Source organism: Cryobacterium sp. 10I5 (genome assembly GCF_035019865.1).
Taxonomy (GTDB): Bacteria; Actinomycetota; Actinomycetes; order Actinomycetales; family Microbacteriaceae; genus Cryobacterium; species Cryobacterium breve_A.
Genome location: NZ_JASJVI010000003.1, coordinates 1 through 113789, shown reverse-complemented (window position 1 = coordinate 113789; position 113789 = coordinate 1). Strand labels below are relative to the sequence as shown.

The window sequence follows — 113789 nt, the reverse complement described above, 5'->3', positions numbered from 1 at the left end:
CCTGACCAACACCCGGGCAGACCTGCTCACGATCATCGACGACCTCGACGTCACCATGGGCGCCATTTTCGGCAGCGCCTTCGAGGACACCCGGCTGGCCTTCGCCGAGGTCTTCCCCGTGCTGTTCCCCGGCGGGTCCGGCAGCATCCGCCTGACCGACCCGGACGACCTGCTGACGACGGGTATCGAGATCAGCGTCAAGCCGGCAGGGAAGAAGATCGAGCGGCTGTCGCTGCTGTCCGGCGGGGAGCGTTCCCTTGCCGCCGTCGCCCTGCTGATCGCGATCTTCAAGGCGCGCCCGAGCCCGTTCTACATCATGGACGAGGTCGAGGCCGCCCTCGACGATGCCAACCTCGGTCGGCTGCTCACGATCTTCCAGGACCTCCGCGAGGCCAGCCAGCTCATCATCATCACCCACCAGAAACGCACGATGGAGATCGCCGACGCGCTGTACGGGGTCTCGATGCGCCAGGACGGGGTGTCAGCGGTCGTCGGCCAGCGGATCGTACGCCAGGAGGAACAGGCGTCCTGAGCACGGACAGGCGGAAACGGTCGTGCCCGCGTCACAGCCGCGTCACGCGTCACAACAGGGCGAGGACCTCCGCGCAGGCGTCGGTGAGCCTGCGGCACTCGGGGGCGCAACTCGTCCAGTCCGGCCGCTGCTGAAGCATCCGCTCGCACGCGATCGAGGACGCGTTGCAGGCCTCCACGCAGGTGTCGAGCATCGATGCGGCGGTCGTCCCGTCGGTCCGGGTATGCCAGGACAGCACCCGGCTCGTCGAGGTGCAGATTTCGATGCAGTCGAGGTCGGCCAGGAAGCACGCGGTGACATCGCCGTCGCCGGACTGGGCCAGGCAGGCGTCGGCACAATCCTCGCTCGCGGCGATGAGCGCGTCGCAGGCGGCGACGCACGCCGCGGTCCGTGCCGAGAGCGCGTTGAACTCGCTCGCACCGAACCCACCACCGGACATGCCCCCACTGTAGCCCCGTCGGTGGCGTCCGGTCAGGTCTGCGGGGGCAGCGCCGCGATCAGCGGGTGGTCGAACGTCAGCACCCCGGTCTTGGCCGCGCCGCCCGGCGAGCCGATCTCCTCGAAGAAGTCCACGTTCGCGCGGTAGTACTCGCTCCACTGCTCGGGAAGGTCGTCTTCGTAGTAGATCGCCTCGACCGGGCAGACCGGCTCGCAGGCCCCGCAGTCGACACATTCGTCGGGGTGGATGTACAGGGACCGTTCGCCTTCATAGATGCAGTCGACCGGGCACTCGTCGACGCAGGCGCGGTCCTTGACATCCACGCACGGCAGCGCGATGACGTACGTCACGAGGCGACGAGTTCCGCGGATCGGCTGATGCCGACCTGCTCGTCCCGCGGGACGACCTTGACCCGTTCACGATCGACCGGCGAGCCGTCCGCGGCTCCGAGGGCCCGTTCGTGGGCATCGAGCACGAGCCAACCGTCCCATTCGGTGAAGCGGATGCCGCGGGCGGAGAGCACGGACAGGATCGCGTCCGCGTCGTCTTCGACCGGCTCCGGCAGGAGGCCGTTGCCGAGGTCTTCGACGAGTCGCGTGACGGTTTCGAGCGCGTCGCTCTTGGTGTGGCCGATCAGGCCGACGGGTCCCCGTTTGATCCAGCCGGTCGCGTACAGGCCGGGGACGGGCTGCGCGGCGGGGTCGAGGACCCGGCCGCCGTCGTTCGGGATGACGCCGAGCGTCTCGTCGAAAGGCACCTCGGCGAGGGGACTGCCGCGGTAGCCGACGGCGCGATAGACCGCCTGGAGCGGGTAATCGAGGATCTCCCCTGTCCCGGTGACCCCTCCGGGGTTGGCGGGATCTGGCGCGGTGCGCTCGAAGCGCATGCCTTCGACCCGCTCCGTGCCGTAGACCTCGACGGGGGAGTGCAGGAAGTGCAGGTGCAGGCGGCGCGAGGCCCCGCTCGATTCCTTCGTGAGCCATCCGTTCAGCGTGCGGCTCATCACCTTGACCTGGTTGTTCGACGCGGCGAGGAACTGCTCGGAGGCCTCGTCCCTCGGGAAGTCCTCCTCGTAGACGATCACGTCGACGTCGGGCACCGCGCCGAGCTCCCGGAGCTCGATCGGGGTGAACTTCACCTGGGCGGGTCCGCGACGACCGAAGATGTGCACGTCGGTGACGGCCGAGGCCGTGAGGCCCGCGTAGACGTTCTCCGGGATATCCGTGGGTAGCAGGTCGTCGGCGTGCTTCGCGAGCATCCTGGCCACGTCGAGCGCGACGTTGCCGTTGCCGATCACGGCGACCTCGCGGGCGTCGAGAGGCCAGTCCCGGGGGGCGTCCGGGTGCCCGTCGAACCAGGAGACGAAGTCGGCGGCGCCGAAACAACATGGCAGCTCGGCGCCGGGGATCGAAAGCTGCGCGTCGCGGATCGCTCCGGTCGCGAAGATGACCGCGTGGTAGTGGGCGCGCAGGTCGTCCAGGCTCAGGTCGGTCCCATAGTCGACATTGCCGAGGAACCGGATGCTGCCGGCATCGAGCATCTCGTGCAGGCTCGTCACGATGCCCTTGATCCGCGGGTGGTCGGGGGCGACGCCGTAGCGGATCAGGCCGTATGGCGCTGGGAGGGTGTCGAAGAGGTCGATGCCGACCGTGCCGCCGGCGTCGCGCACGGCCTTGCCGAGGATGTTGCCGGCATAGATTCCCGCGGGTCCGGCGCCGATGATGGCGACGCGGAGAGTATGGGTGGTCATGAATGGGCCTTTCGGGATGGTTCTGGGATGAGCCGGCCGGAACGGGGCTCGTCCGGTGCGAGCTGGTGCTTGCGGTAGCGGGGGTGGAGCGGGCTCAGGGTGACGACGTCTCCCACCACGACGACCGCGGGGGAGCGGACGCCCCGTTCGGCGGCGAGGCCGGCGATGGTCGTCAGGGTGCCGAAGGTGACGCGTTGGTTCGGGCCGTAGCCCTCCTCGATGATGGCGACCGGGCAGTCTCCGCCGCGGGGCCCGCCCGCGAGCATCGCGGCCGAGGCGGCGAGGCCGGAGATGCCCATCAGGAGCAGGACAGTGTGGTCGCTTCCCCCCGGCAGGGACGGGAGCAGCTCGTGGCCCGTCACGACGGTGAATCCGTTCGCGACCCCGCGGTGGGTGACCGGGATGCCGGCGGCCGCCGGCACCGAGATGGCACTCGTGACGCCGGGGACGACCTCGACGGGGATGCCTTTGCTCCGGCAGAACTCGGCTTCCTCTCCGCCGCGACCGAGCACGTAGGGATCGCCGCCTTTGAGACGCACGACCCGGCGACCGGCGCGAGCGTGCTCGACGAGGAGCGCGTTGATCTGGTCCTGCGGCACCGGGTGGTGGCCGGGCAGCTTGCCGACGTCGATCACGAGCACGCCGGGGTCGAGCTCGCCGAGCAGGGAGCGCGGGCCGAGCCGATCGGCGATGACGACATCCGCCTCTTCGAGCACGCGGCGGCCGAGCACGGTGATCAGGCCGGGGTCGCCGGGCCCGCCGCCGACGAGGTGCACGGTGCCGACCCGGGCGCGTGCGTCGCTCACCGGCCTGCCGTGAGGTAGAGGCCGCGGCGGCGCAGCAGCCGGCGTTCCGCGGGGGCGAAGAGCACGAGCTCGACGAGGATGCCGACGAACAGGATCACCAGGATCGTCGCGAGCACCCCGGGCAGGTCCGCGAGCTCGCGGCTCTGCTGGAGCATCGAGCCGAGCCCGAAGCCGATGGACCCGCCGACGGCGATGATCTCGGCGGCCATCAGGGATCGCCAGGAGAACGCCCAGCCCTGCTTGAGGCCGGCGAGGTAGCCGGGCATCGCGGCGGGCAGCACGACGAGGGTCGCCATCTCGACGCGGTTGGCGCCGAGCACGGTGCCCACCCTGCGCAGCTGCGGCGGGATCTGGTCGACGCCGGCGACGAGGCCGTTCGCGATCGAGGGGACGGCGCCCATCAGCACGACGAAGTACACGGTCGCGTCGCTGAGGCCGAACCAGAGGATCGCGGCAGGGACCCAGGCGACGGAAGGAAGCACCTGCAGCCCGGAAAGCAGCGGGCCCAGCGCGCGGCGGAGCAGCCGCCACTCCGCTAGGAGAAGGCCGAGCGGGGTTCCGATCGCCACGGCGATCAGGAATCCGATTCCGCCGCGGGAGAGGCTCGTGACCACGGCCGTCTGCAGGTGACCGGTCGACCAGAGGTCGGTGATCGACGTGAGTACGTCGAGCGGGCCGGGGGTGAGGTCGGGGCGCGGCTTGGCGATCACGATGTAGAACTGCCACGCCGCGATGAGGGCGAGCAGGAGCACGACCGGAGGCAGGACGCCGTCGGCGAACCGGCGCCACGGGCCCTTCTCGGCGAGCGGCGAGGTCTGCAGGGCGTCGAGCCCGGCCTCGAGCGTGCGGAAGTCCGCGTGACTGCCCGCCGTGGAGCCGGATGCTGCGTCGGGTTCCCGGGAGCCGGGAACGATGGTGTCTGTGGTCGTCTCAGGCGGCATTGCGGCGGATCTCCTCTCGGAGGTGGTTGGTGATCTCGATGGCGAGGCGGGACACCTCGGGCGACTCGATGCGGCGCGGACCGTTGTCCTCGATGCGCCACTCGTTGCGGATCCGGCCGGGCCGGCTCGACATCAGCAGCACCCTCTGCCCTAACCGGGCGGCCTCGCGGACGTTGTGGGTGACGAACACGATGGTGCGCCCGGTCTCTCGCCAGACCCGTTCGAGTTCTTCGTGGAGCAGGTCACGCGTGATGGCGTCGAGGGCGGCGAAGGGCTCGTCCATGAGCAGCACCTTGCGGTCCTGGGCGAGGGACCTGGCCAGGGCGACCCGCTGGCGCATGCCGCCGGAGAGTTCGTGCGGGCGCTTGTCTGCGGCATCCGCGAGGTTGACCAGGTCGAGCAGCTCGCGCGCTTCGCCGCGACGGCGCCCGCGCGGGACCCCGCGCAGTTTGAGGGCGAGTTCCACGTTGCGGCTCGCGGTGAGCCAGGGGAACAGGGCGGACTCCTGGAACATGACGGCGCTCTTGCCGCTCGCGACCGTGACGGCGCCCTCCGACGGGTGTTCGAGGCCCGCGATGATGTTGAGCAGGGTCGACTTACCGCACCCGGAGGCGCCGAGCAGGCAGACGAATTCGCCGGGCTTGATCGTGAGGTTGATATTGTCGAGCACCACGGGCCCGGCTTTGCCGAAACGCTTGGACAGCCCTTCCACCCTGATGGCCGTCTCGACGTCCGCTGCGACGATCGCCGCGGGCGCGGTGTTCGTGCTGACGATGATGCCCGGCAGGCGATTCCCCGGGATGTCGGTTCGGTCGCGCTCGGTCACGGACACGGCGCTCACCGCGCTCCCGAGCCGGTGACGATGCCCGCGGCGAGGGTGGCGCCGTCCTGCGCGTTGATCACGAGAAACGCGCCGGAGCGGCGGTTCTCGGTGAACGTCTCGATCGGCAGGGGAGCTGCCAGCCGCAGGGCGACCTCGCCGATGTCGTTGACCTCGAGGCTGGCGGCCGGTTCGAGTTCGAGCGTGTCGAGGTTGAGGCGCCCGGTGACGGCGGCAACCAGCGCCTGGACGGTGCTCGTGCCGAACTTGACCAGGGTGCGGTCGCCCGGTTTGAGAGCGCGTGGGTCCAGCCAGAACAACGAGGCCGTGAGTTCCTTCGTCGATTCGGGAAGGGTGCCTGCCGCGCCGATGACCGCGCCGCGGGCGATGTCGAGGTCGTCGGCGAGGCGCAGGGCGACCGACATCGGCGCGAACGCCTCGGTGAGTTCGGTGCCGGCGAAGTCGATGCCGGTCACGACGGTCGTCGCCCCGCCCGGGGCGACGCTCACCCTGTCACCGACCCGCACGGTGCCCGAGGCGACCTGCCCGGCATACGCCCGGTAGTCGCGGAAGGCGTCGGCGTCCTCCGGGGAGACGGCGACGGCGCCCTGCGGCCGGAGCACGAGCTGGACGGGCAGTCGGAACGCCTCGATCGCTGTCTCCACCTCGTCGACGACGGGCAGGCTCTCGAGCAGTTCGAGCAGGCTCGGCCCGTCGTACCACGGGGTGCGCGGGGAACGGTCGACGACGTTGTCGCCGACGAGCGCCGAGACGGGCAACACGTGCACGGCGTCGAGGCCGAGCTCGCTCGTGACGGCGCGCACGGATGCCGCGACCGCGGCGAACGCGGACTCGTCGTAGCCGAGAAGGTCGATCTTGTTGACCGCGATGATCACGTGCGGCACGCGCAGCAGCGACACCACGGAGAGGTGCCGCCTGGTCTGTTCGAGCACGCCCTTGCGCGCGTCGATCAGCATGATCACGGCATCGGCCGTCGTGGCGCCGGTGACCATGTTGCGGGTGTACTGCACGTGCCCGGGGCAGTCGGCGAGGATGAAGGAACGGCGTGCCGTCGCGAAGTAGCGGTAGGCGACGTCGATCGTGATGCCCTGTTCGCGTTCGGCACGGAGACCGTCGGTGAGAAGGGCGAAGTCGATGCCGCCGGCGTCGCCGCCGAAGCCGCGCTCCGTCGACGTGCGGGTGACGGACTCGAGCTGGTCGGCGAGGATCGCCTTCGAGTCGTGCAGGAGACGCCCGACGAGGGTCGACTTGCCGTCGTCGACGGAGCCGGCCGTCGCGAACCGGAACAGGGTTCCCGGGGCGTCTGCGGCGTCGTGGGTGGCGGAATCCGCCGGGGTGAGCAGTGCCTGAGTCATCAGAAGTACCCGTCCTTCTTGCGGTCTTCCATGGCCGCTTCGGAGATGCGGTCGTCGGCGCGCGTCGCGCCGCGTTCGGTGATGGTGGAGAGGGCGACCTCGCGCACGACGGCGGCGACGGATGCGGCGTCGGAGTCGACGGCGCCGGTGCAGCTCATGTCGCCGACGGTGCGGTACCGGACGGTCCTGGTCTCGACGGCTTCTCCGGGGCGCGGCTCGGAGACGGGCCCGATGGCGCGCCACATGCCGTCGCGGCGGAAGACCTCGCGCTCGTGGGCGTAGTAGAGCGCCGGCAGTTCGATGCCCTCGCGTTCGATGTAGCGCCAGACGTTGTACTCGGTCCAGTTGCTGATCGGGAACGCGCGCACGTGCTGGCCGACGGTGTGGCGGCCGTTGTAGAGGTTCCAGAGTTCGGGGCGTTGGTTGCGGGGGTCCCACTGGCCGAATTCGTCACGGAGCGAGAGGATGCGTTCCTTGGCGCGGGCCTTGTCCTCGTCGCGGCGGGCGCCGCCGAAGACCGCGTCGTGGCGACCTGCGGCGATGCCGTCGAGCAGGGGAAGGGTCTGCAGCGGGTTGCGGGTGCCGTCGGCGCGCTCCTGCAGGCGGCCGTCGTCGATGTAGTCCTGCACCTTCGCGACGGTGAGGCGGAGGCCGAGTCGGGCGACCGTGGCGTCGCGGAACGCGAGGACCTCCGGGAAGTTGTGGCCGGTGTCCACGTGGAGCAGACCGAAGGGGACCTTGCCCGGCCAGAAGGCCTTCGCGGCGAGGTGCAGCACGACGACGGAGTCCTTGCCGCCGGAGAACATCAGCACGGGGCGCTCGAATTCGGCGACGACCTCACGGATGATGTGGATCGCCTCGCTCTCGAGCACGTCGAGCTGGGAGAGACGGTGGCTCCCGGCCGCCTGGACGGGCGGCTCGGTCGTCGGGGCGGTCGGGGCGGTCGTGACGGCGTTCACTCGTGGAGCCCGCATTCTGTCTTGGCCAGGTTCGCCCAGCGTCCGGATCGGGGATCGTCGCCCGCGGCGACGGGCTTCGTGCACGGCGCGCAGCCGATGGAGGGGTACCCCTGCTCGAGCAGCGGATTCACCGGTACCCGGTGGTACCCGGCGTAGTCGAGGATGTCCTCGAAGCTCCACGCGGCGAGCGGGTTGACCTTGACGAGGCCGTTGCGCTCGTCCCAGGTCACGAGCGGGGTGTTCGCCCGGGTCGGGGCCTCGTCGCGGCGCACGCCGGTGAACCAGAGTTCGTAGCCGGTGAGCGAGCGCTGCAGGGGTTCCACCTTGCGCATCGCGCAGCACAGGTTGGGGTCGCGGCCGAAGAGTTCCGCGCCGTGCTCGGCGTCCTGCTCTGCGACGGTCTTCGCGGGGAGCACGTCGACGATCCGCACCGGGAGGAGCCGGGCGACGGTGTCGCGCGTCTCGTAGGTCTCCGGGAAGTGGTAGCCGGTGTCGAGGAAGAGCACGTCCACGCCGGGAAGCTGCGCTGCGACGACGTGCGGGAGGACGGCGTCGGCCATTGAACAGGCGACGGCGACGTGCGCGACGGAGAAGTTGGCCGCCACCCAGGCGACGACCTCGGCGTAGCCGGCCTCGCCGAGTTCCGCGGCTCCGCGGGCGGCGAGCGCCTTGAGTTCCTCGGCGCTGCGCCGGGGAGGGACGGCCGTCGTGGTCACGGTCGTGGGTCCGGTTCCGGTTGTGATGTCGCTCACTGCAGGGCCTCCTCGTCGGCTCGGTGTGCCCAGACGGCGAAGGTCTCGGTGTCGCGGCGGTCCGCGAGGAAGCGGAGCACGATCCGTTCCACGTAGTCGGCGATGTCGTCCGCCGTTACCTTGAGGCCGCGGACGGTGCGGCCGAGGCCGGCCTCCTCACGGTCATGCGAGGCGAGGCCGCCGCCGAGGTGCACCTGGAAGCCGGGGACCTGGCCGCCGTTGCCGTCGGGCAGGAGCTGGCCCTTGAGCCCGATGTCCGCCGTCTGGATCCGGGCGCAGGAGTTCGGGCAGCCGTTGACGTGCAGGCTGATCGGCTGGGGGACGTCGATGGACGCGAGCCGCTTCTCGAGCTCGAGCACGGCATCCGTCGCCGACTTCTTCGTCTCGACGATCGCGAGCTTGCAGTACTCGATGCCCGTGCAGGCGATCGTCGACCGTCGGAACAGGCTGGGCCGGGCTGCGAGGCCGATCTCGTCGAGGGCGACGATGAGGGATTCGACGTTCTCCTCCGGAATGTCGAGGAGCACGAGCTTCTGGTGCGGGGTCGTGCGAAGCCGGGTCGACCCGTTCGCCTCGAGCAGGGCGGCGAGGCTCAGCAGGGTGGGGCCGGAGACCCGGCCGACGAACGGGGTGACACCGATGTAGTAGCGGCCGTCGGTCTGCTTGTGCACGCCGACGTGGTCGCCGGGCCGGGTGGGCGGCGGGGCGGCCGGGCCGTCGGGGAGCGGCGACTCAAGGAACTCGTCCTCGAGGATCTGCCGGAACTTCGCGGGCCCCCAGTCGGCGAGGAGGAACTTGAGGCGGGCCTTGTTGCGCAGGCGACGGTAGCCGTAGTCGCGGAACAGGCTCGCGACGCCATGCCAGACCTCGGCGACACGGTCGGGAGTGATGAAGACGCCGAGGCGTTCGGCAAGGCGTGGGGCGGTGGAGAGGCCCCCACCGACCCAGAGGTCGAAGCCGACGCCGAATTCGGGGTGGTCGACAGCCACGTAGGAGATGTCGTTGATCTCGTGCACGACGTCCTGGCTGGGGCTCCCGGTGATGGCCGTCTTGAACTTGCGCGGCAGGTTTGCAAGGCTTTCGTCGCCGATGTAGCGGGCAACCATGTCGGTGATCAGCCCGCTCGGGTCGATCAGCTCGTCCGCAGCGATGCCGGCGACGGGGGAGCCGAGCACGACCCGGGGAACGTCGCCGCAGGCCTCCGTGGTCTGCAGTCCGACCGCTTCGAGACGGGTCCAGATCTCGGGCACGTCCTCGATCCGGATCCAATGCAGCTGGATGTTCTGCCGGTCGGTGAGGTCGGCGGAGTCGCGGCCGAATTCATGGGAGATCTCGCCGATGACGCGGAGCTGGGTCGTCGTCAGCTGGCCGCCGTCGATGCGCACCCGCAGCATGAAGTACTTGTCTTCGAGTTCGTGGGGCTCGAGGGTCGCGGTCTTGCCGCCGTCGATGCCGGGCTTCCGCTGCGTGTAAAGGCCCCACCAGCGCATCCGGCCGTGCAGGTCGGTCCCCTCGATGGAGTCGAAACCCTGCTTCGAGTAGATGTTCTCGACCCGTTCGCGGACGCTCAGGCCGCCGTCCTCCTGCTTCCAGACCTCGTTGCCGTTGAGGGGGGCGGTGCCGTCCACCTTCCACTGGCCGTTGGGACGGCCGGCCTGGCGGTGGGGCCGGGCCGGCGTGGCCGCTTCGGTCTGGTTGGGTGACACGGGATCCTCCTTCGGCCCCGGCGAAAGCGTGAGCCGGAGTGCAGCGTGAGCCGGGGTGCGTTGGAAGAATCTATCGAGAATGCGGAGAAATCACTCGCGTGTGTCGTAACGGCCAGTCACGCACCGTAGCAGAGCGTCACACGGATGCGCCGGGCGGCATCCGCTCGTATAGTGTCGGTCGTTCCCGTATCGGTTCTGGCCCTGTGTCGGTCACTGTCTGCTGTCGGAGGTTCGGCATAGTCTCGCCGCATGACACAGGTGATCTACAACACCGCGACGACCTTGACCGGTTACATCGCGGACTCGGAGAACTCACTGGCCTGGCTCTTCGCTGTCGACACGGCGGGACTCGAGGAACAGGACCTGTTCCTCGCGGGCATCGGTGTTCTCGTGGAGGGCTCCACGACGTACGAATGGGTGCTGCGCGAGGAGCACCTCCTCGACAAGCCGCACAAGTGGCGGGAGTTCTACGGCGACCGGCCCACGTTCGTCTTCACCTCGCGCGAGCTGCCGACGCCCGAGGGGGCCGACGTGCGATTCGTGCACGGGACCGTTGCTGCTGCGCTGCCTGCGATTCTCGCCGCCGCGGAGGAGAGAGACGTGTGGGTGGTCGGCGGCGGCGACCTCGCCGGCCAGTTCCTCGACGCCGGCGCCCTCGACACGATCATGCTCTCGGTGGCTCCGGTCGCCCTGCCCGGTGGGGCCCCGCTGTTGCCGCGACGGCTGGAATCCGACCGCCTCGAGCTCCTGAGCGCGACCGCTCAGGGCCAGTTCGCCACCCTCACCTATCGTGTGCGCCGCTAGCCGAACCCGGGCATTGCTGGTGTCCGCGCCGCCGCGCCGGTTTCGGCAGGCCGCACCCGAAATGGCGGGCGCGGGCCGCCGAAACGGTAGCGGGGCGAGCGGATGTCCGCGAACCGGGTGGTACATGGCGTTCGCCGAGGATGATTCGGCGCTCGCCGAGGATTGGTGTCCCCGTGTGTGCGTGCCAGCAGCTCAGTTCGCGGGGGTGAGGGCGTTCCGGTAGCGGTCAACGACGACGGCGACGAGGAGCGGACTCGCGGGCTCCGTGGGCAGGAGCAGGGGCGCGGTGACGACATCCGCCCCCGCCTTCTCGACCAGTCGCTGGAAGAACCCGGGGGCCAGCAGGTAACTGCTCACGACGACCCGACGGCCGGGCCGCTGGATCCGCTCGATCGTGACGGCGCACGCGAGGCGTGGGCGTGCGGCGGAGAGGAAGCCGAGCGCGACGTCACGTCCGGCGGCGAGCGACAGCCGTTCGGCTACGATGCGGCACGCGGCGACCGCGCGGGCATCGCTCGAGCCCGCGACCGCGAGCACGAGGGAATCGCCGGCGTCGAGTGCGACCTCGTTGAGCCGTTCGCGGAGGAGTTCGATGAGCCGGTCGTCTGGTCCGAGCGCCTCGGTCAGGGTGACGGATCGGGCGGATGCTGCGGTCTCGCCGGCGACAGCATCAGTCAGGTCGACGTGCACGTGGTAGCCGGCGGAGAGCAGCAGCGGGACCACGACGGCCGGCACACCGGCGGGGAGTGCGGCCAGGGTGGAGGGTGCGTCGGGCTGCTGGACGTCGACGTAGCCGAGGGCGGTCAGCACATCGGGCTCGGCCAGGGTGACGGCGGCCATGAGCCCGGCGACGGCGGCCTGCCCGGCCGCTGACGAGGTGCCGTGGGCGATGCCGACGAGGGCGGGAGTGGTAGAGGCCGTCACCCCTCTATTCTGCACGGGCTCGTGCGAGCGCGCCTGCCCGATCCGATCCGAAGGTGTTCAGTCTCAGGCACTGTCCTGTTGATGTGTGGACGGAGTTCGGACGGTTTTCGGGCGGTAGGGTCCACCGACGGCCCTCCGACCCGGCGCCTGGGTCAGTCAGTGTCCCGCAGGATCGGGTTCTTACTGGTGAGGAGGATGGGTGTCTGCTCGGGGTCGAGCCCGGGTGGTGGGGTGAGCCAATACCGGCCCCTGTCGTCGCGGGTGATGCGCCAGTGTTCGTTGTGGAGCCGCAGGTGGTCGGCCCGGCAGAGCAGGATGCCGCCGTCGAGGTTCGTCTCGCCGGTGTCGTCTTTCCAGTGTTGGATGTGGTGGGTCTCGGTCCAGGAGGGTGGTCGGTCACAGCCGGGCCACATGCAGCCGCCGTCGCGGATGGCGAGGGCCGCGCGTTGGGCGGGGCTGAAGGTGCGTTGTTCGCGGCCGAGGTCGACGCCGCTGCCGTGGTCGTCGAAGGTGATGGCGAGGAGTCCGGTGTCGCAGAGGTTGCGTTCCAGGGTTTCGGTGGTGACGGTGATCGCAGTGCCCTCGATGACGCCCGGCTCAAGAGTGAGAGCCTCGGTCGCGGATTCCGCCTCGGCATCGGTTGAGGCCTCGGCCGTTACGGTGCCGGTGGGCGCAGTGCCCGTGGGCGCGATGCTGATGGGTGTGCTTCTGGGGCGGATGGTGACCATGCGCACGGCGGGCCTGCGGCCCCCGGCGATGCGCTTGGGGTCGGCCTTCACGCCGAGTTTGGTCAGGGCGAGGAACGCGTCCGCGGTGAGCTGTTCGGTCGTGCGCGGGTCGTCCTGTACCCACTTCGCCCACGCGGCCTGCTCCTTGTCGACGAACCGCACCCCGCCCCGGCGCGGGCTCGTGATGGCGTCGTAGGTCTGCATCAGGTATTCGCCGTCTTCCGGGGCGAACAGGCCGACCATGCGCACCTGCCCCGTGTGGAGCCGGTAGAACCGCAGGGACCGGTCGTCGTAGGCGGCCTTCTCGCGAGCGGCAATGCCGGCCTCATCGAGCACGTCCCGCACCCTTCTGGCCCGTTTGAACAACTGGTCCGCGTTCAGTGTCCGTGCTTCGGCGAGGAGCCGGGCCAGGGCGGACGCGAGTTTCTCCGCGGTGATCGCTTTGTCCAGGTCGCCCAGGCCTTTGCGGAGCGCATCGGCCTTCTCAACACTGAGCCAGCCTTCCGCGAGGGCACGGCCGATCGGGGCGTGCCACGGCGGAACTGCGGCCGGTGGTACCGGCTGTTCGACCGGCGGGAGGTCTGGAACAGCTCCGTCGAGGGGCGGGGTCTCGTCGATCAGCTTCTGGGCTTCGGCGGCTTCCCGGGTGGCTTTCTCGGCGGCATCGGCCTCCGCGACCAAGCGGCCGACCGCGAACAGTTTGGCCGCGTCGCCCTTGCTCGACCCGGAGATGGTCTGGAGCAGGTCTTCCGGGGAGCGGTAGCCCTTCCGGGCCGCGAGGCCCTTTCCGCCGAGTTCCGGACGCGACCGCCGGGCGAGGGTCGCCGCCATCCACGCGGCACACGTCTCCAGCGCCCGCCGGGAATCCGCGATCAACACTTGGCCGGCGAGAACCTGCTCGTCGCTGAGCGCGTCGTAGTCAGCAGATGACCTACCCAAGGCCGCGACAGCATCCGGCACCAGCACAGCGGCGGACGCACTGAGAGACGCCCCACCGTGCGGCTGATCGGGCGAAGCGGGCGACTCCGGGAGAGTGGTCATGCCTCAAAGTTACGACAGACCACCGACATTCCTTGAGCATGGCTCAGGTCTGTGGAAACTCCCTCTGATCAGGTACCCGTTGAGGAGTGACCGCCAGATGAGGGTCCCCTTGAGCGTCCGGTTCACTCCTCACGCTGGTCCCAGAGCCGTGCCCGGCGGCGGCTGAGCACACTACTCAACTGAACGCTATTCCTTTGACGCCAGGTCGGTCAGGCCGAAGAAGATGCTCACCTCCGGCGGGGCATCCGCCATGATCGCCACGCCTATCCCGCCGCGCAGCCAATCCCCAGGCGGAACCGCCGCCTACCGCCGCCTACCGGTGCCGATCGCGGGCTCGCGCCCGGAGGCCGGGTCCCGCGCTTAGGGTAGAGACATGGCAGAACGCACCCCGTGGTCACTCTCCGGCGCATTGCGCGGCATGTTCGCGAAGAAGACGATCGACGCCGATACCTGGGACGACCTCGAGGACGCACTGATCCAGGCCGACTTCGGCCCCCAGATCACCGAGGACATCGTCGCGGACCTGCGCGCCAAGGTCGCCAGGTACCACACGACCGACCCGGCCGACCTGCAGCGGATGCTGCGCGAAGGGCTCGAGGAGCGCCTCTCCCGGCTCGACTCGACGCTCAACCTCAGCGCGCGCCCTGCCGTCGTGCTCGTCGTCGGAGTGAACGGCGTCGGCAAGACGACCACGATCGGCAAATTCGCCAAGTTCCTCCGCGTCTACGACCGCAGTGTGCTGATCGGGGCGGCGGACACGTTCCGGGCCGCCGCGGTCGAGCAGCTCGCCACCTGGGCCGAACGCGCGGGCGCCGAGATCGTGAAGCCGCAGGCCCAGGGCCAGGATCCGGCATCCGTCGCCTTTCAGACCGTGGAGCGCGCGATCGCGACCGGCACCGAGATCGTGATCATCGACACGGCCGGTCGCCTGCAGACCAAGGGCGGCCTGATGGACGAACTGACCAAGATCCGCCGGGTGATCGAGAAGCAGGCGCCGATCTCCGAGGTGCTGCTCGTGCTCGACGCGACAACCGGCCAGAACGGGCTCGCCCAGGCCGAGGCCTTCATCGAGCACGCCGGGGTCACCGGTCTTGTGCTCACCAAGCTCGACGGTTCTGCCAAGGGCGGGTTCGTGCTGGCCGTCCAGGAGAAGACCGGCATTCCGATCAAGCTCGTCGGCCAGGGCGAGGGCATCAACGACCTCACCGGATTCACTCCGCATGTCTTCGCGCAAAAACTCGTCGGATAGGACGCAATGACCATCGAACACGATTTCTTCGGAATTCTCGGCAGCGACGACGAAGGTGAGATCTACTGGTCCGACTCGGCGGAACTGGGTGACCAGGACATCGAGATCGACCTCAGCTCGCCCGACGAGCCGTCCGTCTCCCTCGAGGCCCTCGACATCGCCGCGTTCATGATCAATTCCCTCGAAGACCTCGACTCCCAGGCCCGCGAATCGCTCGTCGCCGAACTGAGCGCAGAGGGCTCCGTCACCGCGCTCTACATCAACCAGTGCCTCGAGGAACTCGACGAAGAGGTCATCGAGGACGCCCTCATCTGGGACTCCGGGGACAAGCAGATCGACTTCCTTCGCTCCATCCAGTTGCAACGGATCGGCTTCCACCCGCACCACATCAAGAACGACGAGCACTTCGCGGTGCTCGACTACTCGATCAGTCCCACCGAGACCGACGCCCTGCTCGTCGTGACGCTCGATGTGCACGGCGACACGATCGTGATCTCGCTCGACAGCTGAGCCGACCGGGTCGCCGTGCGCGGCGCACGCCGGAGGACGGCTACTGGATGCTGCCCTTGAGCGGGTCGCCGAGGGGTACGTTCTCGAGTACGCGAACCTCGGACGGGCCGGAGACGTGCTCGGCAACCAGGGCGTTGAGCTCGGTGATCGCTTCGCCGGCCGCGTGGGCGGCCAGGTCGGCGGGGCTGGCCCAGCGCTCGATCATGACGACCGTTCCGGCGTCCCGGTGCAGGGCGTAGAGCTCGTTGCCGGGTTCGGCGTGCACCTTCGGTGAGACGACGGCAAAGGCATCGACGACATTCTGGAGATGCCCGTCCAGCGGGGTGATGGTGGCGACGACGACTACGGACACGAGTGCTCCTTGATCTGGCGAGGGTTGTAGCGAAGTCTCCACCGTACGCTCGCCGGTCGACAATCGGCCCGGGGCGCAGCGTTCGTCCCCGGACCCGGTTAAAGTAGAAGAACAATGGCTACTTTTGGAAACCTCTCAGATCGCCTGGCCGAGACGTTCAAGAATCTCCGCACCAAGGGCAAGCTCAGTGCGGCGGATGTCGACGGCACCGTGCGCGAGATCCGTCGCGCCCTCCTCGACGCCGACGTCGCGCTCGACGTCGTCAAGGACTTCACCGCGCAGGTGCGTGAGCGCGCCCTCGGCGACGAGGTCAGCAAGGCGCTCAACCCGGCCCAGCAGGTCGTGCAGATCGTCAACGAGGAACTCATCCGCATCCTCGGCGGCCAGCAGCGTCGCCTCGAGTTCGCGAAGAAGCCGCCGACCATCATCATGCTCGCCGGACTCCAGGGCGCAGGCAAGACGACCCTCGCCGGCAAGCTCGCCAAGTGGCTCGCCAAGGACGGGCACACCCCGATCCTCGTCGCCGCCGACCTGCAGCGTCCGAACGCCGTCACCCAGCTCCAGGTCGTCGGGCAGCAGGCCGGTGTTCCGGTCTACGCCCCGGAACCCGGCAACGGCGTCGGCAACCCTGTCACGGTCGCCCGCGACGGCGTGAAGTTCGCCCAGCAGAAGCTCCACGACGTGGTCATCGTCGACACGGCCGGCCGCCTCGGCGTCGACGCCGAGATGATGAAGCAGGCCGCGGACATCCGCAGGGCCATCGACCCCGACGAAGTGCTTTTCGTGATCGACGCGATGATCGGCCAGGACGCCGTCGCAACCGCGAAGGCGTTCCAGGACGGCGTCGACTTCACCGGCGTCGTGCTGACCAAGCTCGACGGCGACGCCCGTGGTGGCGCCGCCCTCTCGGTCGCGTCGATGACCGGCCGCCCGATCATGTTCGCCTCGACGGGTGAGAGCCTCGACGACTTCGAGCCGTTCCACCCGGACCGGATGGCGAGCCGGATCCTCGACCTCGGTGACATCCTCACCCTGATCGAACAGGCGCAGGGCGCCTTCGACGAGGACGAGGCGCGCAAGCTCGCCGAGAAGTTCCAGACCGACACCTTCACTCTCGACGACTTCCTCGGCCAGATGCAGCAACTGCGCAACATGGGCTCGATCAAGAAGATGATGAGCATGCTTCCCGGTGCCGGGGCCATGAAGCAGCAGCTCGAGAACTTCGACGAGCGTGAGATCGTGCGCACCGAGGCGATCATCCAGTCGATGACCAAGGCGGAACGCACCACCCCGAAGCTCCTGAACGGATCACGCCGGCTGCGGATCGCTCGCGGCTCCGGATCGAGCGTGACCGAGGTGAACCAGCTCGTGCAACGCTTCGAGCAGGCCGCGAAGATGATGAAGACCGTCGCTCGCGGCGGAATGCCGAACATTCCCGGGATGGGGCCGATGCCCGGCGGTGGCCGCGGCAAGCCGCAGCAGGCAAAGAAGAAGGGCTCGAAGTCGGGCAACCCGGCCAAGCGCGCCGCGGAGAACCTCGCGATCGCCTCAGGTGAGAAGCCGGCTGGCGCCGGCGCTGCTGCGCCGACCGGTGGCGGAACCGGCTTCGGCCTCGGCGGCCGCAAGCCCGCCGTCCCCGGAAAGCCCGGCGGTCCCACCGACGAAGAGATGGCCGCCCTGCAGAAGATGCTCGGCCGGTAGGGTCGCCCGGTTCTCGCCCGGCGGCCTTTCCGCTTCGCGCGCCACATGCGCCGCTTCGCGCCAGGCATGCCTGGCGCGAAGCGGCGCACATGGCGCGTGGCAGGGGACAACTGGCGCGCAGCGGCGGAAGTGGCGCGTGACTGGATCCGGCGCGGAGCGGCGCAGACGGTGCGCACCGCGCACGTTTAGGCTGGGCGCATGATGATCACGAAGCCCGGTCCCGTCCGCATCGGCGCGCAGGTGGCGCCCCAGCACGCCGAGTACACGAAGATCCGCGACACGGTCGCAGAGGTCGAAGCACTCGGCACCGACGTGGCCTTCAACTGGGACCACTTCTTCCCGCTGTCCGGTGACCCGGACGGGCTGCACTTCGAATCCTGGACGATTCTCGCCGCGTGGGCGGAGCAGACCTCCCGGATCGAGATCGGCGCCCTCGTCAACTGCAACAGCTATCGCAACCCCGACCTGCAGGCCGACATGGCCCGCACGATCGACCACATCAGCGGCGGCCGGTTCATCTTCGGCACCGGCTCCGGCTGGTTCGAGCGCGACTACGACGAGTACGGCTACGAGTTCGGCACCGTCGGCACCCGGCTCGACGCCCTCGCGGAGAACCTGCCGCGCATCGAGGCGCGGTGGGGCAAGCTCAACCCGCGGCCCACCCGGAAGATCCCGGTGCTGATCGGCGGTGGCGGCGAGAAGAAGACCCTTCGCCTCGTCGCGAAGCACGCCGACATCTGGCACTCCTTCTCGAGCCCCGAGGTGCTCGAACACAAGCTCGGGGTGCTCGCGGAGTGGTGCGGGAAGGTCGGCCGTGACCCGGCCGAGATCGAAGTCTCCACCGAACTTCGCGGTCGCACGGTCGCCGAAGCCGACGAGCTCTACGCGCTCGGGGCTCGCCTGTTCACGATCGGGCTCTCCGGTCCGGACTACGACCTCGCCCCGCTGACGGACTGGCTCGCCTGGCGCGACGCGAAGAACGCCGGCTAGACGGGCAGGGTGCCGCCGCGGAGTTCCGCGCTGAGTGCGGCCACGACGGCCGGCAGGCTGCCACCGTTCGCGGCGGCGACCCGCAGCTGGCGCTGGTAGCTCGCTCCGGCATCCAGGATGCCGTTCAGCTGCAGCAGTTCGGGGAGGCAGCCGAGCCGTTCCGCGGTGGGGGAGAGCACGCCGATCAGGCGTCGCACGTCGTCGGTCACGAGTCGTTCGGCGCCGCTCGAGTCGAGGATGATCTCCGCATCGAGCCCGTACCGCGACGCGCGCCATTTGTTCTCGCGCACGAACCACGGTTGCATGCTCGGAACCGGGCGTCCGGCGTCGATCTCGGTGGACATCCACTCGACGAGGCACTGGATGAGGGCGGCGATCGCACCGAGTTCGGTGGCCGTCGACACGCCGTCGCAGGCGCGGATCTCGATGGTGCCCCAGCGGGCAGACGGGCGGATGTCCCAGCGCACCTCGGTCATGTCGTCGATGATCCCGGTGCGGGTCATGTCCTCGACATACTGTTCCCAGCTCGCCCAGTCCTCGAGGATCCACGGAAGCCCCGCCGTCGGCAGCTGCTGGAACATCTGCGCGCGATTCGACGCATAACCGGTCTCGATGCCCGCCCAGAACGGGCTCGACGCCGAGAGCGCCTGCAGGTGCGGGAGGTAGCCGAGCAGGCCGTTCAGAATCGGGATGACCTTGTCGCGGTCTTCGATGCCCACGTGCACGTGAATGCCCCAGATCATCATGTTCCGGCCCCACCACTGGGTGCGGTCGATGAGCTTGTGGTAGCGCTCCTTGTCCGTGACCTCCTGGTCGAACCACTGGCCGAACGGATGCGAGCCGCTGCAGATGAGGTCCACGCCCCGCGGGTCCGTGATCGCCCTGACCTCGTCGACCTGGCCGTAGACATCCGCGACGGCACCCGCCACGGTCGTGTGGACACCGGACACGAGCTCGACGGTGTTGAGCAGCAGCTCCCCGGTGATGTGCGGGTGCGGCGACCCGTCGGGGCCGCGCAGGGCCTCGAGCACCTCGTCGGCGATGCAGACGAGGTCACCGGTCGTCCGGTCGACGAGAGCGATCTCCCACTCGATGCCGATCGTCGATCGCGCGGATCGGGCGAATTCGATTCCCACGTGCGGTCCTTTGGTCGCGTTGCACCCGGTCGGGCGCTGGTCACAATCCTGACACCGATTGCGGGCGGCCTCCCGCACGGCTGCGGAATCCGCATTGGGGGGACACTCTGTGCCCGGTCGATTATCACATTGGGGCCGACATCTGACAGAATGATTAGTCGAGTTCTCCTGCGCCCGACCCTCTACTCAGACGCAGGAAAAAACCATCTTTGAGCTTGTGCCGAGTGTGCCCCCACGCTCACGGCCCTCAGTTCGCCAAAAATCAAATACACAGGAGAATTGTGGCTGTCAAAATCCGTCTAAAGCGCATGGGCAAGATTCGTGCGCCGTACTACCGCATCGTTGTGGCCGACTCGCGCACCAAGCGCGACGGTCGCGTCATTGAAGAAATCGGCATCTACCACCCCACGCAGGAGCCCTCGGTCATCGAGATCAAGTCCGAGCGTGCACTGTACTGGCTCGGCGTTGGCGCCCTGCCCACCGAGCAGGTTGAGGCTCTCCTCAAGCTGACCGGCGACTGGGGCAAGTTCAAGGGTGACAAGAACGCCGTCAGCACCGTCAAGATCAAAGAGGCCAAGGTCGCTTTCGTCGCCGACGAGAAGAAGAAGCCGGTTCTCAAGCCCAAGGCCGAGAAGCCCGTTGTCAAGGAAGAGGCGCCCGTCGCCGAAGCCGCTGACGCAACAGAAGAGGACAAGGCGTAATTTTGCTCGCACCCGCGCTTGAGCACCTCGTCAAGGGAATCGTTGACCACCCGGACGATGTGCACGTTGCCGCCCAGAACTCACCGCGTGGCGAGGTGCTCGAGGTTCGCGTGAACCCCGAGGACCTCGGCCGCGTCATCGGTCGTTCCGGACGTACCGCAAAGGCCCTGCGCACCCTTGTGGCTGCCCTGGCCGATGGCAAGCGCGTGCGGGTCGACGTCGTCGACACCGATTTCTGAGCCGGCGGTGAGTCTCGTGAACGACACTCTGGTACCCAGAGCCCAGTCGCCCCGAGCCCAGCTGCGGGTCGGTCGCCTGACGAAGGCCCACGGCCTCAAGGGCGCCATCAAGCTCGAACTGTTCACGGATGACCCGGGGCGACGTTTCGTCCCGGGCGCCGTGTTCACGCTCCAGGTTCCCACCGGGTCCCCGTGGCACGGCAAGAAGATCGAGCTCGTCGAGCTCCGCTGGTACAACCAGCACGCCGTCGGCTTCTTCAAAGACGTCCCCGACCGGGAAGCTGCCGAGGCACTCGCCAAAGCCATCCTGTGGATCGACCAGGACGACGACGAAGAATCAGACGAAGAAGACGCCTGGTACGACCACCAGCTCGTCGGCCTCAAGGTCGTCCGGGATGGCGTCCAGATCGGCACCATCGGCCGTCTCGAACACCTGCCGGCCCAGGACCTGCTGATCGTCAAGACCGCGACCGGCGACGTCATGGTCCCGTTCGTCAAGGCGATCGTGCCCTCCGTCGACATCGCGACGGGCGTCGTCACGATCACGCCTCCGCCCGGACTGCTCGAAGAGCTTCCAGACGAGCCGGACGACGAGCCCGAGACCGTATCCGAAGCGGATGCCGCGGCATCCGAACCCGACGCCGGCGACGAGCCGGACGTCGAGCACACCCCAGACCAGAACGGCGCATAGGCGCGACCGGGATCAACCCGGGGGAAGGCGCGCCGCGCCCGCTGGCTCCTCCACTCCCCACGACGCGGCAGCCCTTGCAAGGAGAACCGCCTGTGTCGTACGTCAAGCCCGATCAACTCATCGATGACATCATCCATTCGGGTGTCGTTAAATCGAACCTGACCATTAAGCAGATGATCATCCGCGGCACCCTGTCCGGGGCGATCCTCGGCGCGGCGACGGCGGTCTCCCTCACGGCGGCCGCACAGACGGGGCTCCCCATCGTGGGTGCCGTGCTGTTCCCGGTCGGCTTCGCCATTATCCTGCTGCTCGGCCTCGAGCTTGTGACGGGAAGCTTCGCGCTGATCCCGCTCGCGATCCTCGAGGGTCGCACGACCATTAAAAAGGGCCTCACCAATTTCGGCGTCGTCATCGCCGCCCACCTGTTCGGCGCCGTGCTCTTCGGCTTCCTCTACGTCGTCTCGATCACATACATGGGCACCGTGACCACCGACCCGATGGTCCAGGCCATCGTGCATCTCGCCGAGCACAAGGTGCTGCCCTATGAAGCGGTCGGCCCCGGCGGAATCGTCGTCGCGATCATCAAGGCGATGCTCTGTAACTGGATGGTCGCGATCGGCACGATCATGTTCTACACGTCGAAGTCCACCGCGGGAAAGATCCTCGCGATGTGGCTCCCGGTCACCATCTTCTTCAGCCTCGGACTCGAGCACGCGATCGTCAACATGTTCGTCATCCCGGCCGGCATGATGCTCGGCGCCCCGATCAGCATCGGCCAGTGGCTGCTCTGGAACCAAATCCCGGTTCTCGTCGGCAACCTGCTCGGCGCGATCCTCTTCACCGCGCTCCCGGTCTACTTCTCGCACCGCACCCGGGTGAACCGTGCCGCCCACCTCGATACCGCCGTGACGACCGATTCCGCCGAGACCGCGGGCGAGCCCGTTCCGGTCCACGCCTAGGCTTTCTTCGTGCGCATCGATATCCTCACCATCTTCCCGGAGTTCTTCTCGGTCCTCGATGTGTCCCTGCTGGGCAAGGCCCGCCAGTCCGGGCTCATCAACGTGCTCGTGCACAACCTGCGCGACCACACCCACGACCGGCACAACACCGTCGATGACACCCCGTACGGCGGCGGCGCCGGCATGGTGATGAAACCGGAACCCTGGGGTGAGGCGCTCGACGCCATCCTCGACGAGACCACAAGTGACGTCACAGACGGGGCAATCGACGCGACCGGCGACACGGCAGCGGATGCCGTGGCGAACGACGCGGGACCGCTCCTGATCTTCCCGTCCCCGGCCGGCGACCTCTTCACCCAGAAGATGGCCCGCGAGCTGGCCGCCGAACCCCACCTCGTCTTCGGCTGCGGGCGGTACGAGGGCATCGACCAACGCGTCTTCGACCACTTCGCCTCCCGTGGGCGCGTCAGGCTGGTCAGCCTCGGCGACTACGTGCTCAACGGGGGAGAGGTGGCCGTGATGGCGATGATCGAGGCCGTCGGTCGGCTCATCCCCGGCATGGTCGGCAACCCGGAGAGCCTCATCGAGGAGTCCCACGAGGACGGTCTCCTCGAGTACCCGAGCTACACCAAGCCGTCCAGCTGGCGCGGCCTCGATGTTCCGCCGGTGCTCCTGAGTGGCAACCACGGGGCCATCGCCACGTGGCGGCACGACCAGCAGCTCGAGCGCACCCGGCGCGTCCGGCCCGACCTTCTGCCTCCAGCGAACGCAGGGCCTGCCGAGGGCGTCCACGGGTAGTCTGGCTTCGTGTTCGTACGCAGGGTCTTCTATCGCTGGCAATTCCTTGCCGTGCTCGTACTTCCGGGGTGGCTCCTGATCGGGGCATCCCTCTTCAAATCGAGTGGATGGGCCGTACTCGGCAGCCTTTTCGGCGGCATCATCCTCGGCCTCGGGCTGCTGGCCGTCGCCCTGTTGTTTTTCGCCCGCACCGAGGTGCGTTTGGAGCGGGCGGTGTCTTGGCGCGACGTCGGCGTGCTCACGCTCTGGCACGCCCTGATCGTGGCCTCCGGCTTCACTGCGGGAGCGCGCTGGCTGCCGTTCCTGGTCGTGCTCGTCGGCCTCGCGGCCTTCTGGTTCGCCATCTGGGAACTCTTCGCGAGTGCCCGGAGCCGGATGCAGGCGATGATGGTGCTTCTCGACGAGACGGCCAGAGGGGGCGCGCCGACCGGACCGGGCGCCGCGGAGCATCCGTCGCCCGTCGGCTTCGAGCCCACGCCAGACCCGTCGATCATCGTCGTCCGGGAAAAGCCGACAGACTCCTAGCCGGACCGGTTTTGCCGGGGGCGCGGATCGTGGCATAATGAGCGATTGTGCCGTAGCATGCCTCTGCCACAGGGGAGCTGCACTATTCGGCACGGTCTTGACCCATCAGTCGTCGCCCAGCACGTTTGTGCGCGGGCGACCTCAGCCGTCTTCGTCCTGTGGCGGATACAGAGAGCGAACAAATATGCATATTCTCGACCAGGTGGATGCCCCATCACTCCGGAAGGACATCCCGGCGTTCCGCGCCGGCGATACCGTCAAGGTCCACGTCAACATCGTTGAAGGCGCACGCTCGCGCGTGCAGGTCTTCCAGGGTGTCGTCATCGGCCGTTCCGGCGAAGGCGTCCGCGAAACGTTCTGCGTTCGCAAGGTCAGCTTCCAGGTCGGCGTCGAGCGTACCTTCCCGGTGCACTCCCCGGTTATCGACCACATTGAGGTCGTCACCCGCGGAGACGTGCGTCGCGCGAAGCTGTACTACCTGCGCAACCTGCGTGGCAAGAAGGCCAAGATCAAGGAAAAGCGCGACTAAGACTCGTCACACCCGATTCCCAGCTCCGGCTGCGTTTCACCCTGAGCTCCTGACCCGTACACTGGGTCAGGAGCTCAGGCGGTTTAATGACAGACAATTCTCTGCCCACGCGATCGGATCGCCTGGCATCAGAAGCACCACAGCGCAGCAAGCGTGGCGTGGCGATCTTCTTTCGCGACCTCTTGATCATTTTTGTGGTGGCTCTGCTCATCTCATTCCTGATCAAGACCTTCCTCGTCCGGTCGTTCTACATCCCCTCGGGGTCGATGGAGAACACCCTCCTGGTCAACGACCGCATCATCGTGAACGAGCTCGAACCCAAGCTCATGCCCATCCAGCGCGGAGACGTCGTCGTGTTCCGTGACCCGGGCGGCTGGCTCCTCCCGCAGGCCGCCGTGCAGCAGAACCCGGTCGCCGCCGGCCTCGACTGGCTCCTCTCCGTCGTCGGCCTCTCCGCACCGGACAGCAACGACCACTTGATCAAGCGCGTCATCGGACTGCCGGGCGACCACGTCAGCTGCTGCAACGCCCTCGGCCAGCTGAGCGTCAACGACGTGCCCCTCTCCGAGCCGTATGTGAACCTTCCCGCCGGCGCCACCGCGGTCTCCAAAGACAACTTCGACGTCGTTGTGCCCGCGAACTCGCTCTGGGTGATGGGGGACAACCGCTACAACTCCAAGGACTCCCGGTACAACGGCGACACCCCGGGCAAGGGCTTCGTTCCGATCGACAACGTGGTCGGCCGCGCCCTCGTGATCAGCTGGCCGCTGTCGCGCTGGACGTGGCTCGACGACTACCCGGAAGTCTTCCGAGGGGTCTCCCCGGAGACGAAGTAGATGGCCGTCTGCGATCCGACCCTCGAGGTCGAGCTCGGCCTGCTCGCCGAGGGCGCGACCTGCGTGATCGGCTGTGACGAGGTCGGACGCGGCGCCCTCGCCGGACCGGTCGGGGTCGGTGTCGCCGCGATCGACGGCACCCTCGGCACGATGCCGGTCGGCCTCCGCGACTCGAAGATGCTGAGCCAGCCGCGTCGTGAGGCCCTCGCACCGCTCGCGGTCGCCTGGGTGCTGCACTCCGCGGTCGGACTCGCCTCCGCCAGGGAGGTGGACGAGATCGGCATCATCGCCGCCCTCGGTCTCGCGGGCAAGCGGGCCCTTGCCGAACTGTTCGCGGCCGGCGTGGACGTCCGGGGGAGCGTCGTACTGCTCGACGGCAACGACGATTACCTCAACAAGGCCCTCGCGACGCCCCTCTCCGTGCTGACCCGGATCAAGGCCGACCAGGACTGTGCGTCCGTGTCCGCGGCATCCGTGATCGCGAAAGTACACCGCGACCGGCTGATGATCGAAGCGGATGCGGTCACGCCCGGCTACGGGTGGGCGGGCAACAAGGGCTACGGCAGTGCGGAGCACATGGCTGCGATCGGGCGCCTCGGCCCGACGGGGCTCCATCGCAAATCGTGGCTGACCATCTCAGCGTAGGATTGTCTCACCATGGAAGAAGAAGAGTTCGAAGACTACGACCGCGAGGTCGAGTTGGCCCTGTACCGCGAATATCGGGATGTCGTCGGGCAGTTCCAGTACGTCGTCGAGACGGAACGGCGCTTCTATCTGGCCAATGAGGTCGAACTCGTGCGCCGGGACACCGAGCACGACTTCTACTTCGAACTGAACATGAAGGACGTCTGGGTCTGGGACGTGTACCGGTCCGACCGCTTCGTGAAGTCGGTGCGCGTGTTGACGTTCAAGGACGTCAACGTCGAGGAACTGGCTTCGAAGGAATTCGAACTGCCCAAGGAACTCGCGCTCGACGAGTAGCCGGCAGGTCCCTCTAGCGGGGCTCGCAGACCACGACGGGGATGTCCCTGCTCGTCTTCTGCTGGTAGCCCTCGTAGCCCTTGTACGCGGCGACGATCTGAGGCCACAACGTCGCCTTCTCCGCCGCGTCGGCGGTGCGTGCCCGCAGCTTCTTCGTCGTGCCGTGCACGGTGAGTTCGATGTCGGGGTGTGCAACGAGGTTGAGGTACCACTGCGGGTTCCGGTCGCTGCCGCCCTTCGAGGCGATCAGCACGAAGCGGTTTCGGTCGTGGATCGGCGCCGTGAGCATCGTCGTGCGGCGCTTACCCGTCGAGCGACCGATCGTGTGCAGTTCAACGACCGGGATCGGCCCGAACGACGCCAGCAACCGGCCGCCGGATGCCTTGAGCACCGCCCGGTGCGTGAGACTCATCGTCTTCATGCCGAGGTCGACCAACCTGTCGCGTAGTCCCATGGGTCCAGCCTAGTAACCTGCACCCGAGCCGGCACCGGTGCACGGTGGAACCCGGGTTCCGCGGCGGGAACGGCGGCACTAGCGTGGGACCATGTACCTCGCATCCGCTGCAGAGAACGACGCCGCCACGACGAACTCCCGTGCCGCGGTCGTCGACCACGCCCTCGAGCTCGCACCCCTGGTCGACGGTCACAACGACTGGGCGTGGGAGTGCCGCGAGAACCGCGCATACTCGGTCGAGGGACTCGAACGGGGACTGACCACCGATACCGACATCGAGCGCCTCCGGGCCGGCCGGGTGGGCGCTCAGTTCTGGTCGGTCTATGTGAGTGACGAATCGGTCGGAGCCGACGCCGTCCAGGGCACCCTCGAGCAGATCGACTGGGTCTACCGGCTCGCCGCGCGCTACCCGGACGATTTCCAGATCGCCCGCAGCGCCGCAGACGTCGAGTCGGCCAGGTCGCACGGCCGGATCGCGTCCCTCCTCGGCGCCGAGGGCGCGCACAGCCTCAACGACTCCCCGGCCGTGCTGCGGATGTTCGCCCGGCTCGGCGTGCGGTACCTCACTCTCACGCACGTGCACAATACGACCTGGGCCGATTCGGGCACCGACGAGCCCGTGCACGGCGGCCTCACCGAGCGCGGTGTCGAATACGTTCGGGAGATGAACCGGCTCGGCATGCTCGTCGACCTGTCCCACGTGTCGCCGGCGACCGCGCACGCGGCGCTCTCCGTCACGTCGGCGCCGGTGATCTTCAGCCACAGTTCGTGCGCCGCCGTCACGGACCACCCGCGGAACGTACCGGACGATGTGCTCGAGCGCCTGCGCGACAACGACGGGGTGCTGATGCTCACCTTCGTGCCGCAGTTCCTCTCCCCGGACTTCGCCGCCTGGTTCGACGGACCCCGCGACGGCCCCGCGCCCACGGTGACGCTCGACGAGGTCATCGCCCACATCGAGCACGCCCGCCGGGTCGCCGGGATCCGGCACATCGGCCTCGGCGGCGACTTCGACGGCACCGACGAATTCCCGGTCGGGCTCGAGGGTGTCGACGGTTACCCGGCGCTCCTGACCGAGCTCGCAGCCAGGGGCTGGACCGCCGTCGAGCTCGCCGCCCTCGCCGGGGCGAACGTGCTCCGCGTGCTCCGGGCGACGGATGCCGCCTTCGCGGCCGCGGGGACCGGCACGCCGCTCCTCGTGTCGTGACCGGTCTTTTCCCGCACTGCCGCGCAAACCAGAACGAATCCCGCTCCGAATGACTGGTGTGAGTGCACCCCGACGAATGACCCGAGCAGCCGTGGCCCTATGGGTGGGGTCCGTGGCCGTCGTCGTTGGACTCGTCGCCGTGATCGGTTCGGTCGGACGTGCGGTACCGGCCGAACCGATTCCGGAGACGGCGGCGGGGTCTCCGGGTGCCGGTTCCGTCGTGGCGTTCTACGGGGACTCCTACACGCTCGGGACCGGAGCTTCGGGCCCTGAACACCGGTGGTCGACGCTCCTGTCCGTGGAGCACGGCTGGACCGAGGTGAATCCGAGCGTGAACGGTCTCGGTTTTGTGAACCACCGGGCCGACGTGTCCGACGATCTCGTCGACCAGGTCATCGCAGCCCACCCCGACATCGTGATCGTGACGATGGGTCTCAACGACAACTTCTCGATGCCCGCTCGCGCCGACCGCATCCGCGCCGCCATCACGACCGACTTCACCAGAATCAGTGAGGCGCTGCCGGTCGCACGCGTCATCGTGGTCGAACCGTTCTGGTACACCGACGAGCGGCCCGACTCGGTGCAGCAGATCATCGACTGGGTGAGCGCGGGCGCGGCGGCGATCGATGCCGACTACATTCCCGGTGCCTCGCACTGGCTCGACGGCCACCCGGAGTGGAAGGCCGGCGACGGCCTGCACCCGAACGACAAGGGGTATCGCGTGCTCGCCGATCGCATGGACGAGGCACTCAGGAGCCTCGGCGTCTAGGAGTCGCGCGGCGAGGGATACTCCGAGGGCCAATTCCCGACTCTCCTCACCATGCGTCGGCTTCGGCCTGCTGTCCACCGGTCCCCGACCGCCCTGCGGATGGTCGCCCACCCCCGGCATCCTGTCCGTGGGAGGCACTCGTGGCACGCAAAGACGATCTGGGCAGGCTCGGTGAGGAGCACGCGGTACGGTTCCTGACGGAGGCCGGGTACACGCTCCTCGCCCGCAACTGGCGGTGCGAACAGGGCGAGATAGACATCGTCGTCGAGCACGACGGCGAAGTCGCCTTCGTGGAGGTGAAGACGCGGTCGGGGACCGGCTTCGGGCATCCGTTCGAGGCGATCACCGTCGTGAAGCTCGCCCGCCTCCGCCGCCTCGCAGCGGCGTGGTGCGAGGAGGCGGATACCTGGCCAGGTCGGATCAGGATCGACGCGATCGCGGTCATCCTCGCCCCCGGCGCCGTGCCGGTGATCGAGCACCTGCCCGGTGTGTTCTAGTGAGCGTGTTCTCGTGAGCGTGTCCAGTGAGCGTGTTCTCGTGCGTGCCCTCTGATGGGCGCGAGCTGATGGGCCTCGCCCGCACTCACGCCGTCGCCCTGCTCGGGCTGACCGGGGCACTCGTCGAAGTCGAGGCGGACATCTCGAGCCAGCTCCCGGGCATGGTGCTGATCGGACTGCCGGACGCCGCGCTCTCCGAGGCGACCGAACGGGTCAGGGCCGCGGCCAAGAACTCCGGCTCCCCGCTGACCCACAACAAGCTCACGATCAACCTGTCGCCCGCGGCGCTCCCCAAACACGGTTCGGGCTTCGACCTCGCGATCGCGCTCGCGTGCCTCGCTGCGGACGGGGTGGTCGCGGCCGGGTCGGTCGGCTCGGTCGTCCACATCGGCGAGCTCGCGCTCGACGGGCGCCTTCGACCCGTCCCGGGCATGCTTCCTGCGGTGATCGCGGCGTCGCGGCTCGGCCACCGTACCGTCATGGTTCCCGCCGGAAATGCCGCGGAGGCGGAACTCGTGCCCGGCGTCACCGTGATCGGGGTCGCCTCCCTCCGCGAGGCGGCGATCTGGCACGGGGCCGAGCTCACGCCCGTGCCGGTTGACGCGATCGAGTGGCCCGCCGAAGCCGGACCAGCCGGGAATGACGCCGAAACCGGTTCGATGGACCTTGCCGACGTCATCGGCAATGAGGACGCGATCCTGGCCCTGCAGATCGCCGCGGCTGGCGGGCACCATCTCTTCATGCTGGGTCCGCCGGGATCCGGCAAGACCATGCTGGCCGCCCGCTTGCCTGGACTTCTGCCCGACCTGGACCCGGCCGCCTCCCTCGAGGCGAGTTCGCTGCGATCCCTCGGCGGCCGCGGACTCGGCCGTTCCCTCGTGACCCGGCCGCCGCTCGAATCGCCGCACCACACCGCGACGGCCGCGGCCATGGTCGGCGGCGGCAGCGGACAGATCCGGCCGGGTGCCGCCGCCCGAGCCTGCCACGGTGTGCTCTTCCTCGACGAGGCTCCCGAGTTCGCATCCACCGTGCTCGACGCCCTCCGGCAGCCGCTCGAATCAGGGACGATCAGCATCCACCGTGCCAACGCCGTCGCGCACTTCCCGGCGCGGTTCCAGCTCGTGATGGCCGCGAATCCGTGCCCGTGTGGGCAGTACGGCGTTGCAGGACTCGAGTGCTCGTGCCCGCCGAGCGCGCGACGCCGATACCTCGCCCGCATCTCCGGGCCGCTGCTCGACCGGATCGACATTCAACTGCACGTGAACCGGATCACGGCCGCCCAGCTGCGGTTCGCCGCGGAGGAGCCCCGCCTCACCAGCTCCGCGGCGCGGGAACGCGTGGCCCGGGCCCGAGGCGCCGCACGCGAGCGCCTCGCCGGCACGCCCTGGTCCCTCAATTCCACGGTGCCCGGGTCGTGGCTCCGCGGCCGGCAGCTTCGCCTGGACCGGGCGACGACGGCCGCGCTCGACCGGGCACTGGAACGCGGCGGCATCACGATGCGCGGCTACGACCGGGTGCTCCGCATCGCCTGGTCGATCGCCGATCTCGAGGGCGCCGATCGGCCAGGCACTGAGGAGCTCGGGCAGGCGCTCTACCTGCGCACCGGCTGAAGCCGGGCATCCACCGACGGAAGGACGACACGCACAATGCCATTCGAACCCGACGAGACGACGATGATCGACCTCGCGGCCGGCGCACGCCCACCCGGGGCCGCCCTGACGACAGAACTCGCCGCCGAGCTGCACGCGCGTGCGGCCTGGTCGTGCATCAGCGAACCTGGCGACGGAACCGCGGGCCTCCTCGTTGCGGCGCTCGGCGCCGTCCCCGCCCTGCGACTCGTGATCGAGGCCTGGCCACACGATCGCATCGCCGGGGAGCTCCTCGCCGTCGGGGTGGAGCAGGGAACGGTCGCCGCCGCGGGAATCGACCGCGCCCTCGAGCGCTGGCGTCCGCGGCTCGATCCCGTAGTCGTCACGATCGCGCTGCGGCAGGCAGGCCGATCGGGGGCGCGGCTCGCCATTCCCGGTGACCACGATTGGCCGGCCGGACTCGACGACCTCGGCGCTCACGCCCCACTCGCCCTCTGGTGGCGCGGTCCGGCGGATGCCCTCGGCGCGTTCGGCCGGTCGATCGCCCTCGTCGGAGCCCGGGCCGCCACCCGCTACGGCGAGCATGTCGCGATGGAAGCGTCAGCCGGCCTCGTCGACCGGGGATTCGCGATCGTCAGTGGTGCGGCATACGGGATCGACGGGATGGCGCACAAAGCGGCGCTCGCGAGCGGTGGCCGAACGGTGGCGTTTCTCGCCGGGGGAGTGGACCGCCCCTATCCGAGCGGGCACGTCGACCTCCTCGAGCGGATCGCGGGGGAGGGCGCCGTCATCTCCGAGCTTCCATGCGGGGCCGCGCCGACCAAGTGGCGGTTCCTGCAGCGAAACCGTCTGATTGCGGCGACCAGCCTCGCCACGATCGTCCTGGAGGCCGGGTGGCGCTCCGGGTCGCTGAACACCGCCGGCCATGCGGCGACCCTCGGGCGGCCGCTCGGCGCCGTGCCCGGCCCGGTCACCTCACCGGCCTCTGCCGGGTGCCACCGGCTGATCCGGGAGTACGACGCCGTCTGCGTGACGACGGCCGCAGAGATGGCGGAGCTCGTCGCCGAGCACCTGGTCCAGGTGCCGCTCGACTTCCCGGAGCCGGAGAACGGGATCGAGGGCACCGGGCGCACCAGCGAACAGGTGCGGGTCTTCGACGCCCTGAGCGGTCGGTCTCCACGCGAGATCGGCGATCTCGCCCGTCGCGCCGGCCTCTCCACCATGTCCGTGCGTGCCGCGCTCGGAGCCCTCGGACTCGAAGGCGCGGCGCGCGAGCGTTCGACCGGCTGGGTGCGGAACGCCTGAGCCGGCCAGACGGCGACCGTGGATCACCGCGGGTGTCGGTCGGTGTCCGCTGCGGCGTTGCCTGCGGCGGAACCGACGGCCGCTGCCGCGATGCCTGCGGCGGAACGGACGGCCGCTGGCCGGCCCCGATATCGGCCTGCCGCGAAACCGTCAGCCCTGGTACAGGCCCGCCGGCGTCTCCTCGCCGTCGTGGCCGGCGGTGTCGCACGCCCGCCGCACGGCCGCGAGGGAGTCAGCGACATCGGCGGCATCCGTCGACCAGTTGCTGACCGAGATCCGCAGGACCGCGCGCCCGCGCCAGACGGAACCGGACATCCAGGTGGTGCCCTGGCCGAGCAATAGCTCGGTCACGCGCCGCGTGCGGGCGTCACTGCCGAAGCTCACGCACACCTGGGTGAAGACCACATCGTTGACGACCTCGGCGCCGGGAATGTGCGCGAGGCCCTCGGCGAGCGAACGGGCGTGCCCGGCCAGGCGTTCGACGAGGTCGATCGTGCCGGATCGCCCGAGCGACCGTAACGCCGCCCACACCGGGATGCCCCGGGCCCGGCGGGACAACTCCGGCACCTTCTCGAAGGGATCGCCAGGGCCGTCGGTCGCCGGCTGCAGCAGGTAGCTCGTGTGCACGCCGAACACGGACCGGACCGTCGCCGGATTCGCGACGATCGCGATCCCGCAGTCATAGGGCACGTTGAGGGTCTTGTGCGCGTCGGTCGCCCACGAGTCGGCCCCCTCGACGCCCGCCACGAGCGCGCGGTAGGTCGGGCTCGCCGCGGCCCAGAGACCGAACGCGCCGTCCACGTGCACCCAGGCGTGGTGTTCCCGCGCGACCCGGATCGCCGCCGTCATCGGATCGAAGGCACCGGAGTGCAGGTTCCCAGCCTGCAGACACACGATGGCCGGACCCTCGCCGTCCTGCATCGCGGCCGCTAGGGCGCGGGGATCCAGCCTGCCCTGCGCGTCGGCCGCAACGGCGATGGGTTCGCCGAGGCCGAGGTACCGGAGCGCGAGGTCCATCACCGCATGCCGCTCCTCACCCACGAACACCCGCACGCGCGGCGAACCGGACAACCCGTCCCTGCTGACATTCCAGCCCACCCGCTCGAGCACCCACTGGCGCCCGGCAGCGAGCCCGACGAAGTTGGCCATGGTGGCCCCTGTGGTGAATCCGACGTCAGAACCGGACGGCAACCCCAGCAGATCGAGCACCCACGCTCCGGCGGCCTCCTCGGCAGCGGCAGTGGCCGGCGTCGCGAAGCGCATGGCGGCATTCTGGTCCCAGGCGCTGACGAGCCAGTCTGCGGCCAGCGCTGCCGGAAGGGTCCCGCCGATCACCCAGCCGAAAAACCTGCCGGAGGGCATGGCCATCAACCCGGGCTCGGCGAGGGCGGCCAGCTCATCGACCACGGATGCCGCGGGGGTCGGGGACTCCGGCAGCGGTCCTGAGAAGAGTTCCGCGAGAGTATCCGCGTCGGCGCGCGGCCCCACCGGGCGGGTGCCGAGCGAACCGAGCCACGCGAGCGCGTGCTCCCTGGCCCGCCCCAGTGCCTCGTCGTATACGCCGGGCTGAGCTGACATGGGGCCATGCTAGTCCCGGCCGTCCACCCCGACCAGTCCGTGCCCGCAACGGCGTCGGGCATAACTCCTGCAAATTTCCGGCTCACCGAAACGGAGCCCCGGAATTCCGCGGCTGACGATCTCGCCGGGCAGAATTTGAAGGAGGTATGCCCAACTGACGGGGGAGAACAGGGTAGACAGGGGGCATGACCGAGTACTCGGATCCCGGACGTGACGGCTCCGGCCGTGAGAACGGCGTGCGCGCCGGAGTCACCGAAGCCGCGCACTTCGGCGACGAACGCACGACGATATCGGGGTTCCTGCAGCGTCAGCGGGACCTCGTCGCCTGGAAGGTCGGCGATGCGTCCGACGCAGCACTCCGGCCCGTCGCCACTCCGACCGGAATGACCGCGCACGGCATCGTCCGTCATCTCATGAATGTGGAGCGTTCCTGGGTGCGCGACGTCTTCGCCGGAGAGGAGGGGCTGCCCTTCGACTGGAGTGACGAGGATCCCGACGGCGAGTTCCACGTGCCACCCGACATGACCATGGCCGAGCTGCTCGCCGACTACGCGGCGGAGGCGCGTCGCTGCGACGCGACCATCGCGGCGGCCGTCTCACTCGACGCCGTCTCGGTGCGCCGCAGTTTCAGCCTGCGCTGGATCCTGATCCATCTGGTCGAGGAGACCGCACGGCACGTCGGTCACCTCGACCTGCTGCGGGAGCGAGCCGACGGCAGCGTCGGGGAAGACCCGCAGGACTGATCGACGCGGCCGGGGCTCCGATGCTGTGTCGGTGCCAGGCCCTAGTCTGGAGCGGACGAAGGGTGAGCCATGAGCGGTGTTCCAATGGGCCAGATCCAGTTGGGCCAGTACGGACCGGCGAGCCACGTCATCGCGCACATCAGCGACACGCACTTCCTGAGCGCAGGCAAACCCCTGTACGGCACCGTGGACACCGACACTCCCGTGCACAAAGCCCTCGCCCAGCTGGAACGCTCGGGGCAGCCGATCGACGGCCTTGTCTTCACTGGTGACATCGCCGACACCGGCGAAGCGGATGCCTATCGGCGCATCAGGGACCTCGTCGAGTCCGCAGCCGATCGGCTCGGCGCACGGGTCATCTGGGTGATGGGAAACCACGACAAACGGGCGCCCTTCCGCAGTGAGCTGCTCGGCGAGACCGGGTACGGTGCATCCGCCGCCGAACCCGTCGACGCGGTGCACGACCTCGACGGACTCCGCCTGATCGTCCTCGACACGAGCGTTCCCGGCTACCACCATGGCGTGCTCACCGCGGGGCAGCTGAAATGGCTGGCCGAGGTACTGAGCGAACCGGCCCCGCACGGCACGCTCCTCGCCCTGCACCACCCGCCGATTCCGACCATGGTGCCCCTCATGAGCCTGCTCGAGCTCAGGGACCAGGCCGGCCTGGCCGAGGTCGTCGCCGGAAGCGACATCCGCGGCATCCTCGGCGGGCACCTGCACTACGCCACGACAGGGATGTTCGCGGGCGTCCCCGTCTCGGTCGCCGCGGCCACGTGCTACACGATCGACCCGAGCGCGCCCGCCCGGGAACTCACGGGCGTGCGCGGCGGCCAATCGATCAACCTCGTGCAGGTGTACCCGGAGAGCATCGTGCACTCCCACGTCGTGCTCGGCGACTTCGATCCGGCGACCCGTTTCGACTCCACGTTCCTGGCCCGTATCGAAGCGATGAGCCCCGACGAGCGCACCGAGGCCTTCTCACGCCAGGCGTGAGTGCGGTGGCGGGCGGCGGGCGGATGCCCCTCGACGCCCTGCTCGAGGACTTCACCGTGTATCTGTCCGCAGAGCGCGGCTTCTCGCCGAACACCGTCCGCGCCTACCGCACAGACCTCCGCGGTCTTCTCGCCTTTGCTGAGGGCCGCACGGTCTGCGACGCCGACGGCCTCACCCTCGACCTGCTGCGCGACTGGCTGTGGGTGGCGACCCAGGCCGGCCTGTCCAAGGCGACGATCGCACGACGATCCGCCTCCGCCCGCAGCTTCACGGCCTGGCTGACCCGCACCGGAGTGAGCCCCCTCGACCCGGCCGTACGCCTGCGGTCGCCCAAACCGGGTCGAACCCTGCCCCGGGTGATCAACCGGGCGCAGATGCAGGCCCTCCTCGAACATCTCGAGCTGCGGGCCCGGGTCGGCGGTCCGCACGAGCTGCGCGACCAGGCCATCGTCGAGCTGCTCTACGCCTCCGGGCTGCGCGTGTCCGAGCTCGTCGGTCTCGACGTCCCCGACGTCGATCTCGCCCAGCTCACCGTGCGGGTCACCGGCAAGGGCTCCAAGGAGCGTGTCGTTCCCTTCGGCGTTCCTGCCCAGCGCGCACTCGTCGCCTACCTCGACCGTGCCCGCCCGCTGCTGCTCACGGCAGCGGAGAAACCCGAAGGGAGCACTCCTGCGGGCCCCGTTTCGGGCCCGGCCGGACGCCCAGCCGCGCTGTTCCTCGCGACCCACCGACGTCGCATCGGAGTGCGGGCGGTGTACCGCCTGGTCGCCGGGCTCCTCGCCGAAATTCCAGGCAACGGGCCCGCCGGGCCGCACGCCTTGCGCCACACCGCGGCCACTCACCTCCTCGACGGCGGGGCCGACCTGCGCGCCGTGCAGGAACTGCTTGGTCACGCGAGCCTCGGCACGACCCAGATCTACACGCATGTCTCTGCGGAACGATTGAGGCAGAGCTACCAGAACGCTCACCCGCGGGCCTGACCTCCGCCGATTCCCCGGAGTGGGTCCTGCACGTGTCCGTCATTCTCGAGCCCGTCTTCCTGCAGCACGGCGCGCCACAATTCTTGTTCGCGCGCACTGCGACGGGAATCCTGCCGCTGCCTGAGCACGTTGGCCGACTCGGCCGGAAGCAGCACGGCGTGCGGGACCCCGCCGAGGTACCGCATCGGCGATACGTACCGGCCGGAGGTCCGTGCCCCGAGGTGCAGGCAGCCGTCACCACAGTGGCCGCCTGTCGCGACCCGGCCGATGAGCTGGCCACGCCGCACGGAGTCCCCGGCCGCGACAAGCGCCAGAACGGGTTCCATGCTCGACACGAGGCCGTCGCCGTGGCTGAGGGAGACCGCGGGTCTGTCGACCACGATCCCGGCGAAGGTCAAGGTACCGTCCGCGACGGCATAGACCGGGTCGCCGGCGTGCGCGGCCAGATCGATTCCGCGGTGCCCGTCGGCGTACTCCGAGACGGGCGCACGGAACTCCCGGAGGACGCGATGCGGCAGAGCGAGCGGCCATGCCCACGCCACCGGTTCCGTCGGCCTCGGCGTCGCCGTCGGATTCTGCATCGACTCTCGCTGGGCGACTGGTTCGCCCTGACCGGCCGACGCTGGCGCGACGGCCAAGGAGACCAGGAGGGCGGCGACCAGGGCGACTGCGGTGCGGCGGTGAATCGGCATGTGCCCAGACTCCGGCACTCGGTGGCGGCGTCGGGCCCGCTCGCAGCGGGTGGTGCAGAAGTCGAGAACAGCGCCGGCTGGTGAGGACAGGCCGAGGGGGACATCCACTCATCGGAACGGTGGAGACCTGGCGGGAACCGGGTTCGCCGGGTGCTAAAGTTATGGCAGCAGCGCTTCGTGCGCTGACTACGCGTGCCCATTCGGCCACCACCTCCATTCGGTCCGGCTTCCTCGGAAGCCAGGCGGAGGTGCGCCGGGCACCAGGAGTCGTGATCGACCGATCAGGACACGAACCGATTGGCGTTTTGCCGCGTACGCGGCGCGCCGGACAAGGAGTACGGCTCATGGCCGTCGTCACCATCCGCCAGCTGCTCGACAGCGGCGTGCACTTTGGACACCAGACCCGCCGTTGGAACCCGAAGATGAAGCGATTCATCTTCACGGAGCGCTCGGGCATCTACATCATCGACCTGCAGCAGTCCCTCGGCTTCGTCGACAAGGCCTATGACTTCGTCAAGGAGACCGTCGCCCACGGCGGCACGATCCTCTTCGTCGGCACCAAGAAGCAGGCGCAGGAATCGATCTCCGAGCAGGCCATCCGTGTCGGCCAGCCGTACGTCAACCAGCGCTGGCTCGGTGGCCTCCTCACCAACTTCCAGACCGTCTCCAAGCGTCTGGCCCGCATGAAAGAGCTCGAAGAGCTCGACTTCGAGGACACCGCCAAGAGCGGGTTCACGAAGAAGGAAATGCTCATCAAGAAGCGCGAGCTCGTCAAGCTGCACAAGAGCCTCGGCGGTATCCGCAACCTCACGAAGACGCCGTCCGCGCTCTGGGTTGTCGACACCAACAAGGAGCACCTCGCCATTGACGAAGCCCGCAAGCTCGGCATCCCCGTCATCGCGATCCTCGACACCAACTGCGACCCCGACGACGTGCAGTACCCGATCCCGGGCAACGACGACGCCATCCGTTCCGTCGGCCTGCTGACCCGCATCATCGCGGACGCCGCAGCCGAGGGCCTGATCCAGCGCCACGCCAAGCCGGAGGCCGAAATCGAGCCCCTCGCCGCCTGGGAAGCCGAACTGCTGAAGACCGAGGATGTCGCCGCAACCGACGCCACCCCCGAGCAGTCCTCTGCCGAGACCGCTGAGGTCGCCGACGCAACCGTCGCCACCGAGCAGGTCGTCGAAGAAGCAGCCGACGTGGCAGCCGTTGTTGCCACCGAAGCTCCCGCCGAAGAAACCAAGTAAGGAACCCGGTATGGCCAGCATCAGCCTGCAAGACGTCAAAGCCCTCCGTGAACGCCTCGGTACGGGCATGGTCGACACCAAGAACGCCCTCGTCGAAGCCGACGGCGACATGGAGAAGGCCGTTGAGATCCTGCGTCTCAAGGGTGCGAAGGGCAACGCTAAGCGCGCTGACCGTTCCACCTCTGAGGGCCTCGTCGCCGCCAAGGAAATCGGCACGACCGCAACGTTGATCGAGCTCGCCTGCGAGACCGACTTCGTCGCCAAGGGTGTCAAGTTCGGCGCCCTCGCCGAGAAGGTTCTGGACGCGGTTGCCGCTGCCGGAGCCACCTCGGTCGCGGAAGGCCTCGCGGCCCCCGCCGGCAGCCAGACCGTCGCCGAACTGATCGACGGCGAAGCCGCGATCATCGGTGAGAAGTTCGAGCTGCGTCGCGTCGCATCCGTCACGGGTGAGAAGTTCGCGATCTACCTGCACAAGACGAGCAAGGACCTGCCCCCGCAGGTCGGCGTCGTCGTGGGTTACTCGGGAGACGACGCTGACACCGCACGCAGCGTCGCCCAGCACATCTCCTTCGCGAACCCGGAGTACCTCGACCGCGAGAACGTCCCCACGGACCTCGTCGAGGCCGAGCGCCGCATCGTCACCGAGATCTCGAAGAACGAGGGCAAGCCGGAAGCGGCACTGCCCAAGATCGTCGAAGGCCGCATCCACGCCTACTTCAAGCAGGTCGCCCTGCTCGAGCAGGACTACGCGAAGGACAACAAGCTGTCCGTCGCTCAGGTGCTGAAGGATGCCGGTCTCACGGTGTCCGGATTCGCCCGCTTCAAGGTCGGCGCCTAGGCAATAGGCTCGCAGTACCAATGATGGAGACCGGCTTGCGCGAGCAGGCCGGTCTCCATTGCTGTGTCCGCACTGAGTCGGCACACAGTAGTTTTAGATCAGGCACAACGGAAGGACCCCCAGGGCATGTCAGATTCGGGTAAGAAGCGCAGAGTCCTTCTCAAACTCTCCGGCGAAGCGTTCGGCGCAGGAAGCCTGGGAGTGAACCCGGATGTGATCAGCTCACTGGCCCGGGAGATCGCCGAGGCGGCGCAGACCGTGGAAATCGCCGTCGTCGTCGGCGGAGGGAACTTCTTCCGCGGAGCGGAACTATCCCAGCGCGGAATGGACAGAGGCCGCGCCGACTACATGGGCATGCTCGGCACGGTGATGAACGCCCTCGCCCTCCAGGACTTCCTGGAACAGGCGGGAGCCGAGACCCGGGTCCAGTCCGCGATCGCGATGACCCAGGTCGCCGAGCCGTATATCCCGCGGCGGGCCGAGCGCCACCTCGAAAAGGGACGCGTCGTCATCTTCGGTGCCGGGGCAGGCTTGCCGTATTTCTCCACGGACACCGTCGCGGCGCAGCGCGCCCTCGAAATCGGCGCCGACATCGTCCTCGTCGCCAAGAACGGCGTCGACGGCGTCTACTCTGACGACCCGCGCACCAACCCGGACGCGGAACTGATCCACCACCTCACGTACCAGGACGCCCTGCAGCGCGGCCTGAAGGTCGTCGACTCGACCGCCTTCAGCCTCTGCATGGACAACGGGATGCCGATGCAGGTCTTCGGAATGGCGCCACAGGGCAATGTCACCGCCGCCATCCTCGGAGCCGATCTGGGAACCCTCGTCTCCAACTAAACTTGTCGATGTCCCCTGCGGTCGAAACGGCCTCAGGTCTCAGCCAGCAGGTCGAAATCACCCAGGTCGAAGCCTCAACGAAGGAGTTACCGTGATCGCGGATGTTCTGTCCGATGCAAGCGCACGAATGCACAAGGCCCTCGAAGCCGCCAAAGACGATTTCGGGACCGTGCGCACCGGACGGGCGAACCCGCAGATGTTCGCGAAGATCCTGGTGAACTACTACGGATCCCAGACACCTCTCGAGCAGCTCGCATCCCTGCAGAACCCCGAAGCGCGCACGCTCCTGATCGGACCGTACGACAAGGGTGCCCTGCGCGACATCGAGCAGGCCATTCGGGACACTCCGAACCTCGACGCCAACCTCGGCAACGACGGCAACGTCATCCGGGCGACGCTCCCGGAACTCACGGCCGACCGCCGCAAGGAATACGTCAAGATCGTACGGACCAAGGCGGAAGATGCCAAGATCTCCGTACGCAACCTGCGCCGCAAGGCGAAGGACGAACTCGATGCGCTGAAGAGCGAAGTCGGTGACGACGATGTGGCCCGGGCGGAAAAGGAGCTCGAGCAGATCACGAAGACTCACGTCGACGCGATCGACACCGCTCTCAAGCACAAAGAGGCCGAACTCCTCGAGATCTAAGGGCGGAGCCAGCGTCATGACGCACGAGCCACGCGACGAAACCGGTAACACTGCGCCGGTACCACCCAAACGACCCCACGGGGCCGGCAGTTCGGAATTCCGGGCCCAGGTGCACGCAGCCCGCAACGACATCGAACGCCAGATGCAGTCGACCCGCGCGGACATCGAACGCCAGATGCAGGCGACGCGGGCGCAGCTCGACGCAACCAACGAGCGGATTGCCGCGCGGACGGGGCGCAACCTGATCCTGGCGACCCTGATCGGCCTCGCGCTCGGCCTGTTCATGCTGGTGAGCCTGATCTTCATCAAAGAGCTGTTCATGGTCTGCGCCGCCGCGTTCGTCGGGTTCACGGCCTTCGAGCTCGCTCAGGCACTTCGTCAGTCCGGCCGCAACGTGCCGCGTGTCGCCGTCGTCATCGCAGCGATTTCCGTGGTCCCCGCTGCCTTCTACTGGGGAGCGGGCGGCCAGTTCCTCGTCACCCTCGCCGGAATCCTCTTCATCGGGCTCTGGCGGGTGTTCCTGCTGCTCAGTCCCGCGCACCGGGGGACTGCCCGATCAGTGTTCGGTGACATCGGGGCCGGATTCTTCATCCAGACCTATGTCGTGTTCCTCGGCAGTTTCGCCGTGTTGCTCGTCGCTCAGCCGGACGGGCAGTGGTGGACCCTCGCCTTCCTGCTGCTGGTGATCTCGAACGACACCGCGGCGTATGCCAGCGGGCTGTCCTTCGGCAAGCACCGGATGGTGCCCACGATCAGTCCCAAGAAGACCTGGGAAGGCTTCGCGGGCGCCGGCCTGGCGTGCCTGATCGTCGGTGTGGTGCTGTCCCTGTTCATGATCGGAGAACCCTGGTGGTTCGGCCTGGTCTTCGGACTCGTCATCCTGCTGAGCGCCACCTTCGGCGACCTCGCGGAGTCTCTGATCAAGCGCGACCTCGGCATCAAGGACATGAGTTCCTGGCTTCCGGGCCACGGTGGTTTCCTAGACCGCATGGACTCGATTCTTCCCTCGGCGGCGGCAACGTACGCGCTGTATCTCATCTTCCGCTGACAAGTGGAAAGCACCCCCGGCGGGGGCACGCTTTCGACAGTGGCCTCCCCGTGGGGCAGAATGATCCAGTGAGCACCACATTCCCCCGGGCCGGCAAGAAGACGCTCGGCTACAACGTCACCCAGGTCGACGAGTTTCTGGCGAGTGCGCGTCGTGCGTACGATGCGACCGACGACTCGGAACCATTGACGGCCGAAGGCATCCGCCACACCGCATTCTCGATGCAGAAGGGCGGCTACTCGTCTGCGCACGTCGACGCTGCCCTCGAACGCCTCGAGGACGCCTTCGCCGTGCGCGATCGCGACCGGGCGTCGGGAGCCCACGGCAAGCAGGCCTGGCTCGAAAGCGCCAGGGACCGCGCACAGGAACTCGTCAACCGACTCGGACGCCCGGCCGGCCACCGTTTCAGCCGGGTCAGCTTCCTGAGCGTCGGGTACAACCGAGCGGATGTCGACCGGTTCGCGAACAAGCTTGTGAAGTACTTCGAGGATGGATTCCCGATCACCGCGGACGACGTTCGGTCGGCCGTTTTCCGACCGCAACGCGGGGGATATCGCGAAGTGCAGGTCGATGTCGTGCTCGACAACGTCGTCGACGTCATGCTCGCCGTTCGGTGAATCACGCACCGTTATCTGGCTGTTATCCGGAATCTGGGTTAGGCTCGAGAAATCGTGGGAAGACACCTAAGCGTAATTGAGTCCGGGAATACCACCACTCCGATCATTCGGAGGGTCAAGAAACCCCGGCCTCGCGCCCGCCTCCTGTTCGTCTTCGCCTTCACCGCTGCCGCCGCGTTCGTCCTCGTGACCATCGTCGATCCCTACTCCGGCGCGACAGCGTCCCCGTACTACCAGTCCGCCGGCGGCCGTTTCGCCGGCCAGGTCACGCAAGTGGTCCAGGTCAACGGCACGTATGCGAACACGATCGTTCGTGACTCGTACACCGTCACCGTGAAGCCCAAGCCGGTCCCGGTCCCGGTCCCCGTCGTGGTCGCTGCCAAATCGTCGACCAAGTCAAGCTCGAGTTCCTCGGCACCGACGGCAGCCGTCGCGAGCCCCGGTTCGGCGCAGGAGTACGCCGCCGGCGCCGTAGCCTCGCGCGGCTGGGGCGGGGACCAGTACAACTGCCTCGTCTCCCTGTGGAACAAGGAATCCGGCTGGCGCGTCACCGCGGAGAACCCCAGCGGGGCCTACGGGATCCCACAGGCGCTTCCCGGTTCGAAGATGGCGTCTGCCGGTGCCGACTGGGCCACGAACGCCGGCACCCAGATCGAGTGGGGCCTCGGCTACATCACGGGCCGCTACGGCACCCCGTGCGGCGCCTGGGCGCACTCGGTCGACTCCGGCTGGTACTAGCAGGCCCCGCTCCCGGAGGGCCGGCTTCGCCGCGCCCACCGACGCGACGTAGACTGACCCAATGCCACGCAGCAATCATCCGAGGGGCCGCAGGCCCGGTTCGGACGATGCCGGCGATGACGAGACTCTCGACCGCATGCGGGCGGGTTGGCGTCGGACCGAGGAACGACGCGACGGTCTCTGGACCGTTCAGCCGGTGACGGCGATCCGGGCGACGAAGAGCTACGTCTGCCCCGGGTGCAATCTCGAGATCGCCCCGAAGACTCCCCACCTCGTCGCGTGGCGCGCCGATGGGCTCATGGGCGAGGCGGCAGACCTGGCCGGGCGCCGGCACTGGCACAGTCACTGCTGGAGAATCAGATGATGCCGGGCGATACCGGCACGAGGGAGACACCGTGAGTTCGACCGTGACCGAGATCCGAGGCGGCATCGAGCTGCCCGCCCGCCGCGAGCACATCGAGCTTCACACGAGTGACGGCCTCACCCTGGTCGGGGAACTGGCCGTGCCGCTCGACCGCGAGCCGGTCGCGACACTCGTGACGCTGCATCCGCTGCCGACACACGGCGGTTTCATGGACTCCCACATCCTCCGCAAGGCCGCAGGGCGCCTGCCTGCCCTCGCGGATCTCGCCGTGCTGAGGTTCAACACCCGGGGGACGACCTCACCGCGCGGCACGAGCGGCGGCAGTTTCGACCACGGCAATGCCGAACGGCTCGACGTCGCTGCGGCCATGGCGTTCGTCGCTGAGAGGAAGCTCCCCAACCCGTGGCTGGTCGGCTGGTCCTTCGGCACCGAACTCGCGATCAAGTACGGCCTCGAGCATCCGATTGTCGGAGCGATCCTGCTGTCCCCGCCGCTGCACCGGGCGACGGATGCGGAACTGGCGGCCTGGGCGGGCAACTCGCGCCGCCTCGTGGCCATCATCCCGGAGCACGACGACTACCTGCGACCTGAGGCCGCGAGGGAACGCTTCAGGAGCGTCCCCGAGACCCTGTTCATCAGCGTCGACGGAGGCAAGCACCTGTGGGTGGGGGAAACCCAGACCAAGCGCATCCTCAACGAGATCGTCTCCGTCGTGAACCCGGCGGCCGCACCGCTTCCGACGGAGTGGCTCGACTGAGCGACGTCCGAGCCCCGGTCAGAGCTCGTTCTGGCGGGGAATCACGACCTGCTTGATGATCATGATCACCGCGGCGGCGACCGGGATCGCGATGAGCGCGCCGAGGATGCCGAGCAGTGACCCGCCCGCGAGGGCCGCGACGACGACCACGGCGCCCGGTACCGACACGGCGCGTCGCATGATGTTGGGGCTGAGGACATAGGCCTCGACCTGCATGTAGACGATGTAGTAGATCGCCGCGACCAGGGCCGTGAGGGTCGAGCTGCCGATGCCGGGGATCAGGCAGGCGAGCACGATGATTACGGAACCGCTGATGGTGCCGACGAGGGGGATCAGCGACCCCAGGAAAGCGATCACCGCGAGCAGGGCGGGGAAGGGGGCGCCGATGATCGACAGGAACGTGAAGCTCAGCACGCCGTTGCACGAGGCGAGAGCGGCCTGCCCCACGACGAAGCGACCGACGGACGTCGTGATCTGCTCGCTGAGGTCGGCGAACCGTTCACGCTTCGACGCGGGCACCAACTGGTATGTCGCGGTCTTGAGGCTGTGGAGCGAGGCCGTGAAGTAGAGCGACAGGATCACGATGATCAGGGCGCCGAAGAGCCCGCTGACCACGGCGAGCCCGGACTGGATGATCGCGGTGGTGATCGTCGTCACGTTGGTGCTCACGTAGTCGGTGATCGACTTGACGATTCCGGAAACGGGAAGCGCCGGAAACTGCTTCTGGATGTCCGACAGGAACGTCGAGGAGTTGACGGATTTGACCAGTTCCGGAATCGCCTGTGACAGCTTCGTGATCTGGTCGACGATGATCGGAACGATCGCGAAGATGACCCCGGTCAGCACCCCGATCACCGCGATCAGGACGGCGAGTATCGCCGCCCACCGCGGAAAGCCCTTCTTCTCCAGCCAGGACACCGAGGGGTCCAGTCCGAGCGCGATGAACAGCGCGGCACCGATGTAGGTGATGATCGTCGACAGGCTGACAATCGAGCTGAGGATCAGTATTCCGACCCCTACCCCGAGGGTTCCGATCAGGCCCAGGCGGAATGCGTTCTGGATTTTCACGGGGATCTCCTCGGAGTGGCGGCGGTGTTCAATCGTCCAGTGCTGTGACCTTTTCCGCCTGCGTGAGGAGGCCTCGCAGGCTCTCGAAGTAGCCGGCGACCGAGTCGCGCTCAATCCTAATCTGGGAGAGGCGCTCTTCCGCGTCAGCGACAAGTGCGCGTGTCCGCTTCTCCGCCTCGGAGACGAGCGCGGTGGCTCGCGTTTCTGCGTCCTGAACGATCTGCTCGGCGTGGGCTTCAGCGGCCAGGCGGGCCGTCTTGGCCTCTGCGCGGGCGCCGGAGTCCAGCTGCTCGTTCAACGCGCGCAGCTCGAGGGTGCGCTGGTTGGTCTCTGCGAGCTGCTTCGTGGCGTCATCGAGGAACTTCTGGGTCTGGGCGACGGCCTCCTGGTGCCGGGCCAGATGTCCCTGCTCCGCCTCGTCACGACGGGCCTTGAGCTCGACGTCGAGGTCTGCGCGGGTCTGGTCGATATCGCGGCGCAAACGGGCCTGCTCGTGTTCGCCGCGCTTGCGCTCGGCCGTGAGCTGGTTGTCGAGGTCGATCCGGAGCTGTTCGCCGTCGGCGGTGAAGTCCGCGCGAACCTGTTCGTTCTCCCTGGCGAGGTCGGCGGCGGCCTGCTCGGCCTTCGCGGCCTGAGCTGCTCGTGCCTTCTCGAGTTCCTGGGCGAGGGCGGCGCGCTGGCGGGCGAGGTCGAGCGCGAGGTCGGTTTGCGCCTGTTCGCGTTCGAGGCCGAGGTCGATGCGGGCCTGGTCGATCTCGCGGGCGAGGTCGGTGCGGGCCTGGTCGACCTCCGCGGCCAGCGCCGCGTGGGTCTGCTCGGTCAGGTGAGCGAGGTCGATCGCGGCCTGCTCGGCTTCCTGGGCGCTGTCGAAGCGCGCCTGGCCTGTCTCGGCGGTCAGGTCGATGCGGGCCTGTTCCGTCTCCCTGGCCAGGTCGGCGCGCTGCTGGTCGAGATCGAGGGCCACCTCGGCGCGGGTGAGTTCGGTTTCGCGCGTCAGTCCTGCAGCGATCTCACGGGCATCCGTTGCCTCACGCTGTGCGACGACGCGGACCTCCGCGGCCTCACGCTCTGCTTCGGAGCGGATGGCGGCGACCTCGCGCTTGACGGTCGCCCGGAGCTCCGCGGCTTCGGTGGCGACGGCACCGCGGATGGCGGCCGCCTCCTGCACGGCGTCGCCGGTGACGGTCGTGTAGTCGTCGTGGGCTCGGGCGAGCAGGTCGTCGGCTTCGGCGCGGGCGTCGTCGAGGAGACGGCTGGCCTTGACCGTCGCGTCGGAGAGGGCCCGGTCTGCGCGCTCGGTGGCTTCGCGGCGCAGGGTGTCGACCTCGCTCGCGGCGGAGGCACGGAGACGTTCAGCGTCGATGTCCGCCTGGGCGATCACCCGGGTGGACTGTTCCTCGGCGACCCGCAGGGTGTTCTCGAGTTTGGTACCGAGTCCGGAGAAGGTGGGGCTGCCGACCTCTTCGATCTCGGCGTTCAGGTCGTCGATGTGCGCGGTGAGGCGCTTGATTTCCTTGTTGGCTTCCGTACCCTGGCTGTTCGCCTGGATCAGGTCACGACGGAGACCCTGAATGGCCCTGTCGACCTCTTCCTTGTCGTAACCACGGAAAACCTGGGTGAAATCAGCTTCGTCGATCGCCACGCTATCTCCTTGTATTGGAACTCTGACCCCGCATTTAGTCCGGCCGACGGGGCCATGATAATTTTAGTGGGTTGACGCATCGGTTGCGCGTACCGTCTACAGGGGTCTATTAGGCAGCTTTCAGGACGAGACAGTATCGTGGAATGTCCTGTCTGCTGCTCCCCGGACCCGCTCCGGGTTCGAACACCCGTGTGTGCGGAGTGGCTGGCGACACAGGAGGGTATCAGTGCGTTTTCTTTTTGCCATTGTGGCGCTCGTTCTTGCGGGCGTGATGATCGTCCTCGGCATTGCCCAGCGGACGGTCTTCCTCGAACCCGCGACGAGCAGCCTGAGCGCGACCATTGCCGCCGATGCTCCGTACGCTGTGATCGATTCCAGCGCGCTCACGGAACATCCGGGCGCTCAGACCGTGACCCTGTCCGGGGCGGACACCGTGTTCGCGGCGTATGGGCGCACGGCGGATGTGAAGGCGTGGTTGGCCGGACATGCGTACGTCAGCGTTCATGCGACCGATGCGAAGGACCCCGGCCTCCGAAGCGACATCGTCGCCGCAAAGGCCGACGTTCCGGCGGGCACGGCGCCTGCAGCAGCCGCGACCGTGAAGAATCCGGCGGGCTCAGACCTCTGGCTCGAGGAATTCACCGGCACGAAGGAGCTCACTGCGACCGTGAACCTGCCGGAGGGCATTTCGATGATCGTCGCCTCTGACGGCACCAATCCCGCCCCGTCGACGGTGCGCATCACCTGGCCCGTGGACAACTCGACCCCCTGGGCCGGCCCGCTGATCATGGGCGGCGCCATCCTCGCCCTGATCGGGCTCATCCTGTACCTGTGGGCGCTTCTCCACCTGCGCAGGTCGCGCGGCCCGCGCCGCAACCTGCCCAAGGGGCCACGGATGCCGCGACTTCCGCGCGCGCCGCGCCCCAAGTCCATCAAGGCCAGCGAGATCACCGGGCGACGGTCGATCGGGCGGTCCCTGATCGCCGTCGTTCCCGTGATGCTCGTATCCGGACTCGTGCTCACGGGGTGCTCCTCGGAATTCTGGCCGGGCACGACCCCCACCGATGCGGCCTCCCTCAGCCCGACGCCGGACGCGAGCGGGGCGGCCGTCGTGATCAAGGACGTGCCTCCGGCAGCGGTGACGGTGCCGCAGCTCGAGCGGATCATGGCCAAGATCTCCGCGGTCGCCGCGGACGGCGACAAGAACCTGAGCGCAGACATTCTCTCGACCCGGTTCACCGGTCCCGCCTTCGAGCAGCGCCTCGCCAACTACAAAGTGCGCGCCATCGCCCCCGACTTCCCGGCACTCGCCGCGCTCCCTGCGGGTCCGCTCACGCTCTCACTCCCGCAGCAGTCTGCGACCTGGCCCCGCGTCGTGATGACCGTAGTGCAGAACAAGGACACACCGGATGTCGCCCCGACCGTCGTGGTGCTGCGCCAGGAGTCTGCGCGGGCGAGCTACCTCGTCGAATACGCCGTGCAGCTCGAGCCGTCCGCGAAAATCCCGGACCTGGCCCCCGCCACGATCGGTGCGCCGATCATCGCCCCGGACTCGAAACTGATGCTCCTGCCTCCCGACCAGGTTGCGGCGGCATACGCCGACATCCTCAGCAAAGGCGAGGCGAGCCCGTCGTTCGCCCTGTTCGAGGCGACCGGCGACAGCTTCCGTACCCAGATCGACGCGAACAAGGCGGATAAGAAAGCCAAGCTGCCGACGACGGCGTCGATCGAATTCGGCGCCAAGGCGAGCACCGGCCCGACGCTCGCCCTCGCGACGAACGATTCGGGGAGCATCGTCGCCGTGAGCCTCGAGGAGACGGAAACCGTCAAACCCGTCGATGCCGCCGCAACGGTCAGCCCTGGTGAGGGCGCGGTCGCGAGCAAGGCCCTTTCCGGCCTCACCGCCACCGCGAAGGGCTTCAAGAACACCTACGCCGACCAGCTCCTGTTCCACGTTCCCGCCGCCGGTTCGAGCGATAAAATTGTCCTCCTTGGCTTCGCCCAGGGACTGATCTCGTCTACGGAGCTTCCATGAGTCTTGTCCCCCCGTCCGCCGCTAGCATGCGCGGTGCCGTCGATTTGTCGTCCCTGCTGAACCGTGCGCCGGCATCTGCGGCCGGGGGAGTCGGTGCAGGCGGTGCCCCCGGGCAGCCGGGCCCTGCAGGAGCCGTGCCGGTTCCGAGCCTCGTGTTCCAGGGAACGGATGCGAACTTCGGCGAGATCCTCGACCTGTCTGCGAACGTTCCGGTCATCGTCGATCTGGGGTCGGCGCGCAGCGACCAGAGCGCCCAGCTCACCCTCGTCCTCACCAGGCTGGTCCTCGAGTACGCCGGGCGGTTCGTGCTCGCGACCGTCGACGTGGACACGAACCCGCAACTGACCCAGGCCTTCCAGGCCCAGTCGATCCCGACCGTCGCCGCGGTCATCGGCGGCCAGCCCGTCGCGCTCTTCAACGGCGTGATCGCGGACGATCAGGTCCGCGCGGTCTTCGAGCGCGTGCTCGAGCTCGCGGCAGAGCACGGCGTCGTCGGGACGGCGGTCGCTCCAGAGGGAGCGGACGCCGCGACCCCGGTCGCTCCACCAGAGCCCGAACTCCCGCCGCACCATGTCGAGGCCTACGAGGCGATCGAACGCGGCGACTACGACGCAGCGATCGCGATCTACAAGACGGCCCTTGCCCGGGACCCCAGGGACAACCTCTCGGTCGCCGGCCTCGCCCAGGTGGGACTGCTCGCCCGGCTCCAGGGCAAGACGCTTGCCGAAATCCGCGCAGCGGCTGCTGCGGCACCGGATGACCTCGACGCGCAGCTCCTCGTCGCCGACCTCGATCTCTCCGGCGGGCACGTCGAGGACGCCTTCGATCGGCTCCTCACGCTCTTCCCGAAACAGGACGCCGCGGGCAAGAACCGCATCCGCGAACGCATCCTCGACCTGTTCGAGGTCATCGGCCAGGAAGACCCCAGGGTCGCGCCTACGCGCAAGCGCCTCACCATGCTGCTCTACTAGCCAGCGCAGCTCCCTAGCCGGGGTAGCTCCGTAGCCGGGGTAGCTCCGCGAGAGTACAAAAATGGCCCCTTCCCGACCAGGGAAGGGGCCATTTTCGTACTCTCGCGGAGTACAGCGAGCAGCGGCGTCTAGCGGCGCAGGCGCAACCAGACTCCGGCGAGGGCAGGGAGGGTGACGAGGGCGGATGCCGGTCGCCCGGTCCACGGTTCCTCCGTCGCGGTGACCTGGCCCAGGTTCCCCATTCCGGAACCGCCGAAGTTCTGCGCGTCCGTGTTCAGGATTTCGTCCCACACGCCCGCGAACGGAAGGCCCACCCGGTAGCCGGTGTGCGGCTGGCCGGCGAAGTTGAACACGCATGCGATCGGCGTGCCCGAATCGTCCCAGCGCAGGAACGAGACGACATTCTGCGCCGCCGCCCCGCCGTCGAGCAACTCGAACCCTGACGGGTCGGTGTCGCGTTCCCAGAGCGCCGGGTTACCCCGGTAGACCCGGTTGAGTTCACCGACCAGGGTGAACAGCCCGCGATGGGGGGACTGGTCGAGCAGCCACCAGTCCAGGCCACGCGATTCGCTCCACTCCTGGAGCTGGCCGAATTCCTGGCCCATGAACAGCAGCTGCTTTCCCGGGTGCGCCCACATGAAGGACAGGTAGACCCGCACGTTGGCGAGCTTCTGCCAGTCGTCTCCCGGCATCCGGGTGACGAGCGAGCCCTTGCCGTGCACGACCTCGTCGTGGCTGATCGGCAGCAGGAAGTTCTCGCTGAACGCATAGACGAACGAGAAGGTGATCTCGTTGTGGTGGTACGAGCGGTACATCGGGTCGATGCTCGTGTATTCGAGCGAGTCGTGCATCCAGCCCATGTTCCACTTGAAGCCGAAGCCGAGGCCGCCGCGACTGGTCGGCGCAGACACCCCGCCCCAGTTGGTGGATTCCTCGGCGATCATGACCGTGCCCGGGTTGCGCTTGTACGCCGTCGCGGTGACCTCCTGCAGGAGGCTGATCGCCTCGAGGTTCTCGTTGCCGCCGTAGATGTTCGGCTCCCACTGGCCGTCCTCGCGGGAGTAGTCGAGGTAGAGCATCGAGGCGACCGCGTCGACGCGGAGACCGTCGATGTGGAATTCCTCGAGCCAGTACAGCGCGTTCGCGACGAGGAAGTTCCGCACCTGGGTCTGGCCGAAGTCGAAGACGTAGGTTCCCCAGTCCATCTGCTCGCCGCGTCGGGGGTCTGCGTGCTCATAGAGCGCCTGCCCGTCGAAGCGGGCGAGGGCGAAGTCGTCCTTGGGGAAGTGCCCGGGCACCCAGTCCATGATGACGCCGATGCCGGACTGGTGCAGCCGGTCGATCAGGTAGCGCAGGTCGTCCGGGTGGCCGAACCTGCTGGTCGGTGCGTAGTAGCCGGTCACCTGGTAGCCCCACGACCCGCCGAACGGATGCTCGGCAAGCGGCATGAACTCGACATGCGTGTACGCGAGTTCGTGCAGGTAACCGATCAGCTGGTCGGCGAGGTCCCGGTAGCCGAGCCCGGGACGCCAGGATCCGACGTGCATCTCGTAGATGCTCATCGGCCGTTTGTGGGCCTGGGTCCTGGCCCGCTCGGCGAGCCATTCCGCATCCGCCCACTCGTAGTGCGTCTCGCCGATGACCGAGGCGGTCAGGGGCGGCACCTCCGTGTAGCGGGCCATCGGGTCGGCCTTGCGCACCCACTCGCCCGACTGGGCGAGGAGTTCGAACTTGTAGTTGGACCCGGGCTGCAGGCCGGGGACGAAGAGCTCCCAGACACCCGTGCTGCCCATGTTGCGCATGGCGTGCAGGATGCCGCTCCACGAGTTGAAGTCGCCGATCACCCGGACGGCCCGCGCGTGCGGGGCCCACACCGAAAAGGACGTGCCTGCGACGAGGCCGGCCGTTTCGTCGGTCGGCAGCGGGGCCAGGGCCGAGGAGGGGTGATAGTGGGCGCCGAGCACGTCCCAGAGACGCTCGTGCCTGCCCTCGCCGATGAGGTGGAGGTCGAGTTCGCCGAGCGTCGGCAGGAAGCGGTACGGGTCGTCGACGATCCAGGTGGGGGCGTCGGGATACCGGGCCTCGAGCTCGTATGCCTGCAGGCCGACCGTGGTCACGCCCTGCCAGACTCCGTAGCCGATGTGTGCGAGCTCGACGTGGGCGCCGGACTCGAGGATCGCGAAGACCTCGCTTGCGAGCGGACGAAGCGCACGGATGATGGTGAGCGGATCCGCGATCTTGGTTCCGCCGACGAGATGCTGGCCCAGGATCTCGTGCGGGTTGTAGTACCGGCCCTCGGCGACCGCCTGCAGGATGTCCGGGGCGACCACGGGCACGGTGGCGGGGCGGGGGGACTGTGGCGTCATCGTGCTGCTCCTCTGACGTGCAGGATGTGTACCGGTTCGGCAGCGGCATCCAGTCGCACGAAGTTGTCGGCTGTCCAGGTCCAGACGGCCCCGGTGATCAGTTCCTCTACCTCGAAGACCGTGCCGGGCTCGAGCCCGAAACGGGTGACGTCGAGTCGCACGATGGTCTCCCGCACGGAATGCGGGTCGACATTGACGACGACGATGATCGCGTCGGAGCTGCCGGTACCGGTGTGTGCCGCGTCGAGGTACTTGCTGTAGACGAGCACGGCGCCGTCGTCGCTCGTGTGCAGGTCGAGGTTCCGTAGCTGGCCGAGCGCGGGATGCGCGCGACGAATCGAATTGAGCAACGAGACGTACGGCGCGAGCGATTCGCCTGCCGCTTCCGCCGCCGCGAAATCGTGCGGGCGGTATTCGTACTTCTCGTTGTCGATGTTCTCCTCGGCACCGGGGCGCGGCTCACTCTCGAAGAGTTCGAACCCGGCGTACATGCCCCAGGTCGGGGCGGCCGTCGCGGCGAGGGCGGCCCGGATCTTGAAGGCGGCGTGGCCGCCCACCTGGAGGAACTCGGAGAGGATGTCGGGGGTGTTCACGAAGAGGTTCGGCCGGTAGAAGTCCGCCGTCGTCGTCGCGAGGCCGTGGAAGAACTCCTCGAGTTCGGTCTTCGTGTTGCGCCAGGTGAAGTAGCTGTACGACTGCTGGAATCCGACCTTGCCGAGCGCCTGCATGAGCGCAGGACGGGTGAAGGCCTCGGCGAGGAAGATCACGTCGGGGTTCTCCTCGGTGACCCGGTTGATCAGCCACTCCCAGAAATCGAGGGGCTTGGTGTGCGGGTTGTCGACCCGGAAGATCCGCACTCCGAGGCCCATCCAGTAGCGCACGATCCTCAGCACCTCGGCACGGATGCCGGCGGGATCGTTGTCGAAGTTGATCGGGTAGATGTCCTGGTACTTCTTGGGCGGGTTCTCGGCGTAGGCGATGCTGCCGTCCGGAAGGGTGGTGAACCACTCGGGGTGTTCGCTCACCCAGGGGTGGTCCGGTGAGGCCTGCAAGGCCAGGTCGAGGGCGACCTCGAGGTCGTTCTCCGCGGCCGCGGCGAGGAAGTGCCGGAAATCGTCGACGGTGCCGAGGTCCGGGTGGATGGCGTCATGGCCGCCGTCCTCCGATCCGATCGCCCAGGGCGAGCCGGGGTCGTTCGGCCCGGCGTTGAGGGTGTTGTTCGGGCCTTTGCGGTACGAGCGGCCGATCGGGTGGATCGGGGGCAGGTACAGCACGTCGAAGCCCATTGCGGCGACCCCCGGCAGGCGATCCTCCGCAGTGCGGAAGGTTCCGCTCTGCCAGGAGTGGTCTGCGCGCTGCACGGCACCCTCTGAGCGGGGGAAGAACTCGTACCAGGAGCCGACGCCGGCCCGGGTGCGCTCCACCCGCACGGCGCGCTGCGCCGAGGTCGACGACAGTCCGGCGAGCGGGCGAGCGGTGATGAACGCGTTCAGCGACGGGGTGTCCAACAGGGCGAGGCGATCGTCGACCGAGATGCCCGGGTCGGTGAGGCTCGCTGCGGCCTGCGCGAAGGCGCGACGTTCTGCGGCAGGGCGGCGCTTGTCCGTTCCGGCGGCGGCGAGGAGCACGGATCCTTCGAGGAAGGTCAGCTCGATGTCGATCCCGGCGGGAACCTTGATCTCGGCGGTGTGCACCCACGTGGCCCATTCGTCGGCCCACGCCCGCACCCGGTACTGCCAGATGCCCTGGCGGTCGAGGGTGACGAGGGCGGTCCAGCGGTCGGTTCCCGGAGCACCCGGATGCATCCGGTGCTCCGTCCGGGCGCCCTCGGGATTCGTCAGGAGCAGGGTGACCCCGATCAGGTCGTGGCCCTCGCGGAATGCCGTCGCCGCGAAGGGGACGGCCTCGCCGACGAAGGCCTTGGCGGGCCACAGGTTGTCGGCCAGCTGGGGCGCGAGGTCGAGGATCGGGATGCGCGTGATGCGCGTCGGTTCCTCCTTCCCTCGCCTGCCCTGGCTCGCAGGGGGAATCAGGTCCGTACCGGCGCCGGCGCCTGCCACGGATTCGGGAACAACATTCGCACGTTTAGCTGTCTTTGCCACAAGATGACCGTAGCGCGAATTGTGCGGTTTCCGGGGGAGGAACAGCACACAGACGTGCCAGCGCCTCTAGGCTGGGACGCGTGAAGGCGATCCGTAAATTTACAGTCCGTACCGTCGTGCCCGAGGCTCTTGCAGCACTCGATGAGCTTGCCGGTAACCTGCGCTGGTCCTGGCACGAGCCGACCCGCCAACTCTTCGAACACATCTCACCCGAGTTGTGGCGCGAGATCGGCACTGATCCCGTTGCCTTGCTCGGCGCCGTCGATCCGGCCCGGCTCGTGGCGCTCGCCGCGGACCACGAATACGTCTCCTGGGTCAACTCGATCAGGGACGGGCTGCGGTCCTACCTGCAGGAACCGCGCTGGTACCAGGGCCTCGAGGGCGACAAGCCGGAGTCGATCGCGTACTTCTCCCCGGAGTTCGGCATCGCCGCCGCGCTTCCGCAATACTCCGGCGGACTCGGGATCCTCGCGGGTGACCACCTCAAGAGCGCATCAGACCTGGGAGTCCCTCTCATCGGCGTCGGCCTGTTCTACCGCGCCGGCTACTTCAGCCAGGCGATCTCCCCGGACGGCTGGCAGATCGAGAGCTATCCGCTGCTCGACCCCGACGGGCTGCCCTTGTCCGTCCTGCGGCGGGCCGACGGTTCCGCCGTACAGGTGTCCCTCGCGCTCCCCGACAACCGCACCCTGCACGCCCGGGTCTGGCAGGCGAACGTCGGCCGCATCCGCTTGCTGATGCTCGACACGGACATCCCCGAGAACGCCGACGACCTGCGCCTCGTCACCGACCGGCTCTACGGCGGCGGCGGCGAGCACCGGCTGCTGCAGGAGTTGCTCCTCGGCATCGGCGGCGCGCGCGCCGTCAAGGTGTGGAGTGCCCTCAACAACCGGCCGGAACCCGAGGTGTTCCACACCAACGAGGGCCACGCCGGTTTCCTCGGCCTCGAACGCATCTCGAGCCTGATCGGAGACGGACTCAGCTTTGCCGAGGCGCTCCAGGTCGCGCGCGCCGGAACGGTGTTCACAACCCACACTCCCGTCGCCGCGGGAATCGACCGGTTCGAGCGCAGCCTCGTACGCCGGTACTTCGAGACGGATCTCCTTCCCGGCGTCGGTGTCGACGAGCTCCTCGCGCTCGGCGCGGAGAACTACCCGGGCGGCTCGCCCGACGTGTTCAACATGGCCCTGATGGGCCTGCGGCTCGGCCAGCGCGCCAACGGCGTCTCCAAGCTGCACGGCGAGGTCAGCCGGCGGATGTTCAAGGGTCTCTGGCCGGGCTTCGACGCCGAGGACGTGCCGATCGACTCGATCACCAACGGTGTGCATGCCCCGACCTGGACCGACCCTTCTCTGCTCCATCTCGCCGAAGACCGCCTCGGCACGAGCGATACCTCCGAGGCCGACTGGGCGTCGCCCGCGATCACCGACGACGACCTCTGGTCCGTGCGCGGCACGATGCGCCTGCAGTTCGTCGAGGACGCCCGCCGGCGCATCGCAGCGGCCTGGCTCGTACAGAACCCGGGTGGGATCGTTCCCGGCTGGATCGGCCAGGTCTTCGACCCGAAGGTGCTCACCATCGGCTTCGCCCGCCGGGTGCCGACGTACAAGCGCCTGACCCTGATGCTGCACGACCCCGAGCGGCTCCGCGCCCTGCTGCTGCACCCGGAGCACCCGATCCAGATCGTGATCGCCGGCAAGTCACACCCCGCCGACGAAGAGGGCAAGCGCCTCATCCAGAAGGTCGTGCAGTTCGCGGCCGATCCCGAGCTGCGCACCCGCATCGCCTTCCTGCCTGACTACAACATCGGCATGGCCCAGTTGATGTACCCGGGCACGGATGTCTGGCTCAACAACCCGCTGCGTCCCCTGGAGGCGTGTGGCACCTCCGGCATGAAGGCGGCACTCAACGGAGCGCTCAACCTCTCGATCCTCGACGGCTGGTGGCCCGAGTACTACGACGGCAAGAACGGCTGGGCGATCCCGTCCGCCGATGCGGCCGGCGACTCCGCCGAGCGCGACCGCATCGAAGCGGACGCGCTTTACGAACTCATCGAGCACCACGTCGCGCCCCGCTTCTACGACCGCAACTCCGACGGGGTTCCTGAACGCTGGGTCGCCTCGATCAGGCACACCCTCGCCACCCTCTCCCCGGAGCTCAACGCCGGCCGGATGGTGCGCCAGTACGTGGAGAAGCTCTACCGCCCCGCGGGGGCGGCGGAGGCACGCCTGTCCGCGAACAACTACCGCGCCGCGCGCGAACTCGCCGTGTGGAAGGGGCGCATCGTCGCCAAGTGGCCGGGCGTATCCGTCGCCCACGTGGAGTCCGGCGGGGTCGCCTCCGTTCCCAAGGTCGGCGACGAGCTGCACCTGCGTGCCCATGTTCAGCTCAACGGGCTCGACCCCGCAGACGTGACCGTCGAGGTCGTCTACGGGAAGAGCCTCGCCAACGACGAGCTGAGCGGTGTACACACCCTCGCGCTCGAAGCGGTCGTCGACCCGGATGCCGCTGACGGTTCCGACACGCCCGAAACCGGCGGTGCGACCCTCTTCACGGGAACGGTCGCGCTCGACCGCGGCGGCGCGTTCGGGTACACGGTGCGCGTCGTCCCGAAGAACGACCTGCTCGTGAGCTCGGCGGAGATGGGCCTGATCGCCGTAGCCGGCTAGCGCGCGATAGGGGCGGTGAGGGCGTCGGTGGCGGCGAGGAGATCCGCCGGCGCCAGCTCGATGTCGAACCCGCGGCGGCCGCCGGACACGAACACGGTGTCGTACAGCAGGGCGGTCTCGTCGACGACGGTCACCAGGCGGGTCTTCTGCCCGACCGGGCTGATGCCGCCGAGCACATAGCCGGTCTTCCGCTCGGCGAGTTTCGGGTCGGCCATCACGGCCTTCTTGGCGCCGGCCGCGTGCGCCAGGGCCTTGAGGTCGAGCTGGCCGGCGACCGGCACGACGGCGACGACGAGCGTGCCATCGGCATCCGCCAGCAGTGTCTTGAACACCCGGGCCGGGTCGAGCCCGAGTTTGGCAGCGGCCTCGAGGCCGTACCCCGTCGCCGACGGGTCGTGGTCGTACGCGTGCGGCGTGAAACGGATGCCCGCGTGCGTGAGCGCGACCGTCGCGGGAGTCCCACCGGCGCCGTCGTGCTTCTTCACCACTGCTGCTCCTCTGCGACCGGGCCGGACTAGCTCGCCCGGAACAACTGCATCGACGCACCCGGCACGAGCAGGCGGGTGCCGGGGATGTGCTCGATGACCGCGTCGCTCAGGTCGTCGTGACTCGAATCCCAGAGCAGTGAATACGAGGAGACGCCGGCGTGCTCTGGCAGCGTCACCGTCACATCGCGCTCGCGGCCCTGCACGATGAGGAGGATCCGGTTGAACTCCTCGAACTCGGGCGTCGACGCCGCGAGGTACTGCAGGGTGCGCTCCTTCGGGGAGTGCCAGTTGTCCTCCGACATCGACTTGCCCTCGATGTTGTACCAGTCCATCTCGCTCGCGCTCAGGGTGGTTTCGCCGGACCGGCCGAACCAGACCGGGCGGAGGGCCGGGTTATCACGACGCAGCTGGAGCAGCTTCTTCGTGACACGGTGCAGGTCGATCTGCCAGTCGTCGAGGTCCCAGTTCAGCCAGGTCAGCTCGCTGTCGTGGCAGTACGCGTTGTTGTTTCCGCGCTGGCTGCGACCGAATTCGTCACCGGCCGTCAGCATCGGGATGCCCGCGGAGAGCAAGAGCGTGCCGAGGAGGTTGCGCATCGCCTTGCGCCGGGTTGCGAGGATGCCGCGGTCGCGCGTGGGCCCCTCTGCACCGTGGTTGAAGGAGTTGTTGCTGTCGGTGCCGTCGCGGTTGGACTCGCCGTTTCCGACGTTGTGCTTGACGTTGTACGCGGTCAGGTCGGCCATCGTGAAGCCGTCGTGCGCCGTGATGAAGTTGAGTGACGCAAGCGGGCCGCGCTCCCTGGAGAAGGTGTTCGCGGAGCCGGCCAGCCGGGTCGCGAACCGGCCGATGCCGCTGCCGGAGTGGCCGTCCCTCGCAGCCGCGATGTCGGTGAGCCAGAAGGAGCGCATGCGGTCACGGTACCGGTCGTTCCATTCCGTCCAGCCGTCCGGGAAGTTACCGGTCTGCCAGCCGCCCATGCCCACGTCCCATGGCTCGGCGACGAGCTTGACCCCGGCGAGTTCCGGATCGGACTGGATGGACCTGATCAGCGGATGGTCCCTCTGGAACTCCACGTTGTCGCCGCGGCTCAGCGTGGCCGCGAGGTCGAAGCGGAAGCCGTCGATCTGCACGTCGTTCGCCCAGTACTTGAGCGAGTCGAGCACCAGCCGCCTCGGCACCTCGTGGGAGACGTTGAGGGTGTTGCCGCAGCCGGTCACGTCGATGTAGCCGCCGGCGCCGTTCTGGCGGTAATAGGTCGCGTTGTCGATGCCGCGGAGGCTGCTCGCGGGGCCGCCGGGGCCTTCCTCGGCGGTGTGGTTGTAAACCACGTCCAGGATCACCTCGAGGCCGGCCTCGTGCAGCAGCTTGACCATGCCCTTGAACTCGCGCAGCACGGCCTCCGGGCCCGCAGACTGGGACGCCATCGTCGCGTAGTCGGCGTGCGGGGTGAAGAAGTTGAAGGTGTTGTAGCCCCAGTAGTTCGTCAGGCCCTGCTTGAGCAGTCGCTGCTCGGACACGAACGCCTGCACGGGGAGGAGCTCGACCGTGGTGACGCCGAGTTCCTTGAGATACGCGATCGTCGACTCGTGCGCCAGGCCGGCATACGTGCCGCGAAGGTCGGCGGGAATGGCCGGGTTGAGCTTGCTGATGCCGCGCACGTGCGCTTCGTAGACGACGGTGTGGTCGAGCGCGATCTTCGGCTTCACCGAACCGGCCCAGTCGAAGGCGTCGTCGACGACGGCGGACTGCCACTGCTCCGGACCGACCCGGACCAGGCCGCGCGAGTATGGCTCGACCATGGTCTTCTCGGGGTGGAACGAATTCGTGGGCGCTGCAGGCCCGGAGACACGGATGCCGTAGTGGCGGCCCGCGGACAGGGTGCGACTGCGACCGGACCAGACATTGTCCGCGTCGCGGGTCATCGGCACGGTCTTGACGATCCAGTTCGGGTCCGTCGAATCGAAGATGCAGAGGTCCATGGCCTCAGCGTTCTGCGACCAGACACGGAGTTCACCCACCCCGGCGGAAAGCCGCACGCCGAGGTTGTGCAGGGGATCGGCGTGAGTCATGCGTTCTAGAGTAATGAGTACGGAGACTGGCCGTGACCACCGGCGTGCGCCGGGCCAGCCGAAAACCGAGCGGAAGAGGGTATTTTGTCGATTTATCTCGACCACGCCGCAACGACACCGATGCTGCCCGAGGCCATCGAGGCGTACGTCGACGCCATGAGCGTCGTCGGAAACCCCGCCTCCATCCACAGCCAGGGTCAGAACGCCAAGCGGATGCTCGAGGAAGCCCGCGAGATCGTCGCAGGGAGTGTCGGCTGCGACCCGATCGAGGTCGTCTTCACCGGGGGCGGCACCGAGGCGATCAACCTCGCCATCAAAGGCTTGTTCTGGGCGCGAGCCCCGCGTCCCCGCATCCTCCTCCCCGGTGGCGAACACCACGCGACCATGGACACCGTCGAATGGCTCGAACGGCACGACGGCGCTGAACCCGGGTGGCTTCCGCTCGACAGGGCCGGCCGGGTCGAACCGGCCCGGGTGGCGGATGCCCTCGCGAGCGACCCCGGGAACGTGGCGCTGCTCAGCCTGCTCGCCGCGAACAACGAAGTCGGCACCCTGCAGCCCGTCGCCGAGATCGGCGCGCTCGCCGCGGCCCACGGCATCCCGGTGCACATCGACGCCGTGTCCGCCTACGGCCAGGTTCCGATCGACTTCCGTGCGCTCAGCGGCGCTGGCCGCGCAGGCACGTCCGGCGGCGCCGGCGGTTCCGCGGGCGGCATCGTCGCCCTCAGCCTCTCCGCCCACAAGATCGGCGGGCCGGTCGGCATCGGCGCCCTCGTGCTCTCGCGTCGGGCCAGCATCGTGCCCCTCATCCACGGCGGCGGGCAGCAGCGCCAGGTCCGCAGCGGCACCCAGGACGTCGCGGCCGCCGTCGCGTTCGCAGCCGCGGCATCCGCCCTCGGCGATCTGCCCGCACGCAACCAGCGCCTCCGCACGCTCCGGGACCGGTTGATCGCCGGCGTGCATGCTGCGGTCCCGACCGCAGTGCTCAACGGTCCGACACCCGATGGGCCGCTCGAGCAGCGCCTGCCGGGCAACGCGCACTTCACCTTCCCCGGCTGCGAGGGGGAGTCGCTCCTCTTCCTGCTCGACGCCGCCGGAATCTCGGTGTCGACGGGCTCGGCCTGCCAGGCCGGTATCCCGGAGCCCTCGCACGTGCTGCGGGCGATGGGCCGCAGCGAGGCGGAGGCCAGGAGCGCGCTGCGGATCACCCTCGGCCGGGATTCGACGGAGGCCGACGTCGACGCCTTCCTGACTGCCCTGCCGGTGGCGCACGCCCAGGCCAGCCGCGCCGGCATGAACGACCGCACGCCCACCCGCTGATCCGCTGACCCCGCGCCCCGTCGCGGCCCGCGACCGGAAACCCGCATTGGTCAAACCGGGGCTCCCGATTACACTTGCCCGGTGAAGGTTTTGGCAGCAATGAGTGGCGGGGTCGACTCCGCGGTAGCAGCGGCGCGCGCGGTGGAAGCGGGGCACGAGGTCGTGGGCGTGCACCTCGCCCTGAGCCGCATGCCCGGAACCCTGCGCACCGGCAGTCGCGGCTGCTGCACCATCGAGGACTCGATGGACGCCCAGAGGGCCGCGAACATCATCGGCATTCCCTACTATGTGTGGGACTTCTCCGAGCGGTTCAAGCTCGACGTCGTCGACGACTTCATCGCGGAATACGCCGCCGGGCGTACGCCGAACCCGTGCATGCGCTGCAACGAGCGCATCAAGTTCGCCGCCCTCCTCGACAAGGCCCTCGACCTCGGCTTCGATGCCGTCTGCACCGGTCACTACGCGAGCATCCAGACGGATGCCGCGGGAAACCGGGAACTCCACCGTGCGAGCGCCTGGGCGAAGGACCAGTCCTACGTGCTCGGCGTTCTGACCGCCGAGCAGCTCGCCCACTCGATGTTCCCGCTCGGCGAGACGCCGTCCAAGGCCGAGGTGCGTGCGGAAGCCGCAGAGCGTGGCTTCTCCGTCGCCACCAAGCCCGACTCCTACGACATCTGCTTCATTCCCGACGGCGACACCCGCGGCTGGCTCGCCGAGCGCGTCCCGGCGACCGCAGGCGACATCCTCGACCGCGAGGGCAACACCCTCGGCAGGCACGAGGGCGCCGCCGCGTTCACCGTCGGCCAGCGCAAGGGCCTCCAGATCGGCACGCCGGCCGCAGACGGCAAGCCGCGCTTCGTGCTCGAGGTGCGCCCGATCAGCAACACCGTCGTCGTCGGCCCGAAGGAAGCGCTTGCGATCGGCCTCATCGCCGGTTCGAAGTTCACCTGGACAGGCCTGCCGCCCGAGCACCCCGGCACCGCCTTCGACTGCGACGTGCAGATTCGCGCGCACGCCGACCCGGTGCCCGCCGTCGCACAGGTCGTGAGCGTGCCGGTCCCGGCCGGCGCAGTACCGACCGGCGCAGGAACAACCGAACTCGTGATCACCCCCCGCGAGCCCCTGACGGGCGTCGCCCCCGGCCAGACCGCTGTGCTCTACGTCGGCACCCGCGTGCTCGGCCAGTGCACGATCGACCGCACGGTGAGCGCCGTTCCCGTTCCCGGCGCGGAGGGCGTGCCCTCGGTGGTGCCCGAGCCTTCTGCAGCACCGGTGTCCGCTGCTTCCGCTGAACCGGCCCTGGTCGACGCTCCCGCCGCCCGTGCCTGACACCGCGAGCGCCGTACCCGACGACTCCACGCCGCCGGAGCTCCAGCGGGCCGCCGCCGAGGTGGCGGACCTCACCGCGCGCATCATCGACGCCCGAGACGCGTACTACGAGCGCAACGAGGTCGTCATCTCCGATGCCGACTACGACGCACTCGTCCGGCGCCTCGCGGTTCTCGAGGGCGAGTTCCCCGAGCTTGCGAGCCAGGACAGCCCCACCCAGACCGTGGGCGGCCGTGCAGAGACGAGCCTGTTCTCGCCCGTGCAGCACGCCGAGCGGATGCTGAGCCTCGACAACGTCTTCTCGGTCGAGGAATTCGAGGCCTGGGCCGCCAAGGTCGAGCGCGACGCCGGCCGTCCCGTGCACTACCTGTGCGAACTCAAGATCGACGGCCTCGCGATCAACCTCCGCTACGAGAACGGCGTGCTCGTCACCGCAGCGACCCGCGGCGACGGCGTCGTCGGCGAGGACGTGACCGAGAACATCCACTGGGTCCCCGGCATCCCCGAAAAACTGTCCGGTACCGGCCATCCGGCGCTGATGGAGGTGCGCGGGGAGGTCTTCTTCCCCGTCGCCGCGTTCGCGGACCTCAACGCCCAGCAGGTCGCCGCCGGGGAACGCCCCTTCGCCAACCCGCGCAACGCCGCGGCCGGCTCGCTGCGCCAGAAGGCGGAGGGCAAGAGCCCTGAGGCCCTGCGCCTGATGCGCGCTCGGCTCGGCCGGCTGCGGATGCTCGTGCACGGCATCGGGGCCTGGGTCGATCCGCAGGCCGACGCCCAGTCAGAGGTCTACGCGCTCCTGGCCGGCTGGGGGCTGCCGACGAGCAGCTACTTCCGCGTCGAGCCGGAGGCGAGCGGGGCATCCGCCTTCATCGCGTACTACGGCGAACACCGGGCGAGGGTCTCCCACGAGATCGACGGCATCGTGATCAAGGTCGACGAACTCGCCCTGCACGCCGAGCTCGGGGCAACCAGCCGGGCGCCGCGCTGGGCGATCGCATACAAGTACCCGCCGGAGCAGGTCAACACGAAGCTGCTCGACATCGTCGTGAGCGTCGGCCGAACCGGCCGCGCCACCCCTTTCGCCGTGATGCAGAAGGTGCGCGTCGCCGGCTCCGAGGTGCGGCAGGCCACCCTGCACAACCAGGACGTCGTCAAGGCCAAGGGGGTGCTGATCGGCGACACGGTCGTGCTGCGGAAGGCCGGCGACGTGATTCCCGAGATTCTCGGCCCGGTCGTCGACCTGCGCGACGGCAGCGAACGCGCGTTCGTGATGCCGGCGAACTGCCCGGAGTGCGGCACTCCGCTCGCCCCTGCCAAGGAGGGCGACATCGACCTCCGGTGCCCGAACGCGCGCAGCTGTCCGGCCCAGGTCCGCGGGCGGGTCGAGCACATCGGGTCCCGAGGCGCACTCGACATCGAGGTGCTCGGCGAGGTTGCCGCGGCCGCCCTGACCCAGCCGACCGTGCCGATCGATCCGCCGCTGAGCACGGAGGCCGGCCTCTTCGACCTCACCCTCGACGACCTCACCCCGATCGAGGTCGTCGTGCGCGACGCGGAGACCGGGCTGCCCCGCGAGGAGGAAGACGGCACGATCCGGCTGCGCACGCCGTTCCGGCGGAACCCGACGGCTGCCGAGAAGCGGTCGGGCCTCACCGGTCCGCAGCCGTCGTCGAGCGCGGTCAAGCTGCTCGCCGAAATCGAACTCGCCAAGACGAAACCGCTCTGGCGCCTGCTGGTGTCGCTCAACATCCGCCACGTCGGTCCGGTTGCCGCGCGCGCCCTCGCCGGCCACTTCGGTGGCCTTGACGCGATCCGTTCGGCGACCCGCGACGAACTCGCCGAAGTCGACGGGGTCGGCGGCATCATCGCCGACGCGATCATCGACTGGTTCGAGGTCGACTGGCACCGCGACATCGTCGGCCAGTGGACCGCCGCCGGCGTCCAGTTCCAGACGCCCGGCCACCCGGGTCCTGGCGCCGCCGCTGCGGCCGGGGGAGTGCTCGCCGGGTTGACCGTCGTCGCGACCGGGTCGCTCGAGGGTTACACCAGGGAGGAAGCCCAGGAGGCGATCATCTCCGCAGGCGGGAAGAGCGCATCGAGCGTGTCGAAGAACACCGACTTCGTCGCCGCAGGGCCGGGCGCGGGCTCCAAGCTCACCAAGGCTGAGGCCCTGGGGCTGCGCATCCTCGACGCAGCGCAATTCCGGCTCCTCGTCACCGGCGGCCCTGCCGCACTCGATGTGGTTGATGGCGCCGACGCCGACGTGACCGCCGATGTGACCGCTGACCCGACCGACGGCACGGCCACCGCACCGACCGACTGACCGGCGCCGGACCGGCCGACCTGGCCGGCCGATCCGGTCATCCGTCAGTCGGACTCGGACTCGGGCACCGACCGGTCGTCGACCCAGCCGAGGACCATCCGGTTGAAGAGCCCGACGTTCTCGATGCTCCAGACGTGGTGCATGCCGGGAGCGATCCAGGTGAGGGTCTGCGGGAGCCTGCGGCGCAGCTCGGGAAAGCTCCGCCGAACCAGGCGCGACTCCTTCCCCCCTGCAACGGCGAGGAGCGGACCCCGGTAGTCGCCGAGAGAATCCGGGCAGCCGCCCCGGTTGACGTCCGCGAACACGCGTGCCGCGTTGTCTGCCCGGATCCCCAGGCCGTGGTCGACGAACAGATCGACGGCATCGGCAGGCAGCCCGAACGCCTTCGCCTGCGCCCTCCAGTACCAGGCCTTGTCCCACAGGCGCAGCTGGAGGGTGTTGAGGAACCGCGAAGCTCCGTGGATGCCGGCCAGCGGTGCGCCGGAGATGAGACAGGACCGGATGAGCTCCGGGTGCCTCGCCATCAGGCGCACGGCGACGAGCCCGCCGAGAGAGAGACCGATCACGTGGGCACTCCCGCCCCTGGCCCGGGAGCGGATGACCTCGGCCACGTCGTCCGCGGTGCGATCCAGCGACTGCCACTCTTCCCCCGACCGGGAGCCGAAGCCAGGCAGGTCCGGTGTGAGGACGTGCCGGTCCGGCAGGCCCTCGACCTGAGGCTGCCAGGACCAGGAGGCCACGGTGCCGCCGTGCAGCAGAACGATCGTCTCCGAGCCGGGTGCCTCGGCGCCGTGCTCGAGCGGATAGCCGGTCACCGTGCGGCCGCGACCAGGACGGATTCGGTCTCGTCGAGCCAGGCGAGTTCAGCCTCGGCGTGGACGATTCCGTTGCGGAGCGTGGCCCGTCGCAGTGCCTGGCCGACGTCGTCCGGTCGCCCCGAACCCCGGGCGTCGATCGCTCTCAGGCGCGTGAGGAGCCCGGTCGCGTCCTCCCTGCGCGCGTCAAGGAGTTCGCGGACGCCGTCGATTCCGAGCCCGCCGGCGAAGAAGAGGCGCATCAGGAAGGACTCGTGCGGGGTCTCCGGTTCCAGCGGCGCCCTGAGCGCGGCGTCGAGGGCCTCGCGGCCCGCCGCGGTGATCCGGTGTTCGCGCCGGTCGGGCTTGCCGTCCTGGGGGATGACCGTGACCTCGGCGAGTCCGTCGGTGACCAGACGGCTGAGCGTGCGATAGATCTGGGACTGATCCGCAGACCAGAAATGAATGACGGATGCCTCGATCCTCTTGTTGAGGTCATACCCGGAAAGGGGCGAGAGCTCGAGCATCCCGAGGAGAGCAATGGTGAGCGACATGGGTATATAAGACCATGCATATATGCGAGAGCGCAAGACCCGGTTTCAGGGCTCGAATAATCTCACCCGGACCGGGGACAAAGTTCAACCAAAACCGTCGTCAATTTCGATATTCTAAAAATGCAGGGTGTGCACTTGATACCGTGCTGATCCACCGCTCGGTGTTCGTGAGGGGACGTACCCAGGTTTGCTGGTAGGCGCGGCAATTCTTCTAGCTTCCTCGCTGGTGTTCAATGGTGCCAGCGAGTCCTTTCAGGTGCACGAATACGCGGTCGCGTCGAGCGACACGGACCTGGGACTGCAGCCCCTCGGCCTCGAACCGGTCTCGTCGATCGACGGAGACGTCAACTCCCTCCGCTTCCTGCGCGGGTCGAGCCTGCTCGCCGGGCTGGCCAGGCTCCCCGTCGCCGACATCTCGAGCTTCGTCCTGGACTTCCCCGAGCAGCTCGACTCCCTCCTCGCCGTCCCACCGGCCGCGACCGAGGTCACCGGCTGGTGGACGTCCCTCGGCGGCAGCGAACGCTCGTCGCTCCTCGCAGCGGCACCCCGCCTCGTCGGCAACCTCGAGGGCATCCCGTTCCGGGAGCGTGGCCGCGCGAACGCCCGCTACCTCACTGAGAGCATCACCGAGACCCAGCAGCGCCTCACGGGCGCTCTGAGCGACGAAGACCGCACTAGCGCGACCCACGAGCTCGCTATCCTCGACCAGGTGCGCAGCGCACTCAGGCAATCCGATGCGGGACCGCGCCGTTCCCTGATCCTTCTCGACAGCACGGGCGGGGGTCGCGCGGCCATCGCGCTCGGCAATCCCGACACCGCCGATTACGTCGGCTTCCTCGTTCCCGGCATGAACTACACCGTCGAGGCCGAGATGGTGCACTGGACGGACACGGCGAACGCGCTGTACACGGAACAGGAGAAGGTGCTCGCCGAACGCGCGACCCCTGCCACGAGACAGGCGGATGCGAGCATCGCGACGGTCGCCTGGATCGGCTATGAGGTCCCCGACCTGTTCAGCGTCGGCGGCCTCGACAAGGCCATCGTCGGAGCCGACTTCCTCGAGAAGTCCTCGCTCGGCATCCGCTCGGACCGTCGGTCGCACCAACCGTTCATCTCCGTCTATGCGCACTCCTACGGCTCCACCGTCGCGCTCACCGCCCTCGCCCGCGGCTCGTTCGACGTGGACGCCCTTGTGCTCGTGGGATCGCCGGGAAGCCAGATCCAGTCGGCGGCCAGCCTGCATGTGACGGGTGAGAACGTCTGGGTCGGAAAGGCGGACTGGGATCCGGCCGTGAACAGTGCCTTCTTCGGGAGCGACCCGGGGGCGGAATCGTACGGGGCGCATCCGCTCGGGGTCGGCGGCTCGACCGACCGGATCACCGGCGCCAGCCTCGCGGCCTCGCTCGGCCACAACGCCTATTTCGAGCCGGGAAGCGAGTCGCTGCACAACATGGCGCTGATCGGAACGGACAACGCGGACTTGGTCACCAACGGCTCCGAATAGAATTGGGTCTTCACCTCAACCACAATCGGAGCAACATGTCTGAAATCACGGCCGAGCAGGTTGCGCATCTTGCAAACCTCGCCCGGATCGACCTCAGCCCGGAGGAGATCACCCGCCTCACCGCCGAACTCGGCCAGATCGTGGACTCGGTGGCGAAGGTCGCCGAAGTCGCAACGCCCGAAGTTCCCGCGACGAGCCACCCGATGCCGTTGACCAACGTTTTCCGCGCCGACGTCGTCGTGCCGTCCCTGTCCGTTGAAGAAGCACTGTCCGGCTCGACCGACCGCGACGGCGACAAATTCCGCGTGCCGGCGATCCTGGACGAGGAGTAACCATGACCGACCTCACCCGTCTCTCCGCCGCCGACCTGTCCATCCTCCTCACGAGCGGTGCCGTCAGTTCCGTCGAGGCCACCCAGGCCCACCTCGACCACATCGCTGCCGTCGACACCGACGTGCACGCGTTCCTGCACGTGGCCGGCGAGAACGCCCTCGCCGCGGCCGCCGTCGTGGACGCCCAGCGTGCCGCCGGGGCCGTGCTCGGTCCGCTCGCCGGGGTGCCCATCGCCATCAAGGACGTGCTCGCGACGCGCGACATGCCCTCGACCGCGGGCTCGAAGATCCTCGAGGGCTGGATCCCGCCCTACGACGCGACGGTCGTGCGCCTCGTCCGAGAGGCGGGACTGATCCCGCTCGGCAAGACCAACATGGACGAATTCGCGATGGGCTCCTCCACCGAGTTCTCCGCATATGGCCCGACCCACAACCCCTGGGACCTCGACCGGATCCCCGGCGGCTCCGGCGGAGGATCCGCCGCAGCTGTGAGCGCGTTCGAAGCGCCCCTCGCCCTCGGCAGCGACACCGGCGGATCGATCCGCCAGCCCGCCGCCGTCACCGGATCCGTGGGAGTCAAGCCGACCTACGGCGGCGTCTCCCGCTACGGGGCGATCGCCCTGGCCTCCTCCCTCGACCAGGTTGGCCCGGTCAGCCGTACCGTCTACGACGCCGCGCTGCTGCACGACGTGCTCAGCGGTCACGACCCGCTCGACTCCACCTCCCTGACCGACCGCTGGCCCTCGATGGCCGCCGCCGCGATCGCGGGCCGGGTCGACGGCGCCCTCACCGGCGTCCGGATCGGTGTCGTCAAGGAGCTGTCCGGCCCCGGGTTCCAGCCCGGCGTCCTGCAGCGCTTCAACGAGACCCTCGCGATGCTCGTCGCAGCCGGCGCCGAGATCGAAGAGGTCAGTGCGCCGAGCTTCGAATACGCCGTCGCCGCGTACTACCTGATCCTCCCTGCCGAGGCCTCGAGCAACCTCGCCCGCTTCGACTCGGTGCGTTTCGGCATCCGCGTGGACCCGGCGGAGGGACCGCTCACGAGCGAACGCGTCATGGCCGCGACCCGCGACGCCGGTTTCGGACCCGAGGTCAAGCGCCGGATCATCCTCGGCACCTACGCCCTGAGCGCCGGCTACTACGACGCCTACTACGGCAGCGCCCAGAAGGTGCGCACCCTGATCCAGCGCGACTTCGACGCCGCCTTCGAAAAGGTCGACGTCCTGCTTTCTCCGAGCGCGCCGACCACGGCGTTCAAGTTCGGCGAAAAGATGGACGACCCGATGGCGATGTACCTCAACGACGTCACCACGATCCCGGCGAACCTCGCCGGCATCCCCGGGATGAGCCTGCCGATGGGCCTCGCGCCGGAGGACGGCCTCCCGGTCGGGCTTCAGGTGATGGCGCCCGCCAAGCAGGACGCCCGCTTGTACACCTTCGGTGCCGCCGTCGAGCAGCTGCTCGAAGCGCACTGGGGACACACCCTGCTCAGCCTTGCGCCGAAGCTGGCGCCCACACAAATGTTCGCGAGCGAAGGGGGAGCCGTCTGATGAAGAAGGCTGAACTGATGGATTACGACAAGGCCCTCGAATTGTTCGAGCCGGTGCTCGGCTTCGAGGTGCACGTCGAACTCAACACCAAGACCAAGATGTTCTGCGGCTGCGCCAACGAATTCGGCCAGGGTGCGAACACGAACACCTGCCCGACCTGCCTCGGACTCCCCGGCGGGCTCCCACAGGTGAACGCCAAGGCGATCGAGTCGAGCATCCGCCTGGGGCTCGCCCTCGGCTGCGAGATCGCCGAATACTCCCGCTTCGCCCGCAAGAACTATTTCTACCCCGACACGGCGAAGAACTTCCAGACCTCGCAGTACGACGAGCCGATCGCGTTCAACGGGCAGTTGACGATCGAGCTCGAAAGCGGACGCCTGGTCACGGTCGACATCGAACGTGCGCACATGGAAGACGACGCGGGAAAGCTCACCCACGTCGGCGGCGCGACCGGCCGCATCCAGGGCGCCGACTACTCGCTCGTCGACTACAACCGCGGCGGCGTGCCCCTCGTCGAGATCGTCACCCAGATGATCGAGGGCGGCGAAGCCGACTCACCCGAGATCGGCCGCACCTATGTGGCCGCGATCCGCGAGATCGTCAAGGCACTCGGGGTATCCAACGCCCGGATGGAAGAGGGCAACGTGCGTTGCGACGCGAACGTGTCCCTGCGCCCGCGCGGCTCGGGAAAGCTCGGCACCCGCACGGAGACCAAGAACGTCAACTCGCTCCGCAGCGTCGAACGTGCCGTCCGCTACGAGATCCAGCGCCAGGCCGCGCTCCTCGCCGCCGGCGGAACCATCACGCAGGAGACGCGGCACTGGCACGAGGACACCGGAATCACGTCCGCAGGCCGGCCCAAGTCCGACGCCGACGACTACCGCTACTTCCCGGAGCCCGACCTCGTCCCCGTCGCGCCTTCCCGCGCCTGGGTCGAAGAACTCCGCGCGACCCTGCCGGAGCCGCCCGCCGCACGCCGCAAGCGCCTGCAGGCCGACTGGGGCTTCGCGAACCTCGAGTTCCAGGACGTGGTCAACTCCGACCTGCTCGACGCGGTCGAGGCCACCGTCGCCGCCGGGGCATCCGCCCAGTCGGCCCGCAAGTGGTGGACCGGCGAGGTCGCCCGCCTCGCGAACGTCGCGGGCGTCTCGGCTGACTCGCTCGTCGAGCCGGCGCAGCTCGCCGCGCTCATCGAACTCGTCACCGCGGGTACGCTGACCGACCGCCTGGCACGCCAGGTGCTCGAGGGCGTCATCGCCGGCGAAGGTACCCCACTCGAGGTCGTGGAGATCCGCGGCCTCGCCGTCGTCTCCGACGACGGCCCGCTCATCGAGGCCATCGACCTCGCGCTCGCCTCCCAGCCCGACGTCCTCGCGAAGATCCGCGACGGCAAGGTCCAGGCGGCCGGTGCCGTGATCGGCGCCGTCATGAAGGCCATGCGCGGGCAGGCGGATGCCGCTCGGGTACGGGAACTCGTACTCGAAAGGGCGGGAGCGGCGGAATAATGGCCCTCTGGAAGCGACGCGAGCCCGCGCCCGACGGGGCTGCGAGCCGCGCCGTCTTCGGCGTCGGTATGCAGGTTCTGGTGCGGCTCGACCGGAGTCGCTACCCGGAGTCAATGGTCGAAGACCCGATCGGCGTCATCGTCGGTGCGGGGGACTCCGACGGCGCAGCACTGTACGCCCCGGTCTCGGGTCGGGAGGCGATCTGGACCGTGCAGTTCGACGAGCCGTTCTATGGGCTCGACGGCTCGGGCCCGCACCTGTCTGCCCGGGTCGCCCAGGCCTCTCTCGAGCCGGCGCCGGAAGCGTGATGGCGATGAGCGCAGCCCAGGAACGTCCGGCACCCTCGAGCGCGGAGAGCCCCGCGACCCCCGCCGACATCCGCCGCTGGCGCCAGTACCTCGCCGACGAACGCGCTGAGGCCGCGGTATACCGCGACCTCGCCTCCCGGCGAACCGGTGAGGAGAAGGAGATCCTGCTCGCCCTCGCCGAGGCGGAAGCCCGCCACGAGGCACACTGGCGGGACCTGCTCGGTGACCAGGCCGGCCCGCCGAAACGTGGCGCGGTGCGCACCCGGTTCCTCGGGTTCCTCGCGAGACGATTCGGTTCGGTCTTCGTGCTCGCGCTCGCCCAGCGGGCGGAAGCGCGCTCGCCATACGATTCCGACGTCGACGCGACGAAGACGATGGCTGCCGACGAACGCATCCACGAGGAGGTCGTGCGCGGACTCGCTGCCCGGGGACGCCAGCGCCTCGCCGGGTCGTTCCGCGCAGCCGTGTTCGGCATCAACGACGGCCTCGTCTCCAACCTCGCCCTCGTGCTCGGTATCGGTGCGACCGGCGTCCCCGCGGCGACCATCCTGTTCACGGGCATCGCCGGCCTGCTCGCCGGCGCCCTGTCGATGGGTGCGGGAGAGTACGTCTCGGTGCGGTCGCAGCGGGAGCTGCTCGAGGCATCCACCCCCCAGGCGACCGCGCGCACGGTGCTCTCGCACCTCGACCTCGCCGCCAACGAGCTCACGCTCGTCTACCGCGCGCAGGGCATGGCGGCGGAAGAGGCCGAGGCGCAGGCCCATGAGGTGCTGCGCACCCTGACCATGGCTACCGGACCGGTTTCGGTTGCCGCCCCGGTCCCGGGCGCCGACACGGCGCATGGGGCACTCGACCCCGCGACCGACGAGCACGAGGCGATCGGAACCGGCTGGGGCGCCGCGTCCTCGAGCTTCTGCTTCTTCGCCTCCGGTGCCATCCTCCCCGTGTTGCCGTACCTTTTCGGACTCGAAGGCCTCGCGGCGATCGTGGTCGCGTCCGTGCTCGTCGGACTCGCCCTCCTCGCGACGGGCGCGATTGTCGGTCTGCTCTCCGGCGGGCCGCCCCTCCGGCGTGCGCTTCGCCAGCTGCTGATCGGCTTCGCGGCCGCCGGCGTCACCTACGTGCTCGGCCTGCTCTTCGGCACCTCGCTCGGGTAGCGCCTTCGGGAGCGATCCGCGGGCGGGGTGTCGGTCTCCGCGCTGCGCCCGAGGTCGCTGCACGGCCATCCACAGCGCGCGGAGTATCACCGCTCGTCCGCGGTGTTGCCGACTGACGCCTCTGGCGTGCACGCGGTGGCTAACTCAGGAAATTCTTTGCGTCGGGTGGGATCGGCCGCACTGGTCCGCGGGCCTGTGTCGCTCGCCCGGGTGGATCTCCTGAATTAGCCACCACGAGCTCGGTGCATTCGTTTTCAGGTATGAAAATCGGGCTGGACAGCCTGAAATTATGTGAGTAAGTCTCGCATTCCTGTTCGATTCGGGGTAGAATCGGGGTATGGCAGGAGCTTCGGATCCCCAGTCACACACCCCGCAGACACCCGATTCCGGGGCCGCGGGGGATCAGCCCATCACGGTGGGCCCCGCATCCGGTGAGGCGTCCGCCGAATCCCCGAACGCGCAAGCCGGGTCAGCCCATCCGGTCGCGGTTGCCGAGGGTTTCGAGGGCGCTGAGGGGCTGGCCGGGTCGGTTCCATCGGTTCATGCGGATGCTGTCGCCCGGCTAACCGAAGCGCGTTCAGCTCTCGCAGACGCACTGGCGGCGATCCCAGTGGGACTGCTCAGCGATGCGGAAGCGGTCACGACACTCAAGGAGGTGGAGGCCATCGGCCGGACCGTCGACGCGGCCCGGGTGAATACCGCGACGGATGTGGACCGGCGGGCCCGGGTGCTCGGCCGGGAAGGCCTGGCCTGGAAGATGGGCTGCCGGGGGCCGTGGGATGTACTTACCCGGGTGACGCGGGTGTCGGCCCGGGAGGTGAAGCGGCGGACGAAGCTCGGGGATGCGGTGTTGCCCCGCCGGGCGGGCCTGGCGGTGTTGCCGCCGTTGTTCCCGGTCGTGGGCGCCGCGCTGGCGGCGGGGGATATCGGGGTGGAAGCGGCCGAGCTGATCACCACGGGGCTCGGGGCGGTCAGTCACCGGACGGTCCCGGCGGAGGTCGAGGTCGCCGAGCGGGCCCTGGTCGCCACGGCGGCCGGGCGGATCACCCCGGAGACCGAGATCCTCGCCGGCGCCGGGGTGCCCGCGGCCGCGGACCTGATCCGCGGCATGGTCCTGCAATGGCAGGCCATCCTCGACCCCGACGGGATGCTCCCGCAGGAAGACCTGTTCGAGGCGAAGTCCAACATCGGCTTCGGACAATTGAAGAACGGCCTGTACCCGGTGAAGGGCGGGGTGACGCCGGAACTCTACGGGATGATGAACACCCTCTTCGACGCCTTCCTCAGCATCCACGCCCGGCCCGCATTCCCCACCGAGGAGGAGCAGTCGCGGATGGACTCGGGGCAAATGATCCCCGGCGCCGAGACCGAGGACACCGGCACCGGCCCGGAACTGGACGTGATCGAAGCGGAGCTGCGGGAGCGTCGCGCCGATACCCGCACGGGCGGGGAGAAACGCGCGGACATCCTCCGGGCCCTAATCGAGCACGCCGCCCGGGACGAGGACACGCCCAGCATGGGCGGGTCGGCGCCGACGGTGATGCTACACGTGAACGCGGCCGACCTCGCCTCCGGGGTCGGCGTCGGGTGGATCGACGGGGTCGAGGCGCCGGTGTCTTTGAAGACGGTGCATCAGCGGATCTGTGACGGCGGCTTCCAAGGGGTCCTGTTCGGGGAAAACAACCAGGTACTCAAACTCGGTCCGGAACGAAGGTACTTCAACCGGGCGCAACGCCGGGCGATCACCGCCCGCGACGGCGGCTGCATCATCCCCGGCTGCACAGCCCCCGCACACTGGGCCGAAGTGCACCACGTGAAGCCATGGGCGAAGGACGGACCCACCACGGTCGACAACGGTGTCCTACTCTGTTGGTTCCATCACCACACGATCGACACCTCCGGGTGGGAGATCCGCATGGTGAAAGGCTCACCCCAGGTCCGGGCGCCGGGGCTCATTGACCCGCAACGACTGTGGCGGCCACCGAACCGGCACCGCGCCCACCAGGTCCTCACCGGACCACCCAACCGCGGGTGACCGGTCCGACTGACCGGCACGACGGACCGGGCGAACGGGGGCCGCGCCGGACGCGGGCCGTCGCTATAGGGTGTCGTTCTCGGAGGCGTTCGGTCATCGTGACCTGACCGCAACATACGGAACCGGATTTCAGACATCCGTTTCCATATGATTTAGCCGAGGGTGACGAAGGAGGCTCCGTGTCCGCAGACCGACCGGCCATCCGCTTGCGGGGGCTGACGAAATCCTTCGGTGCGGGGAACGCCGTCGACGGGGTTGATCTCGACATCGTCGAGGGCGAATTCTTCTCGATGCTCGGCCCGTCCGGCTCCGGAAAGACGACCGTGCTCCGGCTGATCGCGGGCTTCGAACAGCCGACGAGCGGAACGGTGTCGCTCCAGGGAGAAGACGTGACCGACCGCGCTCCCTTCGACCGCGACGTCAACACTGTCTTCCAGGACTATGCGCTCTTCCCGCATATGACGGTGCTCGACAACGTGGCGTACGGCCTGCGGGTGCGCGGTGTCGGCAGGCGCGAACGTCACGAGCGGGCCAGGGCGGCCCTCGACACCGTGCGACTCGGTGGCTTCGGCGACCGGAAGCCCGGACAGCTCTCCGGCGGGCAACGGCAACGCGTGGCCCTGGCCAGGGCGACGGTCGTGCAGCCGAAGGTACTGCTCCTCGACGAGCCGCTCGGCGCCCTCGACCTCAAGCTGCGCGAGCAGATGCAGGTCGAATTGAAAGAGCTCCAGCGCGAACTCGGCATCACCTTCATCTTCGTCACCCACGACCAGGAAGAGGCGCTCACCCTCAGCGACCGGATCGCCGTCTTCAACGAGGGCCGGATCGAACAGCTCGGCACCCCGGCCGAGATCTACGATCACCCGGTCTCGCCGTTCGTGGCCGCCTTCGTGGGCACGTCCAACGTGTTCAGCGACGAGCTGTCGCTGCGTGTGCTCGGTCGCGGCGGTATCCACTCCGTACGGCCGGAGAAGATGACGGTCGCGAGGCTCGAGTCCCCGATCCGCGGCGACCGCTCGGCGCCGGGCATCCTCGCCGAAGTGATCTATCTGGGCAGCAGCACCCGGATCATCGTCGACCTCGACGCGGGAATGCGCGTCGTCGTGCAGGAACAGAACGATGCGCGTCGGGTGGGGGACGAGGAACGCGGCGCCCGCGTGCGCGTGGCCTGGTCCGACCTGGACACGGTCGCGATCGTCGCAGACCGGCACGCGGATTCCCTGGATCCGACACCGTAACCCGCCCACCCAAGAATGGAGACCGAAATGAACCGCCATGCGCCCCACCGCAACTCCAGACTGACAGCCCTGACCGGGCTCGCCATCGCCTCGATCGCCCTCCTCACGGCGTGCGGAACCACGACGTCCGGGGCGACCAAGCCCACCGCATCCGCGCCCACCGCCCTCGGCGCGAACGAGGGCGCCGTCTCGATCCTCGCGTGGCCCGGCTACGTCGAGGACGGCAGCAACGACCCGACCGTGGACTGGGTCAGCGCCTTCCAGGACGAGACCGGCTGCAAGGTCACGAGCAAGACCTACGGCACCTCCGACGAGGCTTTCAACCTGATGAAGACCGGCGACTACGACGTCGTCGCGGCGTCGGGGGACGCCTCCCTGCGCCTGGTCGCCGCCGGAGACGTCGCCCCGGTGAACACCGACCTGATCCCGAACTATGCCGGAATCTACGACTTCCTCAAGCTCCAGGCCTGGAACAGCGTCGACGGCATCTCCTACGGCATCCCGCACGGCTACGGCGCCAACCTGTTGATGTACAACAAGAATGTCGTCACGCCTGCGCCGACGTCGTGGGACGTCGTGTTCGACAAGTCCTCCGCCTACAAGGGCAAGGTCACCGCTTACGACTCCCCGATCTACATCGCGGATGCCGCCATGTACCTGATGAAGCACCAGCCCGATCTCGGGATCAAAAACCCATACGCCCTCGATGAGAAGCAGCTCGCGGCGGCCGTCGACCTGCTCAAGCAGCAGCGCCCGAACATCGGAGAATACTGGTCCGACTACCTCAAGTCGGTGCAGTCCTTCGAGACCGGAGACACGGTCGTCGGCACCACCTGGCAGGTGATCCGCAACTCACTCGCTGCCGGGACCCCTGCCGAGGTCACGGTTCCGTCAGAGGGCGTCACCGGCTGGTCGGACACCTGGATGATCGCCTCGAAGGCCGCCCACCCGAACTGCGCATACGCCTGGCTCAACTACATCGCGAGCCCGAAGGCGAACGCGCAGGCGACCGAGTACTTCGGGGAGGCACCGTCGAACCAGAAGGCCTGCGAGTTCATGACCGACCCCAACCAGTGCGCGACCTATCACGCCGGAGACGCCGACTACGCGTCGAAGATCTGGTACTGGACGACGCCGATCGCCAAATGCATCGACGGCCGGACCGATGTGACCTGCACCGACTACGCGGCCTGGACGACCGCGTGGCAGGAGATCAAGGGCTGATGCTCCAGCCCGAATCCGGCGGGCCGGTCCCGGCGCCCCGCGACACCGGGGCCCGCCGGATCTCGGTCTTCCTGAGCCGGCACCCCCGGCTCCGACTCTCCCTGCTGCTCTCGGCCCCGCTGTTCTGGCTCGGACTGGTCTACATCGTGGCCCTCGCGGCGCTCCTGATCACGGCCCTGTGGACGGTCGACACGTTCACGGGAACCATCACGCAGACGTGGACGCTCGACAACATCGTGACGGTGCTGACCGGCTCGCTGTACCAGACGGTGACCCTGCGCACCCTCGGCGTCGCCGTGGTCGTGACCGTCGTCGACGTGCTGGTCGCCCTGCCGATCGCGTTCTACATGGCCAAGGTTGCGAGCACCCGGTGGCAGCGGGTGCTCGTGATCGCCGTGCTGATGCCACTCTGGGCGAGCTACCTGGTCAAGGCCTATGCGTGGCGCTCGGTGCTGTCGAGCGACGGCATCGTCGACTGGCTCGTCGCGCCGTTCGGCGGCCAGACCCCGGGCTACGGGCTCCCGGCAACAGTCATCACCCTCGCCTACCTCTGGCTGCCGTACGTGATCCTGCCGATCTACGCCGGCCTGGAACGCGTTCCGGACTCCCTGCTCGAGGCATCCGGCGACCTCGGCGGCCGGACCGGATCCACCCTCCGGCTCGTCGTGCTGCCGATGATCTGGCCGGCGATCATCGCCGGTTCGATCTTCAGCTTCTCGCTCACCCTCGGCGACTACATCACGGTCAACATCGTCGGGGGGGCCAACCAGATGCTCGGCAATCTCGTGTACACGAACGTCGGCGCGGCGAACAACCTGCCCCTCGCGGCGGCGATCGCGCTCATCCCGATCGTGATCATCTTCGGATACCTCGCCGCCGTGCGCCGCACCGGCGCTCTGGACAATCTGTAGGAGGAGAGATGCGACTCAGCAGACCGGCGCGAGCTGTCCTCGCTGTCCTCACCGGGATCATTCTCGCGGTGATCTACCTGCCGCTCATCGTCGTGCTGATCAACTCGTTCAGTACGAGCACGAACCTGACCTGGCCGCCGCCCGGGTTGACCTTCGAGTGGTGGGTGAAGGCCTTCCGCAATGAGGGCGCCCTCAACGCGATCGCGACGAGCGTGCAGATCGCGATCGTGGCGACCCTGGTGTCCCTCGTCCTCGGCACCCTGATCTCGCTCGCCCTGCAGCGGTTCGCGTTCTTCGGACGCGACGCCGTGAGCCTCCTCGTGATCCTGACGATCGCACTCCCAGGCATCATCACGGGCATCGCGCTCAACAATGCCTTCCGCACGATCCTGGGCATTCAGCTGTCGATCGCGACCGTGATCATCGCGCACGCGACCTTCTGCATCGTCACGGTGTTCAACAACGTCATTGCCCGTCTCCGCCGCGTCGGCATGAACTTCGAGGAGGCGTCGGCCGATCTCGGAGCGGGACTCTGGACCACCTTCCGACTCGTGACTTTCCCGCAACTGCGTTCTGCGCTCTTCGCGGGCGGGCTGCTCGCCTTCGCGCTGAGCTTCGACGAGATCATCGTGACGACGTTCACCGCGGGGTCGAGCGTGAAAACCCTGCCGATCTGGATCCTCGACAATCTGTTCCGGCCGAATCAGGCCCCGATCGTCAACGTCATCGCCGTTGTCCTCGTGCTGGTCTCGATCGTGCCGATCTACGTCGCGCAGCGACTCGCGGGGGCGGAGAAAGTCACCCGCTGACGCCGAGGCAATGTCAGCGCGCGTCGCGCCCGGTGAGTGCGAGCAGCCGGGCCTGGAGCGGCGCGTCGTCGGGAAGGGGAACCGGGGGAGCGAAGAGGCCGCTCGCTTCGAGGGCGTCCTTCTGCGGCTCGAAGACCGTCCAGACGGCCGCGACGAGGTCGTCGTCGAGGGACTCGTCGGCGGAGACGGCGCGGGCGAGGTCCCAGGTGTGGATGGTGACCTCCGCGACCTGTTCCCGCAGGTATTCCTCCGCGGTGACCGTCTCGGACGCCAGCCGGACGGGAGCATCCGCGGGGGCCTCCGACCAGGCGGCGGTCGCGAGGGCGGAGTACGTGTCCCATTCCGCCTGGAGGTCAGAGCCGAGCGGGGCGCGGGTGAGGCGAGCCTCGAGGCCCGAGCGCCCGGCCAGGAGCCGAGGCACGGTCTGCTGGCCTCGGACGACGTGGCGCACGAGGTCGCGGACGGTCCACTCTGAGTCGGGGGTCGGCGCGTCCCAGCTTGTGATGTGCGCGAGCCGGGCGCTGAACTCCTGGTGGGCCTGCTGCTGCAGTGCGATCCAGTTCGATTCCATGAAGGCTCCTTTCGTTGCACGATGCAACCCCTGCGGTCGCCGGTGCATTCCGCCTCGCACGCTACCCGCGGACCGGGTCTGCCCGCAGGGTCAGCGGTGTGGGTTAGGGTCTCAGGGTGAGCAGGCAGGACGGAAGCGACCGCACGGTCTCGGCGGCGAACGTCGACGACTCCTCCGCGACCCTGCTCCACATCGACATGGACGCGTTCTTCGCGTCCGTCGAGCTGCTCGACCACCCCGAGCTGGTCGACAAGCCCGTCATCGTCGGCCATCGCTCCGGCCGCTCCGTTGTAACCGCAGCCAACTACGTCGCGCGGCGCTACGGCGTCAACTCGGCCATGCCGATGGCGCTCGCCCTGCGGCGCTGCCCCCACGCGGTCGTCCTCGAACCGCACATGGGCCGGTACCGGGACTTCTCCGAGCAGGTGATGGGCATCTTCACGGACATGACCCCGCTCGTCGAGCCGCTCAGCATCGACGAAGCATTCCTCGATGTCTCCGGAGCCCGCCGGCTGCACGGCTCGCCCGCCGTGATCGCGGCGCTGATCCGCGAGCGGGTCCAGAGCGAAACAGGGCTCACCTGTTCCGTCGGCGCAGCGTCTACGAAGTTCGTGGCCAAGATGGCGTCGAGCAGGGCAAAACCCAACGGCCTGCTCGTGGTTCCAGCCGAAGACACCCTCGCGTTCCTGCATCCGCTCCCCGTCGGCTCGCTCTGGGGCGTCGGCGCCGTGACCGAGAATTCGCTCCTCGGGCTCGGCCTGCGCACGATCGGCGACCTCGCCGCTATGCCGCTGCCGGTGCTGCAAAAGACGATCGGTGAGGTAGCGGGCCGCAAGCTCCACGAGCTCGCGTGGGGCAGGGACCCGCGCGGGGTGACCCTCGAGCGCGAGGAGAAGAGTGTCGGCCACGAGATCACCTTCGAACACGACGTCACGGATGTCGCCCGGTTGCGCAGCGAACTGCTCCGACAGTCCGACGCGGTGGCGGTCTCCCTTCGGCGGGCCGGGCTCGTCGGGCGCTGCGTCGTGCTGAAACTCCGGTACACCGACTTCAGCACCGTCACCCGCTCGCGCACCCTCGCCGAGGCGACCAACGTGGGCCGGCGCATCTACGAGGAGGCCGCGGCGAGCTTCGACGTGCTCGCCGCACGCGGCATCCGGGTGCGACTGATCGGGGTGCGGGTGGAACAGCTCGGTGACGGCGACGGGGCCGGCCTCGGCCTCTGGGACCCTGACGACGACTGGCGCGGTGCCGAACTCGCCGTGGACTCCGTCAGCGCGCGCTTCGGTCGCGGTTCGGTGCGGCCTGCCTCGCTCCTCGGGCCGAGCCAGGCCCGCCCGGTCGGCCTCGACGCCACCAAGCCGAACCCCCGCGCGGGCGAGCGCGGAGACGACAATCCCTGATGCCGGGCGTGGCGGAGCGTGACGGGGTATCTTGAGAATATGACTAGCCTCCCCGAAAAGCTCGCAGAAATCTCCCGCTCCGCCGGTGTTCGGTCGGCATACGGTGACCCCGTCCTCGTCGACGGGATCACGATCGTTCCCGTCGCACTCGTCTACTACGGTTTCGGCGGCGGCGAAGGCGAATCCGGTGAGGGAGCCGGCACGGGTGGCTTCGGCGGCCCCGGGCACGGCGCCGGCGGCGGCGGTGGCGGAGTGTCCATCCCGGTGGGCGCCTACGTGAAGTCCGAGGGCACCGTGCGCTTCGAGCCCAACGTCATCTCCCTGCTCGCCGTCGGGATCCCGTTCGTCTGGGTCGTCGGCAAGACGCTCAGCCACGTCATCCGGGCACTCAAGAAGTAGCCCTACGCGAACGCGTCGGGGATCCCGTCGTTGTCCGCGTCCGCCGTCTCCTTGAGGTCGATCTGCCGGTAGTGCCGGTTACGGCTGCGCAACACGACGGCGGCGAGCAGGGCCGCGAGCAGTGACGCCGTGAGGATGGCCACCTTGGCGTGGTCGTCCTCGGTGGTGCCGTGCCCGAAGCCGAGCTCGCTGATCAGCAACGACACCGTGAAGCCCACTCCGGCGAGCATGGCGACTCCGATCACGTCGACCCAGGCCAGGTCGGGGTCGAGCGATGCCTTCGTCGTGCGGGTGACGAGCCAGGTCGCACCGAGGATGCCGACCGGTTTGCCGAGCACGAGGGCGACGATGATCCCGATCGCCACGGGGTCGCTCAGGGCCGCCGCGAGACCGGCGGGCCCGCCGATCGCGACCCCGGCCGAGAAGAAGGCGAAGACCGGGACGGCGAATCCCGCCGACAACGGCCGGATCCGGTGCTCGAGGGTCTGGGCGAGCCCGGCGCCCGCGTCGGGTCCGCCGCCCCGACGGCTGCGGAGCACGGGCACCGCGAAACCGAGCAGCACTCCGGCGACGGTGGCGTGGATGCCGGACGCATGGACCAGGACCCAGGTCACCACGCCGAGCGGCACGAGTACGAGCCATGCCAGCCACGGTTGCGTCCCGAAGTGGAACGAGTATCGGTGCGCGAGGAATGCGAAGAGGGCGAGCGGCACCGCAGCCGCCGCAAGAAGGAGCGGCTGCAGGTCGCTCGTGTAGAAGAACGCGATGATCGTGATCGCCAGCAGGTCGTCGACGACCGCGAGGGTCAGCAGGAACACCCTGAGGGCGCTCGGAAGGTGTGAGCCGATCACGGCGAGCACGGCGACGGCGAAGGCGATGTCCGTCGCGGTCGGCACCGCCCAGCCCCGCAGCGCCTCCGCCCCACCGCCGAGGTTCACGAGTGTGAAGAACAGCGCAGGGGTCAGCACGCCGCCGACGGCCGCGGCTACTGGGACGACCGCGCGGTCCAGGGTACGCAAGTCCCCGGCGACGAATTCACGTTTGAGTTCGAGGCCGGCGAGGAAGAAGAAGATCGCGAGCAAACCGTCGGCCGCCCACGCCCCGACGCTCAGCTGGAGGTGCCAGGGCTCGTAGCCGAACTCGAAGTCCCGCACGGCGAAGTAGAGGCCGGAAGCCGGCGAGTTCGCGAGGATCAGGGCGATGACCGTCGCAACGAGCAGGAGGGCCCCACCGACCGTTTCGCGACGGAGGATCTGACTGATCCGCACGTATTCCGGATAACTGCTGCGCCGGAAAACCGCGCCGATACCCCGGGGATTGCGGGGGGCGGGGGAGGCTCCTGATGGGTTCGCGGGTGCATTCATGGGTGGATCCTCTGGTTTCGGGCTCGATGAGCGGACGCCGACCAGACTTCCCGGCACACCTGCTTTCACTGTACACGGGCCCCCTCCGCGCCCCTGCCCACTGCGGGAACCCGGCACGGTTTACACCACGGGTCTATACTCGGTATCGAACACGGGAGTCCGGTCAACCGGGCTGAGAGGAAGCTTCCTAGGCTTCGACCGTCGAACCTGATCTGGATCATGCCAGCGCAGGGAGGCAGAAACACTCATACCCGTGCCCTCAATTGCCATTGAAAGGGCGCGACACCATGCATTCAACAACCACCACACCCGCAGCCCGGGTTCGCAACTACCGCTGGCGGGTCGTCGACATCGTCGTCGCCAGCGTGATCGGCGTCGCGAGCGGCGTCATCTTCTGGGCCTGGGGCCTGGCCTGGACGCCGCTCAGCGCCGTCCTGGCCTTCACTCCCGGCCTCGAGGGCCTCCTCGCCGGCGGCTGGCTCTTCGCCGCCGTGCTCGGCGGGCTCGTCGTGCGCAAGCCCGGCGCCGCCGTCTATACCGAGGTCGTCGCCGCCGTCGTCTCGATGCTGATCGGGACCCAGTGGGGCTTCTCGACCCTGATCTGGGGCGTCGTCGAGGGCCTGGGTGCGGAGATCGTCTTCGCCCTGTTCCTCTATTCGAGCTGGAAGCTCGGCACCGCCCTCCTCGCCGGGGCCGGCGCCGGCGTCGCGGTCGGTATCCTCGACGTCCTGAACAGCTACGCCGCCGTCGACGACGCGATCAAGGTGACCTACTTCGTCTCTGCCGTCGTCTCCGGCGTGCTCCTCGGCGGGCTTGTCTCCTGGCTGGTGTTGCGCGGTCTAGTGCGTTCGGGGGCACTGAGCCGATTCGCCGCCGGCCGAGCCACCCAGCGCGCGACCGTGTAGCGGATGCCCCTGGATCCCGATTCCGTACGCCCGGTCGCGGGGGGGGGGGGGGGGGCCGGGGCCGCCGGCGCGGGGGGGCCGCCCGGGGGCCCCCCGCGGCTGGGGCTGGCGGCACGCCGGACGGCGCGCGCCCGCGGTCTCCGGACTCGACCTCGACATCCGCCCAGGCGAACGCGTGCTGCTGCTCGGCGCGAGCGGCGCGGGCAAGAGCACCTTCGTGCACGCCCTCGCCGGAGTGCTGGGTGCTGAGAACGAGGGAGACGAGACCGGCGAGCTGCTCATCGACGGCCGGCGGCCGGCGGATGCCCGCGGCCGGGTCGGTCTCGTGCTGCAGGACCCGGATTCCCAGGTCGTGCTCGCGAGAGTCGGCGACGACGTCGCCTTCGGCTGCGAGAATCTCGCCGTGCCGCGGGACGAGATCTGGCGCAGGGTGGGTGTCGCCCTCGAGGCGGTCGGCCTGCGGCTGCCGCTCGATCACCCCACCTCCGCGCTCAGCGGCGGCCAGAAACAACGCCTCGCCCTCGCCGGCGTGCTGGCCATGCGGCCGGGCCTGCTCCTGCTCGACGAGCCGACCGCCAACCTCGACCCCGACGGCGTGATCGAGGTGCGCGACGCCGTCCGTCGTACCCTCGACGCCTCCGGAGCGACCCTGATCGTGATCGAACACCGGGTCGCCGTGTGGCAGGACCTCGTCGACCGGGTCATCGTGCTCGATGCTGCCGGCGGAGTCCTGGCCGACGGGCCGACCGGCACCGTGCTGCAGTCCGAGGGCGAACGGCTTGCAGCGGCCGGGGTCTGGGTGCCGCATCTTCCGCCGCGGCTTCCCGGCCGACTGCCGAGCCGGCTGCCTGCCGACCTCGGACTCCGGGCCGGGGGAGCAGCGGCTCCGGAGCTCCTGTTGTCCGCGACCGAGCTCTTCGTCGGGCGGGTGCCGTTCGCCCGCCGCACCGCCCAGGTCGTCGCCGGCGGGATCGACCTCGCAATCGGGGCAGGAACGGCGACCGCGATCACGGGCCCGAACGGCGCGGGCAAATCGACGCTCGCGCTCACCCTGGCCGGCCTGCTCGCCCCGGCGGGCGGTCGTCTCGCTGCGAGTCCCGGCCTCGCGGGCGGCCTCGGTACCGAACCGGTCCGCTGGCGCTCACGGGCCCTCCTCACCCGGATCGGTACGGTCTTCCAGGACCCCGAACACCAGTTCCTTGCCGGCTCCGTGCGCGCCGAACTCGCCATCGGCCCGCACGCCCTCGGCCTCGCCCCGGCGGAGCAGGTCCGCCGCGTCGATGAGCTCCTCGAGAGGCTCCGGCTCGACCACCTCGCCGAGGCGAACCCCTTCACACTCTCGGGCGGCGAGAAACGCCGGCTCTCGGTCGCGACCGTGCTCGCGAGCCGCCCGCGGCTGCTCGTGCTCGACGAGCCCACCTTCGGCCAGGACTCCCGCACCTGGCGGGAACTCGTCTCCCTCCTCGTCGATGTGCAGAGCGCGGGCACCGCTCTCGTCTTCGTCACCCACGATGAGCTCCTCGTCGACACGATCGCCGGCTCCGAATACCGACTCACCGGCGGCCTGGCCGGGTCGGCGCCCGGGCCGGCGGCCGGGGCGCGCCGATGAGCCTCCTCACGCCGAGCATCCGCCCGAGCGCGGCGGCCCGGCTCAACCCCATCTCCAAGCTCGGCGCCGCCATCGTCGTCAGCCTGGCGTTGCTGCTCTCGATCGACTGGGTCTCCGCGCTCGTCGCCCTCGCGCTCGAAGGCGTCCTGCTGTTCTGGTGCGGGCTGAGTGCGCGGCAGTTCTGGCTGCGCACCTCGACGCTGTGGATCGCAGCGCCCTTCGCGGGCCTGACCACGGTGCTGTACGGCCGCGACTCCGGAGCGGTGCTCCTGACCGTCGGTTTCGTGACGGTGACGGATGGCTCGGTCCAGCTCGGCCTGGCCATCGCGCTCCGCGTTCTCGCGATCGGCCTGCCGGGGATCGTGCTCCTGGCCACGACGGACCCGACCGACCTCGCCGACGGGCTCGCGCAGGTGCTGCGCCTGCCTGCCCGGTTCGTGCTCGGCGGACTCGCCGGCCTGCGCCTCGTCGGGATGTTCATCGAAGACTGGCGTTTCCTCAGCCTCGCCAGGCGCGCGCGGGGAGTCGGTGACGGCGGCGGACCGATCGGGGCCCTCCGTCGCTTCTTCGGTCCGGCCTTCGCCCTGCTCGTCATCTCGGTCCGCCGCGGGAGCAAGCTCGCAACGGCCATGGAGGCCCGCGGCTTCGGGACCGCGCCGCGCACCTGGGCCCGCGAATCGGAGATCGGGGCCGGGGATGCGGTGATGCTGGGGCTCGGCGTCGGCGTCGCCGGGATCTCGATCGCGGTCGCGATCTGGGCGGGAACGTGGCACTTTGTCCTCTCCTGACCAGGTGCGGCTCGCACCGGTGCTGGCCGCAATAGCCGCATATCAGAGGGCGGATGCCGCACCCGTCGTCATCCTCATCGACGGGCCGAGCGGTGCGGGCAAGAGCACCCTCGCCGACCGTATCCTCGACGCGTGGCCTTCGACGGCTGGGCGGGCGGCTGGGCGGGCCTCTGTTCGGACGGCGGGGCGGCCCACGCTCATCCGGCTCGACGACATCTATCCCGGCTGGAACGGACTCGCCGCCGCGAGCGCACACCTGACCGAACACGTGCTGCGCCCACAGCGCGCCGGGCTGCCCGGCGCCTGGCGTCGCTATGACTGGGGCTCGGCCGCGCCGGCGGAATGGCACCCGGTCGACCCGGCCCGCTCGCTGCTCGTCGAGGGCTGCGGCACCCTCTCGGCGGCCAATGCCGGACTGAGCGATGTGCGGATCTGGCTCACGGCGGACGACGCGGAACGCAAACAGCGGGCCCTCGCACGAGACGGTGAGGCGTTCCGGTCGCACTGGGACCAGTGGCAGGCGGAATGGCAGGGATTCCTCGTGCGTGAGGAACCGGCGCGTTGGGCGACGATCGAACTCGACGGAACCCCCGGCCTCCGCTGAGAACGGGGAAACCGGACTAGCGTTAGGACATGACTAGTCCAGCTCCCGAAGAAGTTTTCTACACCGCCGAATTCATCGATGGCCCCCTCGAAGGGCAGGTCGATTCCCGAGTGCTCGTGCAGGGTGCGCATGACAGCCGGATCAGCATGGTCTCCCTCGTCGAGGGCATCGAGACCCTGTTCTGGTACGACGAGGTCGACGAACGCGATGTGCAGGGCCGCATCCACGTGCGCTACCGCTTCGACGCGACGGACAGCGACCCGTACGTGCCGGAAGACCAGCCGGAGTAGTCGCCTACTGCTCCAGGAGCGCCGAGATCATCGGCACCGGGTTGAGCAGTCGCCAACCCGGTCCGGGAGCGCTGATCGTCGCATCCAGCACGAGGGGTGAGGTCACGGCCTCACCGCTCGCATCCACGGTGACCCGGCCGACCGTCGCACCGGAGCGACCGGTGGCGAACGCGTCCAGGTCGAGTGTTGCTGCTCCCACCGGGGTGGCCTGCCAGCCGAACCGGGTCTTGCCGGTCTTCACGACGCCCGATGCCGTCGCGTCCCAGGGGGCGTCGAAGCGAACGTATGCCGCGCCCTCCGCGAGGATCGGAAGGTCGGTGACGCCCGCCTTCGCGCTGGCCATCAGCGCCTTCAGATCGGCCGTGAGCGTGTCGTAGTCCGGCTCGCCGATCACGGCCCCTGCAAAGGTGAAGGTCGCCGGTGCCGTTCCGACGCTAGCGGTGAACAGGAAACAGACGCCGCCGGCATCCGTATAGCTGCGGGAGAGGCCGGTGATGCCCTCTTCGGCCAGGTACGCCGTCGTGTTGTCGACTCCGCGCTGGCCGACGAGAGCGGATGCCGGGCTCGCCAGGATCTGGCTGATCACCGGGTTGGTCGCGGCGAGGCCAGCGAGCCGCGCCAGGTCCGTTCCGGTCCCGACGCTCGCATCCGCGAGGCCGGTGGCATCTGCGACGTGGATGCCCGCGAGGCCTTCCTTGGCGAGCCAGGCGTTGGCGGCGGTGACGTACGCGTCGACCGAGCCGAAGGCCCACCGGGCGAGGGTGTCCGCGTGGTTGTTGCTCGAGCCGAGGATCATCGCCTGCAGGAGTTCCTGCTGCGTCCAGGTCTCACCGGGGAAGACGATGACCGTGCGCGCGCCATTGGCCACGTAGTCGAGGTAGTCCTGGTAGTCGGCGGGCGTGATCGGCACGCCGGGCCCGGCGGCGCCCGCATCGATCGGCTTGGCCGAGAGCACGACGAGGGCGGTGACGATCTTCGCCGCTGCGGCCATCGGCAGCGGCGTTGTGCTGCCTGCTGCGGCGATCGCGGTGGGTGCGACCGTCGTCGCGGCGTTTGCCGCACCTGCGGCCGGTGGCACGAGGCTCACGACTGCGCTCGTGCCCGCAGCGGGGAGCACCGGGGGAGTGGCGGCTGCCGGAGCCACCGGCGCAGAGACCACGGTCGCCTTCACCATCGGGAGCGGCCCGAGGAGCGTCGCGGGCCCATAAACGCCGATGACAAGGATGGCGAGGGCACCGACCGTGATGCCCAAGGCGCGGCCGGGCCGGAATTTACTCATGAGTCGAGGCTAACAAGTGCCGGTCATCCCCAGCCGAGCTCGTGCAGCCTGTCGTCATCGATCCCGTAGAAATGTCCGATTTCGTGCACGAGGGTGATGTGCACCTGGTCGCGAAGTTCGTCGAGGGAACCGACGATCGCGAGAAGGGATTCCCGGTACAGGATGATCCGGTCCGGCATCTCGCCGAAACCGTACTGGTCGCGGTGCGTCAGGGCCACCCCGTCGTAGAGGCCGAGGGTGTCCAGGGAACCGTCCTCCGGACGATCCTCGACCACGAAGATGACGTTCTCGAGCCCGTCGACCATGTCATCGGGCAGGAGATCGAGTTCGTCGACGACGAGCTTCTCGAATTCGTCCTGACTGAACTTCTCGGCGTTGAAGTCATCTGGGCTGAGCTGCGGCATCCGTTCAGCATGTCATAGGAATACGATGCTGAACGGACTGCCGACTTCACTTGGGGTGACTGACGGGGCTTGAACCCGCGACCTTCCGGACCACAACCGGACGCTCTACCAACTGAGCTACAACCACCATGTGCTGCGCTTTTCCCGAAGGATCAGCGGCAACTCAAGAATTCTATTACACGTTTGGACTGAATGTGGACACGGCTTCGGCGGCGCGTGCTTTTGCCTCGTCGCTCGTGGGCCCGGGGTCGGCCACGAACACGGTCTGGCGGTAGTACGCAAGCTCGCGAATCGACTCGAGAATGTCCGCGAGGGCACGGTGGCCGCCGTCCTTGGTCGGGGCGTTGAAGTACACCCGCGGGTACCAGCGGCGGGCGAGTTCCTTGATGGAGGAGACATCGACGTTGCGGTAGTGCAGCTGGTTGTCGAGGCGCGGCATGTATTTGGCGAGGAACGAGCGATCCGTCCCGATCGAGTTGCCGGCGAGCGGGGCCTTCTGTTCCGCCGGGATGAATTTGAGCACGTACTCGAGCACCTCGAATTCGGCCTCGGCCGCGCTGACCCCGTTCGGGATCTCCTCGATGAGGCCGGAGGTCGTGTGCATGTTGCGCACGAAGTCGTTCATGTTCGCGAGCGCGGAGGCGTTCGGCTTGATGATGATGTCGAGGCCCGGGTCGATGACGTTGAGGTCGTAGTCGGTGATGACCACGGCAATCTCCACCAGTTCATCGTTTTCCAGGTCGAGCCCGGTCATCTCGCAATCAATCCAGACCAACCGGTCACTGCTTTTTGTCATGGTCCGAGTCTAGCGGCGGGCTCCGACGCGGGCCCCGGCCCGCCAGCGAGCCCGGCCGGGCCGACCGCGCCGGCGGGGTCCGGGTCTGCGGTATCGTTGAAGCGCTCCGCGCCCCCGTAGCTCAGTGGATAGAGCAGCGGCCTTCTAATCCGCTTGTCGTTGGTTCGATTCCAACCGGGGGCACCACATCACGCCGCGTACGGCACTTCCGCGCAGCGGATGCCGCGACAACCAGTCACCGGATCCGGAGCATGCTTCCGACGCCCAGGGGATAGTCTCCCGGCCGGGATCCCGTGGCCTCGACCAGGATCGGCCCAGACGACGCCCCGCGATCCGTCGTGGGAAACCAGGGCCGGCCGGGTGAGACGAGAATCAGCAGGCCGTCGGTGTCTCCGACCGGGGCGAAGTTGCGGCCGGGCTCACCGGCGTACGGCCGGACATCCGCTTCGGTCCTCAGGAATTCGGCCATCGCAAGGACGTCGTTTGTCGCGACGCCGACCTCGCTGATGCAGAGCAGGTCGGCGCTCGTGAATGCGCCGCGGGTGTCGTTGTCGAGGTCGCGCCGGATGATGAGCTCGAGGACCGAACGGTCCGGCCCGGAGAAGTAGAGCGAGCGGGCATTCCAGGCCGCGAACTCGAACTCGTCGGCATCGGGAGTGCCGATCAGGGTGGATCGGGGCTCCAGCCAGTCCCGGGCCGCTGAAAACTTGTTGGAGGGGATCGTAATGGCCAGGTGGTGCCGGCCGACGGTCTCCCGGTCCTCCGTAAGTTCGAGCATGGTTGCTCCGATGCGCACCTGAACGGTGTCCGCATCCCCGTCGACCCTTCCGTCGACCTTCAGGAGAAGAACGTTCTCGAAGAATCCCGCTGCTGCGTCCGTGTCCCGAACGCGCGCGGACACCCTCGTGATCTGCATGCCTCCAGTCAAGACCTCCGGCCGCTGATTTCACAGCCCGCACCAGAGCAGAAATCCAGTGACCTCGGGGCGACCGGTCAGACCGTTTTGATAGATTCGATGCATGGGAGAACTTCAGGCGCGCATCATCGCCGAACTGCATGTGTCACCGACTATCGATCCAGCTGCCGAGATTCGCCGACGGGTGGACTTCCTCAAGGAATACCTGGTGAGTTCGGGTGCGAAGGGGTTGATCCTCGGCATCAGCGGCGGACAGGACTCCTCCCTCGCCGGTCGACTGGCCCAGCTCGCCATCGAGGAGCTCGACGACGCCGGACAGGAATTCGAGTTCGTGGCGGTCCGACTTCCGTATGCCGTGCAGCACGATGACGCCGATGGCGAACTCGCGCTCGACTTCATCCAGCCGCACACTGCTCTCACCTTCAACGTGCAGCGCGCGGTCGACGGGATCGCGGCCGAATACGAAGACAGCACCGGGGAGGCCCTGCCCGACTTCGACAAGGGCAACGCCAAGGCCCGGGAGCGCATGGTCGCCCAATACGCCATCGCCGGGGCGCGCGGACTCCTCGTGATCGGCACCGATCATGCCGCAGAGGCCGTCACCGGCTTCTTCACCAAGTACGGCGACGGAGGTGCGGACGTTCTGCCGCTCACCGGACTGACCAAGCGCCAGGGCAAGGCGCTCCTCATCGAACTCGGCGCGCCGAAGCACCTGTACCTCAAGGCGCCGACGGCCGACCTGCTCGACGGCAACCCCGGCCAGACCGATGAGGACAACCTCGGCCTGCGCTACGAGCAGATCGACGACTACCTCGAGGGTCTCCCTGTCGACGACGAGGTCGCTGCGGCCATCGAGGCCCGGTTCCTGAACACCGAGCACAAGCGTCAGGTGCCGGCGTCCCTCTTCGACGAGTGGTGGCGCTGAGCCGCTCGGCGCCCGCCGGACACCGTTAAGCACGAATCGCCCGGAGCATCGAATGCTCCGGGCGATTTTTTGTGCGTGGCAGCGCTACGGGTGGTTGATCGGCGCCGGACGTACCTCGAGGGCCTGCACGTCATCGAGGAGGCGCTGGGTCTCCGTCGACGGCGTGGACTGGCTGGCCGCGTGCACGCTCGGTGCGGGAGAGGCGGGGACGGGTGCGGCCGGAAGGGCCTCGTTGAACTGGTCGTGATGCTGCTGGGCAGCCCACGCATCCTGCTGGGCGAGAAGGCTCGATTCCGAGCTGGAATTCTGCGTCTTCCACCGGTCAAGGTCGCTCTGGAACACCTTGCGGGTACGGCGGGGCTTGTCCTGCCACTCGATCAGGCGATCGCGGAACTCCAGAAGGGCCGGCTCCAACTGGTAACCGAAGGTCGCCGAGGTGCGCTTGAGCTCGTTGAGCTGGTGCGAGGCCCAGTCGGCCGCGACACCCGCGCCGCGAATCGGAAGAAGGCGCACCTGGATGTCGGCCTGACCGACGGCACGGTCCGCCATGACCTGCTCCTGCGGGGTGAGCGAATTCCAGACGGATGCCTCGGTCGCGGCATCGATGAGAGCGCCGATGGCGGCGGCCTTGAGCTCCCGGTCGTGCTGGACGAGGAGCTGCTTGATAGCGCCGCGCCCGATCAGGGCGGTGAGAACGCCGGCGATCACGATCGCAGCGATGAACACCACGGCTGTGTTCACCACGGTCTGGTTGCTGGCTGCCGTGAGCCAGGATACGAAACTATTCCACCACGTCATGTGCCGCACTGTATCGCGAGCTCGGCGGCTTGGGCTGCTTTGCCGACGGCGTGCCTCAATGTGGGTGCCTCAATGTGGTCGGAGAACCCATGGCGGCCCGGCTCTTCATCGGAAGCAATCCGCCGCATCCGCCAGATGCCAGAAGGTGCCCAGGTCAAGCGTGCGGGTGGCCGGCAGCAGCCGCCGCGCGGCGAACGATTCTCCGCGGTCGTCGAGCTTGCGTTCGATGTGGCCGAGGACGGCGCCCGACCGGCCGGTGACCCGCCAGAGACCGTCCTTCACCGGGACCAGGGCGAGGCCGCGAACGGCCGCGATGTCGCGGCGAGGGGCTCGAAGCGGGGCCAGGAACGGGGTGTCGGTCATGGGGTCCTCCGGTGTCGGGTGGCGGGGTCTCGGGTGGCTGGTGCTGTGTTCAGCACGCTACGGGGGACTCCCGACATTCGAACCGTGTCCCGGTGGCCCCGGGGAGACCGGGACGCCGGAGGGCTAGGGCAGCTGGATGGCGCCGGTGACACCGGGACCGGCCAGGTCCAGGTCGACCGGCCGATTGGCCCGGGCCGTCTGGGCCACCACGATCCCGGCGAGGACGAGCAGGGCGCCGAGCGTCTGGACCCCGTCGAGGGTCTCGCCGAGCCAGAGGAACGCGAAGGCGAACGCGAAGATGACCTCCGATGCGGATACGATTCCCGCCGCGGTCGCGGTCAGGCGCGCGAGGGCCATATACGAGAGCAGGTACGGGGCGAACGAGCCGAGCACCCCGTTCCAGAGCAGGAGCGTCCAGAGGGGGGCCGCCACGGTGGCGAGATTGCCGTGCAGGCGCACGGACTCGGTGAGGAGTGCCGGGTCGATCTGCCACCATCCGCTGAGCAGCAGCCAGAAGGCGCTCGCGAACAGCATCGACCAGAAGGCCACGGCGAGCGGAGACGAGCTCGCGACCTGGCGCTCACCGACGAGGAAGTAGACCGCGAGGCAGATCGCCGCCGCGACGCCGGCGACGACCCCGAGCCCGGAAAGTGGGCTCGCCCAGATCTGCGCGACGATGGCCATGCCCACGAGCACACACCCGATCGCCCACCAGATCCGGGGCTTGACCCGTTCGTTGAAGACGAACCGCGCCACGAGGGCGATCAGGAGAACGCCGGAGTACTCGAGCATGAGTGCGATACCGACCGGGAGCAGGCTGATCGCGACGGCGTAGAACCACTGGATCAGCGCGACCCCGGCGACGCCGAGCAGGGCCATCACGGCGAGCTGGCGTCGGTCGATGCGGAACGCCGTGCGGTTCGTGACGAGCAGCACGGCGCCCGCGAGCACCATGATCACCGTGACCCTGACGAAGGTCAGCTGCGCGGGGGACAACCCCGCCTCAACGATGACTTTCGTCGTCGACCCGTTGAGCCCGAAGAGCAGGGACGCGAGGAGCGCGTACAGATACCCCAATCAGGAATCCCGGCCGGTGCCGTGCACCGCGAACGGCTCGATGTCCGTGATCTCGGCCTCGGTCAGCGTCGGCGCATCGAGGGCGGCGACGGTCTGTTCGAGCTGGTGCACGCTGCTTGCGCCGACGAGCACGCTCGTCACCTGCGGCTGGCGCAGGATCCAGGTCACCGCGAGTTGGGCGAGCGTCTGGCCCCGGCCGAGAGCGATCTCGTTGAGGGCGCGGGCTCGCTCGAAGTAGGTGTCCGTCAGGGCGTTCTCGGAGAGGAAACGGCTCGTCGCCGCGCGCGACCCTTCGGGGACGCTGCCGCCGAGGTACCGGTCGGTGAGGAGGCCCTGGGCGAGTGGGGAGAAGACGATGCTGCCGATACCGAGTTCGTCGAGCACGGGAAACAGGCCGTCCTCGATGTGCCGGTCGAACATCGAATAGCGCGGCTGGTGGATGAGCAGCGGGATCTTGTGCTCGGCAAGCGCCGCGGCGGCCGCCCTGGTCTCCTCCGGCGAGTAGTTGGACACGCCGACGTAGAGGGCCTTGCCCTGCTGGACGGCGGTCGCGAGGGCGCCCATCGTCTCCTCGATCGGGGTCTCCGGGTCCGGACGGTGCGAGTAGAAGATGTCCACATAGTCGAGGCCCAGGCGCCCGAGGCTCTGGTCGAGGGATGACAGCAGGTACTTGCGGGACCCGAAGTCGCCGTACGGGCCCGCCCACATGTCATACCCGGCCTTGCTCGACACGATGATCTCGTCGCGGTACGGTCTGAAGTCCTCCGCGAAGATCCGGCCGAAGTTGGTTTCCGCCGCACCGTATGGCGGGCCGTAGTTGTTGGCGAGGTCGAAGTGCGTGACACCGAGATCGAAGGCCCTGCGCAAGATGGCCCGCTGGGTATCGATGGGACGTTCGTGCCCGAAGTTGTGCCAGAGGCCGAGCGAGAGGGCCGGGAGCTTGAGCCCGCTCCGTCCGGTCCGGCGATAGGTCATGTCCGAGTAGCGGTTTTCAGCGGCGACGAAGCTCATGGGATCACTCTAGGGCCGCAGGGGGAGGGGACCCTCCTCAACAGGCATCCGTCCTGCGGTCTTGTCCCCGCAAACGGATGCCGCGGATCGTCCGTGTGTACACGGACGCACACTCGGACGTGACCCGGGGGCGTCGGAGACAGGCACGAGCGTCGCCCCCGGGCCTACGCCGGGCGAGCGTCCGGCGCCGACCAGGACGGGAGACACCATGAGCAACAGCATCACCGTGACCGGAATCGTGGCGACGACGCCGCGCCACCTCGTGACGAGCGCCGGCCTCGCGATCACCTCCTTCAGGCTGGCCTCCGGACAGCGCCGGTATGACCGGACCTTGCACAGCTGGGTCGACGCCGACACGAACTGGTATACCGTGACTGCGTTCCGCCATCTGGCCCACAACGTCGTGCGGTCGGTACGGAAGGGCGAGCATGTCCTCGTGGCCGGGCAGCTGCGGGTGCGAGCGTGGCAGAATGCCGAACGATCCGGTACCTCCGTCGAGGTCGAGGCGGAGGCGGTCGGCCATGACCTGTCCTGGTGCACAACGAACTACCTGCGACCGGTGACGGACACGGCAGCGGCCGCCCCAACCGCTGGTCCAACCGCCGCCCAAAGTGCTGCCCCAACCGCTGGCCCAGCCGCCGGCGCTGGCGAGCCGGCCGTGCGCTCGGTTTAGACTCGATGGCACTGGCCGCACCGCGGCCTCGGGAGGACAGACGTGCCGGCAGCACACAGGACGACACTCCGACCCGCGCTGGGCGTCGTCATCAGCGGCCTCGTTATCGCAGCCCTGGCCGGCTGTGCCTCAGGCGCCGCCGTACCGACGCCCGTGGCGACCACTCCCACGAGCACTCCGGTCGCCTCCGCGACGCCGACCGCCGCGGCCCCCGCGCCCGCAGTGCGACCCGAACTCGGCGCCCAGGCGAACATCGCATACTTCAACCAGGTCGCAGCGGCCGTGGATCCCGCGACGGGCGGTCGCGGCTTCGTGGACGCGCTCGTCGCCGCCGGATTCGACAAGGCGATGATCGAGGTCGGGTTCGACAAGACGAGCGTCAATCTCGATGCCGACTCCGTGCAATTCTCGGTCCGCTTCGCTGACGGGTGCCTGATCGGACAGAACGGGCCGAAGTCCGGCGGGTTCCACAGCATGGCCACCGCAGTGATCTCGACCGGCCGGTGTCTGATCGGGGCCACGCGGCAAATAGACTGGTAAGCACTATGGCCGAATTTATTTATACGATGGTCCGCGCACGCAAGGCGGTAGGCGACAAGCTCATCCTCGACGACGTCACGATGTCGTTCTTCCCCGGTGCCAAAATCGGCATCGTCGGGCCGAACGGTGCCGGAAAGTCGACGATCCTCAAGATCATGGCCGGCCTCGACACGCCGAGCAACGGGGAGGCGAAGCTCTCACCGGGCTACACCGTCGGCATCCTGATGCAGGAGCCGGAACTCGACGAGACCAAGACGGTCCTCGAGAACGTGCAGGAAGGCGTCGGCCCGATCAAGGCCAAGGTCGACCGGTTCAACGAGATCAGCGCCGCCCTCGGCGAACCCGATGCCGACTTCGACACCCTTCTCGCCGAGATGGGCACCCTGCAGGAAGCCATCGACGCCGCCGACGCCTGGGACCTCGACTCCCAGCTCGAGCAGGCGATGGATGCCCTCCGCACGCCCCCGGGAGACTCAGCAGTCTCAGACCTCTCCGGTGGTGAGAAGCGTCGCGTGGCGCTGACCAAGCTCCTGCTGCAGAAGCCCGACCTCCTCCTCCTCGACGAGCCCACCAACCACCTCGACGCCGAGAGCGTGCTCTGGCTCGAGCAGCACCTCGCCCAGTACGCCGGCGCCGTCCTGGCCGTCACCCACGACCGGTACTTCCTCGACCACGTCGCCGAATGGATCGCCGAAGTCGACCGTGGTCACCTCTACCCCTACGAGGGCAACTACTCGACCTACCTCGAGAAGAAGCAGGAACGACTTCTGATCGCCGGCAAGAAAGACGCGAAGATGGCCAAGCGTCTCGCCGACGAACTCGAGTGGGTCCGCTCGAACGCCAAGGGACGCCAGGCCAAGTCCAAGGCCCGCCTCGCCCGCTACGAGGAGATGGCCGCCGCGGCCGAGAGCACCCGCAAGCTCGACTTCGAAGAGATCCAGATCCCGGTCGGTCCCCGCCTCGGTGCCCAGGTCATCGACGCGAAGAAGCTGCACAAGGGCTTCGGCGACCGCGTACTCATCGACGGGCTCAGCTTCACCCTCCCGCGGAACGGCATCGTCGGCATCATCGGCCCGAACGGCGTGGGAAAGACCACCCTCTTCAAGACCATCGTCGGCAAGGAGCCGCTCGATGGCGGCGAGCTGAAGATCGGCGACACCGTCGACATCTCCTACGTCGACCAGGACCGCACCGGCATCGACCCGAACAAGTCGCTCTGGGAGGTCGTCTCCGACGGCCAGGACTACATCCAGGTCGGCAAGACCGAGATCCCGTCCCGCGCCTACGTGTCGACGTTCGGATTCAAGGGGCCCGACCAGCAGAAGAAGGCCGGCGTGCTCTCCGGTGGAGAGCGCAACCGCCTGAACCTCGCGCTCACCCTCAAGCAAGGCGGCAACCTGCTGCTCCTGGACGAGCCGACTAACGACCTCGACGTCGAAACCCTCGGCTCCCTCGAGAACGCGCTCCTCGAGTTCCCCGGTTGCGCCGTGGTCATCACTCACGACCGGTGGTTCCTCGACCGGATCGCGACCCACATCCTCTCCTACGAGGGCACGGACGAGAACCCGGCGAGCTGGTACTGGTTCGAGGGGAACTTCGAATCCTACGAGCAGAACAAAATCGAGCGGCTCGGCCCCGACGCCGCGAAGCCGCACCGGTCCGCGTACCGCAAGCTCACGCGCGACTAGGTCCCTCATGAAGCTGCACGTGCCGATCAGCCTGCGCTGGTCAGACCTCGACGCGTACGGCCACGTCAACAACGCCTCGATGCTGCGCCTCCTCGAGGAGGCGCGCATCCAGGCGTTCTGGCTCGACGACGAGGTGGACCCGGGCTCTGGGACCGGGACAGCCGTTCTCGACGGCCGGCCCGGCGCGGCGACGCTCACCGTGATCGCGCGGCTCGAAGCCGAGTACCTGTTGTCGATCCCGTACCTGCGGCAGCCGGTGGACATCCGCCTCTGGCTCGGCAAGCTCGGCGGCGCGAGCCTCGAGGTCTGCTACGAGGTCTGGGGGCCGGTGGACACCGAGCCGGCCGTGATGTACGCGCAGGCCAGTACGACGATCGTTCTCATCGACGCCGCGACGCAGCGCCCGCGCAAGATCAGCGCCGGCGAACGCGCCGCCTGGCTGCCCTACCTCGAAGACCCGGTACGGTTCACCCGCAGGGCGACCGTCCCGGAAGACTGAACGGCGCGCGGACGGACCGGACCGGGGCTGGATCACCCCGGTCGACCCGGGGAGCCCGGCGGCGGAGGAACCGGCTCCGCCGCCGGTTCCTCCGCCCGCTCAACTCGCGGTGACCGAGTCTCCCGAAACCGTGACGGTGATGCCGATCAGCGGCTTCGGGGCTGGGCCCGCGAGAACGGCGCCCGTCTTGGTGTCGAATTTCGAACCGTGGCACGGGCAGTCGAAGGACGTGTCGACGAGCTTCACGATGCAGCCCTGGTGTGTGCACACGGCGCTGAACGCCACGACGTTGCCCTTGGTCGGCTGGCTGACGAAAATGGCCTTGCCGTTCAGGGCGGTCTCGATCGAGCCGCCCACCGGGATGTCCGAGAGCTTGGCGACCACGGTCCCGCCGCTCCCGGCAGCGGCGGTGCCGCCGGCAGAGGGCGTCGCGGCAGCCGTCGAACCTCCCGACCCCGCGGCCGTGCCACCCGTCGTGGTCGGAGCGCACGCGGCGAGGGTCACGGCGGCGGTGCCTGCGGTGCCGATCAGCAGTGCGGTGCGGAGCGAGACCGCGGTGTCGTTCGTCATGATTCTCCTGGTGATGGTGGTCGTGGCGGTCGGTGACGGCGAATGCGGCTGTTCCTCGTTCGAAAGCGGGCGCTACTCGTTAGGGTGCTACTAGTTACTACGAGACCGGCCGGTCATCGGTTCAAAGCCGGTCAATGAAACCCGACCAACCTCGTCGCACTTCGTCGCACTTCGACGGACTTCGACGGACTTCGACGGAAACTGAACGAACGGCGCAGCGAGCCCGTGTTAACGATAGGAGGTGCGCGGTGACGGAGAAAGCCGGACGCGGGGAACGGCCCGTTGACGCGCGTGCCGACCTGCTGCGCGCCCTGCACGACACGCACGCCGCGGCCCTCCGTCGGTATGTGTCCCGGCTGACCGGGGATTCCGCCCTCGCCGACGACGTCGTGCAGGAGACGCTTTTGCGCGCCTGGCGACTGCCCCGGGTGCTCGAAGAAGCCGACTCCGCGCGCGCCTGGCTCTTCACCGTCGCCCGCCACCTCGTCATCGACGAATGGCGCTCGGCCAGGAACCGCCACGAGATCAGCACCGACGTGCTCCCCGAACGCCTGACGAAAGACGCGACGGCAGCGCTTCTGGACTCGTGGCTCGTGGCGGATGCCCTCGACGGCCTCTCCGCCGACCACCGGGCCGTCGTCGTCTGCGCGTACTACCGCGGCCAATCGGTCGCCGAGACGGCGCGCTCCCTCGATATCCCTGAAGGCACCGTGAAATCGCGCCTGCACTACGCCCTGCGCGCCATGCGCCTGAGCCTCACCGAAAGGGGAGTGACAGAGCGATGACGACGACAGGACCCGGCGCCGCAGGCAGCGAGCGCGACCGCTACGCCGAGTGGGATGCCGCGTACGTGCTCGGCGCGCTCGCGACCGAGGAACGCCACGACTACGAACGCCACCTGCGCAGCTGCGCGGACTGCACCCAGCGGGTCGCCGAGATTGCCGGGATTCCCGGGCTCCTCGGCCTCGTCCCGACGGCCCAGGTGCTCGAGTCCGAAGACCATGCGTTTGTCGCGCCGGGCCGCCCCGGGTCCACGGAATCCCCGGAGTCCGCCGCCTCACCTTCCGGCGACGACAGCCTGCCGCGGCTGCTCGCTGCTGCGCGACGCCGCCGCCGGCGCGGGCAAATGCTGCAGGCCGGGCTCATGGTCGCCGTGGCGGCCGTCGCGGCGACGGTGGCGATCGTGCTGCCGGCCCGGCTCGCCCCGGCAGGAGTGACGGAACCCGCCGGCGCGCTCGTCACGCTGCACCAGGTGGTCCCCAACCCGCTGAGCGCGGATGTCCGCCTGGTCGCTCAGCCCGGCGGTACCCGGATCGACGGCTCGTGCAGCTACGGCCTGCCCGAATCCGGCACCGGCAGTAGCACGGGTACCGGCACAGCGGCGGAGCGAGCGTACGCGATGTTCGTCACGGACCGGAACGGGGAGGCGACGCAGGTCGCGAGCTGGCTCGCGGGCCCGGGGATGACCGTCCCTCTCTCGGGCACCACGAAACTGGCCGCGGACGAGATCTCATCGGTGGACATCCGTTTGCAGCCCAGGGGCATCGTTCTGCTCGCGGTCGAGCCGGGGCTGGAGTCGGCGCAGTAACCGCACCTATTCCTTGTTGGCGGGAACCCGGACCATGCCCTCCTGGGCGACGGTCGCGAGGAGGAGGCCTGCCCGGCTGTAGATGCTGCCGGTGGAGAGGCCGCGTCCGCCCTGGGCGGTGGGGGAGTCCTGGACGTAGAGCATCCATTCGTCGACGCGTCCGAAGCGGTGGAACCACATCGCGTGGTCGAGGCTCGCGACCTTGAGGCCCGGCGTCGCCCAGGCGATGCCGTGGCGGCGCATGACGGGCTCCATGATCGAGTAGTCGCTCGCGTACGCGAGGGCGGCGCGGTGCAGGTCGGGGTCGTCGGGAAGCGCGCCGAGGGTCTTCATCCAGACGGCCTGGTGGCTGGTGTGCTCACCCTTGACCTGCAGGTAGATCGGCGAGGGAACGTGCCGCATGTCGAAGGGGCGTTCGCTCGCCCAGTAGCGGGCGATCGTGTGGTCGACCTGGGCGAGGGACTCGGCAGCCGTCGGCAACGACTCCGGCTCCGGCAGCCCGGTCGGCATGTCGATGTGGTGTTCGAGGCCCTCGTCGTCGTCCTGGAAGGAGGCGATCATCGAGAGGATCGGGCTGCCGTTCTGGTAGGCCTGCGTGCGCCGGGTGGAGAAGGAGCGGCCGTCGTGGATCCGGTCAACGGAGAACGTGATCGGCTGGCTGACGTCGCCGGGACGCAGGAAGTAGCCGTGCATCGAGTGGACGTGGCGGTCGTCGGGCACGGTGCGCATCGCGGCGACGAGGGACTGCGCGAGGACCTGTCCGCCGAACACCCGGCCGAGGGGCATCCACTGCGACGGGCCGGTGAAGATGTCTTCGCTCGTGCGGGCCCCGGTATCGGTCAGGTCGAGGGCGTTCAAGAGACCTTCCATCGGCATGTCCATGCGTCCTCCTCGGCAGTGTGTGCGAAGTCGGTATGAGCCTCGCCGTACCTTGGTAGTTTAGGAGCAGATGAGCCAGTCATTTATTCTCACGGATTCCTTTGCCCTCAGCGATCTGCAGGTCTACCTGTCGCGCGCCAGCCGTGTCGAGGACGGTTCGGTGCGCCTGATTTCGGCCGCCGGTGCGCTCGCGGTGTATTCCGCGATCCTCTACCCGCGCGGCCTCCTCGACGGGAGCCCGACCGTGCTTGGCCTGCGCACCTTCGGCCTCGACGAACCCGTCGACCTCGACGCGGTCGTGCCGGTGCGTTCCCTCCTCGACCGGGTCGCCCGCCGCGCGGCCGCGGGCGGCGACTCCGAGGCACCGGTCGCCGTGACCGTTCCCCTCGAGGTCACGACGGTGACCTGGGCCGGCATCTCCCCGCCGCGGGGCGGCTGGAAACTGCTCGGCGAGACGGATGCCGCGCTCCTCACGGGCGCCGCGGCCGCCGGTATCGACGAGGTCGCCGGCACCGTGCCGCGGGACTCCGGTGCGCAGGTCGTGCAGCGGGTCCGTTCCGAGGTGTGGGGCCGCCCGATCGCCGGACTCGAGATTGTTCCTGCCGGAGCGGCATTCGCGGCGGTGAGTCTCGGCTTCCTGCCGAAGGACGAACCGGTGCGTCTCTTCGAGACCGGGCCCTGGACCCGGCTCAGCACGAGCCGCGGCCACATCCTCGTGCGCCGCAAGCCCTGGTCCCTGCGCGCCTGACCGGAGTACGCGTCCGCCGGGGTCCCGACCGGAGCATGAACTACGATGAACGCGATGAGGGAACGAACCAGGGTCGAGCTCGGGCGCCGGGAGGACCTCGGCGCCGACTGCGCCAGGTGCTTCGGACTCTGCTGTGTCGCCCTGGCCTTCGCCAGGTCGGCCGACTTCCCGTTCGACAAAGCGGCCGGCGATCCCTGCGAGAACCTCGACGAACACGACGCGTGCCGCGTGCACGCGGAGTTGCGCCCCCGGGGATTCGCCGGCTGCACGGTGTTCGATTGCTTCGGTGCCGGCCAGAAGGTCTCGCAGCACTCCTTCGCCGGCCGGTCCTGGCGGGACGACCGGGCCACCAGGGACGCCATGTTCGCGACCTTCCCGATCGTGCGGCGGCTGCACGAACTCCTCTGGTACCTCGACCAGGCGATCGGACTCGTCGGAGATGCGGGTGACCCGGCGCCACTGCTGGCGCGCTTCGATCACGTCAGCGCACTCAGTCGCGAGCGGCCGGACACGCTCATGGGCCTCGACGTCGACGCGGAGTACGCGGCCGCGCGCCCGCTGCTCCTCCGGGCGAGCGAGGACGCGCGCAGGGTCGTCGCCGGAGTGAGACGGGACCGAGGAGTTCGGCGCCGGCTCGGACCGGGCAGCGACCTGATGGGTGCGGCACTCTCCGGTGCGGACCTTCGTGGACTGAGCCTGCGTGGCTCCCTCCTGATCGGAGCGGATCTCAGCGGCGCCCGCCTGTCGCACTGTGACCTGCTCGGCGTTGACCTGCGCAATGCGAACCTGGCCGGAGCTGACCTCTCCGGCGCGATCTACCTGACCCAGATGCAGGTCACGAGCGCCCGCGGCGACGACCGCACCCTCCTGCCCAGGGGATTCGTCCGGCCCTCGCACTGGAGTGCAGGGGAACAGAACCGCCCGTGAGACGGTATCTCAGATACGGAGGTGCTCAGCGGGTGATCCGGCGCCGTCACCGGACGCGAGCAGTGCCGCCCAGATGTCGGCACGGGCATGGAAGGTGCCGAAGTCCCGCCCGAGGAGTGTCTCGGCCTGGCTCACCCGGGCCCGCACGGTGTGCCGGTGCACACCGAGTTCCGTGGCCGCCGGTCCGAACTGGCCGTTGTGCTCGAGCCAGACCCGCAGCGTGCGGACGAGATCGGTGCCGTGGACGTCGTCGTGCGCCGTGAGCGGCTGGAGGGTCGCCCGGCCGACTTCCGAGGCATCCGTGCCAGCGAGGAAGGCGAGAACGCCCTGCCGGGAGATCACGTCGAACTCGACGATGCCGGGCGAACCCTCGTGCGATCGTTCCAGGGCCTGGCGGGCCTGGGCGAGGGCGTGCGGCAGCTCACGATACCGGGCACGGTCGGAGAGGCCGAGGTGGAGCCCGAAGCCGACGAGCTCATCGAGCAGGGGTCCGGCGCTCGCGTCGACGCACAGGACCACGAGGCCGCCCTGCCGCGCGAAGAACAGGTGACCGGGACTCTCCTCGACCCGGAGCTCGAGGAACTCGGTCAGGGCGTCCAGCCGGCCCGGCGCGGGGTCGGTCACGGCGACCCGCACCGGCTCGAACGGGAGCGGCCCCCACATCTCGGCGGAGGTCGCCTGCACGAGGTCGATGTCGCCGCCGAGCAGGGCGTGCAACAGACCCGACCGGAGGAGACCGCGCGCGCGGTCGAGCGCACTGTTCTGCTCGAGCGCGAGCCCGGCCAGCGCGATCACGCTCGTCACGACCTCCTGGCTGGCCTGGTCGAGCTCGCCGGGCCCCCCGTGGGCGAGGACACCGCGTAACTGGTCGCGTCTGCCCAGGGTCTGCAGGGTGACCGTTTCCCCGCCGGCCGAGATGGAGGTGCTGGCCCGCTGCCCGCGCCGGATCAGCTGGGCCGCTTCGCGCTGCGCCCGGTCGAGGGAGCCGCGTGAAGCGGATGCCCCCGCGAAGGTGTCCCGGGGGAAGACCCGGTCGAGGGACCCGCTCATGTCGAAGAGTGCGACCCAGTGGCCGAGCTGCCGGGATAGCTCGCTGAGGGTCGCGCTGAGCCCGTCCGGGCGGAGCGCCGCAAGCGCGATCGCCCTCTGGGCGCTGAGCGCCCAGGTGTTCCTGGCATAGCGGAGTTCGGCGACGAGGTCGCCCGCCGCCCGGGCGACGGCGATGAACGGCGTCTCGTACGGCACTTCGACGAGCGGGAGTCCGCGGGACTGACAGGCCGCGACGAGGGCGTCTGGGGTGCCGGAGCGGAGGACTTCCGTGCCGAAGCCCAGGCAGACGATGCCGCGGTCGCGCAGCCGGGTCACGTAGTCGAAGTAGAACGCGTCCGTGAGGACTTCCGCGAACTGGCGCCCGGTCGTCAGCAGCACCTGGTGTGCGGACAGGAACGGAGTCGGGTCGGCGAGGTCGGAGCTGTGCACCCATTCGACGGGTTGGTCGAGGGCGTGCGGCGGCAGGCCGGCCTCGGGGGTGAGGAGGCGCAGCCGCAGGTCCGGCTGGCCGAGCAGGCGGCGCAGTCCGGGAAGTGGCGGCGGTGCGGTGATCGGGGACATGCGCCGAGTGTACAACGTGTCGAAAGTTGCCAGGCAATCTGTACAGTGCGGCGAGCGCGCCGCGGTCGACGGTCTGCCTACCATGACACTTGACATCGACGCCGCACAGTCGATGCACCTCGGTCCCGAACTGGAGCAGCCATGACAATCGTCGCATCCCCGCCCACCTCCATTCCGGTCGGCGGCCCGTCCCTCCCTCAGGAACGCCGCCTCGTCACCAGCATCCCCGGACCGAAGTCGCAGGCGCTGCAGGCCCGAAAGACCGCCGCGGTCTCCGCGGGCGTCGGAGTGACCTTGCCCGTCTACATCGTCGCTGCCGGCGGAGGAGTGCTCGTCGACGTGGACGGCAACTCCCTGATCGACCTCGGCAGCGGCATCGCCGTGACCGGCGTCGGAAACAGCGCGCCCCGCGTCGTCGAGGCCGTCGCCGCCCAGCTCGCCCAGTTCACCCACACCTGCTTCACGGTCGCCCCGTACGATTCCTACATCGAGGTCGCCGAGGCGCTCAACCGGATCACCCCCGGCGACCACGCCAAGCGCACCGCCCTGTTCAACTCCGGTGCCGAAGCCGTCGAGAACGCCGTCAAGATCGCCAGGCACTACACCGGACGGCAGGCCGTCGTCGCCTTCGATCACGCCTACCACGGCCGCACCACGCTGACCATGAGCCTCACCGCGAAGAACCAGCCGTACAAGAACGGTTTCGGCCCGTTCGCCGCCGAGGTCTACCGGGCGCCCATGTCCTACCCGCTGCGTGACGGCGGACTCGACGGCGTCGTCGCCGCGAAGCGCGCCATCTCCCAGATGGAGAAGCAGATCGGCGCCGAGAACCTCGCCGCGCTCATCATCGAACCGATCCAGGGCGAGGGCGGTTTCATCGTCCCGGCCGCGGGCTTCCTGCAGACCCTCCTGACCTGGTGCCGCAGCAACGGGGTCGTCTTCATCGCCGACGAGGTCCAGACCGGCTTCGCCCGCACGGGCGCGATGTTCGCGTGCGACCACGAGGGCATCGTGCCCGACCTGATCGTGATGGCCAAGGGCATCGCCGGCGGCCTCCCGCTCTCCGCGGTCACCGGCCGCGCCGAGATCATGGACGCCCCGCAGGTCGGCGGCATCGGCGGCACCTACGGTGGCAACCCGCTCGCCTGCGCTGCGGCCCTCGCTGCCCTCGACACCTACGAGAGTGAGAACCTCGTCGAGCGCGCCCGCGAGATCGGCACGATCCTCACCGGCCGGCTGAACGCCATCCGTGCCTTCGACAAGCGCGTCGGAGACGTCCGGGGCCGCGGCGCGATGATCGCGATCGAACTCGTCGACTCGGCGACAGGCGAACCGGATGCCGCCCTCACCTCCCGTGTCGCGGCAGCCGTCCACGCGCAGGGCGTCATCGTCCTCACCTGCGGAACCTACGGGAACGTAATCCGGTTCCTGCCGCCGCTCAGCATTTCGGATGAGCTCCTCGTCGAGGGACTCCAGGTCGTCGCACGCGCATTGGCGAACGCATGAGCCTGCTCGAGGCCCGGCCGGCCGTGCCGACCGGCGCGGTCGCCGGCATCCGCCCCGCCACACCAGCCGCCACCCCGCTCGTCGACGCCCGGTCGCAGCTCAGCGATGCCGTGGCCCTGCTCGGCTACCCTGACGGCCTGCACGCGCTTCTCGCGACCCCGCGCCGCGAGCTCACCGTCGCCGTGCCGCTGCGCCGGGACGACGGCAGCACCCGCCTGTTCACGGGCTACCGGGTGCAGCACAACTTCTCCCGCGGCCCGGCCAAGGGCGGCCTGCGCTACAGCCCGCACGTGACCCTCGACGAGGTGCGCGCCCTCGCGATGTGGATGACCTGGAAATGCGCCCTCCTCGACGTGCCATACGGTGGTGCCAAGGGCGGCGTCACGATCGACCCGCGCGAATTCTCGCTCCCCGAGCTCGAGCGCGTCACCCGCAGGTACACGAGCGAGATCCTGCCGATCATCGGCCCGGAGAAGGACATCCCGGCCCCGGACATCGGCACCGACGAGCGCACCATGGCCTGGATGATGGACACCTACTCCGTCAACGTCGGCTACACAGTGCCCGGGATCGTCACCGGCAAGCCGATCAGCCTCGGCGGCTCGCACGGCCGGGCGAGCGCGACCAGCCGCGGCGTGACCCACGTCGCCCTCGCCGCCCTCCGGCACCGCCGGATCACCCCGTACGGCGCGACAGCGGCCGTACAGGGGTTCGGCAAGGTCGGCCACGACGCCGCCATTTTCCTCGCTGACGCGGGGGTGCGGGTGATCGCGGTCAGCGACCAGTACGGCGCCGTCTACAACGAGCGCGGCATCGACTTCGCCGGGCTCGACGCGCACGTCGCGGCGACCGGGCGGGTCGTCGGCTTCGCCGGTGCGGACCCGCTCGACGGCGACGCCCTGCTCGAGCTCGACGTCGACCTGCTGGTCCCCGCAGCGGTCGAAGGTGTCCTGCACGCCGGGAACGCTTCCCGCGTGACGGCACGCGTGATCGTCGAGGGCGCGAACGGCCCGACCTCCCCGGCCGCCGACCGGATCTTCGCCGCGAACGGACAGCTCGTGGTCCCCGACATCCTGGCGAACGCGGGCGGGGTGCTCGTCTCCTACTTCGAGTGGGTGCAGGGCAACCAGGCCTACTGGTGGAACGCCGCAGAGGTCGAACAGAAACTCGAAGAGCGGATGCTCGCCGCCTGGCAGCAGGTCGTCGAAACCGCCGCCTCCCGGGACCTCTCCCTGCGGGCGGCGGCGACGGTCCTCGCCGTCGAACGCGTCGCCGAGGCGCACCTCCTCCGCGGGCTCTACCCCTGACACCCGTTCGCTTCCCACCGCCTGCCGCACCTGCTCCGTGACCGAAAGAGAACACCCGTGACCAGTCTCACCACCGAGAACCGACCCCTGAGCCCCGCCTCCCGCGAGAGCACCACCACGGGCACCGAGAGGGAGACCGAACTCCTCGCCCGGGTCCCCGACGGTCTCTACATCGACGGTGCCTGGCAGCCCGGCACGGGGGAGCCGATCATCGTGACCGACCCGGCCACCGGGCACGAGCTCAAGCGGATCGCCAACGCGGGCGTCGCCGACGGCGGCCGTGCCCTCGACGCCGCGGTCGCCGCCGCTCCCGCCTGGGCGGCGACCGCACCCCGGGTGCGGGCCGAGATCCTCCGTCGCGCGTTCGACCTGCTGCAGGAACGCCGGGAGGACTTCGCCCTGCTCATGACGATTGAAATGGGCAAGCCGCTCGCCGAGGCACGCGCGGAGGTCGGCTACGGCGGGGAATTCCTGCGCTGGTTCAGCGAGGAGGCCGTCCGGGTCGGCGGACGCTACGGACAGACCCCGGAGGGCACCGGCCAGATGGTGGTCTCCCAGCGCCCGGTCGGCCCCTGCCTCCTGATCACCCCGTGGAACTTCCCGCTCGCGATGGCGACCCGCAAGATCGCCCCCGCGCTCGCCGCAGGGTGCACCGTCGTGATCAAGCCCGCCGAACTCACCCCCCTCACCACGCTCCTCTTCGCCCAGCTGCTCGAGGACGCGGGCGTTCCCGCCGGAGTCGTCAACGTGATCACGACCGCGGACTCCGCCGCGGTCGCCGCACCTCTGATCGCAGACCCGCGGCTCCGGAAGCTCAGCTTCACCGGGTCGACGGGAGTCGGCCGCGCGCTGCTTCGTCAGGCCGCCGAGGGAGTGCTCCGCACCTCCATGGAGCTCGGCGGCAACGCGCCCTTCCTCGTCTTCGAGGACGCGGACCTGGACCGGGCCGTAGACGGCGCCATGCTCGCCAAGTTCCGCAACATCGGGCAGGCCTGCACGGCCGCGAACCGCTTCATCGTCCACGAGTCCGTCGCGGCCGAATTCGCGCGCCGCCTCGTTCTCCGGGTCGAAGCCCTCCGCATCGGCCGAGGCACCGAGGCGGACGTGACGATCGGCCCGCTTGTCAACGAGGCGGCCGTCGCCAATACCGAGAACCTGGTCCGCGACGCGCTCGACCGCGGAGCGACCCTCCTCACCGGTGGGTTCCGCCCGAAAGGGCCGGGCTCGTTCTACGCGCCCACCGTCCTCACCGATGTGGCCGCGGACAGTGACCTCCTCCGCCAGGAGATCTTCGGACCTATCGTCGGGATCATCACCTTCGCCGACGAGGACGAGGCGATCCGCCTCGCCAACGACACCGAGTACGGGCTGATCAGCTACGTCTTCACCGAGAACATCGCCCGCGGCCAGCGGATGATCGCCGGGCTCGATACGGGCATGATGGGACTCAACACGGGACTCGTGTCCAACGCCGCCGCGCCGTTCGGCGGCGTCAAGCAGTCCGGGCTCGGCCGGGAGGGTGGCCTCGAGGGAATCCACGAGTACCTGTCCCCGAAATACACCCTCATCCCCGCGTCATGAACGACCCGCACGATCTTCGAACGACCTCGCAGCACCCACGTATAGAGGAGTTTTCATGACAACCAGAATCGACCGCGACATCGTCATCATCGGCGCAGGGGCATCCGGCCTGACCGCAGCAACGTCGCTGCGCCGGGCCGGCCTCACCGTCGCTGTGCTCGAAGCCCGCGACCGGGTCGGCGGCCGACTGTGGACCGACGACATCGAAGGAGCGACGCTCGAAATCGGCGGCCAGTGGGTGTCGCCGGACCAGCACGCGCTCAAGGAGACCCTCGCCGAACTCGGTCTCCAGACCTACTCCCGGTACCGCGCCGGAGAGAACGTCTACATCAACGACTCCGGGGTACGCACCCGCTTCGAGGGCGAGATCTTCCCGGTCTCCCCGGAGACCCAGGCCGAGATCGTCGCCCTCATCGCCACCCTCGACGAGCTCGTCGCCGAGGTAGACCCCGACCGGCCGTGGGCGCACTCCCGGGCCGCGGAACTCGACCGGATCTCCTTCGCCGGGTGGCTTGAAACCCAGACGGAGGACCAGGAAGCCCGCGACAACGTCGCGATGTTCATCGCCGGCGCCATGCTGACCAAGCCCGCGCACGCCTTCTCCGCCCTGCAGGCCCTGCTGATGGCCGCGAGTGCCGGTAGTTTCAGCAACCTCGTCGACGCCGACTTCATCCTCGACGAACGCGTCGTCGGCGGCCTCCAGCAGGTCCCGCTGCTGCTCGCGGAGCAGCTCGGAGACGACGTACACCTCGGCCAGCCGGTGCGCACCCTGCGCTGGGACGACGAGGGCGTCGTCGCGGTCACCGACGGACTCGAGGTGCACGCCCGCCGGGCGATCCTCGCGCTTCCACCGACACTGCTGAGCCGGATCTCCTTCGAACCCGCCCTGCCCCGCCGCCAGCACCAGCTGCACCAGCACCTCTCGATGGGTCTCGTGATCAAGGTCCACGCGGTCTACGAGACCCCGTTCTGGCGCGAGGACGGCCTCTCCGGCACCGCGTTCAGTCCCTACGAGCTCGTGCACGAGGCCTACGACAACACCAACTTCGGCGACGACCGCGGCACCCTCGTCGGCTTCGTCTCCGATGAGGCAGCGGATGCCGTCTTCCGGCTCCCCGCGGAGGAGCGCCGGGCGCGCATCCTGCTCTCGCTCTCGCACTACTTCGGGGACAAGGCTCTCTCGCCGGCGGTCTACTACGAAAGCGACTGGGGCAACGAGGAATGGACCCGCGGAGCATACGCCGCGAGTTTCGACCTGGGTGGCCTCGCCCGTTACGGCGCGGACCTGCGCACCCCTGTCGGGCCGATCCATTTCTCCTGCAGCGACCTGGCCGGCAAGGGCTACCAGCACGTCGATGGGGCGATCCGGATGGGTCGCGACACCGCTGCCGCGATCGCGGCCGTGCTTGAGCCGGTGCTCGAGCCGGTCGGGGCGTTGACGAGCGTCCTGAACTAGGCAGCCGCCGGGCGCGCGCTCGCGGCGTCGGCTACGTCTCGCGGCGGTGCATCGAGCGCGCGCCGCGAGACGCGCCGCGAGCCGCGAGCGGTCGGCCGCGCCCCGAGACGGATGCTGCCCCTCGGCGTGGCCGTTGCGCGTTGTCGTGTTCGTGGCGTGTCTTTCGTCTCGCGGCGTCGCTTCCACCGCGCGCCGCGAGACGCGCCGCGAAACGGATGCTGCGCCTCGGCGTGGCCGTGGCGTGTCTTTCGTCTCGCGGCGTCGCTTCCGCTGCGCGCCGCGAGACGCACCGCGCGCCGCGAGACGCGCCGCGCGCCGTTACCGGTGCGGCCGGGGGTCAGACCGCGGCGGCGGCGGCCCGCCCCGCGATGCGTCCGGAGAACAGGCATCCGCCGAGGAACGTTCCCTCGAGCGCCCGGTAGCCGTGCATGCCGCCGCCGCCGAAGCCGCTCGCTTCGCCGGCGGCATAGAGGCCAGGCACGGGCGTACCGTCCGGGCCGAGGGCGCGGGCGGAGAGGTCCGTCTCGATGCCGCCGAGACTCTTCCTGGTCAGGATGTGCAGCTTGACCGCGATCAGCGGGCCCGCGTGCGGGTCGAGCAGGCGGTGCGGGCTCGCGACGCGGATCAGGCGGTCGCCGCGGTAGTGCCGGGCCTGGCGGATCGCCGTGATCTGGGCATCCTTGGTGAAGGCGTTGTCGAGTTCGCGGTCGCGGGCGCGGATCTCGCGCTCGACCTGGGCGAGGTCGAGGGGAGCATCGGGGGAGAGCCGGTGCATGCCCGCGAGCAGGTCCGGCAGGGTGTCGGCGACGACGAAATCGGCACCGTGCTTCTTGAATGCCTCGACCGGGCCCGGAGCACCCTTCGAAACCCGTTTGGCCAAGAGGGCCAGGTTCTTGCCGGTCAGGTCGGGGTTCTGTTCGGAGCCGGAGAGCGCGAACTCCTTCTCGATGATCTTCTGGGTGAGGACGAACCAGCTGTGTTCGTGGCCGGTGCGCAGGATGTGTTCGAGCGACCCGAGCGTGTCGAAGCCGGGGAACAGGGGCGCGGGCAGCCGAGTCCCCGTCGCGTCGAGCCAGAGCGAGGACGGACCGGGCAGGATCCGGATTCCATGCGCCGCCCAGACCGGGTCCCAGTTTGCGATGCCCTCCGGGTAGTGCCACATCCGGTCCCCGTTGATCAGCCGGGCGCCGGCCCGCTCGCTGATGCCGAGCATCCGTCCGTCGACGTGCGCGGGCACGCCGGACAGCAGCTCTCGTGGCGCCGTACCGAGCCGGGCCGGCCACTGGGCGCGGACTTGTGCGGGATTGCCGCCGATGCCGCCGCTCGTCACGATGACGGCGGATGCCCGCAGTTCGAAGTCGCCGACGACCTCGCGCGAGCTGGGTGCGCCTCGGGGCGCGTCGCTCGGGGCGAGGATGCTGCCGCGCACGCCGATCACGACGCCGTCCCGGGTGAGGAGCTCGTCGACCCTGCGGCGGTGGAGCGCCGTGACGAGGCCGGACCGCACGCCTTCCCGCACGCGCTCGATGAAGGGGGCGAGAATGGCCGGACCGGTGCCCCAGACGATGTGGAACCGGGGCACGGAGTTGCCGGGACCGAGGGCTGTGGTGCCGCCGCGTTCGGCCCAACCGACGACCGGGAAGAAACGGATGCCGAGCGCGCGCAGCCAGGCGCGCTTCTCGCCGGCCGCGAAGTCCAGGTAGGCCTCCGCCCAGCGGCTCGGCCACAGGTCCTCGTCACGGTCGAAGCCCGCGGTGCCGAACCAGTCCTGTCTGGCGAGGCCGGCGGAGTCGTGTACCCCGAGCCTGCACTGCTCAGGCGAGTCGATGAGGAACAGGCCGCCGAACGACCACCAGGCCTGGCCGCCGAGCGAAGCGGGCGGCTCCTGATCGAGCAGGATGACCCGCTTTCCTGCAGTGACGAGCTCAGCCGTCGCGACGAGCCCGGCGAGGCCGGCCCCGACCACGATCGCGTCGGCCTCGCTCGGATCCCCGTGAGGGGATGTCGCTCGGGGTCCGGTCGCGTGCGGGGGAACCGTGCTCATCGTGACTCCAGTGTCAGAAGGGCAGCGGGAGTCGAATGCCTATCGGGCCCGCGGGGCGTCGCTTCACGCGATGCTGGCTCCCATGCTAGCTGTGCGGTTCCCCGGATTCACTCCAACTGGTGAGCGCGTTTTTGCTGGTGAGGAGGATGGGTTGCTGTCGGGGGTCGAGTCCGGGTGGTGGGGTGAGCCAGTATCGGCCCCTGTTGTCGCGGGTGATGCGCCAGTGTTCGTTGTGGAGTCTGAGGTGGTCGGCCCGGCAGAGCAGGATCCCGTCGTCGAGGTTGGTTTCGCCGGAGTCGTCTTTCCAGTGGTGGATGTGGTGGGTTTCGGTCCAGGAGGGTGGTCGGTCGCAGCCGGGCCACATGCAGCCGCCGTCGCGAATAGCGAGGGCGGCCCGTTGTGCGAGGGAGAAGGTGCGTTGTTCGCGGCCGAGGTCGACACCACTGCCGTGGTCGTCGAAGGTCACGTCGAGGATCCCGCTGTCGCACTGATTGCGTTCGAGGGTTTCGGTGGAGACGGTGACCGCTGTCCCCTCGATGACGCCGGGCTGGAGTGCGGGCGCCTCTGTCGCGCGGTTCGCCTCGGCATGGGATGCGAGCTCATCCGCGGCGGCGGGAGTCGACCCGCCCGGTTCCATCCCACCGGCTGCGGCCCCGATAGACGCGGTGCCGACCTGAGTAGTCCCGGCCGATACGGTCCCGGTTGGTGCGGTCCCGGTGGGTGCCATACCGGTCGATACGGCCCCGCTTGGTGAAGTACCGGCGGGTGTGGTGCTCGTGGGGCGGATGGTGACCATGCGGACGGCGGGGCTGCGGCCGCCGGCGATGCGCTTGGGGTCGGCCTTGACGCCGAGTTTGGTCAGGGCGAGGAACGCGTCCGCGGTGAGTTGTTCGCTCGTGCGCGGGTCGTCCTGCACCCGCTTCGCCCAGGCCGCCTGCTCCTGGTCCACGAACCGCACCCCACCCCGGCGGGGGCTCGTGATGGCGTCGTAGGTACTCATCAGGTACTCGCCGTCTTCCGGGGCGAACAGCCCCACCATGCGCACCTGGCCGGTGGAGAGGCGCCAGAACCGCAACGACCGGTCGTCGTAGGCGGCTTTTTCCCGGGCGGCGATGCCGGCCTCATCGAGTACGTCCCGCACCCGGCGGGCCCGCTTGAAGAGCTGGTCCGCGTTGAGGGTTCGTGCTTCGGCGAGGAGCCGGGCGAGGGCGCTGGCGAGTTTCTCCGGGGTGATCGCCCGGTCCAGGTCGCCCAGGCCTTTGCGGAGCGCATCGGCCTTCTCAACGCTCAGCCAGCCCTCGGCGAGGGCCCGACCGATCGGGGCGTGCCACGGCGGCACCGCGGCCGGTGGCACCACCGGCGGCAGGTTCGGCACTGTCCCGTCGCGGGGTGGCGGTCCGTCGGCCCCGTCGGACCCGTCGAGGGGCGGGGTTCCTTCGAGCGGCTTCTGCGCGTCTGCGGCCTCCCGGGCGGCCCTCTCAGCGGCATCGGTCTCGGCCAGCAGCCGTCCCACCCCGAGGAGCTTGACGGCGTCGCCCTTGCTCGACCCGGAGATGGACTGCAGCAAGTCCTCCGGGTTCCGGAACCCCTTCCGGGCCGCAAGCCCCTTCCCGCCGAGCTCGGGACGCGACCGCCGGGCGAGGGTCGCCGCCATCCACGCGGCACACGTCTCCAGCGCCCGCCGGGAATCTGCGATCAACGCTTGCCCGGCGAGAACCTGCTCGTCGCTGAGCGCGTCGTAGTCAGCTGACGACCTGCCCAGGGCCGCGACAGCATCCGGCACCAGCACAGTGGCGGAGGCGCGGGGAGACGCACCGCCGTGCGACTGATGGGGCGAAGTGGGCGACTCCGGGAGAGTGGTCATGCCTCAAAGTTACGACCGACCACCGACATTCCTTGAGCCAGGCTCAGTTTTGTGGAAACATCCCCTGATCAGGTATCTGTTGAGGAGAGGCCCCCGAGATAACGGGTGCCTTAGCGATCCCGGTCACCCGCCCTCCCGTCATTCCCGGTGAGTGGGGGCTAACTCAGGAAGAACCGCCGGATGCGCGCGAACAGCCCCGAGATTCCGCTCCGCTGGACACCGCCGCACACAAATCTCCTGAGTTGGCCCCCGCCACGTGAGGGACCCACTTCGGACGCCCGCTATGACCCGACTGAACCCGAGTGGACGTCGACGGAACACCGTCGGCCGTGGATACAAGGGGGAGTACCAGAGGGAGAGGGCGCGGTCAGTCGTCGAAGGTGTTGAGCATGGCGTGTGCCGCGCGCTCGAGGTAGTCCCAGAGCACGGTGCGCTGCAGCTCGGGGAGCTCGCAGGAGTCGACCGCGGCACGCATGTGCAGCAGCCAGCGGTCGCGGGCGTCCGGGTTGACCTTGAACGGCTGGTGTCGCTGGCGCAGCCGCGGGTGCCCGCGCTGTTCGCTGTAGGTGCCCGGGCCGCCCCAGTACTGCTCGAGGAAACCGGTGAGCCGCTCGGCCGCCGGGCCGAGGTCGTCCTCCGGGTACATCGGCTTCAGCACCGGGTCACCCGCGACGCCTCGGTAGAACTCGGTGACGAGTCTCTCGAAGAAGGGTCGCCCGCCGACCTGCTCGTAGAACGAGGCGCCGATCGCCGCGCCGTTCTCTCCGTTGCGTAGCAACACCCGGGCGGGCAGTGCCGGGTCGACCGGGGTCGGGGC

At 68.8% G+C, this 113789-nt stretch carries 110 protein-coding genes, 2 tRNA genes, 1 pseudogene and 1 riboswitch (1 of these 114 running past the window's edge); of the genes and pseudogenes, 71 read left to right on the top strand and 42 right to left on the bottom strand.

The window, feature by feature from the left end:
- A protein-coding gene (locus QN350_RS02190) for a chromosome segregation SMC family protein (protein WP_322140177.1) crosses the window boundary here: on the top strand, window positions 1–532 show its 3' end. 3149 nt of this gene lie to the left of the window's left edge; the window shows 532 of its 3681 coding nt (coding positions 3150–3681); its start codon lies beyond the left edge, outside the window; its stop codon occupies window positions 530–532.
- A gap of 49 nt (window positions 533–581) precedes the next feature.
- Here the strand turns inward: QN350_RS02190 and QN350_RS02185 are convergent, their stop codons facing one another.
- The 10 genes and pseudogenes from QN350_RS02185 to QN350_RS02140 all read right to left on the bottom strand — a co-directional run bounded on the left by QN350_RS02185 (window position 582) and on the right by QN350_RS02140 (window position 10081).
- Window positions 582–971, bottom strand: a complete 390-nt coding sequence (locus QN350_RS02185; RefSeq protein WP_322140176.1) for a four-helix bundle copper-binding protein — start codon at window positions 969–971, stop codon at window positions 582–584.
- A 32-nt stretch (window positions 972–1003) separates the two neighbouring features.
- Window positions 1004–1321, bottom strand: a complete 318-nt coding sequence (fdxA, locus tag QN350_RS02180; RefSeq protein ID WP_322140175.1) for a ferredoxin — start codon at window positions 1319–1321, stop codon at window positions 1004–1006.
- The gene (locus QN350_RS02175; protein ID WP_322140174.1) at window positions 1318–2721 is read right to left on the bottom strand and encodes an FAD-dependent oxidoreductase; all 1404 of its coding nucleotides are present in this window, start codon (window positions 2719–2721) and stop codon (window positions 1318–1320) included. The genes fdxA and QN350_RS02175 overlap by 4 nt, the downstream gene beginning before the upstream one ends.
- 89 nt (window positions 2722–2810) lie before the next feature.
- Window positions 2811–3605 (bottom strand): annotated as a pseudogene (gene cobA, locus QN350_RS02170) (uroporphyrinogen-III C-methyltransferase); the annotation flags it as partial.
- Complete coding sequence (locus QN350_RS02165) at window positions 3524–4468, bottom strand: ABC transporter permease (protein WP_322140173.1); 945 nt, start codon at window positions 4466–4468, stop codon at window positions 3524–3526. The pseudogene cobA and the gene QN350_RS02165, both read right to left, overlap by 82 nt.
- Window positions 4458–5186: an ABC transporter ATP-binding protein gene (locus QN350_RS02160; protein ID WP_281536063.1), complete on the bottom strand. Its 729-nt coding sequence runs from the start codon at window positions 5184–5186 to the stop codon at window positions 4458–4460. The genes QN350_RS02165 and QN350_RS02160 overlap by 11 nt, the downstream gene beginning before the upstream one ends.
- Before the next feature lie 119 nt (window positions 5187–5305).
- Window positions 5306–6664: a sulfate adenylyltransferase subunit 1 gene (locus tag QN350_RS02155; RefSeq protein ID WP_322140172.1), complete on the bottom strand. Its 1359-nt coding sequence runs from the start codon at window positions 6662–6664 to the stop codon at window positions 5306–5308.
- Window positions 6664–7638 carry a sulfate adenylyltransferase subunit CysD gene (gene cysD / locus QN350_RS02150; RefSeq protein WP_323502915.1) on the bottom strand — a complete coding sequence of 325 codons (975 nt, stop codon included), beginning with the start codon at window positions 7636–7638 and terminating at the stop codon, window positions 6664–6666. The genes QN350_RS02155 and cysD overlap by 1 nt, the downstream gene beginning before the upstream one ends.
- Entirely contained in the window at window positions 7620–8366 is a 747-nt protein-coding gene (locus QN350_RS02145) for a phosphoadenylyl-sulfate reductase (protein ID WP_322140440.1), read from the bottom strand. The genes cysD and QN350_RS02145 overlap by 19 nt, the downstream gene beginning before the upstream one ends.
- 5 nt (window positions 8367–8371) lie before the next feature.
- Window positions 8372–10081, bottom strand: a complete 1710-nt coding sequence (locus QN350_RS02140; RefSeq protein WP_322140170.1) for a nitrite/sulfite reductase — start codon at window positions 10079–10081, stop codon at window positions 8372–8374.
- Window positions 10082–10330: 249 nt separating this feature from the next.
- On the opposite strand from QN350_RS02140, the gene QN350_RS02135 reads away from it, so the two are divergent.
- Window positions 10331–10885 (top strand): dihydrofolate reductase family protein, encoded by a 555-nt coding sequence (locus tag QN350_RS02135; RefSeq protein ID WP_322140169.1) that lies wholly within the window; start codon window positions 10331–10333, stop codon window positions 10883–10885.
- 192 nt (window positions 10886–11077) lie between these two features.
- On the opposite strand, the gene QN350_RS02130 is transcribed toward QN350_RS02135, so the two are convergent.
- Window positions 11078–11809 (bottom strand): sirohydrochlorin chelatase, encoded by a 732-nt coding sequence (locus tag QN350_RS02130; protein WP_322140168.1) that lies wholly within the window; start codon window positions 11807–11809, stop codon window positions 11078–11080.
- Window positions 11810–11961: 152 nt separating this feature from the next.
- Window positions 11962–13578 carry an HNH endonuclease signature motif containing protein gene (locus QN350_RS02125; protein WP_322140167.1) on the bottom strand — a complete coding sequence of 539 codons (1617 nt, stop codon included), beginning with the start codon at window positions 13576–13578 and terminating at the stop codon, window positions 11962–11964.
- Window positions 13579–13951: 373 nt separating this feature from the next.
- Here QN350_RS02125 and ftsY point away from each other — a divergent pair, with 373 nt between their 5' ends.
- Together ftsY and QN350_RS02115 are read left to right on the top strand one after the other, a co-directional pair.
- Window positions 13952–14827: a signal recognition particle-docking protein FtsY gene (gene ftsY / locus QN350_RS02120; protein WP_281535275.1), complete on the top strand. Its 876-nt coding sequence runs from the start codon at window positions 13952–13954 to the stop codon at window positions 14825–14827.
- Between the two features lie 6 nt (window positions 14828–14833).
- Window positions 14834–15337, top strand: a complete 504-nt coding sequence (locus tag QN350_RS02115) for a DUF2004 domain-containing protein (protein WP_281535274.1) — start codon at window positions 14834–14836, stop codon at window positions 15335–15337.
- Between the two features lie 40 nt (window positions 15338–15377).
- On the opposite strand, the gene QN350_RS02110 is transcribed toward QN350_RS02115, so the two are convergent.
- Window positions 15378–15689, bottom strand: a complete 312-nt coding sequence (locus tag QN350_RS02110) for a putative quinol monooxygenase (protein ID WP_322140166.1) — start codon at window positions 15687–15689, stop codon at window positions 15378–15380.
- A gap of 114 nt (window positions 15690–15803) precedes the next feature.
- Between QN350_RS02110 and ffh the strand changes: the two genes are divergently transcribed.
- Window positions 15804–17390, top strand: coding sequence for a signal recognition particle protein (gene ffh / locus QN350_RS02105; RefSeq protein ID WP_281535272.1), 1587 nt, complete (start codon window positions 15804–15806; stop codon window positions 17388–17390).
- A gap of 201 nt (window positions 17391–17591) precedes the next feature.
- On the top strand, window positions 17592–18380 hold the full coding sequence (locus QN350_RS02100; RefSeq protein WP_322140439.1) for an LLM class F420-dependent oxidoreductase: 789 nt from the start codon (window positions 17592–17594) through the stop codon (window positions 18378–18380).
- On the opposite strand, the gene QN350_RS02095 is transcribed toward QN350_RS02100, so the two are convergent.
- On the bottom strand, window positions 18377–19516 hold the full coding sequence (locus QN350_RS02095; protein ID WP_322140165.1) for a glutamate--cysteine ligase: 1140 nt from the start codon (window positions 19514–19516) through the stop codon (window positions 18377–18379). The two genes, QN350_RS02100 and QN350_RS02095, sit on opposite strands and share 4 nt — an antisense overlap.
- Window positions 19517–19797: 281 nt before the next feature.
- Between QN350_RS02095 and rpsP the strand changes: the two genes are divergently transcribed.
- The 10 genes from rpsP to QN350_RS02045 all read left to right on the top strand — a co-directional run bounded on the left by rpsP (window position 19798) and on the right by QN350_RS02045 (window position 25775).
- Window positions 19798–20217: a 30S ribosomal protein S16 gene (rpsP, locus tag QN350_RS02090; protein WP_134447587.1), complete on the top strand. Its 420-nt coding sequence runs from the start codon at window positions 19798–19800 to the stop codon at window positions 20215–20217.
- A 2-nt stretch (window positions 20218–20219) separates the two neighbouring features.
- Entirely contained in the window at window positions 20220–20456 is a 237-nt protein-coding gene (locus tag QN350_RS02085) for an RNA-binding protein (protein WP_134447589.1), read from the top strand.
- Window positions 20457–20472: 16 nt separating this feature from the next.
- The gene (rimM, locus tag QN350_RS02080) at window positions 20473–21147 is read left to right on the top strand and encodes a ribosome maturation factor RimM (protein ID WP_322140164.1); all 675 of its coding nucleotides are present in this window, start codon (window positions 20473–20475) and stop codon (window positions 21145–21147) included.
- A gap of 92 nt (window positions 21148–21239) precedes the next feature.
- Window positions 21240–22106, top strand: coding sequence for a formate/nitrite transporter family protein (locus QN350_RS02075; RefSeq protein WP_322140163.1), 867 nt, complete (start codon window positions 21240–21242; stop codon window positions 22104–22106).
- Window positions 22107–22115: 9 nt separating this feature from the next.
- Complete coding sequence (trmD, locus tag QN350_RS02070) at window positions 22116–22904, top strand: tRNA (guanosine(37)-N1)-methyltransferase TrmD (protein WP_322140162.1); 789 nt, start codon at window positions 22116–22118, stop codon at window positions 22902–22904.
- Between the two features lie 9 nt (window positions 22905–22913).
- Complete coding sequence (locus QN350_RS02065) at window positions 22914–23429, top strand: MFS transporter (protein WP_322140161.1); 516 nt, start codon at window positions 22914–22916, stop codon at window positions 23427–23429.
- Between the two features lie 184 nt (window positions 23430–23613).
- Window positions 23614–23958: a 50S ribosomal protein L19 gene (gene rplS, locus QN350_RS02060; protein ID WP_134447599.1), complete on the top strand. Its 345-nt coding sequence runs from the start codon at window positions 23614–23616 to the stop codon at window positions 23956–23958.
- Window positions 23959–24044: 86 nt separating this feature from the next.
- Entirely contained in the window at window positions 24045–24794 is a 750-nt protein-coding gene (gene lepB, locus QN350_RS02055) for a signal peptidase I (protein ID WP_322140160.1), read from the top strand.
- Entirely contained in the window at window positions 24795–25439 is a 645-nt protein-coding gene (locus QN350_RS02050; RefSeq protein ID WP_322140159.1) for a ribonuclease HII, read from the top strand. It begins immediately after the preceding gene.
- A gap of 12 nt (window positions 25440–25451) precedes the next feature.
- Entirely contained in the window at window positions 25452–25775 is a 324-nt protein-coding gene (locus tag QN350_RS02045) for a DUF2469 family protein (RefSeq protein ID WP_134447605.1), read from the top strand.
- A 13-nt stretch (window positions 25776–25788) separates the two neighbouring features.
- Here the strand turns inward: QN350_RS02045 and QN350_RS02040 are convergent, their stop codons facing one another.
- Window positions 25789–26229, bottom strand: coding sequence for a nitroreductase family deazaflavin-dependent oxidoreductase (locus tag QN350_RS02040; RefSeq protein ID WP_322140158.1), 441 nt, complete (start codon window positions 26227–26229; stop codon window positions 25789–25791).
- 91 nt (window positions 26230–26320) lie between these two features.
- On the opposite strand from QN350_RS02040, the gene QN350_RS02035 reads away from it, so the two are divergent.
- The 5 genes from QN350_RS02035 (at window position 26321) to dprA (ending at window position 31596) form a co-directional block, all read left to right on the top strand.
- Complete coding sequence (locus QN350_RS02035; RefSeq protein WP_322140157.1) at window positions 26321–27436, top strand: dipeptidase; 1116 nt, start codon at window positions 26321–26323, stop codon at window positions 27434–27436.
- Window positions 27437–27548: 112 nt separating this feature from the next.
- The gene (locus QN350_RS02030; protein ID WP_322140156.1) at window positions 27549–28205 is read left to right on the top strand and encodes an SGNH/GDSL hydrolase family protein; all 657 of its coding nucleotides are present in this window, start codon (window positions 27549–27551) and stop codon (window positions 28203–28205) included.
- 140 nt (window positions 28206–28345) lie between these two features.
- Complete coding sequence (locus tag QN350_RS02025; protein ID WP_322140155.1) at window positions 28346–28702, top strand: YraN family protein; 357 nt, start codon at window positions 28346–28348, stop codon at window positions 28700–28702.
- 68 nt (window positions 28703–28770) lie between these two features.
- Window positions 28771–30312: a YifB family Mg chelatase-like AAA ATPase gene (locus QN350_RS02020; protein ID WP_322140438.1), complete on the top strand. Its 1542-nt coding sequence runs from the start codon at window positions 28771–28773 to the stop codon at window positions 30310–30312.
- Window positions 30313–30348: 36 nt separating this feature from the next.
- Window positions 30349–31596 carry a DNA-processing protein DprA gene (gene dprA, locus QN350_RS02015; RefSeq protein WP_322140154.1) on the top strand — a complete coding sequence of 416 codons (1248 nt, stop codon included), beginning with the start codon at window positions 30349–30351 and terminating at the stop codon, window positions 31594–31596.
- Window positions 31597–31746: 150 nt separating this feature from the next.
- On the opposite strand, the gene QN350_RS02010 is transcribed toward dprA, so the two are convergent.
- The gene (locus QN350_RS02010; RefSeq protein ID WP_322140153.1) at window positions 31747–33174 is read right to left on the bottom strand and encodes a pyridoxal phosphate-dependent decarboxylase family protein; all 1428 of its coding nucleotides are present in this window, start codon (window positions 33172–33174) and stop codon (window positions 31747–31749) included.
- Between the two features lie 185 nt (window positions 33175–33359).
- Here QN350_RS02010 and QN350_RS02005 point away from each other — a divergent pair, with 185 nt between their 5' ends.
- The 3 genes from QN350_RS02005 (at window position 33360) to QN350_RS01995 (ending at window position 35893) form a co-directional block, all read left to right on the top strand.
- On the top strand, window positions 33360–33917 hold the full coding sequence (locus QN350_RS02005) for a DinB family protein (protein WP_322140152.1): 558 nt from the start codon (window positions 33360–33362) through the stop codon (window positions 33915–33917).
- Window positions 33918–33986: 69 nt separating this feature from the next.
- Window positions 33987–34913, top strand: coding sequence for a phosphodiesterase (locus QN350_RS02000; RefSeq protein ID WP_323515651.1), 927 nt, complete (start codon window positions 33987–33989; stop codon window positions 34911–34913).
- 23 nt (window positions 34914–34936) lie between these two features.
- Window positions 34937–35893, top strand: coding sequence for a tyrosine recombinase XerC (locus QN350_RS01995; protein ID WP_322140437.1), 957 nt, complete (start codon window positions 34937–34939; stop codon window positions 35891–35893).
- On the opposite strand, the gene QN350_RS01990 is transcribed toward QN350_RS01995, so the two are convergent.
- The gene (locus QN350_RS01990; RefSeq protein WP_322140150.1) at window positions 35878–36585 is read right to left on the bottom strand and encodes a M23 family metallopeptidase; all 708 of its coding nucleotides are present in this window, start codon (window positions 36583–36585) and stop codon (window positions 35878–35880) included. The two genes, QN350_RS01995 and QN350_RS01990, sit on opposite strands and share 16 nt — an antisense overlap.
- Window positions 36586–36929: 344 nt before the next feature.
- On the opposite strand from QN350_RS01990, the gene rpsB reads away from it, so the two are divergent.
- The 9 genes from rpsB to QN350_RS01945 all read left to right on the top strand — a co-directional run bounded on the left by rpsB (window position 36930) and on the right by QN350_RS01945 (window position 43686).
- On the top strand, window positions 36930–37835 hold the full coding sequence (rpsB, locus tag QN350_RS01985; protein ID WP_281535250.1) for a 30S ribosomal protein S2: 906 nt from the start codon (window positions 36930–36932) through the stop codon (window positions 37833–37835).
- A 10-nt stretch (window positions 37836–37845) separates the two neighbouring features.
- On the top strand, window positions 37846–38673 hold the full coding sequence (tsf, locus tag QN350_RS01980) for a translation elongation factor Ts (RefSeq protein WP_322140149.1): 828 nt from the start codon (window positions 37846–37848) through the stop codon (window positions 38671–38673).
- Window positions 38674–38799: 126 nt separating this feature from the next.
- Entirely contained in the window at window positions 38800–39516 is a 717-nt protein-coding gene (pyrH, locus tag QN350_RS01975; protein WP_134532307.1) for a UMP kinase, read from the top strand.
- A gap of 91 nt (window positions 39517–39607) precedes the next feature.
- On the top strand, window positions 39608–40162 hold the full coding sequence (gene frr / locus QN350_RS01970; protein ID WP_134532305.1) for a ribosome recycling factor: 555 nt from the start codon (window positions 39608–39610) through the stop codon (window positions 40160–40162).
- Between the two features lie 16 nt (window positions 40163–40178).
- Complete coding sequence (locus QN350_RS01965; RefSeq protein ID WP_322140148.1) at window positions 40179–41210, top strand: phosphatidate cytidylyltransferase; 1032 nt, start codon at window positions 40179–40181, stop codon at window positions 41208–41210.
- A 68-nt stretch (window positions 41211–41278) separates the two neighbouring features.
- Entirely contained in the window at window positions 41279–41827 is a 549-nt protein-coding gene (locus QN350_RS01960; RefSeq protein ID WP_322140147.1) for a DivIVA domain-containing protein, read from the top strand.
- A gap of 54 nt (window positions 41828–41881) precedes the next feature.
- Complete coding sequence (locus tag QN350_RS01955; protein ID WP_322140146.1) at window positions 41882–42565, top strand: lytic transglycosylase domain-containing protein; 684 nt, start codon at window positions 41882–41884, stop codon at window positions 42563–42565.
- Between the two features lie 61 nt (window positions 42566–42626).
- Window positions 42627–42929: a hypothetical protein gene (locus QN350_RS01950; RefSeq protein ID WP_322140145.1), complete on the top strand. Its 303-nt coding sequence runs from the start codon at window positions 42627–42629 to the stop codon at window positions 42927–42929.
- A 31-nt stretch (window positions 42930–42960) separates the two neighbouring features.
- The gene (locus QN350_RS01945; protein WP_281535246.1) at window positions 42961–43686 is read left to right on the top strand and encodes an alpha/beta hydrolase; all 726 of its coding nucleotides are present in this window, start codon (window positions 42961–42963) and stop codon (window positions 43684–43686) included.
- An 18-nt stretch (window positions 43687–43704) separates the two neighbouring features.
- Here the strand turns inward: QN350_RS01945 and QN350_RS01940 are convergent, their stop codons facing one another.
- Both QN350_RS01940 and QN350_RS01935 read right to left on the bottom strand, forming a co-directional pair.
- Window positions 43705–44754, bottom strand: coding sequence for an AI-2E family transporter (locus QN350_RS01940; protein ID WP_322140144.1), 1050 nt, complete (start codon window positions 44752–44754; stop codon window positions 43705–43707).
- A gap of 28 nt (window positions 44755–44782) precedes the next feature.
- On the bottom strand, window positions 44783–46396 hold the full coding sequence (locus QN350_RS01935) for a DivIVA domain-containing protein (protein ID WP_322140143.1): 1614 nt from the start codon (window positions 46394–46396) through the stop codon (window positions 44783–44785).
- Window positions 46397–46622: 226 nt separating this feature from the next.
- Between QN350_RS01935 and QN350_RS01930 the strand changes: the two genes are divergently transcribed.
- Together QN350_RS01930 and QN350_RS01925 are read left to right on the top strand one after the other, a co-directional pair.
- A complete protein-coding gene (locus QN350_RS01930; RefSeq protein WP_322140142.1) occupies window positions 46623–48431 on the top strand; it encodes a hypothetical protein in 1809 nt (602 codons plus the stop codon).
- Complete coding sequence (locus QN350_RS01925) at window positions 48428–49402, top strand: tetratricopeptide repeat protein (RefSeq protein ID WP_322140141.1); 975 nt, start codon at window positions 48428–48430, stop codon at window positions 49400–49402. The genes QN350_RS01930 and QN350_RS01925 overlap by 4 nt, the downstream gene beginning before the upstream one ends.
- A 128-nt stretch (window positions 49403–49530) precedes the next feature.
- Here QN350_RS01925 and glgB read toward each other — a convergent pair whose 3' ends face one another.
- Both glgB and QN350_RS01915 read right to left on the bottom strand, forming a co-directional pair.
- Entirely contained in the window at window positions 49531–51768 is a 2238-nt protein-coding gene (gene glgB, locus QN350_RS01920; RefSeq protein WP_322140140.1) for a 1,4-alpha-glucan branching protein GlgB, read from the bottom strand.
- On the bottom strand, window positions 51765–53741 hold the full coding sequence (locus QN350_RS01915) for an alpha-1,4-glucan--maltose-1-phosphate maltosyltransferase (protein WP_416347715.1): 1977 nt from the start codon (window positions 53739–53741) through the stop codon (window positions 51765–51767). Before QN350_RS01915 ends, glgB begins: the two co-directional genes overlap by 4 nt.
- Window positions 53742–53950: 209 nt before the next feature.
- On the opposite strand from QN350_RS01915, the gene glgP reads away from it, so the two are divergent.
- Window positions 53951–56539 carry an alpha-glucan family phosphorylase gene (gene glgP, locus QN350_RS01910; RefSeq protein WP_322140139.1) on the top strand — a complete coding sequence of 863 codons (2589 nt, stop codon included), beginning with the start codon at window positions 53951–53953 and terminating at the stop codon, window positions 56537–56539.
- On the opposite strand, the gene ybaK is transcribed toward glgP, so the two are convergent.
- The gene (gene ybaK / locus QN350_RS01905; RefSeq protein ID WP_416173077.1) at window positions 56536–57024 is read right to left on the bottom strand and encodes a Cys-tRNA(Pro) deacylase; all 489 of its coding nucleotides are present in this window, start codon (window positions 57022–57024) and stop codon (window positions 56536–56538) included. The genes glgP and ybaK overlap by 4 nt on opposite strands.
- A gap of 29 nt (window positions 57025–57053) precedes the next feature.
- A complete protein-coding gene (gene glgX / locus QN350_RS01900) occupies window positions 57054–59096 on the bottom strand; it encodes a glycogen debranching protein GlgX (protein WP_322140137.1) in 2043 nt (680 codons plus the stop codon).
- Window positions 59097–59180: 84 nt separating this feature from the next.
- Between glgX and QN350_RS01895 the strand changes: the two genes are divergently transcribed.
- From QN350_RS01895 to ligA, 3 genes are all read left to right on the top strand, one after another.
- Entirely contained in the window at window positions 59181–60416 is a 1236-nt protein-coding gene (locus tag QN350_RS01895) for a cysteine desulfurase family protein (protein ID WP_323515648.1), read from the top strand.
- Window positions 60417–60497: 81 nt separating this feature from the next.
- On the top strand, window positions 60498–61745 hold the full coding sequence (mnmA, locus tag QN350_RS01890) for a tRNA 2-thiouridine(34) synthase MnmA (RefSeq protein ID WP_323502520.1): 1248 nt from the start codon (window positions 60498–60500) through the stop codon (window positions 61743–61745).
- Window positions 61738–64068: an NAD-dependent DNA ligase LigA gene (gene ligA, locus QN350_RS01885; RefSeq protein ID WP_322140134.1), complete on the top strand. Its 2331-nt coding sequence runs from the start codon at window positions 61738–61740 to the stop codon at window positions 64066–64068. Before mnmA ends, ligA begins: the two co-directional genes overlap by 8 nt.
- A gap of 44 nt (window positions 64069–64112) precedes the next feature.
- Here the strand turns inward: ligA and QN350_RS01880 are convergent, their stop codons facing one another.
- Together QN350_RS01880 and QN350_RS01875 are read right to left on the bottom strand one after the other, a co-directional pair.
- Window positions 64113–64883: an alpha/beta hydrolase gene (locus tag QN350_RS01880; RefSeq protein ID WP_322140133.1), complete on the bottom strand. Its 771-nt coding sequence runs from the start codon at window positions 64881–64883 to the stop codon at window positions 64113–64115.
- Complete coding sequence (locus tag QN350_RS01875) at window positions 64880–65416, bottom strand: PadR family transcriptional regulator (protein ID WP_322140132.1); 537 nt, start codon at window positions 65414–65416, stop codon at window positions 64880–64882. Before QN350_RS01875 ends, QN350_RS01880 begins: the two co-directional genes overlap by 4 nt.
- 226 nt (window positions 65417–65642) lie before the next feature.
- Between QN350_RS01875 and QN350_RS01870 the strand changes: the two genes are divergently transcribed.
- The 11 genes from QN350_RS01870 to QN350_RS01820 all read left to right on the top strand — a co-directional run bounded on the left by QN350_RS01870 (window position 65643) and on the right by QN350_RS01820 (window position 77989).
- The gene (locus QN350_RS01870; RefSeq protein WP_322140131.1) at window positions 65643–66920 is read left to right on the top strand and encodes an alpha/beta hydrolase; all 1278 of its coding nucleotides are present in this window, start codon (window positions 65643–65645) and stop codon (window positions 66918–66920) included.
- Between the two features lie 35 nt (window positions 66921–66955).
- Window positions 66956–67252 (top strand): Asp-tRNA(Asn)/Glu-tRNA(Gln) amidotransferase subunit GatC, encoded by a 297-nt coding sequence (gene gatC, locus QN350_RS01865; protein ID WP_134447662.1) that lies wholly within the window; start codon window positions 66956–66958, stop codon window positions 67250–67252.
- Between the two features lie 2 nt (window positions 67253–67254).
- On the top strand, window positions 67255–68802 hold the full coding sequence (gene gatA / locus QN350_RS01860) for an Asp-tRNA(Asn)/Glu-tRNA(Gln) amidotransferase subunit GatA (RefSeq protein ID WP_322140130.1): 1548 nt from the start codon (window positions 67255–67257) through the stop codon (window positions 68800–68802).
- Window positions 68802–70307, top strand: coding sequence for an Asp-tRNA(Asn)/Glu-tRNA(Gln) amidotransferase subunit GatB (gene gatB, locus QN350_RS01855; protein ID WP_281535230.1), 1506 nt, complete (start codon window positions 68802–68804; stop codon window positions 70305–70307). Before gatA ends, gatB begins: the two co-directional genes overlap by 1 nt.
- The gene (locus QN350_RS01850; RefSeq protein WP_281535229.1) at window positions 70307–70615 is read left to right on the top strand and encodes a hypothetical protein; all 309 of its coding nucleotides are present in this window, start codon (window positions 70307–70309) and stop codon (window positions 70613–70615) included. Before gatB ends, QN350_RS01850 begins: the two co-directional genes overlap by 1 nt.
- Before the next feature lie 5 nt (window positions 70616–70620).
- On the top strand, window positions 70621–71772 hold the full coding sequence (locus tag QN350_RS01845) for a VIT1/CCC1 transporter family protein (protein WP_322140129.1): 1152 nt from the start codon (window positions 70621–70623) through the stop codon (window positions 71770–71772).
- 337 nt (window positions 71773–72109) lie between these two features.
- A complete protein-coding gene (locus tag QN350_RS01840; RefSeq protein WP_322140128.1) occupies window positions 72110–73807 on the top strand; it encodes an HNH endonuclease signature motif containing protein in 1698 nt (565 codons plus the stop codon).
- Between the two features lie 179 nt (window positions 73808–73986).
- The gene (locus QN350_RS01835) at window positions 73987–75045 is read left to right on the top strand and encodes an ABC transporter ATP-binding protein (RefSeq protein WP_322140127.1); all 1059 of its coding nucleotides are present in this window, start codon (window positions 73987–73989) and stop codon (window positions 75043–75045) included.
- 27 nt (window positions 75046–75072) lie between these two features.
- Window positions 75073–76269, top strand: a complete 1197-nt coding sequence (locus QN350_RS01830; RefSeq protein ID WP_322140126.1) for an ABC transporter substrate-binding protein — start codon at window positions 75073–75075, stop codon at window positions 76267–76269.
- Window positions 76269–77180 (top strand): ABC transporter permease, encoded by a 912-nt coding sequence (locus QN350_RS01825; protein WP_281535224.1) that lies wholly within the window; start codon window positions 76269–76271, stop codon window positions 77178–77180. Before QN350_RS01830 ends, QN350_RS01825 begins: the two co-directional genes overlap by 1 nt.
- Before the next feature lie 8 nt (window positions 77181–77188).
- Window positions 77189–77989 (top strand): ABC transporter permease, encoded by an 801-nt coding sequence (locus QN350_RS01820; RefSeq protein ID WP_322140125.1) that lies wholly within the window; start codon window positions 77189–77191, stop codon window positions 77987–77989.
- 13 nt (window positions 77990–78002) lie between these two features.
- On the opposite strand, the gene QN350_RS01815 is transcribed toward QN350_RS01820, so the two are convergent.
- A complete protein-coding gene (locus QN350_RS01815; RefSeq protein WP_322140124.1) occupies window positions 78003–78560 on the bottom strand; it encodes a TIGR03086 family metal-binding protein in 558 nt (185 codons plus the stop codon).
- A 116-nt stretch (window positions 78561–78676) separates the two neighbouring features.
- Here QN350_RS01815 and QN350_RS01810 point away from each other — a divergent pair, with 116 nt between their 5' ends.
- Together QN350_RS01810 and QN350_RS01805 are read left to right on the top strand one after the other, a co-directional pair.
- Window positions 78677–79963 (top strand): DNA polymerase IV, encoded by a 1287-nt coding sequence (locus tag QN350_RS01810; RefSeq protein ID WP_322140123.1) that lies wholly within the window; start codon window positions 78677–78679, stop codon window positions 79961–79963.
- A gap of 39 nt (window positions 79964–80002) precedes the next feature.
- Complete coding sequence (locus QN350_RS01805; RefSeq protein WP_281535220.1) at window positions 80003–80362, top strand: hypothetical protein; 360 nt, start codon at window positions 80003–80005, stop codon at window positions 80360–80362.
- 2 nt (window positions 80363–80364) lie between these two features.
- Here the strand turns inward: QN350_RS01805 and nhaA are convergent, their stop codons facing one another.
- Complete coding sequence (nhaA, locus tag QN350_RS01800) at window positions 80365–81726, bottom strand: Na+/H+ antiporter NhaA (RefSeq protein ID WP_322140122.1); 1362 nt, start codon at window positions 81724–81726, stop codon at window positions 80365–80367.
- Window positions 81727–81867: 141 nt separating this feature from the next.
- Window positions 81868–81977: riboswitch (TPP riboswitch) on the top strand.
- A gap of 36 nt (window positions 81978–82013) precedes the next feature.
- Here nhaA and QN350_RS01795 point away from each other — a divergent pair.
- The 5 genes from QN350_RS01795 to QN350_RS01775 are packed head-to-tail and all read left to right on the top strand — an operon-like array spanning window position 82014 to window position 85922.
- On the top strand, window positions 82014–82631 hold the full coding sequence (locus QN350_RS01795) for an ECF transporter S component (RefSeq protein ID WP_322140121.1): 618 nt from the start codon (window positions 82014–82016) through the stop codon (window positions 82629–82631).
- A 19-nt stretch (window positions 82632–82650) separates the two neighbouring features.
- Window positions 82651–84240, top strand: a complete 1590-nt coding sequence (locus QN350_RS01790) for an ABC transporter ATP-binding protein (protein ID WP_323515658.1) — start codon at window positions 82651–82653, stop codon at window positions 84238–84240.
- Complete coding sequence (locus QN350_RS01785) at window positions 84237–85028, top strand: energy-coupling factor transporter transmembrane component T (RefSeq protein WP_322140119.1); 792 nt, start codon at window positions 84237–84239, stop codon at window positions 85026–85028. Before QN350_RS01790 ends, QN350_RS01785 begins: the two co-directional genes overlap by 4 nt.
- A complete protein-coding gene (locus tag QN350_RS01780; RefSeq protein WP_322140118.1) occupies window positions 85015–85632 on the top strand; it encodes an ATP-binding protein in 618 nt (205 codons plus the stop codon). Before QN350_RS01785 ends, QN350_RS01780 begins: the two co-directional genes overlap by 14 nt.
- Window positions 85633–85661: 29 nt before the next feature.
- Window positions 85662–85922, top strand: a complete 261-nt coding sequence (locus QN350_RS01775; RefSeq protein ID WP_281535216.1) for a hypothetical protein — start codon at window positions 85662–85664, stop codon at window positions 85920–85922.
- A 4-nt stretch (window positions 85923–85926) separates the two neighbouring features.
- Here QN350_RS01775 and QN350_RS01770 read toward each other — a convergent pair whose 3' ends face one another.
- The 4 genes from QN350_RS01770 to orn all read right to left on the bottom strand — a co-directional run bounded on the left by QN350_RS01770 (window position 85927) and on the right by orn (window position 88401).
- Complete coding sequence (locus QN350_RS01770) at window positions 85927–87201, bottom strand: hypothetical protein (protein WP_322140117.1); 1275 nt, start codon at window positions 87199–87201, stop codon at window positions 85927–85929.
- A 23-nt stretch (window positions 87202–87224) separates the two neighbouring features.
- Entirely contained in the window at window positions 87225–87605 is a 381-nt protein-coding gene (locus QN350_RS01765) for a metallopeptidase family protein (protein WP_322140116.1), read from the bottom strand.
- Between the two features lie 51 nt (window positions 87606–87656).
- Window positions 87657–87732: transfer RNA gene (locus QN350_RS01760), tRNA-His, on the bottom strand.
- A gap of 48 nt (window positions 87733–87780) precedes the next feature.
- Window positions 87781–88401: an oligoribonuclease gene (orn, locus tag QN350_RS01755; RefSeq protein WP_322140115.1), complete on the bottom strand. Its 621-nt coding sequence runs from the start codon at window positions 88399–88401 to the stop codon at window positions 87781–87783.
- A 110-nt stretch (window positions 88402–88511) separates the two neighbouring features.
- Between orn and QN350_RS01750 the strand changes: the two genes are divergently transcribed.
- Window positions 88512–88587: transfer RNA gene (locus QN350_RS01750), tRNA-Arg, on the top strand.
- Between the two features lie 49 nt (window positions 88588–88636).
- On the opposite strand, the gene QN350_RS01745 is transcribed toward QN350_RS01750, so the two are convergent.
- Window positions 88637–89317 carry a VOC family protein gene (locus QN350_RS01745; RefSeq protein ID WP_322140114.1) on the bottom strand — a complete coding sequence of 227 codons (681 nt, stop codon included), beginning with the start codon at window positions 89315–89317 and terminating at the stop codon, window positions 88637–88639.
- A 103-nt stretch (window positions 89318–89420) separates the two neighbouring features.
- Here QN350_RS01745 and nadE point away from each other — a divergent pair, with 103 nt between their 5' ends.
- The gene (gene nadE / locus QN350_RS01740; RefSeq protein WP_281535211.1) at window positions 89421–90242 is read left to right on the top strand and encodes an ammonia-dependent NAD(+) synthetase; all 822 of its coding nucleotides are present in this window, start codon (window positions 89421–89423) and stop codon (window positions 90240–90242) included.
- 84 nt (window positions 90243–90326) lie between these two features.
- Here nadE and QN350_RS01735 read toward each other — a convergent pair whose 3' ends face one another.
- The 4 genes from QN350_RS01735 to QN350_RS01720 all read right to left on the bottom strand — a co-directional run bounded on the left by QN350_RS01735 (window position 90327) and on the right by QN350_RS01720 (window position 93491).
- Window positions 90327–91040, bottom strand: a complete 714-nt coding sequence (locus QN350_RS01735; protein ID WP_322140113.1) for a hypothetical protein — start codon at window positions 91038–91040, stop codon at window positions 90327–90329.
- Window positions 91041–91145: 105 nt separating this feature from the next.
- Complete coding sequence (locus QN350_RS01730) at window positions 91146–91403, bottom strand: hypothetical protein (RefSeq protein WP_322140112.1); 258 nt, start codon at window positions 91401–91403, stop codon at window positions 91146–91148.
- A 123-nt stretch (window positions 91404–91526) separates the two neighbouring features.
- Entirely contained in the window at window positions 91527–92480 is a 954-nt protein-coding gene (locus QN350_RS01725; RefSeq protein ID WP_322140111.1) for a DMT family transporter, read from the bottom strand.
- Window positions 92481–93491: an aldo/keto reductase gene (locus QN350_RS01720; RefSeq protein ID WP_322140110.1), complete on the bottom strand. Its 1011-nt coding sequence runs from the start codon at window positions 93489–93491 to the stop codon at window positions 92481–92483. It lies immediately after the preceding gene.
- A gap of 208 nt (window positions 93492–93699) precedes the next feature.
- On the opposite strand from QN350_RS01720, the gene QN350_RS01715 reads away from it, so the two are divergent.
- The 4 genes from QN350_RS01715 to QN350_RS01700 are packed head-to-tail and all read left to right on the top strand — an operon-like array spanning window position 93700 to window position 96891.
- Window positions 93700–94164, top strand: a complete 465-nt coding sequence (locus tag QN350_RS01715; protein ID WP_322140109.1) for a single-stranded DNA-binding protein — start codon at window positions 93700–93702, stop codon at window positions 94162–94164.
- 42 nt (window positions 94165–94206) lie between these two features.
- Window positions 94207–94704 carry a DUF6993 domain-containing protein gene (locus QN350_RS01710; RefSeq protein WP_322140108.1) on the top strand — a complete coding sequence of 166 codons (498 nt, stop codon included), beginning with the start codon at window positions 94207–94209 and terminating at the stop codon, window positions 94702–94704.
- A 5-nt stretch (window positions 94705–94709) separates the two neighbouring features.
- Window positions 94710–96392: an energy-dependent translational throttle protein EttA gene (ettA, locus tag QN350_RS01705; RefSeq protein WP_322140107.1), complete on the top strand. Its 1683-nt coding sequence runs from the start codon at window positions 94710–94712 to the stop codon at window positions 96390–96392.
- A 7-nt stretch (window positions 96393–96399) separates the two neighbouring features.
- Window positions 96400–96891, top strand: coding sequence for a thioesterase family protein (locus QN350_RS01700; RefSeq protein ID WP_322140106.1), 492 nt, complete (start codon window positions 96400–96402; stop codon window positions 96889–96891).
- Window positions 96892–96990: 99 nt separating this feature from the next.
- On the opposite strand, the gene QN350_RS01695 is transcribed toward QN350_RS01700, so the two are convergent.
- Window positions 96991–97461, bottom strand: a complete 471-nt coding sequence (locus QN350_RS01695; RefSeq protein WP_322140105.1) for a Rieske (2Fe-2S) protein — start codon at window positions 97459–97461, stop codon at window positions 96991–96993.
- 248 nt (window positions 97462–97709) lie between these two features.
- On the opposite strand from QN350_RS01695, the gene QN350_RS01690 reads away from it, so the two are divergent.
- Together QN350_RS01690 and QN350_RS01685 are read left to right on the top strand one after the other, a co-directional pair.
- Window positions 97710–98246 carry a sigma-70 family RNA polymerase sigma factor gene (locus tag QN350_RS01690; protein WP_322140104.1) on the top strand — a complete coding sequence of 179 codons (537 nt, stop codon included), beginning with the start codon at window positions 97710–97712 and terminating at the stop codon, window positions 98244–98246.
- A complete protein-coding gene (locus tag QN350_RS01685) occupies window positions 98243–99049 on the top strand; it encodes a zf-HC2 domain-containing protein (protein ID WP_323515644.1) in 807 nt (268 codons plus the stop codon). Before QN350_RS01690 ends, QN350_RS01685 begins: the two co-directional genes overlap by 4 nt.
- Before the next feature lie 6 nt (window positions 99050–99055).
- On the opposite strand, the gene QN350_RS01680 is transcribed toward QN350_RS01685, so the two are convergent.
- Window positions 99056–99931, bottom strand: a complete 876-nt coding sequence (locus QN350_RS01680) for an acyl-CoA thioesterase (protein ID WP_281535200.1) — start codon at window positions 99929–99931, stop codon at window positions 99056–99058.
- Between the two features lie 67 nt (window positions 99932–99998).
- Between QN350_RS01680 and QN350_RS01675 the strand changes: the two genes are divergently transcribed.
- Both QN350_RS01675 and QN350_RS01670 read left to right on the top strand, forming a co-directional pair.
- Window positions 99999–100676, top strand: coding sequence for a hypothetical protein (locus tag QN350_RS01675; protein WP_323507816.1), 678 nt, complete (start codon window positions 99999–100001; stop codon window positions 100674–100676).
- Between the two features lie 54 nt (window positions 100677–100730).
- Window positions 100731–101603 carry a pentapeptide repeat-containing protein gene (locus tag QN350_RS01670; protein WP_322140101.1) on the top strand — a complete coding sequence of 291 codons (873 nt, stop codon included), beginning with the start codon at window positions 100731–100733 and terminating at the stop codon, window positions 101601–101603.
- A gap of 9 nt (window positions 101604–101612) precedes the next feature.
- On the opposite strand, the gene QN350_RS01665 is transcribed toward QN350_RS01670, so the two are convergent.
- Complete coding sequence (locus QN350_RS01665) at window positions 101613–103214, bottom strand: PucR family transcriptional regulator (protein ID WP_322140100.1); 1602 nt, start codon at window positions 103212–103214, stop codon at window positions 101613–101615.
- A 141-nt stretch (window positions 103215–103355) separates the two neighbouring features.
- Here QN350_RS01665 and gabT point away from each other — a divergent pair, with 141 nt between their 5' ends.
- The 4 genes from gabT to QN350_RS01645 all read left to right on the top strand — a co-directional run bounded on the left by gabT (window position 103356) and on the right by QN350_RS01645 (window position 109064).
- Window positions 103356–104720, top strand: a complete 1365-nt coding sequence (gene gabT, locus QN350_RS01660) for a 4-aminobutyrate--2-oxoglutarate transaminase (protein WP_281535195.1) — start codon at window positions 103356–103358, stop codon at window positions 104718–104720.
- Window positions 104717–106027 (top strand): Glu/Leu/Phe/Val dehydrogenase, encoded by a 1311-nt coding sequence (locus tag QN350_RS01655; protein WP_322140099.1) that lies wholly within the window; start codon window positions 104717–104719, stop codon window positions 106025–106027. The genes gabT and QN350_RS01655 overlap by 4 nt, the downstream gene beginning before the upstream one ends.
- An 87-nt stretch (window positions 106028–106114) precedes the next feature.
- Entirely contained in the window at window positions 106115–107608 is a 1494-nt protein-coding gene (locus QN350_RS01650) for an NAD-dependent succinate-semialdehyde dehydrogenase (protein ID WP_322140435.1), read from the top strand.
- Window positions 107609–107663: 55 nt separating this feature from the next.
- Window positions 107664–109064: an NAD(P)/FAD-dependent oxidoreductase gene (locus QN350_RS01645; protein WP_322140098.1), complete on the top strand. Its 1401-nt coding sequence runs from the start codon at window positions 107664–107666 to the stop codon at window positions 109062–109064.
- A 337-nt stretch (window positions 109065–109401) separates the two neighbouring features.
- Here the strand turns inward: QN350_RS01645 and QN350_RS01640 are convergent, their stop codons facing one another.
- The 3 genes from QN350_RS01640 to QN350_RS01630 form a co-directional block, all read right to left on the bottom strand.
- The gene (locus QN350_RS01640) at window positions 109402–111108 is read right to left on the bottom strand and encodes an FAD-binding dehydrogenase (RefSeq protein WP_323502501.1); all 1707 of its coding nucleotides are present in this window, start codon (window positions 111106–111108) and stop codon (window positions 109402–109404) included.
- A gap of 85 nt (window positions 111109–111193) precedes the next feature.
- Complete coding sequence (locus QN350_RS01635; protein WP_322140096.1) at window positions 111194–112972, bottom strand: HNH endonuclease signature motif containing protein; 1779 nt, start codon at window positions 112970–112972, stop codon at window positions 111194–111196.
- Window positions 112973–113339: 367 nt separating this feature from the next.
- Window positions 113340–113720 (bottom strand): globin, encoded by a 381-nt coding sequence (locus tag QN350_RS01630; RefSeq protein ID WP_322140434.1) that lies wholly within the window; start codon window positions 113718–113720, stop codon window positions 113340–113342.
- Between the last annotated feature and the right edge of the window lie 69 nt (window positions 113721–113789).

Excerpts from the sequence above, each read along its gene's own strand:
- QN350_RS02185 (WP_322140176.1), bottom strand. The coding sequence starts at position 971 with ATGTCCGGTGGTGGGTTCGGTGCGAGCGAGTTCAACGCGCTCTCGGCA.
- QN350_RS02175 (WP_322140174.1), bottom strand. The coding sequence starts at position 2,721 with ATGACCACCCATACTCTCCGCGTCGCCATCATCGGCGCCGGACCCGCG.
- QN350_RS02165 (WP_322140173.1), bottom strand. The coding sequence starts at position 4,468 with ATGCCGCCTGAGACGACCACAGACACCATCGTTCCCGGCTCCCGGGAA.
- QN350_RS02155 (WP_322140172.1), bottom strand. The coding sequence starts at position 6,664 with ATGACTCAGGCACTGCTCACCCCGGCGGATTCCGCCACCCACGACGCC.
- cysD (WP_323502915.1), bottom strand. The coding sequence starts at position 7,638 with ATGCGGGCTCCACGAGTGAACGCCGTCACGACCGCCCCGACCGCCCCG.
- QN350_RS02135 (WP_322140169.1), top strand. The coding sequence starts at position 10,331 with ATGACACAGGTGATCTACAACACCGCGACGACCTTGACCGGTTACATC.
- QN350_RS02125 (WP_322140167.1), bottom strand. The coding sequence starts at position 13,578 with ATGACCACTCTCCCGGAGTCGCCCGCTTCGCCCGATCAGCCGCACGGT.
- ftsY (WP_281535275.1), top strand. The coding sequence starts at position 13,952 with ATGGCAGAACGCACCCCGTGGTCACTCTCCGGCGCATTGCGCGGCATG.
- QN350_RS02115 (WP_281535274.1), top strand. The coding sequence starts at position 14,834 with ATGACCATCGAACACGATTTCTTCGGAATTCTCGGCAGCGACGACGAA.
- ffh (WP_281535272.1), top strand. The coding sequence starts at position 15,804 with ATGGCTACTTTTGGAAACCTCTCAGATCGCCTGGCCGAGACGTTCAAG.
- QN350_RS02100 (WP_322140439.1), top strand. The coding sequence starts at position 17,592 with ATGATCACGAAGCCCGGTCCCGTCCGCATCGGCGCGCAGGTGGCGCCC.
- rplS (WP_134447599.1), top strand. The coding sequence starts at position 23,614 with ATGCATATTCTCGACCAGGTGGATGCCCCATCACTCCGGAAGGACATC.
- lepB (WP_322140160.1), top strand. The coding sequence starts at position 24,045 with ATGACAGACAATTCTCTGCCCACGCGATCGGATCGCCTGGCATCAGAA.
- QN350_RS02050 (WP_322140159.1), top strand. The coding sequence starts at position 24,795 with ATGGCCGTCTGCGATCCGACCCTCGAGGTCGAGCTCGGCCTGCTCGCC.
- QN350_RS02045 (WP_134447605.1), top strand. The coding sequence starts at position 25,452 with ATGGAAGAAGAAGAGTTCGAAGACTACGACCGCGAGGTCGAGTTGGCC.
- QN350_RS02040 (WP_322140158.1), bottom strand. The coding sequence starts at position 26,229 with ATGGGACTACGCGACAGGTTGGTCGACCTCGGCATGAAGACGATGAGT.
- QN350_RS02035 (WP_322140157.1), top strand. The coding sequence starts at position 26,321 with ATGTACCTCGCATCCGCTGCAGAGAACGACGCCGCCACGACGAACTCC.
- QN350_RS02020 (WP_322140438.1), top strand. The coding sequence starts at position 28,771 with ATGGGCCTCGCCCGCACTCACGCCGTCGCCCTGCTCGGGCTGACCGGG.
- dprA (WP_322140154.1), top strand. The coding sequence starts at position 30,349 with ATGCCATTCGAACCCGACGAGACGACGATGATCGACCTCGCGGCCGGC.
- QN350_RS02010 (WP_322140153.1), bottom strand. The coding sequence starts at position 33,174 with ATGTCAGCTCAGCCCGGCGTATACGACGAGGCACTGGGGCGGGCCAGG.
- QN350_RS02005 (WP_322140152.1), top strand. The coding sequence starts at position 33,360 with ATGACCGAGTACTCGGATCCCGGACGTGACGGCTCCGGCCGTGAGAAC.
- QN350_RS02000 (WP_323515651.1), top strand. The coding sequence starts at position 33,987 with ATGAGCGGTGTTCCAATGGGCCAGATCCAGTTGGGCCAGTACGGACCG.
- QN350_RS01995 (WP_322140437.1), top strand. The coding sequence starts at position 34,937 with ATGCCCCTCGACGCCCTGCTCGAGGACTTCACCGTGTATCTGTCCGCA.
- QN350_RS01990 (WP_322140150.1), bottom strand. The coding sequence starts at position 36,585 with ATGCCGATTCACCGCCGCACCGCAGTCGCCCTGGTCGCCGCCCTCCTG.
- rpsB (WP_281535250.1), top strand. The coding sequence starts at position 36,930 with ATGGCCGTCGTCACCATCCGCCAGCTGCTCGACAGCGGCGTGCACTTT.
- tsf (WP_322140149.1), top strand. The coding sequence starts at position 37,846 with ATGGCCAGCATCAGCCTGCAAGACGTCAAAGCCCTCCGTGAACGCCTC.
- pyrH (WP_134532307.1), top strand. The coding sequence starts at position 38,800 with ATGTCAGATTCGGGTAAGAAGCGCAGAGTCCTTCTCAAACTCTCCGGC.
- QN350_RS01965 (WP_322140148.1), top strand. The coding sequence starts at position 40,179 with ATGACGCACGAGCCACGCGACGAAACCGGTAACACTGCGCCGGTACCA.
- QN350_RS01950 (WP_322140145.1), top strand. The coding sequence starts at position 42,627 with ATGCCACGCAGCAATCATCCGAGGGGCCGCAGGCCCGGTTCGGACGAT.
- QN350_RS01925 (WP_322140141.1), top strand. The coding sequence starts at position 48,428 with ATGAGTCTTGTCCCCCCGTCCGCCGCTAGCATGCGCGGTGCCGTCGAT.
- glgB (WP_322140140.1), bottom strand. The coding sequence starts at position 51,768 with ATGACGCCACAGTCCCCCCGCCCCGCCACCGTGCCCGTGGTCGCCCCG.
- glgX (WP_322140137.1), bottom strand. The coding sequence starts at position 59,096 with ATGACTCACGCCGATCCCCTGCACAACCTCGGCGTGCGGCTTTCCGCC.
- QN350_RS01875 (WP_322140132.1), bottom strand. The coding sequence starts at position 65,416 with ATGTCGCTCACCATTGCTCTCCTCGGGATGCTCGAGCTCTCGCCCCTT.
- gatC (WP_134447662.1), top strand. The coding sequence starts at position 66,956 with ATGTCTGAAATCACGGCCGAGCAGGTTGCGCATCTTGCAAACCTCGCC.
- gatA (WP_322140130.1), top strand. The coding sequence starts at position 67,255 with ATGACCGACCTCACCCGTCTCTCCGCCGCCGACCTGTCCATCCTCCTC.
- gatB (WP_281535230.1), top strand. The coding sequence starts at position 68,802 with ATGAAGAAGGCTGAACTGATGGATTACGACAAGGCCCTCGAATTGTTC.
- QN350_RS01850 (WP_281535229.1), top strand. The coding sequence starts at position 70,307 with ATGGCCCTCTGGAAGCGACGCGAGCCCGCGCCCGACGGGGCTGCGAGC.
- QN350_RS01845 (WP_322140129.1), top strand. The coding sequence starts at position 70,621 with ATGAGCGCAGCCCAGGAACGTCCGGCACCCTCGAGCGCGGAGAGCCCC.
- QN350_RS01840 (WP_322140128.1), top strand. The coding sequence starts at position 72,110 with ATGGCAGGAGCTTCGGATCCCCAGTCACACACCCCGCAGACACCCGAT.
- QN350_RS01830 (WP_322140126.1), top strand. The coding sequence starts at position 75,073 with ATGAACCGCCATGCGCCCCACCGCAACTCCAGACTGACAGCCCTGACC.
- QN350_RS01825 (WP_281535224.1), top strand. The coding sequence starts at position 76,269 with ATGCTCCAGCCCGAATCCGGCGGGCCGGTCCCGGCGCCCCGCGACACC.
- QN350_RS01820 (WP_322140125.1), top strand. The coding sequence starts at position 77,189 with ATGCGACTCAGCAGACCGGCGCGAGCTGTCCTCGCTGTCCTCACCGGG.
- QN350_RS01815 (WP_322140124.1), bottom strand. The coding sequence starts at position 78,560 with ATGGAATCGAACTGGATCGCACTGCAGCAGCAGGCCCACCAGGAGTTC.
- QN350_RS01805 (WP_281535220.1), top strand. The coding sequence starts at position 80,003 with ATGACTAGCCTCCCCGAAAAGCTCGCAGAAATCTCCCGCTCCGCCGGT.
- nhaA (WP_322140122.1), bottom strand. The coding sequence starts at position 81,726 with ATGAATGCACCCGCGAACCCATCAGGAGCCTCCCCCGCCCCCCGCAAT.
- QN350_RS01795 (WP_322140121.1), top strand. The coding sequence starts at position 82,014 with ATGCATTCAACAACCACCACACCCGCAGCCCGGGTTCGCAACTACCGC.
- QN350_RS01785 (WP_322140119.1), top strand. The coding sequence starts at position 84,237 with ATGAGCCTCCTCACGCCGAGCATCCGCCCGAGCGCGGCGGCCCGGCTC.
- QN350_RS01775 (WP_281535216.1), top strand. The coding sequence starts at position 85,662 with ATGACTAGTCCAGCTCCCGAAGAAGTTTTCTACACCGCCGAATTCATC.
- QN350_RS01770 (WP_322140117.1), bottom strand. The coding sequence starts at position 87,201 with ATGAGTAAATTCCGGCCCGGCCGCGCCTTGGGCATCACGGTCGGTGCC.
- QN350_RS01765 (WP_322140116.1), bottom strand. The coding sequence starts at position 87,605 with ATGCCGCAGCTCAGCCCAGATGACTTCAACGCCGAGAAGTTCAGTCAG.
- orn (WP_322140115.1), bottom strand. The coding sequence starts at position 88,401 with ATGACAAAAAGCAGTGACCGGTTGGTCTGGATTGATTGCGAGATGACC.
- QN350_RS01745 (WP_322140114.1), bottom strand. The coding sequence starts at position 89,317 with ATGCAGATCACGAGGGTGTCCGCGCGCGTTCGGGACACGGACGCAGCA.
- nadE (WP_281535211.1), top strand. The coding sequence starts at position 89,421 with ATGGGAGAACTTCAGGCGCGCATCATCGCCGAACTGCATGTGTCACCG.
- QN350_RS01735 (WP_322140113.1), bottom strand. The coding sequence starts at position 91,040 with ATGACGTGGTGGAATAGTTTCGTATCCTGGCTCACGGCAGCCAGCAAC.
- QN350_RS01730 (WP_322140112.1), bottom strand. The coding sequence starts at position 91,403 with ATGACCGACACCCCGTTCCTGGCCCCGCTTCGAGCCCCTCGCCGCGAC.
- QN350_RS01720 (WP_322140110.1), bottom strand. The coding sequence starts at position 93,491 with ATGAGCTTCGTCGCCGCTGAAAACCGCTACTCGGACATGACCTATCGC.
- QN350_RS01715 (WP_322140109.1), top strand. The coding sequence starts at position 93,700 with ATGAGCAACAGCATCACCGTGACCGGAATCGTGGCGACGACGCCGCGC.
- ettA (WP_322140107.1), top strand. The coding sequence starts at position 94,710 with ATGGCCGAATTTATTTATACGATGGTCCGCGCACGCAAGGCGGTAGGC.
- QN350_RS01700 (WP_322140106.1), top strand. The coding sequence starts at position 96,400 with ATGAAGCTGCACGTGCCGATCAGCCTGCGCTGGTCAGACCTCGACGCG.
- QN350_RS01695 (WP_322140105.1), bottom strand. The coding sequence starts at position 97,461 with ATGACGAACGACACCGCGGTCTCGCTCCGCACCGCACTGCTGATCGGC.
- QN350_RS01685 (WP_323515644.1), top strand. The coding sequence starts at position 98,243 with ATGACGACGACAGGACCCGGCGCCGCAGGCAGCGAGCGCGACCGCTAC.
- QN350_RS01680 (WP_281535200.1), bottom strand. The coding sequence starts at position 99,931 with ATGGACATGCCGATGGAAGGTCTCTTGAACGCCCTCGACCTGACCGAT.
- QN350_RS01675 (WP_323507816.1), top strand. The coding sequence starts at position 99,999 with ATGAGCCAGTCATTTATTCTCACGGATTCCTTTGCCCTCAGCGATCTG.
- QN350_RS01670 (WP_322140101.1), top strand. The coding sequence starts at position 100,731 with ATGAGGGAACGAACCAGGGTCGAGCTCGGGCGCCGGGAGGACCTCGGC.
- QN350_RS01665 (WP_322140100.1), bottom strand. The coding sequence starts at position 103,214 with ATGTCCCCGATCACCGCACCGCCGCCACTTCCCGGACTGCGCCGCCTG.
- gabT (WP_281535195.1), top strand. The coding sequence starts at position 103,356 with ATGACAATCGTCGCATCCCCGCCCACCTCCATTCCGGTCGGCGGCCCG.
- QN350_RS01655 (WP_322140099.1), top strand. The coding sequence starts at position 104,717 with ATGAGCCTGCTCGAGGCCCGGCCGGCCGTGCCGACCGGCGCGGTCGCC.
- QN350_RS01645 (WP_322140098.1), top strand. The coding sequence starts at position 107,664 with ATGACAACCAGAATCGACCGCGACATCGTCATCATCGGCGCAGGGGCA.
- QN350_RS01640 (WP_323502501.1), bottom strand. The coding sequence starts at position 111,108 with ATGAGCACGGTTCCCCCGCACGCGACCGGACCCCGAGCGACATCCCCT.
- QN350_RS01635 (WP_322140096.1), bottom strand. The coding sequence starts at position 112,972 with ATGACCACTCTCCCGGAGTCGCCCACTTCGCCCCATCAGTCGCACGGC.